The 109,719-nt window shown below is 71.5% G+C and carries 104 protein-coding genes, 2 tRNA genes, 3 rRNA genes and 1 riboswitch (1 of these 110 only partly in view); of the genes, 54 read left to right on the top strand and 55 right to left on the bottom strand.

The genetic code is table 11. From position 1 onward, the window contains the following. The 3 genes from ABZO31_RS15705 to ABZO31_RS15695 form a co-directional block, all read left to right on the top strand. Positions 1-218, top strand: the end of a protein-coding gene (locus ABZO31_RS15705) for a hypothetical protein (protein ID WP_406861846.1). The gene continues 400 nt to the left of window position 1, outside the view; only the last 218 of its 618 coding nucleotides appear in the window; the start codon falls outside the window, past its left edge; its stop codon occupies positions 216-218. Positions 219-418: 200 nt separating this feature from the next. Continuing rightward, complete coding sequence (locus tag ABZO31_RS15700) at positions 419-2,626, top strand: DEAD/DEAH box helicase (RefSeq protein WP_406861845.1); 2,208 nt, start codon at positions 419-421, stop codon at positions 2,624-2,626. Positions 2,627-2,846: 220 nt separating this feature from the next. Beyond that, positions 2,847-2,919: transfer RNA gene (locus ABZO31_RS15695), tRNA-Lys, on the top strand. A gap of 30 nt (positions 2,920-2,949) precedes the next feature. Here ABZO31_RS15695 and ABZO31_RS15690 read toward each other — a convergent pair. Next, entirely contained in the window at positions 2,950-4,500 is a 1,551-nt protein-coding gene (locus ABZO31_RS15690; protein WP_406861844.1) for an InlB B-repeat-containing protein, read from the bottom strand. Between the two features lie 312 nt (positions 4,501-4,812). On the opposite strand from ABZO31_RS15690, the gene ABZO31_RS15685 reads away from it, so the two are divergent. The 4 genes from ABZO31_RS15685 to ABZO31_RS15670 all read left to right on the top strand — a co-directional run bounded on the left by ABZO31_RS15685 (position 4,813) and on the right by ABZO31_RS15670 (position 8,265). Beyond that, positions 4,813-5,298, top strand: a complete 486-nt coding sequence (locus tag ABZO31_RS15685) for a rhodanese-like domain-containing protein (RefSeq protein ID WP_406861843.1) — start codon at positions 4,813-4,815, stop codon at positions 5,296-5,298. A 95-nt stretch (positions 5,299-5,393) separates the two neighbouring features. After that, positions 5,394-5,467: transfer RNA gene (locus ABZO31_RS15680), tRNA-Met, on the top strand. 6 nt (positions 5,468-5,473) lie between these two features. Beyond that, a complete protein-coding gene (locus ABZO31_RS15675) occupies positions 5,474-6,784 on the top strand; it encodes a PP2C family protein-serine/threonine phosphatase (RefSeq protein ID WP_406861842.1) in 1,311 nt (436 codons plus the stop codon). 289 nt (positions 6,785-7,073) lie between these two features. Then, a riboswitch (cyclic di-AMP (ydaO/yuaA leader) is annotated at positions 7,074-7,207 on the top strand. An 11-nt stretch (positions 7,208-7,218) separates the two neighbouring features. Then, entirely contained in the window at positions 7,219-8,265 is a 1,047-nt protein-coding gene (locus ABZO31_RS15670; protein ID WP_406861841.1) for a M23 family metallopeptidase, read from the top strand. Between the two features lie 31 nt (positions 8,266-8,296). On the opposite strand, the gene ABZO31_RS15665 is transcribed toward ABZO31_RS15670, so the two are convergent. The 4 genes from ABZO31_RS15665 to ABZO31_RS15650 form a co-directional block, all read right to left on the bottom strand. Further along, positions 8,297-9,610 carry a PrsW family intramembrane metalloprotease gene (locus tag ABZO31_RS15665; RefSeq protein WP_406861840.1) on the bottom strand — a complete coding sequence of 438 codons (1,314 nt, stop codon included), beginning with the start codon at positions 9,608-9,610 and terminating at the stop codon, positions 8,297-8,299. Between the two features lie 26 nt (positions 9,611-9,636). Continuing rightward, a complete protein-coding gene (gene trmB, locus ABZO31_RS15660; protein WP_406865368.1) occupies positions 9,637-10,398 on the bottom strand; it encodes a tRNA (guanosine(46)-N7)-methyltransferase TrmB in 762 nt (253 codons plus the stop codon). Positions 10,399-10,459: 61 nt separating this feature from the next. Next, complete coding sequence (lhgO, locus tag ABZO31_RS15655) at positions 10,460-11,638, bottom strand: L-2-hydroxyglutarate oxidase (protein WP_406865366.1); 1,179 nt, start codon at positions 11,636-11,638, stop codon at positions 10,460-10,462. 178 nt (positions 11,639-11,816) lie between these two features. Then, entirely contained in the window at positions 11,817-13,319 is a 1,503-nt protein-coding gene (locus tag ABZO31_RS15650; RefSeq protein ID WP_406861839.1) for an MFS transporter, read from the bottom strand. A 609-nt stretch (positions 13,320-13,928) separates the two neighbouring features. Here ABZO31_RS15650 and ABZO31_RS15645 point away from each other — a divergent pair. Further along, on the top strand, positions 13,929-16,088 hold the full coding sequence (locus ABZO31_RS15645) for an asparagine synthase-related protein (protein WP_406861838.1): 2,160 nt from the start codon (positions 13,929-13,931) through the stop codon (positions 16,086-16,088). 26 nt (positions 16,089-16,114) lie between these two features. Here the strand turns inward: ABZO31_RS15645 and ABZO31_RS15640 are convergent, their stop codons facing one another. Together ABZO31_RS15640 and ABZO31_RS15635 are read right to left on the bottom strand one after the other, a co-directional pair. Beyond that, positions 16,115-18,028, bottom strand: coding sequence for a sigma-70 family RNA polymerase sigma factor (locus tag ABZO31_RS15640; RefSeq protein WP_406861837.1), 1,914 nt, complete (start codon positions 18,026-18,028; stop codon positions 16,115-16,117). Positions 18,029-18,288: 260 nt separating this feature from the next. Next, a complete protein-coding gene (locus ABZO31_RS15635) occupies positions 18,289-19,068 on the bottom strand; it encodes a TetR/AcrR family transcriptional regulator (protein WP_406861836.1) in 780 nt (259 codons plus the stop codon). A 397-nt stretch (positions 19,069-19,465) separates the two neighbouring features. Here ABZO31_RS15635 and ABZO31_RS15630 point away from each other — a divergent pair, with 397 nt between their 5' ends. Continuing rightward, positions 19,466-20,956: an NAD(P)/FAD-dependent oxidoreductase gene (locus ABZO31_RS15630; RefSeq protein ID WP_406865365.1), complete on the top strand. Its 1,491-nt coding sequence runs from the start codon at positions 19,466-19,468 to the stop codon at positions 20,954-20,956. A 103-nt stretch (positions 20,957-21,059) separates the two neighbouring features. Further along, the gene (locus tag ABZO31_RS15625; protein WP_406861835.1) at positions 21,060-22,703 is read left to right on the top strand and encodes an ATP-binding SpoIIE family protein phosphatase; all 1,644 of its coding nucleotides are present in this window, start codon (positions 21,060-21,062) and stop codon (positions 22,701-22,703) included. Here ABZO31_RS15625 and ABZO31_RS15620 read toward each other — a convergent pair. Next, complete coding sequence (locus ABZO31_RS15620; protein WP_406861834.1) at positions 22,700-23,989, bottom strand: MFS transporter; 1,290 nt, start codon at positions 23,987-23,989, stop codon at positions 22,700-22,702. The genes ABZO31_RS15625 and ABZO31_RS15620 overlap by 4 nt on opposite strands. Positions 23,990-24,123: 134 nt before the next feature. Here ABZO31_RS15620 and ABZO31_RS15615 point away from each other — a divergent pair, with 134 nt between their 5' ends. The 5 genes from ABZO31_RS15615 (at position 24,124) to ABZO31_RS15595 (ending at position 31,481) form a co-directional block, all read left to right on the top strand. Then, complete coding sequence (locus ABZO31_RS15615) at positions 24,124-24,651, top strand: MarR family winged helix-turn-helix transcriptional regulator (protein ID WP_406861833.1); 528 nt, start codon at positions 24,124-24,126, stop codon at positions 24,649-24,651. Between the two features lie 651 nt (positions 24,652-25,302). Further along, a 16S ribosomal RNA gene (locus ABZO31_RS15610) occupies positions 25,303-26,825 on the top strand. 285 nt (positions 26,826-27,110) lie between these two features. Next, positions 27,111-30,227, top strand: a 23S ribosomal RNA gene (locus ABZO31_RS15605). Between the two features lie 82 nt (positions 30,228-30,309). Next, a 5S ribosomal RNA gene (gene rrf / locus ABZO31_RS15600) occupies positions 30,310-30,426 on the top strand. Together the 16S, 23S and 5S rRNA genes form the textbook arrangement of a ribosomal RNA operon. A gap of 221 nt (positions 30,427-30,647) precedes the next feature. Further along, a complete protein-coding gene (locus ABZO31_RS15595; protein WP_406861832.1) occupies positions 30,648-31,481 on the top strand; it encodes an isocitrate lyase/PEP mutase family protein in 834 nt (277 codons plus the stop codon). Positions 31,482-31,490: 9 nt separating this feature from the next. Here the strand turns inward: ABZO31_RS15595 and ABZO31_RS15590 are convergent, their stop codons facing one another. Genes ABZO31_RS15590 through ABZO31_RS15575 form a run of 4 tightly spaced genes read right to left on the bottom strand, consistent with a single transcriptional unit; the run spans position 31,491 to position 35,168 of the window. Next, entirely contained in the window at positions 31,491-32,153 is a 663-nt protein-coding gene (locus ABZO31_RS15590) for a response regulator (protein WP_406861831.1), read from the bottom strand. After that, complete coding sequence (locus ABZO31_RS15585; protein ID WP_406861830.1) at positions 32,150-33,421, bottom strand: sensor histidine kinase; 1,272 nt, start codon at positions 33,419-33,421, stop codon at positions 32,150-32,152. Before ABZO31_RS15585 ends, ABZO31_RS15590 begins: the two co-directional genes overlap by 4 nt. A 26-nt stretch (positions 33,422-33,447) precedes the next feature. Beyond that, complete coding sequence (locus ABZO31_RS15580) at positions 33,448-34,236, bottom strand: ABC transporter permease (protein WP_406861829.1); 789 nt, start codon at positions 34,234-34,236, stop codon at positions 33,448-33,450. Then, entirely contained in the window at positions 34,233-35,168 is a 936-nt protein-coding gene (locus ABZO31_RS15575) for an ABC transporter ATP-binding protein (RefSeq protein WP_406861828.1), read from the bottom strand. Before ABZO31_RS15575 ends, ABZO31_RS15580 begins: the two co-directional genes overlap by 4 nt. Positions 35,169-35,334: 166 nt before the next feature. On the opposite strand from ABZO31_RS15575, the gene ABZO31_RS15570 reads away from it, so the two are divergent. Further along, positions 35,335-35,910: a GNAT family N-acetyltransferase gene (locus ABZO31_RS15570; protein WP_406861827.1), complete on the top strand. Its 576-nt coding sequence runs from the start codon at positions 35,335-35,337 to the stop codon at positions 35,908-35,910. A 122-nt stretch (positions 35,911-36,032) separates the two neighbouring features. Here ABZO31_RS15570 and ABZO31_RS15565 read toward each other — a convergent pair whose 3' ends face one another. Next, the gene (locus ABZO31_RS15565) at positions 36,033-36,599 is read right to left on the bottom strand and encodes a GNAT family N-acetyltransferase (protein WP_406861826.1); all 567 of its coding nucleotides are present in this window, start codon (positions 36,597-36,599) and stop codon (positions 36,033-36,035) included. Positions 36,600-36,615: 16 nt separating this feature from the next. After that, entirely contained in the window at positions 36,616-37,305 is a 690-nt protein-coding gene (locus tag ABZO31_RS15560) for a TetR/AcrR family transcriptional regulator (protein WP_406861825.1), read from the bottom strand. Positions 37,306-37,415: 110 nt separating this feature from the next. Between ABZO31_RS15560 and ABZO31_RS15555 the strand changes: the two genes are divergently transcribed. Then, the gene (locus tag ABZO31_RS15555; RefSeq protein WP_406861824.1) at positions 37,416-37,814 is read left to right on the top strand and encodes a VOC family protein; all 399 of its coding nucleotides are present in this window, start codon (positions 37,416-37,418) and stop codon (positions 37,812-37,814) included. A gap of 8 nt (positions 37,815-37,822) precedes the next feature. Here the strand turns inward: ABZO31_RS15555 and ABZO31_RS15550 are convergent, their stop codons facing one another. From ABZO31_RS15550 to ABZO31_RS15515, 8 genes are all read right to left on the bottom strand, one after another. Continuing rightward, entirely contained in the window at positions 37,823-39,430 is a 1,608-nt protein-coding gene (locus tag ABZO31_RS15550) for a type IV secretory system conjugative DNA transfer family protein (RefSeq protein ID WP_406861823.1), read from the bottom strand. Positions 39,431-39,531: 101 nt separating this feature from the next. Next, the gene (locus tag ABZO31_RS15545; protein ID WP_406861822.1) at positions 39,532-40,953 is read right to left on the bottom strand and encodes an ATP-binding protein; all 1,422 of its coding nucleotides are present in this window, start codon (positions 40,951-40,953) and stop codon (positions 39,532-39,534) included. A gap of 90 nt (positions 40,954-41,043) precedes the next feature. Next, positions 41,044-42,597, bottom strand: coding sequence for an SCO6880 family protein (locus ABZO31_RS15540; protein ID WP_406861821.1), 1,554 nt, complete (start codon positions 42,595-42,597; stop codon positions 41,044-41,046). After that, entirely contained in the window at positions 42,594-43,955 is a 1,362-nt protein-coding gene (locus tag ABZO31_RS15535) for a hypothetical protein (protein ID WP_406861819.1), read from the bottom strand. Before ABZO31_RS15535 ends, ABZO31_RS15540 begins: the two co-directional genes overlap by 4 nt. Further along, positions 43,945-44,763, bottom strand: coding sequence for a hypothetical protein (locus ABZO31_RS15530; protein WP_406861818.1), 819 nt, complete (start codon positions 44,761-44,763; stop codon positions 43,945-43,947). The genes ABZO31_RS15535 and ABZO31_RS15530 overlap by 11 nt, the downstream gene beginning before the upstream one ends. 83 nt (positions 44,764-44,846) lie before the next feature. Further along, positions 44,847-45,155: a hypothetical protein gene (locus tag ABZO31_RS15525; RefSeq protein WP_406865364.1), complete on the bottom strand. Its 309-nt coding sequence runs from the start codon at positions 45,153-45,155 to the stop codon at positions 44,847-44,849. A gap of 1,077 nt (positions 45,156-46,232) precedes the next feature. Next, entirely contained in the window at positions 46,233-46,757 is a 525-nt protein-coding gene (locus ABZO31_RS15520) for a hypothetical protein (protein WP_406861817.1), read from the bottom strand. Positions 46,758-47,367: 610 nt separating this feature from the next. Further along, positions 47,368-47,871 (bottom strand): hypothetical protein, encoded by a 504-nt coding sequence (locus tag ABZO31_RS15515; protein WP_406861815.1) that lies wholly within the window; start codon positions 47,869-47,871, stop codon positions 47,368-47,370. Between the two features lie 414 nt (positions 47,872-48,285). Between ABZO31_RS15515 and ABZO31_RS15510 the strand changes: the two genes are divergently transcribed. Beyond that, entirely contained in the window at positions 48,286-48,585 is a 300-nt protein-coding gene (locus ABZO31_RS15510) for a hypothetical protein (RefSeq protein WP_406861814.1), read from the top strand. 48 nt (positions 48,586-48,633) lie between these two features. Here the strand turns inward: ABZO31_RS15510 and ABZO31_RS15505 are convergent, their stop codons facing one another. Next, positions 48,634-49,608, bottom strand: a complete 975-nt coding sequence (locus ABZO31_RS15505; protein WP_406861813.1) for a VOC family protein — start codon at positions 49,606-49,608, stop codon at positions 48,634-48,636. 208 nt (positions 49,609-49,816) lie between these two features. On the opposite strand from ABZO31_RS15505, the gene ABZO31_RS15500 reads away from it, so the two are divergent. From ABZO31_RS15500 to ABZO31_RS15485, 4 genes are all read left to right on the top strand, one after another. Continuing rightward, positions 49,817-50,617 carry an SAM-dependent methyltransferase gene (locus ABZO31_RS15500; protein ID WP_406861812.1) on the top strand — a complete coding sequence of 267 codons (801 nt, stop codon included), beginning with the start codon at positions 49,817-49,819 and terminating at the stop codon, positions 50,615-50,617. 81 nt (positions 50,618-50,698) lie between these two features. Beyond that, positions 50,699-51,109, top strand: a complete 411-nt coding sequence (locus ABZO31_RS15495) for a hypothetical protein (protein ID WP_406861811.1) — start codon at positions 50,699-50,701, stop codon at positions 51,107-51,109. Between the two features lie 102 nt (positions 51,110-51,211). After that, the gene (locus ABZO31_RS15490) at positions 51,212-52,231 is read left to right on the top strand and encodes an NlpC/P60 family protein (protein ID WP_406861810.1); all 1,020 of its coding nucleotides are present in this window, start codon (positions 51,212-51,214) and stop codon (positions 52,229-52,231) included. Between the two features lie 175 nt (positions 52,232-52,406). Then, the gene (locus ABZO31_RS15485; RefSeq protein ID WP_406861809.1) at positions 52,407-53,126 is read left to right on the top strand and encodes a phosphatase PAP2 family protein; all 720 of its coding nucleotides are present in this window, start codon (positions 52,407-52,409) and stop codon (positions 53,124-53,126) included. 23 nt (positions 53,127-53,149) lie between these two features. Here ABZO31_RS15485 and ABZO31_RS15480 read toward each other — a convergent pair whose 3' ends face one another. After that, positions 53,150-53,332 carry a hypothetical protein gene (locus tag ABZO31_RS15480; RefSeq protein WP_406861808.1) on the bottom strand — a complete coding sequence of 61 codons (183 nt, stop codon included), beginning with the start codon at positions 53,330-53,332 and terminating at the stop codon, positions 53,150-53,152. 98 nt (positions 53,333-53,430) lie between these two features. Between ABZO31_RS15480 and ABZO31_RS15475 the strand changes: the two genes are divergently transcribed. Further along, on the top strand, positions 53,431-54,264 hold the full coding sequence (locus tag ABZO31_RS15475; RefSeq protein WP_406861807.1) for a hypothetical protein: 834 nt from the start codon (positions 53,431-53,433) through the stop codon (positions 54,262-54,264). A 255-nt stretch (positions 54,265-54,519) separates the two neighbouring features. Beyond that, positions 54,520-54,720, top strand: coding sequence for a hypothetical protein (locus tag ABZO31_RS15470; protein WP_406861806.1), 201 nt, complete (start codon positions 54,520-54,522; stop codon positions 54,718-54,720). 13 nt (positions 54,721-54,733) lie between these two features. Here the strand turns inward: ABZO31_RS15470 and ABZO31_RS15465 are convergent, their stop codons facing one another. Beyond that, positions 54,734-55,096: a metal-sensitive transcriptional regulator gene (locus ABZO31_RS15465; RefSeq protein WP_406861805.1), complete on the bottom strand. Its 363-nt coding sequence runs from the start codon at positions 55,094-55,096 to the stop codon at positions 54,734-54,736. A gap of 194 nt (positions 55,097-55,290) precedes the next feature. On the opposite strand from ABZO31_RS15465, the gene ABZO31_RS15460 reads away from it, so the two are divergent. Together ABZO31_RS15460 and ABZO31_RS15455 are read left to right on the top strand one after the other, a co-directional pair. Continuing rightward, a complete protein-coding gene (locus ABZO31_RS15460) occupies positions 55,291-55,911 on the top strand; it encodes a DUF47 domain-containing protein (protein ID WP_406861804.1) in 621 nt (206 codons plus the stop codon). 6 nt (positions 55,912-55,917) lie between these two features. Next, entirely contained in the window at positions 55,918-56,916 is a 999-nt protein-coding gene (locus ABZO31_RS15455) for an inorganic phosphate transporter (RefSeq protein ID WP_406861803.1), read from the top strand. A 200-nt stretch (positions 56,917-57,116) separates the two neighbouring features. Here the strand turns inward: ABZO31_RS15455 and pstB are convergent, their stop codons facing one another. From pstB to pstS, 4 genes are all read right to left on the bottom strand, one after another. Continuing rightward, positions 57,117-57,893: a phosphate ABC transporter ATP-binding protein PstB gene (pstB, locus tag ABZO31_RS15450; RefSeq protein ID WP_406861802.1), complete on the bottom strand. Its 777-nt coding sequence runs from the start codon at positions 57,891-57,893 to the stop codon at positions 57,117-57,119. Between the two features lie 28 nt (positions 57,894-57,921). Beyond that, entirely contained in the window at positions 57,922-58,992 is a 1,071-nt protein-coding gene (gene pstA / locus ABZO31_RS15445) for a phosphate ABC transporter permease PstA (protein WP_406861801.1), read from the bottom strand. Next, positions 58,989-59,969, bottom strand: coding sequence for a phosphate ABC transporter permease subunit PstC (pstC, locus tag ABZO31_RS15440; protein ID WP_406861800.1), 981 nt, complete (start codon positions 59,967-59,969; stop codon positions 58,989-58,991). The genes pstA and pstC overlap by 4 nt, the downstream gene beginning before the upstream one ends. A gap of 105 nt (positions 59,970-60,074) precedes the next feature. Beyond that, positions 60,075-61,211 carry a phosphate ABC transporter substrate-binding protein PstS gene (pstS, locus tag ABZO31_RS15435; protein WP_406861799.1) on the bottom strand — a complete coding sequence of 379 codons (1,137 nt, stop codon included), beginning with the start codon at positions 61,209-61,211 and terminating at the stop codon, positions 60,075-60,077. Positions 61,212-61,499: 288 nt separating this feature from the next. Between pstS and ABZO31_RS15430 the strand changes: the two genes are divergently transcribed. Then, a complete protein-coding gene (locus tag ABZO31_RS15430; RefSeq protein WP_406861798.1) occupies positions 61,500-63,146 on the top strand; it encodes a recombinase family protein in 1,647 nt (548 codons plus the stop codon). Here ABZO31_RS15430 and ABZO31_RS15425 read toward each other — a convergent pair. The 7 genes from ABZO31_RS15425 to mshD form a co-directional block, all read right to left on the bottom strand. Beyond that, entirely contained in the window at positions 63,103-63,543 is a 441-nt protein-coding gene (locus ABZO31_RS15425) for an NUDIX hydrolase (RefSeq protein WP_406861797.1), read from the bottom strand. The genes ABZO31_RS15430 and ABZO31_RS15425 overlap by 44 nt on opposite strands. Then, positions 63,540-64,550 carry a CHAD domain-containing protein gene (locus ABZO31_RS15420; protein ID WP_406861796.1) on the bottom strand — a complete coding sequence of 337 codons (1,011 nt, stop codon included), beginning with the start codon at positions 64,548-64,550 and terminating at the stop codon, positions 63,540-63,542. The genes ABZO31_RS15425 and ABZO31_RS15420 overlap by 4 nt, the downstream gene beginning before the upstream one ends. Next, positions 64,537-66,786, bottom strand: a complete 2,250-nt coding sequence (locus tag ABZO31_RS15415) for an RNA degradosome polyphosphate kinase (RefSeq protein ID WP_406861795.1) — start codon at positions 66,784-66,786, stop codon at positions 64,537-64,539. The genes ABZO31_RS15420 and ABZO31_RS15415 overlap by 14 nt, the downstream gene beginning before the upstream one ends. A gap of 221 nt (positions 66,787-67,007) precedes the next feature. Next, complete coding sequence (locus tag ABZO31_RS15410; protein ID WP_406861794.1) at positions 67,008-67,976, bottom strand: hypothetical protein; 969 nt, start codon at positions 67,974-67,976, stop codon at positions 67,008-67,010. Then, entirely contained in the window at positions 67,973-68,809 is an 837-nt protein-coding gene (locus tag ABZO31_RS15405) for an ABC transporter ATP-binding protein (protein ID WP_406861793.1), read from the bottom strand. Before ABZO31_RS15405 ends, ABZO31_RS15410 begins: the two co-directional genes overlap by 4 nt. Continuing rightward, on the bottom strand, positions 68,806-69,198 hold the full coding sequence (locus ABZO31_RS15400; protein ID WP_406865363.1) for a GntR family transcriptional regulator: 393 nt from the start codon (positions 69,196-69,198) through the stop codon (positions 68,806-68,808). Before ABZO31_RS15400 ends, ABZO31_RS15405 begins: the two co-directional genes overlap by 4 nt. A 134-nt stretch (positions 69,199-69,332) precedes the next feature. Then, positions 69,333-70,259 (bottom strand): mycothiol synthase, encoded by a 927-nt coding sequence (mshD, locus tag ABZO31_RS15395; protein WP_406861792.1) that lies wholly within the window; start codon positions 70,257-70,259, stop codon positions 69,333-69,335. 174 nt (positions 70,260-70,433) lie between these two features. On the opposite strand from mshD, the gene ABZO31_RS15390 reads away from it, so the two are divergent. Next, entirely contained in the window at positions 70,434-72,263 is a 1,830-nt protein-coding gene (locus ABZO31_RS15390) for a bifunctional metallophosphatase/5'-nucleotidase (RefSeq protein WP_406861791.1), read from the top strand. Positions 72,264-72,373: 110 nt separating this feature from the next. After that, positions 72,374-73,228, top strand: a complete 855-nt coding sequence (locus ABZO31_RS15385) for a phosphatidylinositol-specific phospholipase C (protein ID WP_406861790.1) — start codon at positions 72,374-72,376, stop codon at positions 73,226-73,228. On the opposite strand, the gene ABZO31_RS15380 is transcribed toward ABZO31_RS15385, so the two are convergent. From ABZO31_RS15380 to ABZO31_RS15360, 5 genes are all read right to left on the bottom strand, one after another. After that, the gene (locus ABZO31_RS15380; protein ID WP_406865362.1) at positions 73,193-74,617 is read right to left on the bottom strand and encodes a sensor histidine kinase; all 1,425 of its coding nucleotides are present in this window, start codon (positions 74,615-74,617) and stop codon (positions 73,193-73,195) included. The two genes, ABZO31_RS15385 and ABZO31_RS15380, sit on opposite strands and share 36 nt — an antisense overlap. A 14-nt stretch (positions 74,618-74,631) precedes the next feature. Beyond that, the gene (locus ABZO31_RS15375; protein ID WP_406861789.1) at positions 74,632-75,357 is read right to left on the bottom strand and encodes a response regulator transcription factor; all 726 of its coding nucleotides are present in this window, start codon (positions 75,355-75,357) and stop codon (positions 74,632-74,634) included. 56 nt (positions 75,358-75,413) lie between these two features. Then, positions 75,414-76,403 (bottom strand): S1C family serine protease, encoded by a 990-nt coding sequence (locus tag ABZO31_RS15370; RefSeq protein ID WP_406861788.1) that lies wholly within the window; start codon positions 76,401-76,403, stop codon positions 75,414-75,416. A 104-nt stretch (positions 76,404-76,507) separates the two neighbouring features. Beyond that, entirely contained in the window at positions 76,508-77,530 is a 1,023-nt protein-coding gene (locus tag ABZO31_RS15365; protein ID WP_406861787.1) for a LacI family DNA-binding transcriptional regulator, read from the bottom strand. A 23-nt stretch (positions 77,531-77,553) separates the two neighbouring features. Further along, positions 77,554-78,372 (bottom strand): winged helix-turn-helix transcriptional regulator, encoded by an 819-nt coding sequence (locus tag ABZO31_RS15360; RefSeq protein ID WP_406861786.1) that lies wholly within the window; start codon positions 78,370-78,372, stop codon positions 77,554-77,556. A 256-nt stretch (positions 78,373-78,628) separates the two neighbouring features. Here ABZO31_RS15360 and ABZO31_RS15355 point away from each other — a divergent pair, with 256 nt between their 5' ends. The 8 genes from ABZO31_RS15355 to ABZO31_RS15320 all read left to right on the top strand — a co-directional run bounded on the left by ABZO31_RS15355 (position 78,629) and on the right by ABZO31_RS15320 (position 83,834). After that, entirely contained in the window at positions 78,629-79,456 is an 828-nt protein-coding gene (locus ABZO31_RS15355) for an alpha/beta hydrolase family protein (protein WP_406861785.1), read from the top strand. Positions 79,457-79,500: 44 nt separating this feature from the next. Beyond that, positions 79,501-79,755, top strand: coding sequence for a MoaD/ThiS family protein (locus tag ABZO31_RS15350; RefSeq protein ID WP_406861784.1), 255 nt, complete (start codon positions 79,501-79,503; stop codon positions 79,753-79,755). A 9-nt stretch (positions 79,756-79,764) separates the two neighbouring features. Next, entirely contained in the window at positions 79,765-80,955 is a 1,191-nt protein-coding gene (locus ABZO31_RS15345; RefSeq protein ID WP_406861783.1) for a hypothetical protein, read from the top strand. Between the two features lie 112 nt (positions 80,956-81,067). Further along, positions 81,068-81,763, top strand: coding sequence for a DUF2993 domain-containing protein (locus ABZO31_RS15340; protein WP_406861782.1), 696 nt, complete (start codon positions 81,068-81,070; stop codon positions 81,761-81,763). 186 nt (positions 81,764-81,949) lie between these two features. After that, complete coding sequence (locus tag ABZO31_RS15335; RefSeq protein WP_350497993.1) at positions 81,950-82,030, top strand: putative leader peptide; 81 nt, start codon at positions 81,950-81,952, stop codon at positions 82,028-82,030. 146 nt (positions 82,031-82,176) lie between these two features. Continuing rightward, positions 82,177-83,016, top strand: coding sequence for a sulfurtransferase (locus ABZO31_RS15330; RefSeq protein ID WP_406861781.1), 840 nt, complete (start codon positions 82,177-82,179; stop codon positions 83,014-83,016). A 30-nt stretch (positions 83,017-83,046) separates the two neighbouring features. Further along, positions 83,047-83,337, top strand: a complete 291-nt coding sequence (locus ABZO31_RS15325) for a DUF1416 domain-containing protein (protein WP_406861780.1) — start codon at positions 83,047-83,049, stop codon at positions 83,335-83,337. A 233-nt stretch (positions 83,338-83,570) separates the two neighbouring features. Then, positions 83,571-83,834, top strand: a complete 264-nt coding sequence (locus tag ABZO31_RS15320) for a DUF3099 domain-containing protein (protein WP_406861779.1) — start codon at positions 83,571-83,573, stop codon at positions 83,832-83,834. Between the two features lie 50 nt (positions 83,835-83,884). On the opposite strand, the gene ABZO31_RS15315 is transcribed toward ABZO31_RS15320, so the two are convergent. Beyond that, the gene (locus ABZO31_RS15315) at positions 83,885-84,247 is read right to left on the bottom strand and encodes a DsrE family protein (RefSeq protein ID WP_406861778.1); all 363 of its coding nucleotides are present in this window, start codon (positions 84,245-84,247) and stop codon (positions 83,885-83,887) included. A 105-nt stretch (positions 84,248-84,352) separates the two neighbouring features. On the opposite strand from ABZO31_RS15315, the gene ABZO31_RS15310 reads away from it, so the two are divergent. From ABZO31_RS15310 to ABZO31_RS15280, 7 genes are all read left to right on the top strand, one after another. Then, positions 84,353-85,084 carry a hypothetical protein gene (locus ABZO31_RS15310; RefSeq protein ID WP_406861777.1) on the top strand — a complete coding sequence of 244 codons (732 nt, stop codon included), beginning with the start codon at positions 84,353-84,355 and terminating at the stop codon, positions 85,082-85,084. Positions 85,085-85,104: 20 nt separating this feature from the next. Then, the gene (locus ABZO31_RS15305) at positions 85,105-85,938 is read left to right on the top strand and encodes a hypothetical protein (protein ID WP_406861776.1); all 834 of its coding nucleotides are present in this window, start codon (positions 85,105-85,107) and stop codon (positions 85,936-85,938) included. Next, positions 85,935-86,948 (top strand): hypothetical protein, encoded by a 1,014-nt coding sequence (locus ABZO31_RS15300; RefSeq protein ID WP_406861775.1) that lies wholly within the window; start codon positions 85,935-85,937, stop codon positions 86,946-86,948. Before ABZO31_RS15305 ends, ABZO31_RS15300 begins: the two co-directional genes overlap by 4 nt. 226 nt (positions 86,949-87,174) lie before the next feature. After that, positions 87,175-87,747: an FABP family protein gene (locus tag ABZO31_RS15295; protein ID WP_406861774.1), complete on the top strand. Its 573-nt coding sequence runs from the start codon at positions 87,175-87,177 to the stop codon at positions 87,745-87,747. A 75-nt stretch (positions 87,748-87,822) separates the two neighbouring features. After that, positions 87,823-88,425 (top strand): RNA-guided endonuclease InsQ/TnpB family protein, encoded by a 603-nt coding sequence (locus ABZO31_RS15290; RefSeq protein ID WP_406861773.1) that lies wholly within the window; start codon positions 87,823-87,825, stop codon positions 88,423-88,425. A 48-nt stretch (positions 88,426-88,473) separates the two neighbouring features. Further along, positions 88,474-88,935, top strand: coding sequence for a Fur family transcriptional regulator (locus ABZO31_RS15285; RefSeq protein ID WP_406861771.1), 462 nt, complete (start codon positions 88,474-88,476; stop codon positions 88,933-88,935). A gap of 10 nt (positions 88,936-88,945) precedes the next feature. Beyond that, a complete protein-coding gene (locus ABZO31_RS15280) occupies positions 88,946-89,929 on the top strand; it encodes a YgfZ/GcvT domain-containing protein (protein WP_406861770.1) in 984 nt (327 codons plus the stop codon). A gap of 6 nt (positions 89,930-89,935) precedes the next feature. On the opposite strand, the gene dtd is transcribed toward ABZO31_RS15280, so the two are convergent. Next, positions 89,936-90,361 (bottom strand): D-aminoacyl-tRNA deacylase, encoded by a 426-nt coding sequence (gene dtd, locus ABZO31_RS15275; protein WP_406861769.1) that lies wholly within the window; start codon positions 90,359-90,361, stop codon positions 89,936-89,938. A 118-nt stretch (positions 90,362-90,479) separates the two neighbouring features. Between dtd and ABZO31_RS15270 the strand changes: the two genes are divergently transcribed. After that, entirely contained in the window at positions 90,480-91,079 is a 600-nt protein-coding gene (locus ABZO31_RS15270) for an ABC transporter substrate-binding protein (protein ID WP_406861768.1), read from the top strand. A gap of 13 nt (positions 91,080-91,092) precedes the next feature. Here the strand turns inward: ABZO31_RS15270 and ABZO31_RS15265 are convergent, their stop codons facing one another. Together ABZO31_RS15265 and ABZO31_RS15260 are read right to left on the bottom strand one after the other, a co-directional pair. Then, the gene (locus ABZO31_RS15265; RefSeq protein ID WP_406861767.1) at positions 91,093-91,836 is read right to left on the bottom strand and encodes an ABC transporter permease; all 744 of its coding nucleotides are present in this window, start codon (positions 91,834-91,836) and stop codon (positions 91,093-91,095) included. Continuing rightward, positions 91,829-92,773: an ATP-binding cassette domain-containing protein gene (locus tag ABZO31_RS15260; RefSeq protein ID WP_406861766.1), complete on the bottom strand. Its 945-nt coding sequence runs from the start codon at positions 92,771-92,773 to the stop codon at positions 91,829-91,831. The genes ABZO31_RS15265 and ABZO31_RS15260 overlap by 8 nt, the downstream gene beginning before the upstream one ends. Before the next feature lie 125 nt (positions 92,774-92,898). Here ABZO31_RS15260 and ABZO31_RS15255 point away from each other — a divergent pair, with 125 nt between their 5' ends. Then, on the top strand, positions 92,899-93,714 hold the full coding sequence (locus ABZO31_RS15255; protein ID WP_406861765.1) for a TetR/AcrR family transcriptional regulator: 816 nt from the start codon (positions 92,899-92,901) through the stop codon (positions 93,712-93,714). An 18-nt stretch (positions 93,715-93,732) separates the two neighbouring features. Here the strand turns inward: ABZO31_RS15255 and ABZO31_RS15250 are convergent, their stop codons facing one another. Next, positions 93,733-94,617 carry a LysR family transcriptional regulator gene (locus ABZO31_RS15250; RefSeq protein ID WP_406861764.1) on the bottom strand — a complete coding sequence of 295 codons (885 nt, stop codon included), beginning with the start codon at positions 94,615-94,617 and terminating at the stop codon, positions 93,733-93,735. Positions 94,618-94,688: 71 nt separating this feature from the next. Between ABZO31_RS15250 and ABZO31_RS15245 the strand changes: the two genes are divergently transcribed. Further along, on the top strand, positions 94,689-95,582 hold the full coding sequence (locus ABZO31_RS15245; protein ID WP_406861763.1) for a DMT family transporter: 894 nt from the start codon (positions 94,689-94,691) through the stop codon (positions 95,580-95,582). A 130-nt stretch (positions 95,583-95,712) separates the two neighbouring features. On the opposite strand, the gene ABZO31_RS15240 is transcribed toward ABZO31_RS15245, so the two are convergent. Together ABZO31_RS15240 and ABZO31_RS15235 are read right to left on the bottom strand one after the other, a co-directional pair. Then, positions 95,713-97,164 (bottom strand): MFS transporter, encoded by a 1,452-nt coding sequence (locus ABZO31_RS15240; protein WP_406861762.1) that lies wholly within the window; start codon positions 97,162-97,164, stop codon positions 95,713-95,715. Positions 97,165-97,245: 81 nt separating this feature from the next. Then, positions 97,246-97,731, bottom strand: coding sequence for a MarR family winged helix-turn-helix transcriptional regulator (locus ABZO31_RS15235; protein WP_406861761.1), 486 nt, complete (start codon positions 97,729-97,731; stop codon positions 97,246-97,248). A gap of 163 nt (positions 97,732-97,894) precedes the next feature. Here ABZO31_RS15235 and ABZO31_RS15230 point away from each other — a divergent pair, with 163 nt between their 5' ends. From ABZO31_RS15230 to ABZO31_RS15220, 3 genes are all read left to right on the top strand, one after another. Then, positions 97,895-98,293 carry a helix-turn-helix domain-containing protein gene (locus tag ABZO31_RS15230; protein WP_406861760.1) on the top strand — a complete coding sequence of 133 codons (399 nt, stop codon included), beginning with the start codon at positions 97,895-97,897 and terminating at the stop codon, positions 98,291-98,293. A gap of 32 nt (positions 98,294-98,325) precedes the next feature. Continuing rightward, complete coding sequence (locus tag ABZO31_RS15225; protein WP_406861758.1) at positions 98,326-98,901, top strand: hypothetical protein; 576 nt, start codon at positions 98,326-98,328, stop codon at positions 98,899-98,901. A gap of 119 nt (positions 98,902-99,020) precedes the next feature. Next, positions 99,021-99,377 (top strand): DUF2516 family protein, encoded by a 357-nt coding sequence (locus tag ABZO31_RS15220; protein ID WP_406861757.1) that lies wholly within the window; start codon positions 99,021-99,023, stop codon positions 99,375-99,377. Positions 99,378-99,449: 72 nt separating this feature from the next. Here ABZO31_RS15220 and ABZO31_RS15215 read toward each other — a convergent pair whose 3' ends face one another. From ABZO31_RS15215 to ABZO31_RS15205, 3 genes are all read right to left on the bottom strand, one after another. Then, entirely contained in the window at positions 99,450-100,682 is a 1,233-nt protein-coding gene (locus ABZO31_RS15215) for a PP2C family protein-serine/threonine phosphatase (RefSeq protein ID WP_406861756.1), read from the bottom strand. A gap of 344 nt (positions 100,683-101,026) precedes the next feature. Beyond that, positions 101,027-102,091: a C40 family peptidase gene (locus tag ABZO31_RS15210; protein ID WP_406861755.1), complete on the bottom strand. Its 1,065-nt coding sequence runs from the start codon at positions 102,089-102,091 to the stop codon at positions 101,027-101,029. 236 nt (positions 102,092-102,327) lie between these two features. Further along, positions 102,328-103,137: a class I SAM-dependent methyltransferase gene (locus ABZO31_RS15205; protein ID WP_406861754.1), complete on the bottom strand. Its 810-nt coding sequence runs from the start codon at positions 103,135-103,137 to the stop codon at positions 102,328-102,330. A gap of 235 nt (positions 103,138-103,372) precedes the next feature. Between ABZO31_RS15205 and mshA the strand changes: the two genes are divergently transcribed. Beyond that, the gene (mshA, locus tag ABZO31_RS15200; RefSeq protein ID WP_406861753.1) at positions 103,373-104,737 is read left to right on the top strand and encodes a D-inositol-3-phosphate glycosyltransferase; all 1,365 of its coding nucleotides are present in this window, start codon (positions 103,373-103,375) and stop codon (positions 104,735-104,737) included. Further along, a complete protein-coding gene (locus ABZO31_RS15195) occupies positions 104,730-105,254 on the top strand; it encodes a YbjN domain-containing protein (protein WP_406861752.1) in 525 nt (174 codons plus the stop codon). The genes mshA and ABZO31_RS15195 overlap by 8 nt, the downstream gene beginning before the upstream one ends. A 59-nt stretch (positions 105,255-105,313) precedes the next feature. On the opposite strand, the gene ABZO31_RS15190 is transcribed toward ABZO31_RS15195, so the two are convergent. Further along, on the bottom strand, positions 105,314-106,621 hold the full coding sequence (locus ABZO31_RS15190; protein ID WP_406861751.1) for an MDR family MFS transporter: 1,308 nt from the start codon (positions 106,619-106,621) through the stop codon (positions 105,314-105,316). A gap of 154 nt (positions 106,622-106,775) precedes the next feature. Between ABZO31_RS15190 and ABZO31_RS15185 the strand changes: the two genes are divergently transcribed. Continuing rightward, entirely contained in the window at positions 106,776-107,537 is a 762-nt protein-coding gene (locus tag ABZO31_RS15185) for a phosphoglyceromutase (protein WP_406861750.1), read from the top strand. A gap of 75 nt (positions 107,538-107,612) precedes the next feature. Here the strand turns inward: ABZO31_RS15185 and ABZO31_RS15180 are convergent, their stop codons facing one another. Further along, a complete protein-coding gene (locus tag ABZO31_RS15180) occupies positions 107,613-107,855 on the bottom strand; it encodes a hypothetical protein (protein ID WP_406861749.1) in 243 nt (80 codons plus the stop codon). 230 nt (positions 107,856-108,085) lie between these two features. On the opposite strand from ABZO31_RS15180, the gene ABZO31_RS15175 reads away from it, so the two are divergent. After that, entirely contained in the window at positions 108,086-108,547 is a 462-nt protein-coding gene (locus ABZO31_RS15175) for a GNAT family N-acetyltransferase (RefSeq protein ID WP_406861748.1), read from the top strand. Between the two features lie 46 nt (positions 108,548-108,593). Here ABZO31_RS15175 and ABZO31_RS15170 read toward each other — a convergent pair whose 3' ends face one another. Both ABZO31_RS15170 and phoU read right to left on the bottom strand, forming a co-directional pair. After that, on the bottom strand, positions 108,594-108,740 hold the full coding sequence (locus tag ABZO31_RS15170; protein ID WP_406861747.1) for a hypothetical protein: 147 nt from the start codon (positions 108,738-108,740) through the stop codon (positions 108,594-108,596). A 104-nt stretch (positions 108,741-108,844) separates the two neighbouring features. Beyond that, complete coding sequence (gene phoU / locus ABZO31_RS15165; protein WP_406861746.1) at positions 108,845-109,525, bottom strand: phosphate signaling complex protein PhoU; 681 nt, start codon at positions 109,523-109,525, stop codon at positions 108,845-108,847. Positions 109,526-109,719: the final 194 nt, after the last annotated feature.

Genomic DNA, 109,719 nt, shown 5'->3' with positions numbered 1-109,719 from the left:
CGGGCGGCGGGGGCGAGGAGCCGCCGCCGGTCGACCCGACGCCGTCGCAGGAGCCGCCCGGCCCGGATCCGTCGTCGGAGCCCGGTCCGGACCCGGAGCCGTCCGAGCAGCCGTCCGCGACGCCCGGCGCGGACACCCACATGGGGGCCATGAAGGCGGCGGACGGCTCCGGCGGTCCGACGGAGCCGCAGGCGTCGCCGCAGGTCGGGCCGGTGTGACGTAGCTCGGTTTGCCTTGGGTGGGGGAGGGTGCGTATGGTGGTAGATCGTTTGATCCCATTTGCCCGGCGCCATTACCGAAGAGCGCCGTGACTGGCGCGTACTCTCCCTTGCCGTGGCTGACCGCATTGAGGCGGTCTTGTGCGAATTCACGGAGTTGACGGGCGCGTGCCGAGACTCCGGAAGGTTTCGCATTTCGCATGTCCATTTTCAGTTCTGACCACGCCGTCATGCCCGAGAACGACGAGATCACCGACGAGATCGTCGAGGCGGCGGAGGCCGTCGTCGAGGCGGCCGAGGCGGCAGAGGCGTCCGAGTCCGAGGACTCCGCCGAGCCGACCATCACCTTCGGCGACCTGGGTCTGCCCGAGGGCGTCGTGCGCAAGCTCGCGCAGAACGGCGTGACCACCCCCTTCCCGATCCAGGCCGCGACCATCCCGGACGCCCTGGCCGGCAAGGACATCCTGGGCCGCGGCCGCACCGGCTCCGGCAAGACCCTCTCCTTCGGTCTGCCGCTGCTCGCCACCCTGGCCGGCGGCCACACCGACAAGAAGAAGCCCCGCGGCGTCATCCTCACCCCGACCCGTGAGCTCGCGATGCAGGTCGCGGACGCCCTCCAGCCGTACGGTGACGTGCTCGGCCTCAAGATGAAGGTCGTCTGCGGCGGTACGTCGATGGGCAACCAGATCTACGCCCTGGAGCGCGGCGTCGACATCCTCGTCGCCACCCCGGGCCGTCTGCGCGACATCATCAACCGCGGCGCCTGCTCGCTCGAGAACGTCCAGGTCGCCGTCCTCGACGAGGCCGACCAGATGGCCGACCTGGGCTTCCTGCCCGAGGTCACCGAGCTGCTCGACCAGGTCCCCGAGGGCGGCCAGCGTCTCCTCTTCTCCGCCACGCTGGAGAACGAGATCGACTCGCTGGTGAAGCGCTACCTGGTGAACCCGGTCACCCACGAGGTCGACCCGTCGGCCGGCGCGGTCACCACCATGACCCACCACGTCCTCGTCGTGAAGCCGAAGGACAAGGCCCCGGTCACCGCCGCCATCGCCGCCCGCAAGGGCCGCACCATCATCTTTGTCCGCACCCAGCTGGGCGCCGACCGTGTCGCCGAGCAGCTGCGCGACGCCGGCGTGAAGGCGGACGCGCTGCACGGCGGCATGACGCAGGGCGCCCGTACGCGGACGCTCGCCGACTTCAAGGACGGGTACGTCAACGTCCTCGTCGCCACCGACGTCGCCGCGCGCGGCATCCACGTGGACGGCATCGACCTGGTCCTGAACGTGGACCCGGCCGGCGACCACAAGGACTACCTGCACCGCTCGGGCCGTACGGCGCGTGCCGGCCGCTCCGGTGTCGTGGTCTCCCTGGCGCTGCCGCACCAGCGCCGCCAGATCTTCCGTCTGATGGAGGACGCGGGCGTCGACGCCTCGCGTCACATCGTGGGCGGCTCGGGCACGTTCGACCCGGAGGTCGCCGAGATCACCGGTGCGCGTTCGCTGACCGAGGTCCAGGCGGACTCCGCGAACAACGCGGCCAAGCAGGCCGAGCGCGAGGTCGCCGAGCTGACCAAGCAGCTGGAGCGCCTGCAGCGCCGGGCCGTCGAGCTCCGCGAGGAGGCCGAGCGTCTGGTCGCCCGTGCCGCCCGTGAGCGCGGCGAGGACCCGGAGGCCGCGGTCGCCGAGGTGGCCGAGGCCGCCGAGGCCGAGCTGGCGCAGGCCGCGAAGGCCGCCGAGGAGGCGGCCAAGGCCGCTGCCGCGGCGCAGGAGCGCGACCGTGAGCGCGAGCGCCGCGACGAGCGGGGCAACTACGAGCGCCGCGACCGCCGGGACAACGACCGGGGTGGCGACCGTGGCGGCTTCCGCCGCGACTTCGACCGCCGGGACAACGACCGTGGCGGCGACCGCGGTGGCTTCCGCCGGGACGACCGCGGCGACCGCGGTGGCTTCGACCGTCGTGACGACCGTGGCGGCGACCGTGGCGGCTTCCGTCGCGACGACCGTCCGTCCGGTGGCTTCCGCCGGGACAACGACCGCCGTGACGACCGTGGCGGCGACCGCGGTGGCTTCCGCCGGGACGACCGCCCCTCCGGCGGCTTCCGTCGCGACGACCGTCCGTCGGGCGGCTTCCGCCGGGACAACGACCGTCGTGACAACGACCGTGGCGGCTTCCGCCGTGACGACCGTCCGTCCGGTGGCTTCCGCCGGGACAACGACCGCCGTGACGACCGTGGCGGCTTCCGTCGCGACGACCGCCCCTCCGGCGGCCACCGCGGCAGCGACCGCCCGTTCAACCGCGACCGCCGCGACGACCGTCCCTTCGGCCGTCGTGACGACCACCGCGGCGGCGGCGCCGGCTCCTCCTTCGGCCGCCGCGACGACAAGCCCCGCTGGAAGCGCAACGGCTGACGGTCGGTAAGCGCCTGAGCAAGGGCCCGTACCAGCACATCAGTGCTGGTGCGGGCCCTTTGCGTTGCAACGGCACCTTCGGCGCGCCCGTGCCGGTCGGCTCCGGCTGGGGCTCGTTCAGCTCGTTCAAGGGGCTGTACGAGGAAACGGCGCGGCCGGTGGCCCGATACCCGATCGGCTCACCGGCCGCGTCCGGCTATGCTCGGGGGTGACTCGCCGAGGGCCGTTAGCTCAATTGGCAGAGCAGCGGACTTTTAATCCGTTGGTTGTGGGTTCGAGTCCCACACGGCCTACGAGTCGTCACGCAGGCGCCTCGCCCGTTTCTACCCGACGGGCGGGGCGCTTCGTCGTTCGAAGCGGGCCTTCAGAGTGTGCGGCTCCGTCATCGGGACCGTCAGCTCCGTTCCCTTGTGGGCGAGTGCCCGGCCGTCCAGTTCCCAGCCCGCGAAGACGTGGCCCTCCGCCGGTGTCGCCGTCACCGTGATCTCCGTCGTCGGGCGGTACGGGCCCCACGTGGCCGGGTGCACCGTGCCGGCCGCGGCGGGGGCCGCGGTCAGGGTCAGGGCGTGGCGGGGCACCGGGGTGGCCGGCGTGCGGTACGCCGCCACGATCGGGGCCGTCCAGCGGGCCACGCGGGCGTTGTCGTTGTGGGCGTCGCCCAGGGGCTCGCCCTCCCAGGGACGCACGGTGTTCGCGTACCGGTTGACCGGCGCGCACGCGCCCGGGCAGGAGGAGCCGTACGCCATGACCGTGTGGAAGCGGCCGTCCGCCGTGATCCAGCCGGTGCTGTACGGGGTGGTCAGCGACCGCCGGTAGTCCACGCCGCCGGACTGGCGCTCCAGGGTCGCCCGGTCGTGCCACAGGCCCAGGTTGTGGCCCACCTCGTGGCCGAAGTTGAACCAGTCGACGACGCTGTCGACGTCCGTCACCGAGTACGCCTGGCGGTCCGTGGTCGCCGACGGCGGCTGGGGCAGGCTGCCGTGCCCGGTGCTGGTGCCGGCCGGGACGGCGACCAGCAGCGCGGCCAGGTCCGCGGCGTGACGCTCGCGCAGCTCGGCGGCGGGCGCGCCGAGTTGGCGGTCCTCGGGGTCGCTCAGCTTCCGGTACACGTCCTCCGCAACCTCGCCGCCGTCGTACGCGGCCTCGTACGACGCCACCACGTCGACGCTCGCCCGCACCCCGCTGTCCGCGAGCGCGCTGTCGAGGGCGGCGTCGGCGAGGGCGATCCGGGAGCGCATCGCCGCCTCGCCGCCGACGCGCTCGGCCGCCTTGGGGGTGTAGCCGACGGTCATGTCGATGACGACGGGGGCGGGTTCGGCGGGCTCGGCGGGTGTCGGGGGCGGTTCGCTTCCGGCCGTCGCGTGGTGCTTCACCTCGTCCGTCGGCGGCTTCGGACGCTTCGCCGGGTCCACCTCGGCGACGCGGACCCTGCCCGGTCGGCCCGGCGCGGACGAGAGCGTGTACGTACGCGGGCCCAGGGTCACCAGCGCGTCGACCGCCGTCGTCGCCGCCCCGGCGTCCGGGGCGCAGGCGCCCGCGACCGTCAGGAGGACCGTGCGTTCCGGCCGCCCGGCGACATGCCCCGCCCACGTCACCGTCCCCCGCGCGTCCCGCTCCACCCGGTCCGCGACCGCGGTCACCGACACGTCGGGGAACAGGCGCAGGGTGCGCACGCGGGGCGCGCCCGCCGCGCGGGCGGCGCACAGGGGCGCGTACGCCTTCGGGTCGAGCCGCTCCGTACGGCTGCGCAGCACCCACGCCGGCTCGTCGGCCACCGGGTCCGTGTCGGACGCCGCCGGGGGCGCGGCGAGTGCGGCGAGCGCGGCGAGGACCAGCAGGGTCGCTCCGGCGAGTGACGAGCTATGGCCGCGCATGGCTTCTCCCGAGGGTCGACCCGTGTGAGTGAGGGGGTGAGTCAGGCAGGCAGTCGGTCAGGGAGCCAGTGAAGAGGGGCAGGCCGGGGCGGGGCCACGTCCGGACGCGTGCGCAGACCCGTACGAAGGGTTCCTTCACCCGCACGGGTCACACCCGCGCGGGCGAGATGACCGCCCCGTCCTCCCGGTACCGTCCCGGCACGTGAGATCCCCGCCGTGGCGCACCCAGCGCGCGGGAATCCCCGGCCGATCGCGGCAAGTGCCGGGGATCCTCCCTTCAGCCCGATGATCTTCGCCCGTAGGTTCACAGGCATGAACACCTCACCCGCCCAGTACGCCAACCCGGTCCTCCGCGTCCCGCCCGCCTCGCCGGCCGCGGCAGCCGCCTACTTCTCCGCGAGCCTCGCCTTCCACGCCGACGTCTCCGACGTCGCCGCCGCGCTCGCGGCCGGCGGCGACCCGGGCTTCGTGCTCCTCGACTCGCGCTCCACCGCGTCCTGGGATCAGGGCCACGTCCCCGGCGCGCTCCACCTGCCGACCGCGCAGATCGCGGAGCAGGCCGGGCGGCTCCTCGACCGGTCCGTGCCGGTCGTCACGTACTGCTGGGGCCCCGGCTGCAACGGCGCGACCCGCGCCGCGCTCGCCCTCGCCGAGCTCGGCTACCAGGTGAAGGAGATGCTCGGCGGCTTCGAGTACTGGGTGCGCGAGGGCTTCGCGTACGAGACCTGGGAGGGTCCGGCGCAGCGCGCCGCCGACCCGCTGACCGCGCCGGTCGACGCCGCCGACTGCGGCTGCTGAGCCGCTGATCAGGGCCGGTGAGACCAGGGTCACGCCGCTGTGCCGAAATCCGATTTCCGATGCTGCTCCGGATGACGTACTGTTGGGTTCACCGACGCGGGGTGGAGCAGCTCGGTAGCTCGCTGGGCTCATAACCCAGAGGTCGCAGGTTCAAATCCTGTCCCCGCTACTGAAGATGAGGGCCCGGATCCATTGTGGATCCGGGCCCTCGTGCATTCCGGGGCCTGTGTCACCCGGACGGCGGACGGCGGGTCGCCGCCCGGCGCGGCTCCGGCCAGCCTGGACGGGGCGGAGTACCGTCCGCAGCTCGGGCGGACCGGCAGGGAGAGCACAGGTGGGGCGACGATCGTCGGCGGGCGGAAGCGACAGGGAGAGGCCTCCGGGCGAGCGGCGGTTCGTCCGCGCCCTGCCCGCGCTCCTGATCCTCGGCGGGTCCGTCTTCGACCTGGCCACGCCGCCGGAGTACACCGCCGCCCCGTTCTACTCCGCCGCCCCGCTGATCGCCGCGCCGTTCTACTCGTTCCGCACCACGCTGCTGACGGCCGTCGTGGCCGTCGTGTTCAGCGTGGCGCTGCACACGTACAACGACACGGCCACCGACGTGCCCGCGGTGATCGAGACCGTCACCGTCCTGACGGTCTCGATGCTCTCGCTGCTGATCAACAAGGTGGTGCGGCGAAGTGGCGAGAAGCTCGCGTCCGCGCGGGTCGTCGCCGAGGCGGCGCAGAAGGCGGTGCTGCCCACGCCCGCCCAGCGGATCGGCGGGCTGCACGTGGCGGCCCGGTACGAGGCGGCGCAGGCGGACGCGTTCATCGGCGGCGACCTGTTCGCCGTCCAGGACACCCCGCACGGGGTGCGGCTCGTCGTCGGCGACGTGCGCGGCAAGGGGCTCGACGCGGTGGAGGCGGTGGCGGTGATCATCGGCGCGTTCCGCGAGGCGGCCGAGCAGGAGGCCGCGCTGGAGGGCGTGGCAATGCGGCTGGAGCGGGCGCTGGCCCGGGAGGGCCGGCGGCGCGACAGCCTGGACGCCTTCGAGGGCTTCACCACCGCCGTGCTCGCCGAGATCCCGAGCGGCCCGGCCCGGGTGCGGATCGTGAACCGGGGCCATCCGGAGCCGCTGCTGCTGTACGCGGACGGGGGGCTGGAGCGGCTGACGCCGAGCCAGGCCGCGCTGCCGCTCGGCATGGGCGATCTGGCGGCCTGGCCGGACCGGGTCGACGAGCGGCCGTACCCGGCCGGCGCGACGCTCCTCTTCTACACGGACGGGCTGTCCGAGGCGCGTGACGGCGACGGCGTCTTCTACGCACCGGGGGAGCGGCTCGCCGGCCGGATCTTCCCGGGCCCGGACGAGCTTCTGGACGCGCTGGTCGACGACGTGCGCCGGCACACCGGAGGCGGTTCGACGGACGACATGGCGCTGCTGGCGGTGAGCCGGCCGGCGGAGGGCCAGCCGGAGCGGCGGCGGACGATGCCGGTGGTGCCGTGACGATGCCGGTGGTGCCGTGACGATGCCGGTGGTGCCGTGACGATGCCGCTGTGACGGTCCGTGAGGGAAGGATCTCGGAGAGGTAACGCTGACGTGTTGTCACTTCATGAACTCTTGGCCGAGTCTCGACATCGGGGCGGTCAACTCGCCCGTTTCCACCCTGTTCTGGCAGGTTAAGTCCAGGCCAATGCCCGGAACGATCAAGAGGAACAGCTTGGAATCGGGCCCACGTGTCTATTAACGTTCGATAACGCAGCGCGGTCGTCCCAGTCGTCGCAAGAGACGGCACCGTGCGCACGCGCCGAATCCCGCAAGGGAACCGGGGAACCACCAATTGGGGTGAATCGGGTCGAATTTGGCCCGTAGGAGACCTTCCTGCTCCGAACCCGTCAGCTAACCCGGTAGGCGAGAAGGAAGGAAAGGAGTACGCCTCCGTGGCGTCCAACCCTGCTGCTCGCGAGACCCACTTCGACGCCTACGGCGCCCCGATGGCTGGGGGAGGCGAGTACCAGGAGGAGTGGAACCCCAGCGAGGACACGCTCCGTCCGAACCGCGGCCGGCACCGCGTCGTCAAGCAGCGCAGCATCGCCCGCAGCTCCACCGTCCTCGGTGTCGGCGTCATCGCCGCGGTCGGCGCGGGTGGCCTGGCCACCGCCAAGGAGAAGCCCCCGGTCGCGATCTCGCTGCCGGACATGAACCTGCCCGCCGCCGAGGACCTGCCCGGCGTCGGCACCCTGCTCGCGGACGACGCCGAGACCGACAACAACGTCGGCCCGCTCACCCAGGCGTCCCTGAGCCTGCCCGCCGCCGACGGAGGCCAGACCGGCTCCATCGAGGCGGCCGACGCGGGCGAGGCCCTGCGCGCCCGCATCCTGGCCCAGGCCGAGCAGCAGCAGGCGACGGCCGACGCCGAGGCCAAGGCCGCCGCGGAGAAGGCGGCCGCCGAGAAGGCCGCCGCCGAGGCGAAGGCCCAGCAGACCGCGGCCGCCGCCGCGGAGAAGGCCGCCGCCGAGGCGAAGGCGAAGGCCGAGGCGGAGGCCAAGGCCAAGGAGGAGGCGGCCCGCCGGGCGGCGCTCGCCGCCAGCTACGCGCTGCCGACGTCCTCGTACACGATCACCTCCGAGTACGGCCAGGCCGGCTCGATGTGGTCCTCCGGCTACCACACCGGCCTCGACTTCGCCGCGCCCACCGGCACCCCGGTGAAGGCCGTGCACGGCGGCACCATCAAGTCGGCGGGCTGGTCCGGCTCGTACGGCTACCGGATCGTCCTCGAGCTCGAGGACGGCACCGAGGTCTGGTACGCCCACCTGTCCTCGATGACCGTGAGCGCGGGCCAGACGGTGACCACCGGCGACACCATCGGCCGCGTCGGCGCGACCGGCAACGTGACCGGCCCCCACCTCCACCTGGAGGTCCACACCGCGAGCGGCGCGGGCATCGACCCGGCGGCCTGGCTGCGGGACAAGGGCCAGAACATCTGACAGACCGTCCGACCCGCGCGCCCGTCGAACCTCAGGCGCGGTACGGGTTGGGACCCGTGTAGTCGCGGTGCGGCGGGGGCGGCGGAGCCGGACGGAACCGGCCCGTCGCCCCCGCCGCGTACGTGAGCGCCGGTGACGCGAACTCCTTGCGCTGCCACAGGTGGTGCAGCAGCTCCTGCTCCCGTGCGGTGAAGTCCGCGCCCGCCGTCCCCCGGTGGGCGCGGTCGCGCAGGAAGGCCAGGCTGGTCGCGAAGACCTCGTACTCGTGCACCGCGCGCGCCGCGGCCGGCCCGTACGCGGCGGAGGCGAAGGAGCGGGCCATCGCGCGGGCCCGCATCGAGGAGAGCGCGAGCGGTTCGGCGGGGGCCAGCCAGCCGGCCGCCGCGTACGCCGGGAGCCGCCCGGATATGGTGCGCAGCTCGCGCTGCCGGCTCCAGATCGCGAGCCAGGTCAGCAGCGCCAGGGCCGGCACCATGAACGCCCCGTACACCGCGAGGAAGCCGAGCGGGCTGCGGACGGCCGAGCCGTTCCACAGCGCGTGCACGCCCATCGCCAGGAGCAGCCCGCCGAGCGGCAGCAGGACGCGCCGGACCCGGTGCCGGCGGGCGGTGGCGGCGGCGAGGCCGAAGCCGATGCCGGTGAAGACGGTGAACAGCGGGTGTGCGAGCGGCGACAGCACGATCCGCGCGAAGAAGGTCCCGACGGTCTTGGAGCCGACGACGCCCGTGCCGGTCGCCAGGTCCTCACCGAAGGCGCTGCCCAGATAGAGGATGTTCTCGGTGAAGGCGAAGCCGGTCGCGACGAAGCCGGCGACGACCACGCCGTCGACGAGGCCGGTGAAAGTGCGGCGGCGCAGCAGGAGGAACAGGAGCAGGGCGGCGCCCTTGACGCTCTCCTCGACGACCGGGGCGACGAACGTCGCGCCCAGGCTGAGCAGGTCGTCGGGGTCGGTGGTGGCCGTGGCGGTGGCGATCCAGCGGATCGCGAAGGTGTTCGCGGTGAACGCGATGAGCGCGGCGGCGCCGGAGCCCCAGGCGAACGCGAAGATCAGGTTCTTCCAGGGGCCCGGATCGACCCGGTCGAGCCAGCGGAACGCGGCGAGCAGCAGCGGGACCGGGAGCACGGCGAGACCGAGGCCGACGAGGAAGCCCTCGGTTCCGGTCTTCTCGCGCAGCATCGCCAGGAGCACCAGGCCGCAGAGCGCGAGCACGCCGAAGACGGCGGCGGCGCGCAGGGCCCGGCGGTGCCGGAACGCCCGCCGGGGGCGGTAGCGCCACTGGGCGCGGTCGTCCGGCACGGTGGGCGGGGCGGCGGCGTCGGCCGTGGGCACGGGGTGATTCGGCACGGTCCGACGTTAACCGCGCGGCGCGGCTACTTCCTGCGAAAAAGAAGATCATGCACCCGGTGGCCCTTGTCGAGGCCCTGGCCCTCGAAGCGGGTCAGCGGGCGGAAGTCCGGGCGGGGCGCGTAGCCGCCGTCGGCGGCGGTGTTCTCGAAGCCGGGGTGCGCGGTGAGCACCTCGAGCATCTGCTCGGCGTACGGCTCCCAGTCGGTGGCGCAGTGCAGGACGGCGCCGGGCCGCATCCGGGTCGCGACGAGGGTGAGGAACTCCGGCTGGATGAGGCGGCGCTTGTGGTGCCGCTTCTTGGGCCAGGGGTCCGGGAAGTACACGCGGACGCCGTCGAGGGCGTCGGGGGCGAGCATCTCGCGGAGCAGGATGATCGCGTCGCCGTTGGCGACACGGACGTTGTCCAGGCCGCCCCGGTCGGCGAGGCCGAGGAGATTGCCCTGGCCGGGCGTGTGCACGTCGACGGCGAGGATGCCGGTGTCCGGGTCGGCGGCGGCCATCTGCGCGGTGGCCTCGCCCATGCCGAACCCGATCTCCAGGACGACGGGCCGGCCGCCGAACAGGGCGTCGAGGTCGAGGACGCTCCGCCCGTCGATGTCGAGCCCCCAGTCGGGCCAGCGCTTGAGCAGCGCCTCCTCCTGGCTCGCGGTCACCCGGCTGCGCCGCGGCTGGAAGCTCCGGATGCGCCGCTCGTGATGCGAACCGGCCGGATCGGGCGCGGGCCCTTCCCCGGGCGCGAACCTCTGGCTGCCGCGGTGGAAGGGGACGACGGGGGTTTCACGAATCTCAGACACAGTGCGTCCGATTTTACGGGGCCGCGGGTGTATCGCGGGTGTGCCGAAGGTCCTACAGCTGAGCCAGCGCGCGCGTCGCGATCTCCCGGCCGATCGGCAGGGACGCCGTCGCCGCAGGTGACGGGGCGTTCAGCACATGGACCGTCCGGGGGGACTCCTTGATCAGGAAGTCGTCCGCCAGGGTTCCGTCCCGCAGGACCGCCTGGGCGCGGACGCCCGCCGGCGCCGGCCGCAGGTCGGACTCCTCGACCGAGGGGAGCATCCGCCGCACCGCCTCCGCGAAGGCCCGCTTCGACAGGGAGCGGCGCAGCTCCCCCGCCCCGTACCGCCAGTGCTGCCGGGCGATCTGCCAGGAGCCCGGCCAGGCCAGGGTCTCGGCCAGGTCGCCGGGGCGGACCGTCGCCCAGCCGTAGCCCTCGCGCGCCAGCGCCGGCACCGCGTTCGGCCCGACGTGGACGCCGCCGTCGACGCCCCGCGTCAGGTGCACCCCGAGGAACGGGAACGCCGGGTCCGGTACCGGGTACACGAGGCCGCGGACGAGCGACGGCCGCGCCAGGTCGTAGTACTCGCCGCGGAACGGGACGATGCGCATCCCGGGGTCGTCGCCCGCGAGCCGGGCCACCCGGTCGCAGTGCAGCCCCGCGCAGTTCACCATGACCCGGCCGCGCACGATCCGCCCGTCGCCGGTCCGCACCGCCACGCCCCACGGGCGCCGGTCGACGGCGACGGCCTCCGCGCCGTACAGGACGTCCGCCCCGGCCGTCTCCGAGGCCTCCGCCAGCTGCGCGGCGACCGCCCCGTAGTCGCAGATCCCCGTCGTGCCGACGTGAATCGCCGCGATCCCGCGCACCCGCGGCTCGTACTCGCTGATCTGCGCCGGGCCCAGCTCCCGCACCGGGATCCCGTTCTCCCGGCCCCGCTGCACCAGGGCGTGCAGCCGCGGCAGCTCGTCCCGCCCGGTGGCGACGATCAGCTTGCCGGTGACCTCGTGCGGGATGCCGTACTCGGCGCAGAACTTCACCATCTCCGCCGCGCCCGTCACGGCGAACCGTGCCTTCAGGGAGCCGGGCCGGTAGTAGATCCCGCTGTGGATCACCCCGCTGTTGCGGCCCGTCTGGTGCCGCGCCGGGGCGAGCTCCTTCTCCAGGACGGCGACCTTCGTGCCCGGCCGCGCGCGCGTCAGCGCGTACGCCGTCGACAGGCCGACGATGCCGCCGCCGACGATCAGCACATCACAGTCGTACGTGTACGCAGACGCGTGCGCCGGCGCAGACGCGTACGCCGCCGCGGACCCAGACCCGGACACCAGTGCCACCTCCCACCCCGATAGTGCACTGGCCCGCTGACAATCCCGCTAAACGCCCACGACGTGGGATGCGTGTCACGCGGCCGACACGGGGCCGATTCGGCTACGCCGGCGTCGTCAGGAGCGGCCGTGCCCGCTCCCGCAGCTCCATCACCCGAGGCTCGTCGCCGTACGGCTCCAGGCGGTGCAGAAGGTCCCGCACGTACTCCGTGGTGCGGGCCGACGAGATCCGCCCCGCGACCTCCACCGCGCGCACGCCCGCCGCGCACGCCGCGTCGAGGTTCCCCGACTCCAGCTCCGCCACCGCGCTCACCACCAGGCGTAACCCGTGCGAGCGGACGAACTCCTCCGTCGGCCGCGACAGCGCCTGCTCGGTGAACCGCCGCACCTGCCGGGGCGCCTTCAGGTCCCGGTAGCACTCGGCCGCGTCCGCCGCGAACCGGTCCTCCGAGTAGAAGCCCAGCCACGACGGGTCCGCGTCGCCCTCCCGGGACCGCTCCAGCCAGCCCTCCGCGGCCTTCAGCGCCGTGCCCGCCGCGGCGGCGTCGTTCGCCTTGGCGTGGGCCCGCGCCTCGACCAGGCGGAAGAACGACATCGTGCGCGCCGTCGCCAGGCCCCGGTTGCGCTCCAGGGCGGCCTGGGCGAGGTCCACGCCCTCGTCGGCGAAGCCGCGGTACGTCGCCTGCAGCGACATAGAGGCGAGCACGTACCCGCCGAGCGGCACGTCCGCCGCCGCGCGGGCCAGCCGCAGCGCCTGGATGTAGTACCGCTGCGCCGCCTCCTGCTGCCCGGTGTCGAAAGCCATCCAGCCGGCCAGCCGGGTGAGTTCCGCCGTCGCGCCGAACAGCGCCCGGCCGACCTCGTCGGAGTAGGAGCCGAGCAGCAGCGGCGCCGCGTCGACCCGCAGGCACTCCGGCACCATCGAGGAGCGCCAGTCGCCGCCGCCGTACTTGGAGTCCCAGCGGCGGGCGTCCTCCGCGGCCTCGCGCAGCTTGGCGACGTCGCTGTGCCCGACGCGCGTCAGGCTCTCGTCGTGGGTCTCCGGGGTGTCGGAGGCGGCCGTCGGGGCGGCCTCCGCGTTCCTCGTCGCGCTCGAGCTCGCGTTCACGCTCGTGCCGCCCGCCGGTGCCTGCCGTGCCACCGACGGGTCGGCAGGGGTTATCAGCCAGCGGGAGGCGGGCGTCGCGTACGCGCTGACCGAGAAAGAGCCCGCCAAGGACTGCCAGATGCCGGCGCCGCCGCCCCGCCGACCGGCGAGATCCAGCCGGTACAGCTCCGTCGCCGAGCGGACCGCCTCGCCGACGTCGCGCGGGAAGGCGAGCCCGACCTCGGGGGCCGGGTCGGCGTCCGCGAGCCCGATCTCGTGCAGCGGGACGGGACGGCCGAGTTTCTGGCCGATCGCGGCGGCGATCAGGTGCGGGGCGGCGCCCTGCGGCACCATGCCCTTCGACACCCACCGCGCCACCGAGGTCTTGTCGTAACGAAGCGTCAGACCGCGCTGCGCACCGAGGTCGTTGACCCGCCGGGCGAGGCCGGCGTTGCTGATTCCCGCGAGGGCGAGAACCGTGCCGAGTTTGTCGTTCGGCCCGCGTTGTTCCCTGGACATGAGCCACCCCTCGACACACAGACGGCCGCCGCGGCGCCGGGCATAGGCGTGCGGCATTCGTAAACCCAGCGTAGTTCGCCGCATCCCGACCGTTAAGAGGCGGTGTTCCCTATGGCGGGATTGTGGTGTGTACGGGGGGATGGGCGGGCGGCCGGGGCGGGGAGACGTGCTCCGGGCGTGTGGCCGTGCGCCCGCCCGTGCGCTCTCGTCCGGCGTCGCGGGGAGCGCTTCCATGGGCAGTGCGTGGGTCGGCCCGCTGTGCGAAGCGGCAGTGGGCTGGGGGATGCCGCCGCCCCAATCCCCGCGGGCGGCGGAAGGGTCCGGGAGGCGAGCGGCGCCTCCCGGACTGTCACCCGGAGGCGGGGACGGCCCCCGCGGGACGCCTTTCGTGTCGCGCCACGCCCGAACCGTCCCACGCCGAGATTGGCCGAATGACGACGGCGGCCCGGGCGGCCGCGCGCCCACGCGGACCGTCGGCAACTGGCCAATGCCAGGGGCGCATTCGCGTTTTGCGTGCGCGACCCGGAGCCGCTCCCGTGCGCCCTTTGTCGTGGCAGCATGTTCTCCACTGGACGTGACGAAAGTTGTCCACAGTCTGTGGAGGCAGCGATGCGGTGGCTGGTGGGCTGGAGCAGTATCGCCGCGCGCTTCGGTACGCGCACGCGCGTCGGGCACGCCGGCGCACCGGAGTTCGGCGATGCTGTGCCCGGCTCTGCGGGGTTCGCGGACTCCGCGGGCGCGTACGGCGACGCCGCCGAGGGACTCACCCTCCACCCCGTCGGCGCCCGCCTCCTGTGGGGCGACCCCGATCCGCTGTGGGCGGTCGGCGACTGGCGGCCCGACGAGATCCGCGTCGTCTCCGCCGACGCCGACACCCGCCTTGCCGTACTGGGGTGTTGCGCGGCGAGCGACGAGCAACTCCGGGTGGCGCTGTTCGCCGCGCGCGGGGGCGCACTGCGGCACCTGACCTCCTGGGCCGGCAGCTACACCGTCGTCGTGCAGGCCGGCCGCCGCATCACCGTCACCGGCGACCTCGCCGGCGCCCGGCCGGTGTTCCACACCCCGTGGGCCGGCGGCACCGCCTACGCCACCGCCGCCCTGCCGCTCGCCGACCTCATCGAGGCGCAGCTCGACATCGGGCACCTCGCCGCGCTGCTCGCCTGCCCCGAGACCCCGGAGGCGCTGCGCGACTCCACCCCGTACGAGGGCGTCCGCCGCGTCCCGCCCGGCCACGCGCTCGTCCTGCGCGAGGGCTCCCGCGAGATCACCGGGTACGAGACGGTCGCCTCGCTCGCGGTCGCCGCGCCGGAGAAGGACCCGCGGCAGGCCGTGGACGCCGTGCGGGACGCCCTCGTCGACGCCGTACGGGCCCGGCTCACCGCCCCCCGGCACGCCCCCGACGTCCTGCCGCCGGACCCCGGCCCGGTACCCGGCATGGGACCGGCCGAACGCCGGGCCGCCCGCGGGACGGTGCCCGCGCCCGGCATCGGCGCGGACCTGTCCGGCGGCAGCGCCTCCGGCACGCTCGCCCTGCTCGCCGCGGGGCTGCCCGGAGTGCCCGGCACGATCCTCGGCCACGGCACCGGCGCGGGCGAGCGGCTGCTCGCCGTCACCTTCAACGACCTGGCGACCCGGGGCCGGGAGGACGAACTGGAGCGGGCCCGGGCGCTGGCCGCGAACCCCCGGCTGCACCACGTCGTCGTCGCCGCGCACGAGGAGGCCCTGCCGTACGCGGAGCTCGACGGGCCGCTCACCGACGAGCCCGGACCCTCGCTGGTCACCGCGGCCCGGCACCGGCGGCGGCTCGCGGCCGGCAGCGCGGACCACCTCACCGGACTCGGCGCCCGGCAGGTCCTCGACGCCCACCCGGCGCGGCTCGCGGACCTCCTGATGGACCGCCGGCGCAGATCCCTGGTGCGTCCGGTGACCGCCCTGGCCAGGGCCACCGGCCCGTCGGCGGAGGCGCTGCTCGTCCCGCTGACCGTGTACCGCGCGGCCCGGCGCCTCGCCCGTACGCCGTACCGCACCGGCCTGGAGACCGCGGCGGCCGGACTGCTGCACGCCAACCGCGCCGCGGTCGCCGCGCACGGCCCGCTGGAGGCGTCGCTGGCCGCGCTGACCTGGTCGCGGCCGGGCCCCGCGGCGCGGTGGCTGACCGGGGAGGCGCTGGCGGAGGTGTCGGCCCGGCTGAACCGGGCGGCGACGCTGCCGACGTCCGTGCAGCGGCCCGGCGAGTCCCGGGCGCGCGCGGCGCTGGCCCGGGCGGCGGCGGACCACCGCATCCTGGAGCAGGCCGCCGAGATCCGCAGCCAGCGGCTGCACACCCCGTTCCTCGACAACCAGGTCGTCCGCGCCTGCCGGGAGTTGCCCGAGTCCCTTCGCGTCCAGCCCGACGCCAGGGCGACGATCCTCCGCTCGGTCCTCTCCGGCGCCGGCATCCACGAACTGCCGCCCGGCTGGGGCGCGGCGGCCGGCGGGAGCGCGGCGGCGCGGACGGGACTGCGCGAGGCGCTCCCGGACCTCCTGGCCCTGTTCACCGCCCCGCTGCTCGCCGACGCCGGACTGATCGAGGCCCGTGTCGTCCGCCGCGCCCTGCGCGCCGCCGCCGACGGTGAACCGGTGCCGCTGGACGGCCTCGCCGACCTGGTCTCCACCGAACTCTGGCTCCACCGCCTCCTCGCCCGCCGCGGCACCTGCTGGACCGGCACCGCGGCGCCCCGGATGCGCGCGGTGGCGAGCGGGGTGCCGACGCGGGCGTCGCTGGCGTAGTCCCCGTTTCCTCGGGAGGCGGCCCGTCAGGCGCAGCTGATGCGGGAGTTCGCCCAGTCGGCGACGGCGACGCGGCCGAAGGGCGTGTGGGGTTCGACGACCAGGGTGATCGTGCGGACGCCGGTCAGCGGGACGTGCACCGGGACCGGGGGGTCGCCGGCGCGGACGACCTTGGAACGCCAGACGCGGCTGCCGTCGGCGAGGACGGAGAAGCGGACCGCGCCGATGCCGAGTTCGGCGGTCAGGTCGTCGATGCCGGCCAGCGCGTCGTAGCTGCGGCACTTCCGGTTCAGGTCGATGACCAGGGACGACGGGGCGTGGACGCTGACGCCGTGGGCGTACTGCGTGCCGCCCATGTACAGGCCCTGCCGCTGCCACATCCAGCTGCTCTCGCCGAGCCGCACCTCCGGCTTGGTGCCGTCGCCGAGCGTGCCGTACTCCAGCTCGCTGATCTGGTACGCCGCCGGGGCGGGCGGCGGCTTCGGGGCCGGCTCGGGCTTGGGCTTCGGCTTCGGGGTTGGGGTGGGGGTCGGCGCGGGCTTCGGCTTCGCCTCGGGCGACGGGGGCGTCGGCGTAGGGGTCGGGGTGGGCGTCGGCTTCGGCGCGGGGGCCTCGGGCGGCGGGGGCGGGGTCGGTGTGGGCTTCGGCGCCGGGGCGGGCGGCGGTTCGGCGGGGGCGACGGCCGGCGGGGTCGGCGCGGGCTTGGCGACGGGCTCCGCCGGGTCGCCGGAGAGCGCCCAGACCAGGCCCGCGGCGGCGGCGACCGTCGCCGCCGCGGCGATGCCGACCTTCGCGGGCGCGCCGAGACCCTCCGCCGCGGCGGCCGACGAGGCCCCCGCGGTCGACGAGCCGGACACCGCGCCGGTGGCGGCGGCCGCCGCACCCGCGCCGGTCGCGCCCACCACACCGCCGACGACCACGCCGCCGGCCTTGAACGCGTACCCGGCGGCGAACCAGCCGATGACCGCGATCGGCAGCAGCGCCGGGATCCCGGCGTTGACGTGCTGGAGCTCGCCGGCCGCCAGCCGGCACTTGGCGCACTCCTCCAGGTGCTTGCGCAGCCCCCGTTCGGCCCGCATCCGCAGCCCGCCGCGGGCGTACGCGCCGAGCCGGTCCGCGTACCGCGCGCAGTCGCCGCCCGAGGTCAGCGACTGGCTGACGTGCGCCTGCAGATACGCCTGCTTCAGGCCCTCCCGGGCCCGGCTGGCGAGCACCGCCGTGGCGTTCGGGGTCAGCCCGAACAGCGGCGCGACCTCGCTCGGCGACTCCTCCTCGACGGTGGTGTGCCACAGCACCGCCTGCCAGCGCTCCGGCAGCGACCGGAACGCCTGCATGGCCAGGGTCTGCTCGGCCTCGTGCATGGCGCGGACGTCCGCGCCCAGGTCCATCGTGTCGTCGTCGGAGACCTCGGCGGAGCGCGCGGCCTCCTGCGCGAACAGCGCGAAGTCCTCGACCAGGTGCTCCCGCTTCTGCGACTTCAGCCAGGTCGCGGCCACCCGGCGGACCGTGGTCATCAGATACGCGCGGACCGCCTGCTCGGGCCCGGCGCCGCCGCGCACCGCCTGCAGGGTGCGGGCGAACACCTCGGCGGTCAGGTCGTCGGCGGTGTGGGCGTCGCGGCAGCAGGTGCGGGCGTAGCGGCGGACGGCCTCGGAGTGGCGGCGGAACAGTTCCTCGTACGCGCTGTCGTCGCCGCCGCGCATCCGCTGGATCAGTTCGACGTCGGCGGGCGGCAGGTCCAGCGGCGGCGGCAGGACGGAACCGGTCTGCACGGCCTCGCGCTGTGCGGGCACACCGGCGACGGGCGCACCGGCGACGGGCACACCGGCGGAACCCAGCGGTCCGCCCTGGCTCGGCACCTGACCGGAAGACAGCTCTCCGGGCTCCGTCTCCGTGGCGCCGCGCTCGCCCTGTGGCTCGTCCCGACTCTCACCGCTCATCGCGGAAGCCCCCGTTTGCACGCTCAGAACCGAACACCGGCCAAGAGTGCCACAGGGCGCGCGTACGCCGAACCCCCGCGTCAGTCAACCACTCGTCCGGGCAGACTTCGCGGGTACGGGCGTAACCGCTCACTCGTTCGTGACATGCTCAACGATCCGAGTGACGCCAGAGATTGACGGGACCGGCGCCCACACGGGACGAACCGAACACCGGCCCCTTCACGCCACGTTCGACGCCACCTTCACGAACCCGGGCGGCCTCACACCGACGGGCGCGAACGCAGCCCCTCGAGCAGGATGTCGAGCAGCCGCGCCGACGCCGCCGCCTGCTGCACCGCGTCCGGGAGCGAGGGCGCCGCCGTGGCGATGACCAGCAGCACGTCCGCCACCGTCACATCGCCGCGCAGCTCGCCCGCCGCCCGCGCCCGGTCCACCAGCTGGCCGACGACCTCCAGGAGCTCCGAGGCCCCCGCGTCGTCCTGCTCCGCCGGCGGGGCAGGACGCGGCGCGACCACCCGCGGCTCCGACTGCACGGCCACCGCACCCCGCTGGGCCGGCACCCGCGCCTCGTCGTCCTCCGCGGCCGGACCGCCGAGCGGCTCGTCCCCGTCCACACCGACCCGCAGTATCTGCGGCGGCAGCAGCCGGCCCGCGCCCGACGCCACCGACGTGCGCAGGAACCGGGAGAGCGCCGACCACGGCTCCTCCTCCTGCCCCAGCGCCGCCCGCGCCTGCTCCGTCAGCCGGGAGGTCTCCTCCTCGGCTATCCGCCGGACCAGGACGTCCTTGCTCGGGAAGCGGCGGTACACCGTGCCGACGCCGACCCGCGCCCGCCGCGCCACGTCCTCCATCGGAGCGCCGTAGCCCAGCTCGCCGAACACCTCGCGCGCGGCCCGCAGCACGTGCTCCAGATTCCGCTGCGCGTCCACGCGCAGCGGAGCGGAACGGCCCACCGCCGGACCCGAGGTCCCGCGACCGTTCGTCATCCCGTCCGTCGGCGACGCGACGACGGCCTGCCAATGAGAATCCTGAATGTGCATAAGCGTTCCCCCGCTCACGATGTCTCCCCCCGGAGACTCCCCGCCCTGACTGCCGGGGACCGGTCACTTGCTCAGGTCTTCGTCCTCGACCCGACACCCCGACGAGGTACGAACATAGTTGAGTTGCGGTCAATTCAGAAGGGGCCGTTCCGTACGGTGCGCCCCCCGATCGGAGCAAGGGCCGGAACACTCCCGATTCTGACCCCTGCACGCACCCCCCACCCCTATGGTGACCTGCGTACTTCCCCCAGTACCCACCTCACGCGCCACCCCAGGCCTCCACACCACTCCGGTCACATGATTTGTCGGGCCTGTGGACAAACCCCGGACGGCGTTGCGTCATGGGACGGTGACCGAACCTGCGCGCATTCTCGTTGTCGGCGGTGGCTACGTCGGGATGTACACCGCGCTGCGTCTGCAGCGGCAGCTCAAGGCCGAGCTGAGAGACGGTGCCGTCGAGATCGTGGTGGTCACGCCCGAGCCGTACATGACGTACCAGCCCTTCCTGCCCGAGGCGGCCGCCGGCTCCATCTCGCCCCGCCACGTCGTCGTTCCGCTGCGCCGCGTCCTCGACCGATGCCGGGTGCTCATCGGCGAGGTCCACCGCATCGATCACGCCAAGAGGACCGCCACCCTCTCCACCCTCGCCACCGAGGAGGAGGGCGCCGGCAACCTGCAGATGACGTACGACGAACTGGTCATCGCGCCCGGCTCGATCTCCCGCACCCTGCCCATCCCCGGCCTCGCCGACTACGCCATCGGCTTCAAGGCCGTCGAAGAGGCCATCGGACTGCGCAACCACGTCATCGAGCAGATGGACATCGCCTCCTCCACCCGCGACCCCGCCCTGCGCGACTCCGCCCTCACCTTCGTCTTCGTCGGCGGCGGCTACGCCGGTGTCGAGGCGCTCGGCGAGCTGGAGGACATGGCCCGCTACACCGCGCGGTACTACCACAACATCAAGCCCGAGGACCTGAAGTGGGTCCTCGTCGAGGCGTCCCACCGGATCCTGCCCGAGGTCGGCGAGGAGATGGGCCGCTACGCCATCCGCGAGTTGCGCGCCCGCAACATCGACGTCCGCCTGGAGACCCGCCTGGAGTCCTGCGCGGACCGCGTCGCCGTCCTCAGCGACGGCTCCCGCCTCCCCACGCGCACCGTCGTGTGGACCGCCGGCGTCAAACCCGCCCCGCTGCTCGCCGACACCGACCTGCCCCTCGACGCCCGCGGCCGCCTCAAGTGCACCGCGGCCCTCGCCGTCGACGGCGTCGAGCACGCCTGGGCCGCCGGCGACGCCGCCGCCGTCCCCGACCTCACCTCCGGCGAGCCCGGCAAGGAATGCGCCCCCAACGCCCAGCACGCCGTCCGCCAGACCAAGGTGCTCGCCGAGAACATCGCCGCCTCCCTGCGCGGACAGCCGCTCACGGACTACGCGCACAAGTACGCCGGCTCCGTCGCCTCCCTCGGCCTGCACAAGGGCGTCGCCCACGTGTACGGGCGCAAGCTCAAGGGCTACCCCGCCTGGCTCATGCACCGCATGTACCACCTCAGCCGCATGCCCACCTTCAACCGCAAGGCGCGCATCCTCGCCGAATGGACCCTCGCCGGCCTGTTCAAGCGCGAGATCGTCTCCCTAGGCTCACTGGAGCACCCGCGCGCCGAGTTCGAGATGGCCGCCGCGCCCCCGCCGAAGAAGAACGGCCCGCCGAAGAAGAACAGCCCCGCCGAGCCCCCCGGGGACACGCAGAAGGACACACCGAAGGACGCACAGAAGGACACACCCACGGACACGCACGAAGAAGCGCAGGCCAACGCGCAGAAGGACGCGCACAAGGACGCGCCGGAGGACGGCCCCGACGAGGAGCCGCAGAAGGGCCCGACGACCGGCTGACCCCTTGTCAGTGCGCTCGGTCACACTGGACGTGTGACCATAGGTGGGCTCACACCTGCACAGAGTGACCGCACGGCAACGACACCACGAGGCTTTGAGATCCGTGAACTTCACCCGCTGGAGCGCCCGGCTCCCCGGTACGCAGCGCCGCGCCGCGGCGCGGACCGATCGCGGCTCCGTGCCCGCGGCCCGCGGTGAGTACGAGCAGCAGCTGGAGTCCCTCCCCGACGACGTGCCCGCCCTGGAGGACTTCTCCGTCCGCGAGGTCGTCGGCCGCCTCCCCGGCCTCGTCGCCCTCGTGTACGGGCCCGAGCACCGCATCGCGTACGTCAACGACGCCTACGCCGCCGCCTTCGGCCCCCGCCCCGCCGGCTCCCGCGCCGCCGACACCTGCCCCGAGGCCGACGAGCTCGGCCTGCTCCCGCTCATGGACCAGGTAATGCGCAGCGGAAAGCCCCGCACCGTCAAGTCCCGCCGCACCAGCCACGGCGGCTCGTACACGGTCACCTGCCTGCCCGTCGACACCCCGCACCACGAGGCCGGCGGCGTCCTGGTGCACGCCGCCGACGTCACCGACCACGCCGAGGCCGCCGAACGGCTCCGCGCCAGCGAACGCCGCCACCGCGAGACCGCCGTCACCCTCCAGCGCTCCCTGCTCCCGCAGGAGCTGGAACAGCCCGACGACCTGCGGATCGCCGCCACCTACCAGCCCGGCGGCACCGACGCTGCCGTCGGCGGCGACTGGTACGACGTCATCACCCTCGGCGCCGGCCGCACCGCCCTCGTCATCGGCGACGTGATGGGCCGCGGCGTGCGCGCCGCCGCCGTCATGGGCCAGCTCCGCACGGCCGTACGGGCCTACGCCCGCCTCGACCTGCCGCCGCACGAGGTCCTGCAACTCCTCGACGGCCTCGCCGCCGAGATCGACGCCAGCCAGATCGCCACCTGCGTCTACGCCGTCCACGACCCCAACGAGGGCAAGCTCGTCTACGCCTCCGCCGGCCACCTGCCGATCCTCGTCCGCGACGAGGACGGCACCGTCCGCCGTGCCGAGGACCCCACCGGACCGCCGCTCGGCACCGGCGGCTGGCTCCACACCTCCGGCTCCATCGCCCTGCCGCCCGGCTCCACCGCCGTCCTCTACACCGACGGCCTCGTCGAACGCCGCCGCGAGGACATCGACGAGGGCGTCGCCGCCCTCGAGCGCGCCCTGTCCGGCGCGACCGGCGCCCCGCAGGTCGTCTGCGACCGGCTGCTGCGCTCCCTCGGCGTCACCGCCGAACACGACGACGACGTCGCCGTCCTCGTCATGCAGCACCCGTCCCGCACCGGCCCGGACGCCGAGCTGTTCCACAACGCGGCCCTGGAGCTCCTCGGCGGCGTCGAGGCCGCCCCGCGCGCCCGCGCGTTCGCGTCGGGGGTGCTCTCCAGCTGGCGCTTCCCGGTCGAGCTGCGCGACCTCGGGGTGCTCGCCACCAGCGAACTGGTGGCGAACTCCCTCCAGCACGGCACCCCGCCGATGCGACTGCGGCTGCGCCGCACCGACCGCCGGCTGATCATCGAGGTCACCGACGGCGACGACCACCTGCCCCGGCGCCGCCGCGCCGAGTCGGAGGACGAGTCGGGCCGCGGCATCTCGATCATCGCCACCATCGCCTCGTCCTGGGGCAGCCGCCGCACTCCGGGCGGCGGCAAGGCAGTGTGGTGCGAGTTCGCCCTGCCGGACGGACCCCAGGGCCTGCCCTAGGCGGCCGCGGTCTCGCGCTGCGGCTCGTACCGGGCGACGATCTTCGACGGCTTCGCCGCGAGCGACGGCTGGTTCTGCACCGGCGTGAGCTGCCGGCCCAGCCGGACCGCCAGATAGCTGATGCCCAGCGAGAACAGCACGAACGTCACGATGTACGGCCCGTGCAGCGTGGCCCCCATGGGCCCGCCGATCGCCGGGCCGACGGCCAGCGCCAGCTGCTTCACCAGGGCGAAGGCCGAGTTGTACGTACCGACCATCGACTCCGGCGCCAGGTCGGCCACCAGCGGGGCGACCGTCGGCGCCAGCATCGCCTCGCCCAGCCCGAACAGTGCGTACGTCGAGACGAACGCGGCCGTCGCCATCGCCTGGCTGCCGTGCCCCAGACCCGCGTACCCGGCGAACAGCCACGCCACGGTCCAGATCAGACCCACGGCCGCGATGACCCGGGTGCGCTTGCGGCGCTCCACGAACTTCAGCACCACGAACTGGGCGGCCACGATGACGGCCGTGTTGGCGGCCAGGGCGATGCCCAGCGTCGACGGCTCGATGCCGGCGGCCTCGGTGCCGTACGCGGCCAGACCCGACTCGAACTGCCCGTAGCAGGCGAAGAACAGCACGAAGCCGAGGACGCACAGCTGCACCATCGCCTTGTGACCGAGCAGGGCCCGCACGCCGCCGGGCCGCGAGGAGCCCGGCCGGGTGTCCTGCAGCGCGGGGGAGCCCGGCATGCGCACGGTCAGCACGATGCCGGCGAGGACGAGGAACATCACGGCCTCGATCGAGAACAGCAGCACGAAGCTGTCCGGCCGGCTCTCGTCGACCAGCTGGCCGCCGATCAGACCGCCGACGCCCAGGCCCAGGTTCTGCAGGAAGAACTGTGTGGCGAAGGACCGGGTACGGCTCGCCGGCGACGAGCACCAGACGATCATCGTGGCGAGCGCGGGCTGCATCACGGCCGTACCGGCGCCCAGCACGGCGGCGGAGGCGACGGCGGCGGGGACGCTGGTCGCGAGACCGAGGCCCAGCGCACCGGCCGAGGCGAGGAGCGCGGCGACCAGAAGCACGGGCATCGGCCCGCGCCGGTCGATCGCGCGACCGCTGAACGGCAGCACGACCAGCGCGGCCATGGCGAGGACGGCGAGCACGGCACCGGCCGTGGTCGCCCCCAGCTCGCGCACCTGTGCCACGTACACATAGAGGTACGGCACGGTGAAGCCGAGCCCGAACGCGCTCAGCGCGCTCCCTGCCTGGATCCGGCGCATTGCTGCACCCATCGCCTTGGTCACGACCACCCACTCCGTCACGTGTGAGTTCAGACCCGTAGCCCTGAACTCTGAAGACTTAGAACCTAAAGTTAGATCCTTAACAATACACATCCAAGGACTTCGATGCCAACGAGTTGCGTGGGATACTCGGCCCCATGTCCGACACACAGGCGCAGTCGTCGCCGTCGCAGGAGCCGACGCTCGACGAGCTGATCGCCGCCTACCAGCGCGAGTACCGCGACCTCGACCCCCAGGTCGAGAAGGTCGTGTCCTCCCTCGGGCGGCTCAACCGACGGATGAACGTGGCGTACGGCCGCCAGCTCGCCGACCTCGGCATCAGCAACGCGGAGTGGGAGGTCCTCAAGCACCTCGTACTCGCCGGCGCCCCGTACCGCCTCGGCCCCGGAGAGCTGGCCAAGCGCCTCGGTCTCACCCCGGCCGCGATGACCCACCGCATCGACCGCATGGCGGGCGAGGGCCTGGTCACCCGCGACCGCGACGAGAACAACCGGGTCCGCGTGATCGTCGAGCTCACGGACGAGGGCCGTACGAAGTGGACCGAGGCCATGCGCATGGCGACGGACTTCGAGGCGGACGTCCTCCAGGACCTCACTCCCGACGAGCGCGGCGTCCTGGGCGACCTGCTCATCAAGCTCTTGGACCGGGTCGAGGGCCGGGGCTGAGCCCGGGCGGAGCCGGGGTTGACACACCCCTCCCCGATCCGTAGTGTTCTCCGAGTTGTCGCGGGGCCGTAACGGTTCTGCGACGGCCATCCCGCCGCTTGAAGCGGCAACTCAACTCGCACGAACTCCCGGATCGGGATCGATTTCGGCATGCCGAAATTCATTTCGATCGACTCGATTATGAGTCGCCGCGGAAACCCGCTAGAGTTTGAGCGTCGGAACGGCCCAACGGGTCGGAAAGACAAACCCGCTGACTGGGAATCAGACGCCGAAAGGATCTGATAGAGTCGGAACCGCCGGAAGGGCCCCAAGCGAAAGCGAAGGGACCGGAAAGCAGCCGAAAGGCACCGAGGAAATCGGATCGGAAAGATCTGATAGAGTCGGAAACGCAAGACCGAAGGGAAAAGCCCGGAGGAAAGCCCGAGAGGGTGAGTACAAAGGAAGCGTCCGTTCCTTGAGAACTCAACAGCGTGCCAAAAATCAACGCCAGATTAGTTGATACCCCGTCCATCTTCGGATGGTCGAGGTTCCTTTGAAAAGTCCATCCCGCTCGCGGGGTGGCAATACACAGCGAGGACGCTGTGAACGATCGGTCATATTCCGACCGACTCGTTCCGCTCAACGCGAGTGTCACCCGATTACGGGTAAACATTCACGGAGAGTTTGATCCTGGCTCAGGACGAACGCTGGCGGCGTGCTTAACACATGCAAGTCGAACGATGAAGCCCTTCGGGGTGGATTAGTGGCGAACGGGTGAGTAACACGTGGGCAATCTGCCCTTCACTCTGGGACAAGCCCTGGAAACGGGGTCTAATACCGGATACGACTGCGGGAGGCATCTCCTGCGGTGGAAAGCTCCGGCGGTGAAGGATGAGCCCGCGGCCTATCAGCTTGTTGGTGGGGTAATGGCCTACCAAGGCGACGACGGGTAGCCGGCCTGAGAGGGCGACCGGCCACACTGGGACTGAGACACGGCCCAGACTCCTACGGGAGGCAGCAGTGGGGAATATTGCACAATGGGCGAAAGCCTGATGCAGCGACGCCGCGTGAGGGATGACGGCCTTCGGGTTGTAAACCTCTTTCAGCAGGGAAGAAGCGAAAGTGACGGTACCTGCAGAAGAAGCGCTACTAACTACGTGCCAGCAGCCGCGGTAATACGTAGGGCGCAAGCGTTGTCCGGAATTATTGGGCGTAAAGAGCTCGTAGGCGGCTTGTCGCGTCGGATGTGAAAGCCCGGGGCTTAACCCCGGGTCTGCATTCGATACGGGCAGGCTAGAGTGTGGTAGGGGAGATCGGAATTCCTGGTGTAGCGGTGAAATGCGCAGATATCAGGAGGAACACCGGTGGCGAAGGCGGATCTCTGGGCCATTACTGACGCTGAGGAGCGAAAGCGTGGGGAGCGAACAGGATTAGATACCCTGGTAGTCCACGCCGTAAACGTTGGGAACTAGGTGTTGGCGACATTCCACGTCGTCGGTGCCGCAGCTAACGCATTAAGTTCCCCGCCTGGGGAGTACGGCCGCAAGGCTAAAACTCAAAGGAATTGACGGGGGCCCGCACAAGCAGCGGAGCATGTGGCTTAATTCGACGCAACGCGAAGAACCTTACCAAGGCTTGACATATACCGGAAAGCATTAGAGATAGTGCCCCCCTTGTGGTCGGTATACAGGTGGTGCATGGCTGTCGTCAGCTCGTGTCGTGAGATGTTGGGTTAAGTCCCGCAACGAGCGCAACCCTTGTCCTGTGTTGCCAGCATGCCCTTCGGGGTGATGGGGACTCACAGGAGACCGCCGGGGTCAACTCGGAGGAAGGTGGGGACGACGTCAAGTCATCATGCCCCTTATGTCTTGGGCTGCACACGTGCTACAATGGCAGGTACAAAGAGCTGCGATGCCGCGAGGCGGAGCGAATCTCAAAAAGCCTGTCTCAGTTCGGATTGGGGTCTGCAACTCGACCCCATGAAGTCGGAGTTGCTAGTAATCGCAGATCAGCATTGCTGCGGTGAATACGTTCCCGGGCCTTGTACACACCGCCCGTCACGTCACGAAAGTCGGTAACACCCGAAGCCGGTGGCCCAACCCTTGTGGAGGGAGCCGTCGAAGGTGGGACTGGCGATTGGGACGAAGTCGTAACAAGGTAGCCGTACCGGAAGGTGCGGCTGGATCACCTCCTTTCTAAGGAGCACAGCACCGATTGCAGGCAAACGTTCTGCACGGTCAGCTCATGGGTGGAACGTTGATTAGTTGGCACGGTTTCGAGGATGGATCACAAGTACTGCTTCGGCGTGGAACGTGGCTCGCATCCAACGGACCGTGCTTGGCACGTTGTTGGGTATCTGAGGGTACGGCCGTAAGGTTTGTATCTTCGCGATGCCGGCCCCAGTGAACTCGCCTTGTTGTGGCGGGGTGATGGGTGGCTGGTCGTTGCTTGAGAACTACACAGTGGACGCGAGCATCTGTGGCCAAGTTTTTAAGGGCGCACGGTGGATGCCTTGGCACCAGGAACCGATGAAGGACGTGGGAGGCCACGATAGTCCCCGGGGAGCCGTCAACCAGGCTTTGATCCGGGGGTTTCCGAATGGGGAAACCCGGCAGTCGTCATGGGCTGTCACCCACTGCTGAACACATAGGCAGTGTGGAGGGAACGAGGGGAAGTGAAACATCTCAGTACCCTCAGGAAGAGAAAACAACCGTGATTCCGGGAGTAGTGGCGAGCGAAACCGGATGAGGCCAAACCGTATGCGTGTGAGACCCGGCAGGGGTTGCGCATACGGGGTTGTGGGATCTCTCTTTCACAGTCTGCCGGCTGTGAGGCGAGTCAGAAACCGTTGATGTAGGCGAAGGACATGCGAAGGTCCGGCGTAGAGGGTAAGACCCCCGTAGCTGAAACGTCAGCGGCTTGCTTGAGAGACACCCAAGTAGCACGGGGCCCGAGAAATCCCGTGTGAATCTGGCGGGACCACCCGCTAAGCCTAAATATTCCCTGGTGACCGATAGCGGATAGTACCGTGAGGGAATGGTGAAAAGTACCGCGGGAGCGGAGTGAAATAGTACCTGAAACCGTGTGCCTACAAGCCGTGGGAGCGTCGGACGTGCTTGCACGTCTCGTGACTGCGTGCCTTTTGAAGAATGAGCCTGCGAGTTTGCGGTGTGTTGCGAGGTTAACCCGTGTGGGGAAGCCGTAGCGAAAGCGAGTCCGAATAGGGCGATTCAGTAGCGCGCTCAAGACCCGAAGCGGAGTGATCTAGCCATGGGCAGGTTGAAGCGGAGGTAAGACTTCGTGGAGGACCGAACCCACCAGGGTTGAAAACCTGGGGGATGACCTGTGGTTAGGGGTGAAAGGCCAATCAAACTCCGTGATAGCTGGTTCTCCCCGAAATGCATTTAGGTGCAGCGTCGTGTGTTTCTTGCCGGAGGTAGAGCACTGGATAGGCGATGGGCCCTACCGGGTTACTGACCTTAGCCAAACTCCGAATGCCGGTAAGTGAGAGCACGGCAGTGAGACTGTGGGGGATAAGCTCCATGGTCGAGAGGGAAACAGCCCAGAGCATCGACTAAGGCCCCTAAGCGTACGCTAAGTGGGAAAGGATGTGGAGTCGCAGAGACAACCAGGAGGTTGGCTTAGAAGCAGCCACCCTTGAAAGAGTGCGTAATAGCTCACTGGTCAAGTGATTCCGCGCCGACAATGTAGCGGGGCTCAAGCGTACCGCCGAAGTCGTGTCATTGCAGTACATACCCCCAACGGGGACTGTGATGGGTAGGGGAGCGTCGTGTGCCGGGTGAAGCAGCCGCGGAAGCGAGTTGTGGACGGTTCACGAGTGAGAATGCAGGCATGAGTAGCGATACACACGTGAGAAACGTGTGCGCCGATTGACTAAGGGTTCCTGGGTCAAGCTGATCTGCCCAGGGTAAGTCGGGACCTAAGGCGAGGCCGACAGGCGTAGTCGATGGACAACCGGTTGATATTCCGGTACCCGCTTTGAAACGCCCAATATCGAGCCCATTAATGCTAAGGCCGTGAAGCCGCCCCGGAGCCTTCGGGCAAAGGGGAGTGGTGGAGCCGCCGACCCAAGGTGGTAGTAGGTAAGCGATGGGGTGACGCAGGAAGGTAGTCCAGCCCGGGCGGTGGTTGTCCCGGGGTAAGGGTGTAGGGCGCTGTCTAGGCAAATCCGGACAGCACATAGCCTGAGACCTGATGCCGAGCCGATTGTGGTGAAGTGGATGATCCTATGCTGTCGAGAAAAGCCTCTAGCGAGTTTCATGGCGGCCCGTACCCTAAACCGACTCAGGTGGTCAGGTAGAGAATACCGAGGCGTTCGGGTGAACTATGGTTAAGGAACTCGGCAAAATGCCCCCGTAACTTCGGGAGAAGGGGGGCCATCACCGGTGAAGGAACTTGCTTCCTGAGCTGGGGGTGGCCGCAGAGACCAGCGAGAAGCGACTGTTTACTAAAAACACAGGTCCGTGCGAAGCCGTAAGGCGATGTATACGGACTGACGCCTGCCCGGTGCTGGAACGTTAAGGGGACCGGTTAGCTCTGTTTCGACAGGGCGAAGCTGAGAACTTAAGCGCCAGTAAACGGCGGTGGTAACTATAACCATCCTAAGGTAGCGAAATTCCTTGTCGGGTAAGTTCCGACCTGCACGAATGGCGTAACGACTTCTCGACTGTCTCAACCATAGGCCCGGTGAAATTGCACTACGAGTAAAGATGCTCGTTTCGCGCAGAAGGACGGAAAGACCCCGGGACCTTTACTACAGTTTGATATTGGTGTTCGGTTCGGCTTGTGTAGGATAGGTGGGAGACTTTGAAGCGGCCACGCCAGTGGTTGTGGAGTCGCCGTTGAAATACCACTCTGGTCGTGCTGGATGTCTAACCTCGGTCCGTGATCCGGATCAGGGACAGTGTCTGATGGGTAGTTTAACTGGGGCGGTTGCCTCCCAAAGGGTAACGGAGGCGCCCAAAGGTTCCCTCAGCCTGGTTGGCAATCAGGTGTTGAGTGTAAGTGCACAAGGGAGCTTGACTGTGAGACCGACGGGTCGAGCAGGGACGAAAGTCGGGACTAGTGATCCGGCGGTGGCTTGTGGAAGCGCCGTCGCTCAACGGATAAAAGGTACCCCGGGGATAACAGGCTGATCTTCCCCAAGAGTCCATATCGACGGGATGGTTTGGCACCTCGATGTCGGCTCGTCGCATCCTGGGGCTGGAGTCGGTCCCAAGGGTTGGGCTGTTCGCCCATTAAAGCGGTACGCGAGCTGGGTTTAGAACGTCGTGAGACAGTTCGGTCCCTATCCTCTGTGCGCGCAGGAATATTGAGAAGGGCTGTCCCTAGTACGAGAGGACCGGGACGGACGAACCTCTGGTGTGCCAGTTGTTCTGCCAAGGGCATGGCTGGTTGGCTACGTTCGGGAGGGATAACCGCTGAAAGCATCTAAGCGGGAAGCCTGCTTCGAGATGAGTATTCCCACCTCCTTGAGAGGGTAAGGCTCCCAGTAGACGACTGGGTTGATAGGCCGGATGTGGAAGCCCAGTAATGGGTGGAGCTGACCGGTACTAATAGGCCGAGGGCTTGTCCTCAGCTGCTCGCGTCCACTGTGTTAGTTCTGAAGTAACGAACACGCCCCCCTACGGGTGGTGCGGCGGTTCAACTTCATAGTGTTTCGGTGGTCATAGCGTTAGGGAAACGCCCGGTTACATTCCGAACCCGGAAGCTAAGCCTTTCAGCGCCGATGGTACTGCAGGGGGGACCCTGTGGGAGAGTAGGACGCCGCCGAACAATCATTGTGGGAAAGCCCCGCACCATCTGGTGCGGGGATTTTCTGCGTTCGGGAAGTACCACACGCGCACGGACCGGAAGTTCGGTGAGACCATCCATCTCCCCGAGCCGTTCGGTTTCGACCTCAGCCTGTCGCACCTGAACCCCTACCACTGAAGCTCACGACGTTGGTGTCGGATTCCTGCCGGACATCGGGCTCGGGGCGCTGGTTGGCTGGCTGCATGATCACTGCGCACAGGGACAAGGCCCTGCTCTTCCGCTCCCTCCACAGCTCCGCACGCCCTCTCGCGCTCGCCAATGCCTGGGACGTGGCCAGTGCCCGGGTCATCGAGGCCGCGGGGGCGCCCGCCATCGCGACCACCAGCTCCGGGTTCTCCTGGGCGCACGGCTGTCCGGACGGGGAGAACCTCGCTGTTGACCAGGTGGTGGACCTGATCGCCCGCATCGTCGCGGCCGTCGACGTACCGGTCAGCGCCGACATCGAGGGCGGGTACGGACAGGACGCGGCCGGTGTCGCCGCGACGGTCACGCGGGTGCTGGAAGCAGGTGCCGTGGGCGTCAACATCGAGGACGGGACCCGTCCGCCGGCCGAACTCCGGGCACGGCTGACCGCGGCCAGGGCCGCGGCGGACCGCGCCGGCGCGTCCCTCTTCGTCAACGCCCGTGTCGACACCTACCTGTTCGGCCTCGGCGACCCCGCCACCCGGCTGCAGGACACCCTGGAGCGGGCGCGCGGGTACGTGGACGCCGGCGCCGACGGTGTCTTCGTCCCCGGCGTCACCGACCCCGCCACCATCGCGGTACTGGCCGCGGACGTCTCCGTACCGCTGAACGTCATGGCCGGCCCGGGAGCGCCGACTGTCAGCGAGCTGGGCGCCCTGGGCGTCGCCCGCGTCAGCCTGGGGTCGGGCGTCGCCCAGGCGGCCCACGGCGTCGTCCGCCGTGTCGCACAGCAGTTGTACGGCACCGGTGACCACCACCTTCTCGCCGACGCCATCCCCTTCCCGGAGCTCAACGGCCTGTTCCCCGCCCCGCGCCGGTCCGGCGAGCAGTAGCCGGGTGCGTCAGTCCTCGCCGACGAGGTGCCATTGGTAGGCCAGGATGACGGCCTGGACGCGGTCTCTGGCGCCGGTCTTGGCGAGAACGCGGCTGATGTGGGTCTTCACCGTGGACTCCGCCAGGTGGAGGCGTGCGGCGATCTCCGTGTTCGTCCAGCCCCGGCCGATGACCGTGAGGATCTCGCGTTCGCGGTCCGTCAGGGCGGTCAGGCGGGAGTCCTGCGGCGGGGCCTCGCGGGTGGTCGGGAGGTACTGGACGTACGCGTCCAGGAGGCGGCGGGTCAGGCTGGGGGCGACGATCGCCTCGCCGCTCGCCACCGCCCTGACGGCGGCGAGGAGTTCCTCCGGCCGGGCGTCCTTCACCAGGAACCCCGACGCGCCGGCGCGCAGGCCCTCGAAGGCGTACTCGTCGAGGTCGAACGTGGTGACGATGAGGACGCGGGTGCGGTCGCCCGCCGCGGCGATGCGGCGGGTGGCCTCGATGCCGTCCAGGCCGGGCATGCGGACGTCCATGAGGACGACGTCCGGGTGGTGCTGCTCGGCCATCCGCACGGCCTCGCCGCCGTTCGCCGCCTCGCCGACGACCGTCATGTCGTCCTGGCTCTCCAACAGCATGCGGAACCCGAAGCGTTGCATCGGCTGGTCGTCCGCGATGAGCACGGTCGTCACGACGGGGAGTCCTCCAGGGCGAGAGTGAGACGGACCTGCCAGCCGCCCCCGGGCAGCGGACCTGCGTCGAGTGTGCCGTCGTAGAGCGCTGTGCGCTCGCGCATTCCGGTCAGGCCCTGGCCCCGGCCGCTGCCGGGGGCGGCGGCTGTCGTGCTGCCGGTGTCGGTGACGCGGACCTCCAGGTCGTCCTCGCCGTACAGCAGGGCCACGTGCGCGCTTCGTGCGGCGCCGCGCGCGTGCTTCAGGGTGTTCGTGAGGGCCTCCTGGACGACCCGGTAGACCGTCAACTGCCGTCCTGCGGACAGTCGTGGCGGGTCCGGGACGTCGTGGGCGTCCAGGGTGACCGGCAGGCCGGCGGCCCGTACGCGCTCCACCAGGCCGTCCAGATCGGCCAGGTTGGGCTGCGGGGCGCGCTCCGCGGTCGTCGCGTCGTCCCCGGCGGACCGCAGGACGCCGAGGACCCGGCGGAGCTCGTCGAGGGCCTGCCGGCTGGTCGTGCCGATCGCGGTGAGGGCCTGCGCGGCGCGCTCCGGATTCCTGGCGGCCGCGTACGAGCCGCCGTCGGCGAGGCCCGTGATGACGGACAGGTTGTGGCCGATGATGTCGTGCATGTCCCGGGCGATGCGGTTCCGTTCGGCCGCCGCGGCCAGCCGGGCCTGCTGGTCGCGCTCGACCTCCAGCCGACGGGCCCGCTCGACGAGCGCGGCGGTGTAGTCGCGGCGGCTGCGGACGGCGATGCCGAGCAGCGCGACCAGCGTGTACGCCCACATCGCGGGCACGATCAGCTGGTCCCAACTGCCGGTGGGGAAGCGGACCGTGCCGACCACCAACGGCGGCACGGCGAGCAACAGCGGCCAGACCAGGGCCTTCAGCGGTTTCCGGAGCGCGATGTTGTAGACGGCGATCATCTGGAGGTTCGCCGCCTGGAGGAAGGCGCCCGAGCCGTAGCCGACGAGCGCGGCCGCCGCCATCACCGCCATGACCGTCATCGGGTGCCGCCGGCGCCACAGCAGCGGCAGGGAGAGGGCCAGGCTCGTCGCCACGACCAGCCGGACCGGGACGTCGAGGTCGTGGGCGTTGTGGCGCCAGCCGCCCGCCGCGTCGATCAGTGCCGCCGCCGTCCAGAACAGCGTCACCAGCACGTCCCAGACCCAGGGGCGGCGGAGGTCGAAGCCCCGCAGCCACTGGGCCTGGCGCTGGATGAAGCGGCTGAGCGGCGGGGAGCCCGCGGACCAGTCCTGGTCCGGGGCGCCCGTCGGCGTGTCCATGTCTCCCATGATCGTGTGTCCGGCCCTCACACGTCCCGGCGTCGCAGCAGCACGGCCGGTACGGCCAGGGCCGCGGCGGCCCACAGGGCGAGGCCGAGCAGGGCCGCGCCGGGGCTCGCCGCGCCCGGGATCGGGGCGGCCGAGCCGAGGGCGCCCGCGGCCTGGGTGGGGAAGTACCGCAGGGCGGTGTCCACGGACTCGTACGGGAGCATCCCGAGGACCTCCGGCAGCACCATCACGCCGCCGATGAACGCGCCGATCCCGCCCGCCACCGAGCGCAGTGCGGCGCCGAGGCCGAGGGCGAGCACGGCGAGCAGGGTCGTGCCGGCGGCGTTGCCGACGATCGCGCGCAGCACGCCCGGGTCGGACAGGGCGGTGGCCTGGTCGGTGTCGTCGAGGAACACCTGGGCGGTGAGGAAGGTGACGAGCGCGGTGGCCAGCGAGAGCGCGAAGACCGTGGCCGTGAAGACCGCGGCCTTCGCCCACAGCACCGGGAGGCGGCGCGGTACGGCGGTGAGCGAGGCCCTGATCATGCCGGTGGTGTACTCGCCGGCGCTGACGAGGATGCCGAGGACGGCCAGGCAGACGCCGCCGAGCTGGGTGCCGTACAGGGTGAGGAGCACCGGGTCGACGTCGGAGTCGCCGCCGCCGCTCTCGTACGTGGCGCCCATGAGGATGCCGACGCCGAGGACGAGGACGACGGCGCTGAGCATGGTGATCCAGGCGGAGCGGACCGTCCACAGCTTGTGCCATTCGGAGCGCAGGACGCCGGCGGCGGTGATGCGGTACGCCGAGGGCGTCGGGGCGGTGGTCATGCGGCTGCTCCTTGGTATTCCACCGAGTCGTGGGTGAGGTCCATGAACGCCTGCTCCAGGGAGGCGGTCTGCGGGGTGAGTTCGTACAGCGGGACGCCGTGGGCGGCGGCGGTGCGGCCGATGGTGGTGGCGTCCGTGCCGCTGACCGTCAGGGAGCCCTTCTCGGAGGCTCCGTCCCCGAAGGCTCCCTCCTCGAAGGTGACCTGCGCGCCGGTGGGCAGGAGCAGGGTGCGCAGCCGGTCGGCCTCCGGGGTGACGACCTTGACGGTGTCCCCGCCGGCGGCGCGGACGAGCTCGGCGACGGTCGTGTCGGCGAGGAGCCGGCCCTTGCCGATCACGATCAGATGGTCGGCGGTCAGGGCCATCTCGCTCATCAGGTGCGAGGAGACCAGGACCGTACGGCCTTCGGCGGCCAGCGACTTGAGCAGGTTGCGGATCCAGCGGACGCCCTCGGGGTCGAGGCCGTTGACCGGTTCGTCGAGGATCACGGTCTGCGGGTCGCCGAGGAGCGCGGCGGCGATGCCGAGGCGCTGGCCCATGCCGAGGGAGAAGCCCTTGACGCGGCGGCGGGCGACGTCGGTCAGGCCGGCGAGTTCCAGGACGTGGTCGACGCGGGAGCGCGGGATGCGGTGGGTGTGGGCGAGGGCCATGAGGTGGTGGAAGGCGGACCGGCCGGGGTGGACGGAGCGGGCCTCGAGGAGCGCGCCGACCTGGGTGAGCGGTGCGGGGTGGGCGGCGTACGCGCGGCCGCCGACGGTGGCGCGGCCGCGGGTGGGCGCGTCCAGGCCGAGCAGCATGCGCAGGGTGGTGGACTTGCCCGCGCCGTTGGGGCCGAGGAAGCCGGTGACGGAGCCGGGCCGGACGGTGAAGCTCAGGTCGTGGACGACGGTCTTGTCCCCGTACCGCTTGGTGAGTTCGTCTGCGCGGATCATGTCTTCGACGGTAGGGAGCGGGCGGCCGCGGGGCGTCCGGCCGTGGTCGGGGAACAGGGGGTGGGGCGTAGTACCGGGGTACGACGGGGGCGGAGCGTGGTGCCGCGGGGCGGGGCGGCCGGTTATGAGGTTGGCGCTGTCCTCGCCGCCCGGCGAAGATCGGGAGATGACCGACTATGTGATCCGTCCCGTCCGTACCGAAGAGTGGCAGCAGGTCCGTGCGATACGGCTCGACGCGCTGCGGGATCCGGCCGCGCCCATCGCCTTCCTCGACACGTACGAAGCGGCTGCCGCCCGGCCCGACGGGGGCTGGCAGGAGTGGGCGGAGCGGGTGGGCGAGGGGCGTACGGCCCGCCAGTTCGTCGCGGAGGCGCCGGACGGGAGGTGGGCGGGCTCGATCGTCGTGCTCGTCGAGCGGCCCACCGACGAGGTGCGGTTCGGTGAGCCGGCGAAGGCCGACCAGACGCACATCGTGGGCGTGTACGTCCGTCCGGAGGCGCGCGGTACGGGTGTGACGGAGGAGTTGTTCCGGGCCGGTGTGGAGTGGTCGTGGACGGTGCCGGGGCCGGAGGTGCGGCGGGTCCGTCTGTACGTCCACGAGGACAACGGCCGCGCGGCGGCCTTCTACCGCCGCTTCGGCTTCGTGGCGACGGGCGAGCGGGTGCCCGTCCCGGGGACGGACGGGGCGTGGGAGCTCGAGTACGAGATCCCGCGCGAGACGCCGGTGCCGGGCGCTTCTTGACGTCCTGAGCCGTTGGAGGGCGGTCCTCGGTCCCGTACCCGTGGGAGCTCGCCGTGACCGAGAGTGTCACCGTCCGGGCGGGCGTGGTCGTCGGGCATGTCCGTGAGGCGTGCTGCTGCGGCTCAGCGCAGGTCGAGCAGCATCACGTCGTGGAGGTCCGCGGCCGGGCCCAAGGGGTGGGCCTCGCCGATCTTGCGGTAGCCCCATGAGCGGTAGGCGGCCGATGCCGCCGTGCTGTCCGGGTGGACGTTCAGCAGGACGCGGTCGGTCTCGATGCCGTCGAGCAGGGTCTCGTGCAGGCGCCGGGCGAGGCCCTGTCCGCGCCAGGGTGCGTGCACGGCGAGTTCCATCAGGCCGAAGGTGCGGAGTCCGTCCTGGCGGCGCAGTTCCGCGGCGACCGGCTCGGGCAGTTCGTCCCACCAGGCGGTGTCGGGGGACTGCGGGCGGCCGTACGCCATGCCGACCGGTTCGCCGTCCTCGGTACGGGCGAGGGCGGCGCGGAAGGCGGGCTCGGCGGCCACCGCGGGGAAGCGGCGGAAGGCGGCGGTGACGTCGTCCTCGGTCTCGTAGTAGGGCGGACCGGCGAACGCGTCGGCGTAGATCAGGCGGAACGCGTCCGTCGCCTGCGCCGCGACCGGTCCCGCCACGCGCTCGATCGCGACGGTCGCGACGTTCCTCTGCTGCGTCATGTGCGGGGTCCGCCTCTCAGGCGACGGCGTAGTCGGCGAGGGCCGCTTCGAGCAGGCCGAAGGCGGCGGCGGCCTCCGCGGTGACGGTCTCGGTGATCTCGTCGTCGGGGCGGCCGGCCAGGGTGAGGTCCTGGATGCGCTGGAACAGGATGCGGTGGACGGTGCCGAGCAGCCCGGCGGCGGTCCGGACGGTGATGTCGTCCGACGGCGCGCCGGTGGCCCCGGCGAGAGCCACGGCCAGGGCGCTCTCGCGCTGGTCGTGCAGGCCGCGCAGGCAGGCCGTGAGGGTGGGGCTGTCGGCGATCATGCGGGCGAACGCGGGGCCGGCGAACCCGGAGACCGGATCCGCGGCCGCGGCGGCGTCCAGGAAGGAGTGGCGCAGTGCCGCGAGGGCGGATTCGCCGGGCTGCCGTGCGGCCACCGTGTCCGCCAGGGAGGCGATGAACGCGTCCTGGTGGTCCAGGGCCAGGTCCTCCTTGCGCGCGAAGTAGTTGGTCACCGTCTTCTTGGCGACCCGCGCGGCGGCGGCGATCTCGGCGATGGTGGTCTGCTCGAAGCCCTGGGCGATGAACAGGCGGGTGGCGTGGTCGGAGATGAGCTGCCGGGTCTCCTGCTTCTTGGATTCGCGCAGGCCGGTGGGGGGTGCGGGGTGCGACGAGTGCGCGGGGTCCGCCGGGTGCGCGGGCGGGGTGGTGTCGGTAGCCATGAGGAAATCTTACCCTCGTAGCATTTTTATGTTGACACCCCTGAGGGTGGCGGGCTAATTTTACCTCTGTCGTAAGTTTGCGCTCGACAGAAACCACGAGGAGAACCGTCTTGCAGATCACCGCGTCCACCGTCTCGCTCACCGTCGCCGATGTCGCCGCGTCCCAGCGGTTCTTCACCACCCACCTCGGATACGTCGAGCAGGCCGCCGCCGAGGGCTTCGCCTCCCTGACGCGCGACGACGCCGCGGTGGACCTCGTCCTGCTCGCCCGCGGCAACGAGGTGCTGCCGGCCGATCAGCGCGACCAGCACGCCTCCGGCCTGATCCTCGCCTTCACCGGCACCGGCATCGACAAGGAGGAGCAGCGGCTGCGCGCCGAGGGCGTCGAGATCACCATGCCGCTGCGCGAGGAGCCATGGGGCGAGCGCCTCTTCCAGATCACCGACCCCAACGGCGTGATCGTCCAGTTCGTCGAGTGGGTCACCCCGACCGCACCCGAGTACGCCTGACCGCCCGCCTACTGCGGGAGGGCCCGGGCCCAGCGGGCGCGGGCCTGCTCCTGGGAGCGGAGCAGCACCAGGGTGGGCAGGCCCTGGGCCTCGCCGGAGGCCAGGAGGTCCGGGAGCTGCGGCAGCGGCGCCACCGCGGCGACGTCGTCGAGGACCAGGGTGAGTGGTGGGTCGAGCCGACCGTCGGATGACCGTGCGGCCATGCGGCGGCCGTGCTCGACCACGCTTGCGGCGAGGGCGGTGAGCAGCGGCATCGCGCCGGGGCGGGTCCGCGGGTCCTCGATCGGTTCACCCACCACGTACAGGGTGCCCCCTTCGCGGACGAAAGATTCCAGGACCAGCGCATCGGACCGGTTCGGCGTGCACGCGTCCCGGATGTGCACCGACGACAGCGCCGCCAGCGCCCGCGCCGTCAGTTCCTGTGCCATGTCCCGGCGTTCGGCGTGCGCGGTCAGCTGGGCCTCGAGCAGACCCGCGTACCCGCCCGCCGCCTTCGGGTGCGTGCGCAGGATCCGTACCGGCTCGTGCGCGCCCGTGCCCTGCGCCCAGCGGTGCAGCTGCTTGAACGGCCGGCCGTCCACGGCGGCCGCGTGCAGCCAGCAGCGCAGGAGCGTTTCCGCCGTCTCCGCCACCGCCGCGTCGAGCCGCGACGGAGGCCGTACGGGGGCGAGCAGCGCGGCCGCCCGCTCCTGCGCCGTGGCCGGGTCCTCGCAGCCGGTGGTGGGCGCCCAGTGGAGCCGGGCGGGGGTGTCGCAGAGGTGGCCGGGGTCGTAGAGGAGGACCGGGCCGAGCTTGGCCCGGGCGTCCTTCGTCTCCTCCCAGAGGGACGGGTCGGACGTGACGACCAGGGCGGCCCCGTTCGCCTCCTGCACCGCCTGCAGCGCGGACGGCCGGCGGGCGGCCGCGGCGCCGTAGACGAGGCGGGGGGTCCGGGGGGCGGGGACGGTGGGCGCTTCGGGGACGGGAGCGGGGGCCGGTCCCGGGGCTGCGGGCGCCACGGCGGCGGGCGCGGGCGGGACTTCGGCCTCCGGGGCCGGAGGGGCAGGCGCGGCGACGACCCCGGGCGCCTGTGGTGCGGGCGTCGCGGCAGCCTGCGGTGCCGCAGTCGCCGCGGCCCGCGCCCGCTCGGTCTCGTCCGTGGATGCCGTGGCTTCGTACGCGGCCTCCTTCGCCGCCCCGGACTTCGCCGCGCGCCGCGCGTCCGCCGCCCGTACCGACTCCTCCCGCCCCCTCGCCCGTACCGCCCTCCACCGCGCCAGCGTCCCCAGCACGAAGACCGCGAGCACCGCGGCGACCATCAGCTCGCCGATCAGCAGGCCCCAGAACAGCCCGTACCCCGACAGCTGCCCCGGTGGCGTCGCCGGCCAGGCCGCAGCCAGGTTCTGCGGGTCCGTCAGGAGGGCGCGGGCGGCCAGCGGCGTACGGGGGAAGGTGACCTCGTCCGGCCAGGCCCCGTGCGCGAACAGGCCCGCCAGGCCCGTCGCCGTCCAGATCAGGACCGTGAGGCCCACCAGGAGGCCGAGCAGTGCCACCAGCAGGCCGTCGGGGATGCCGCCGCCCTCGCGCCGCTCCCCGCGCCCGTCACCGTGCCGTTCCCCGCGCCGTTCCACCGCCACCGCCGTACCGTCCCGTAATGTCCGCAGACCCGCCCACGCCACCGTCGACCCGGACGGGTCGCCTCGCCTACGCCACCGTCGACTCGGACGGGTCGCCTCGCCTACGCCACCGTCGACTCGGACGACTCGCCGAGTTCCGCGCGCTGCTGCTGCTCGATCAGCGCGGCCCGGCGTTCCGCCTCCCACTCCGCCGCCCGGACGTCCTCGGGAAGTTCGTGCGGCGAGGACTCCGTCATGGCCCGGTCCGTGTAGACCAGCGGCCGTTCGGCCTCGGTGATCAGGTGCTTGACCACCTGCACGTTTCCGTTGACGTCCCAGACGGCGATGCCCGGCGTGAGCGACGGGATGATCTCGACCGCCCACCGTGGCAGACCGAGGACCTGGCCGGTCGCCCGCGCCTCGTCAGCCTTCTGGGCGTAGACGGTCCGCGTCGACGCCATCTTCAGGATCGCCGCGGCCTCCTTCGCCGCCGCGCCGTCCACCACGTCGGACAGGTGGTGGACGACCGCCACGAAGGACAGGCCGAGCCGCCGCCCGAACTTCAGCAGCCGCTGGAACAGCTGCGCCACGAACGGGCTGTTGATGATGTGCCAGGCCTCCTCGACCAGGAAGATGCGCTTCTTCCGGTCGGGGCGGATCCAGGTGTGCTCCAGCCACACGCCGACGATCGCCATCAGGATCGGCATCGCGATCGAGTTGCGGTCGATGTGCGAGAGGTCGAAGACGATCAGCGGCGCGTCGAGGTCGATGCCGACGGTCGTCGGGCCGTCGAACATGCCGCGCAGGTCGCCGTCGACCAGTCGGTCCAGGACGAGGGCGACGTCCAGGCCCCAGGCCCGTACATCGTCTATGTCCACGTTCATCGCCTCCGCCGACTCCGCCTCCGGGTGGCGCAGTTGCTCGACGATGTCGGTGAGGATCGGCTGCCGGTCGGTGATGTGCTCGTTGACGTACGCGTGCGCCACCTTCAGCGCGAAGCCGGAGCGCTCGTCGAGGCCGTGGCCCATCGCCACCTCGATGATCGTCCGGAGCAGCGCGAGCTGGCCGGTGGTGGTGATCGACGGGTCGAGCGGGTTGAGCCGGATGCCGTCGTCGACGGCGACCAGCGGGTCGAGCCGGATCGGCGTTATCCCCAGCTCCTGGGCGATCAGGTTCCACTCGCCGACACCGTCCTCGCCCTGGGCGTCGAGGACGACGACCTGCCGGTCGCGGAAGCGGAGTTGCCGGAGCACGTACGTCTTCTCCAGCGCCGACTTGCCGTTGCCGGACTCGCCGAGGACGAGCCAGTGCGGGGCGGGGAGCTGCTGGCCGTACAGCTGGAAGGGGTCGTAGATGTAGCCCTTGCCGCTGTACACCTCGCGGCCGATGATCACGCCCGAGTCGCCGAGCCCGGGCGCGGCCGTCGGCAGGTAGACGGCCTGGGCCTGTCCGGTGGACGTCCGTACCGGCAGCCGGGTCGTCTCGACCTTGCCGAAGAGGAAGGAGGTGAAGGCTTCGGTGAGGGCGGACAGCGGGTCTCGCATCAGGATCAGGGCCCCTAACGGCTCTTCTCGGCTATCGGCTACCGGTACCGGCGTCGGCGCCGGGCCCGCGCTCGGCGGCGGGCCCCGCGCTCAGCGGCGGATGCCGGTCGCGAACGGCAGGGTGTTCACAAAGGCCCGGTGGTGCTCGCGGTCGCACCACTCCAGCTTCAGGTACGACTTGCCGGCGGAGGCCCTGATCGTGCGCTTGTCCCTGGCCAGGGCTTCGGGGGAACGCGACGACACAGTGATGTACCCGACGAGGTTGACTCCTGCCGCGCCGCTGGCGAGATCTTCACCCCGCTGGTCGAGCCGGCCGTGCGCGGCGATGTCGCGCGGGTCGACGGTGCGGTTCATCTTGGCGGCGCGGTTGGCCTCCGCCTCGTCGTTGGTCTTCTCGGTGAGCATCCGCTCGATGGCGACCTCGGTCGGCTCCAGGTCCATGGTGACGGCGACCGTGCGGATCACGTCCGGGGTGTGGACGAGCAGCGGGGCGAGGAAGTTGACGCCGACCGGGGTCATCGGCCACTCCTTCACCCAGGCCGTGGAGTGGCACCAGGGGGCGCGGGTGGACGACTCGCGGGTCTTGGCCTGGAGGTACGTCGGCTCGACGGCGTCGAGTTCGGCGGGCCAAGCGTTTCGTTTCGTCATCGCCTGGATGTGGTCGATCGGGTGGTCCGGGTCGTACATGGAGTGCACGAGGGACGCGAGCCGGGACTGGCCGAGGGGCTGGCGGACCCGGATGTCGGCCTCGGCGAGCCGGGCGCAGATGTCGGTGAGCTCGCGGGCCATGACGACGGCGAGGCCGGCGTCCTTGTCGAGCTTCTTCGCGCCGGTGGCCTGGCGGGCGGCGCGGGCCATGGCGTCGGCCTCGGCGGCGAGTTCGCGGGTGTAGTGCATGCACGCGACGAGGTAGGCGCGGTGCTGCTCGCTGGAGGTGGACACCATGGACTGCAGCTGGTCGTACGACTGCTGGAGCCAGGCGGGCGCGTTCGTGTCGCCGCGCTGGGCGACGTCCTTGGCGTGCGCGTCGGGGTCGGCCGGCAGGGTGCGGGCCAGCATCTGCAGGCGGGTGACGAACCCGTCCCCGTTGGCGACGTGCTTGAGCAGCGTGCCGAACCGGTCGACCAGGGCCTCCTGGTCCTCGCTGTCGCGCAGGCCGACGCCAGGGCCCTCGATCTCGATGGCGGCGGTGACGGTGCGGCGGTCGGCGTGGAGGAGTACGGCGATCTCGTCGGGTCCGAACGGCGCGGAGAGCCAGTTGATGCGGCCGATACCGGGCGGCGGGCCGATCTCGACCTCGCGCCCGTCGAGACGGGTACCGGCCTCGACCGCGCCTGAGCGGTAGGCGGTGCCCTGCTTGAGGATCCGCTTGTAGCTGCGGTTGATCTCGAACCACTTGTAGAAGGTGCGGCGCTTGTACGGGACGTACACGGCGGCCAGCGCCAGCATCGGGAAGCCGGTGAGGAGCGCGATCCGCAGGGACAGGACGGGGACCAGCAGTCCGCTCATCATGCCGAGGAACGCACCCGCGATGATCAGCGCGATCTCGCCGGTCTCGCGGTTCTTGCCGACGATCGCGTTCGGCCGGGCGCGGCCGATGAGATACGTGCGGCGGGGCGCGACCGCATGGGACTGGGTCGTCAACGCCCTCCACCTCCTGTGCTTCCTGTGTTTCCGCTGCTGTTGCGGCTGCTGTGCGGGGTGCCCGCGGTCGGGGCGGCGTTGCCGCCGCTACGGCGGGGCGGGGGCGGGGGTGCGGCGGAGGGGACAGATCCGCCGCCGCCCCCGCGGGCGCTGTGGGCGGCTACGCCGCCGGAGACGGGGTTGGCGGGGCGGGCGCCGGCGGAGTTGTTGCCGCCGGTGTTCGCGTTGTCGCGGGTGCTGTGGGTCTTGATGCCCTGGGAGACCAGGGAGGCGGGGGAGGAGATGACCGCGGCGGCGGCGTTCTCGCCGGCGCGGTGGAGGCGGTTGTTGCGGGAGGCGACGATCTCGTCGCCGAAGCCCGGGACGAACCGGTAGATCATCGCCGAGGCGAAGATCGCCAGCAGGATGATCGCGAGGCCGGAGACCACGGCGGAGAACGAGTCGGGCCCGGTACCGGACGACAGCGCGCCGGCCAGTCCGAGCACGATGACGATGACCGGCTTGACCAGGATCACCGCGATCATGATGCCCGCCCAGCGGCGGACATGGCCCCACATGTTCTTGTCGACGAGCCCCGAGTACACGACGACGCCGAGGAGCGCGCCGACGTAGAGCAGCACCGCGCGCAGGAACAGTTCGAGGAACAGCACGCCCGCGGCGAGGACGGTCACCAGCGACACGATGATCAGCATGATCGGCCCGCCGCCGATGCTGTCCCCCTTCTGCAGCGCCTGCTTGAAGCTGCCGAAGAAGACGTCGGTCTGCTGGTTCGTGCCGGACGCGATGACCTCGGTGACGGCGTCGGTGGCGGAGACGACCGTGTAGAGGATCAGCGGCGTGAAGGCGGAAGCGAGGACGGTCAGCCAGAGGAACCCGACGGCCTCGGAGATGGCGGTGGTGAGGGGGACGCCGCGGATCGCTCGCTTGGCGACGGCGAGGAGCCAGAGGAGGAGCGTCAGGAAGGTGGCGGCGGCGAAGACGACGGCGTAGCGGGCCAGGAAGGCGGAGTTCGTGAAGTCGACGTCGGCAGTCTCTTTGACGGCCTTCGACAGCGCGTCCACGATCGCGACGGCGGCGTCGGCACAGCCACGGGCGAGGGAGGTGAGGGGGTCCAGGGCGGAGGTGGGGTCGGGGGTTGTGGTGGCGCCGCGGCCGGGTTGGCCGTTTTCGCAGTACTCCTTCGCAGGGCCGGCGATGAGCGCGCACGGATCGTTGCTCGCACCAGGCGACGGGGTAGGCGACGGCGTGGGCGTCGGGCTGGGTGCCGCAGCGGCACTCGACGCGAGGGACAGCACCGCCACCTGGGCGGTCACCAGGACGGTGAGGACGGAGCGGGTACGCCGCGGGCTAGCGGGCATACGTGAACCCTCCGTACTCCTTGACCGCGTCGGCGATCTCCTCGGACCCAGATACCGGGTTGTCCCCGGTCACGGGCGTCGGGCCCGTCTTCTGGGTGGTGGACACGACCTTCCAGTCGGAGTCGGCCCACTGGAGCTTGAAGCTCACGGTGAACCAACTGCTCGTCACGGGCTTCGTGGACGACTCGCCCGTAAGGCCGAACAGGCCGACGCACCACACGTCGACGTCCGCAGTGTCGCCGCCGAAGCTCTTCACCTTGGCTCCGGCAGGGGCCGTGCGGTTGACGAATGTCGAGTCGACAGGGGCACTACCGTCGGCGTTGAGGCCGATCTGGGCCAGGAACCCCTCTGAGTAGTCGGCGTCGAAGCCGGACTGCAGCGTCTCCATCGAGCTCGGATGCGCGAGCGAGCGCACGATCTCGTGGCGGCGGCCCTTGTTGAACATGCCGTCCGAGCCCAGCGCCACCGCATAGTTCGCCGCTGCGCTCTGCGCCCCCTGCTCGTCCTTCGCCCAGCCCTTGCCCACCGGCCCCACCCCCGTCGCCGACGTCGGCGCGGCCGCGCCCGGGTTCTTGCCGTTGTTGGGGGTTGCCGAGTCCCCGTCGTCGCCGCCGCGGTTGGCGAAGGCGATGGCGGCGATCAGGAGGACCACCACGCCCACCACCGTGATCAGCGAGCGCGAGCCGCGCGCGGCGGGGCGGCGGCCGCCGTACGGGTCGCCGGTGACGCCCTCCGGGAGGCGGGTACGCGTCTGGCCCGCGCCGCCCACACCGCCCTCGTAGCCGTCGTTCTGGTCGCCGAGGCTCATGCCGGGTACGCCCCCTCAACCCTTCGCGGGTTAGACAGTGGTCGTGCTGCTCTCACGGTGTGGTGACTGGACATCAGGGGCGGTCAGACAGCCATTCCGTACACGATGGTGAACAGCGTCCCCAGCGATCCGATGATGAACACGCCGGTGAGGCCGGCGACGATCAGGCCCTTGCCCTGTTCGGCGCTGAACGTGTCGCGGAGGGCGGTCGCGCCGATGCGCTGTTTGGCCGCGCCCCAGATCGCGATGCCGAGGCAGATCAGGATGGCCACCGCCATCACGACCTCGATCATCACGCGGGCCTCGTTGCCCAGGCTCCCGAATGGCCCCCAGTTGGGAGCGATTCCGCCGATGATGGTGGTGATGTCGCCCTTCTCGGCCGCCAGGTACATGTAACTCACCGCCCCTATTGGGTAGTTCGTCGCCCCTGCCTGATGGCATGGGTCATCGCCCTATCTTCGCTGATGAAACCGCCCGCGTGTGACGGCTTGGCGGCTCTCTTTACCCGATCCCCGCACATTTGACCGAGCGCGCCGCGCTGACCTGCGGCGGCGCGGGCTGGTTGTATGCGAGGACACGTATCGTCACTCTGTGTATCACGCAGGGTGACTCCGGGCAATTACTGTCGTTGTTACACCTCAGGGCGCGTACAGGGCGGACCTGGGCGTTTCCGGCGGGGGAGCCCGTAGGGAGGGGTGCTCGGGGTGGGGGCTTGCGGTGGGCTTCTGGTGCGGCCGCCCTCTTTCCGAGTGTGGCCCCTGGAGGCACCGCGTCAAGGGCGCTCCTCCGTCGCGTCGCTTCGCGATTCCGCTTGCGCTCCACCCTTGACCCGGCACCTCCAGGGGCCTTTTCACACTCGGAGGGCGGCCGGGGGTGAGGGTCCGCGCGTAACCCTGCGGTGGTGCCTGGCCGCCGTGGGCGGCCGGCGGGTCGGCACGCACCAGTTGAGTGGGGTGCCCATTGCCGTCTCGGCGCCATGACCGCCGTCCCGAGGCGCGGTACATGCCCGGCTGGTCGTTGTCCGTGGGGAGCGAAGACAGACGGGCCGGGGCTGGGGGGAATATGACGTTTCGGTGCTGTGGAGCGAGGCGCGAAGCCTCATGAGTCACACGGGGCTCGTCCGGTCACCCTCGTACCGTCCTGGAACGTTCCGAGCACGGAAACGTCGGTCGGGCGTGGCAAGTGGCAGGGCGGGTTGCCACGTCTGCCGCGCGAGGTCGGGGTGCGTCCAGGTGATGGCGTACTTCCGCAGAATGCCATCCGCAATCGCGGCGAGTGTGATGGGAGCGGGGTCCAACGGACCTCCGTCGGCTGCGCGGGAGTCGCCGCAGCGTTGAGGGACAACGGGGTTTCGGGTGCACAGCCTGTGCGGGAGCAGCCAGGAACAGGGGTATGGCCGGCCCGGCGGATCACGAGGCACTCATTCCGCTATCGAGGCGCCGGCCGGGAACGCCGGCCCTGCCCTGCTCTCAGCCGAAGACATCCAGGAGGTCGGACCAGGAGCCGTCGTCGGCGGGGCGGGGCCGCATCGGGCGCGGCTCCGGGTAGGTTGCCGCCGCAGTCCTCGCGCGGACGATGTCCGGTCCGCCGCATGCCGCGACCGCGAAGGCGCCGAAGACCTTGGCGAACGCGGCCGGGTCGTGGAACTCCACGCCGAACGCCCGGCCGTCCTGCAGCGGCACCCACACCACCCGGTCGACCCGGTGCCAGTCCAGCACTGGCTGGTCGTCCGCGGTCGACCTGCCCTCCAGCCACAGCCGCGCCACGTGCAGCAGGTTCACCCTCTCCATCGGCAGCCGCTTGCGCCGGACACGCAGTTCCCTCGTCGTCAGCGTGACCTTTTGGTCCTTCTTCGGATACCAGACGACACCGACCCCGAACGGCGCCCACAGCAGGATCCCGATCACTGGCCAGACCAGAGCGTCACCCCAGGACCGGAGCAGCCCGTCCAACAGAGACAGGACCCCGAAGACCAGAATCCACTTGGCCGTCATCCGCCAGAACCCAGTGCCCTGACGGTAGAGAACTCGCCGCTTCCCGCCATCGCCATGCCCGCACGCTACCCCCGCCCGCGCAACTCCCCGAAGTTCAGGCGTTTCGCTGCTTCCCGCAGATCGGAGAAGTACGGGTGTGGCCTCATGAGACCCATGTGACTTGTGAGGCGTCACCCCTCGCTTCACGGCACCGAAACATCCCATTCCCCTTGCCCCCGGCCCGGGCCCGTCTGTCTTCGCTCCCCACGACAATGACCAGCCGGGCATGGACGGCACCTGACGACCGCCGCATGGCGCCGAGACAGGATTGGGCGCCCCACTCAACGACCGCGTGCCCACCCGCCGGCCGCCCACGGTGGCCGGGCACCACCGCAGGGTTACGCGCGGACCCTGCCCCCCGGCCGCCCTCCGAGTGTGAAGAGGCCCCTGGAGGTGCCGGGTCAAGGGTGGAGCGCAAGCGGAATCGCGAAGCGACGCGACGATAGGAGCGCCCTTGACGCGGTGCCTCCAGGGGCCACACTCGGAAAGAGGGCGGCCGCACCAGAAGCCCACCAGAACCCCCACCCCCAGTACCTCAGCAGGCTGAGCACCGAAGTCCTGCTGAGGTCTGTCAGCTGAAGCCGAGTTCGGTGAAGGCGCAACCTCCGCGTTCCGCATAGGGCAGTGCCTGCCGGGTCACGAGCCTCGGAGGCTGCCGGAGGTACTGGCGGAAGCCCGAGGCCCGGAACTTCAAGTCGAACAGGTGGCCTTCGATGTGCCAGAGCGGCCAGTGGGCGAAGTTCGGGCGGTCGTCATCCGGGTCCAACCGGTGCACCCGCTCGACCTCCAAGTCCACGTCTACGCCCGTGAAGCCGAGGTCGCCCTCAAGGTCGAAGACATCGTCGAAGGCGAGCGTCGCCGGAGAGACCCAGAACGAGAAGTGCGTCGCGGGCGCGACCGGGTGGACCCAGCGGACGATGTAGTCGAGGTCGAAGAGAAGACGCGGCAGGACGTCGTTCGGCGGCTGGACGGACAGGCCGTGGATGGTGACGTCATGCCACCCCATGTCCTCGAAATCTGCGTCGCTCCAGGTGCTCTTGGAGAGACCTGAAGCCTCGTGGCTGCCGTTGCCCATGTCCGGGATCCAAGCAGACAGCTCAAAGCAAGCCGTCACGGGCCAGGGTTGGACGAGAGGGGATGGAGTCCTGGTCGTGAGGCGGGCGGGCCCCGATCCGCAACGACGGCGCGCCAGCCGGCGCCCCGCAGGCATTTCCCCCAGCCGAGGAAGGCTCCCGACAAAGACAGGGACCGCATCCAGAAGGCCGTCGCCGCGCCCTGAGCCCTGAGGGGGGCGGAGGGGGGACGGACCCGGCCGCTCCGCGGCCGGATCGCGCCATGCATCGGCTCAGTGCTTCCGCCCTGCCGCTGCGGGGTGGTCTTCTTGCGCCTGGCCGGCCGTCGCCCCAGGGGCAACACCAGTCACACACGCAACACCTGTCACGCCCGCAACACCCGTCACACGCGCACCATCCACAGGGGAGGAAAGCCCATGTTCACGCACAAGCTCACCGCTGTCTCCGCCGCCGCAGTGGCACTCGGTTCCACCCTGCTCCTCGCCCCCGCGGCCTCCGCCGCGCCCGCCGCCGAGCAGGCCGCCGCCTGCCGGACGGTCAAGGACAGCAGCCGCTTCGGCGCGTCCTGCCTCGACAGCGGCCTCTACCGGGCCGTCGCCCGCTGCGCCAACGGGCGCACCGTGCCCGGTCCCTGGGTCCGCGACCAGTCCTGGTCGTACGCCTCCTGCACGAGCGTCGGCTCCACCGTCACCGGCGGGTACGTGCAGTTCGCCTGACCGGCACCGGCACACCGGCACCGGCACACCAGCACCGGCGCCCGCATCTCAGCCGCCCGTCGTGCCCACGCACGCCTCGTTGCCCTCCGGGTCCGCCAGGACCCAGTGGCCCGGGGCGTGCTCCGCCGTCACCAGCGTGCCGCCGGCCGCGAGCGCCGCGGCGATGCGGGACTCCGCCCGGTCGTGCGGGACCCAGACGTCCACGTGGACCCGGTTGCGCTGCGGGCGCGGGGTGTCCATCTGCTGGAAGTAGAACGGCGCGCCCCGGCCCTGCGGGTCGACCAGGTCCTCCGGGCTGCCGGCGCGGTCCTCGTACCCGAGCAGCGCCCGCCAGAACGGCGTCACCTTCCCGGCGTCGAGCGCGTCCACCGTCACCTGCACGGTCTGCACGGCGGACGGGTCCGCCGCAAGGCCCAGTTCCCGCGCCACGGTGGAGATCCGGCGGGCCAGTTCGACGTGCTGCAGGGTGAGGCCGTAGTAGTCCTCCGTCAGCGCGATCAGGCGGACCGTCACGCCTGCCCCCCGGATGTCCACGTCCGGCGCCTCGCCGGCAATCGCGGCCACCTCCGCCACGAACCGCGCGCCCGCCGCGAACGAGCCGGTACGGAAGTACGCGCACGCGCCCTCGCCCAGGACCCGCCAGTCCTCCGTCCCCTCCGCCTCGTGGAACTGCCGCGGCCGGATCCGTACGAGGTGGTCGAACTCCCCGTTCCGTACCCCGCGTGCGAAGGCGTCCCAGGTCGCCCGGGACGTCGTCACGACGGGCCCGCCGTCCGCCTCCCGCAGCCGGACGGCGCCGTCGTCCGGAGCGTGCGACACCTCGATCTCGTCGCAGGTGAAGGGTCCGCCCGCCCGGACGGAGTCCAGGAGCGCGCGGAAGCGGGCGGGGGTGGTGGTGAGCACGGAGCCGGTGGGGTCGTCGGAGCCGGTGAGGGCGATGGCGCCGTCGGCGGTGGCGGTGACGCGTATGCAGGAGTCGCCTTGGGCGCAGTGCGACGACTTCTGCCACTCGGTGGCGGGCATGGACGGTCCTTTCACATGTACGACAGGCGCGAGCGGCGGCGGATGCGGATGGTGTGGTGGACGGGGACCCGGCTCTCCACCGTAGCCCCGATCCGCCCGATCCTCCCGCCGCCGATACGCGTTGCCTCTCCATGGCGGCTCGGTGAACAGCGCGGACAACAGGCCATCTGTTCAAGGCAGTTGATGATCACCGCGTTACGTTGGACCCGTGACCGACATCGAATCCCGCATCGACACCACCCGGCCCCACACCGCCCGGATCTGGAACTACTGGACCGGCGGCAAGGACAACTACCCCGTCGACCGTGAGGCCGGCGACCGGATCCGGGAACTGCATCCCGGGATCGGGGAGTACGCCAAGGCGGACCGGCTGTTTCTCGGGCGAGCCGTGCGGCATCTCGCCGCCGAGGAGGGGATCCGGCAGTTCCTGGACATCGGGACGGGGCTGCCGAGTGCCGACAACATCCACGAGGTCGCCCAGCGCGTCGCCCCCGAGGCGCGGGTCGTGTACGTGGACAACGACCCGCTCGTCCTCGCCCACGCCCGCGCGCTGCTCGTCGGGTCGCCCGAGGGGCGTACGGACTACCTGGACGCCGACCTCCGGGACGTCGACGCCGTTCTCGCCGCGGCCTCCAGGACGCTCGACCTCTCGCAGCCCGTCGCGCTGATGCTGCTCGGTGTCGTCATCTTCGTCGAGGACGACGAGGAGTCGTACGCGGTCGTCCGCCGCCTCATGGACGCTCTCGCGCCCGGCAGCCACCTCGTCCTGTCGCACACGGTCACCCACCCCGACATGCCGGACGTCGACGCTGCGGTGGCCTTCTGGAACGAGCACGGGACCCCGAAGCTCACCCAGCGCACCCCCGACGCGATCGCGCGGTACTTCGACGGGCTGGAGCTGCTGGAGCCGGGGGTCGTGTCGTGCTCGGCGTGGCGGCCCGCGGAACCGGCGGCCGACGTCGCCATGTACGCGGGCGTCGGACGGAAGCCCGGCTCCGGCTCCGTCTGAGTACGGCCGTCGGTACGGATGAGTCACGGATGAGTAGCCGTACCGACGCGCCCCGTCCACCCGCCGCGGTGTCATGGGCGTATGACGACGAAGCAGTGGGACGCCGTGTACGCCCGGGCGCACTGGGCGGCGCAGCACAGGGCGCCGCGGCAGCCGGAGGAGCGGGACCGGCAGGCGTGGACGCCGTCCGTGGCGGTGGGGCTGGTGGCGCTCGCCCTGCATGTCCTCGTGCAGCTGGTGTACGGCTTCTCCGTGATGGCCACGGACGGCTGCGGGTCCGACCACTGCCCGCCGGGCGTCACCGGGCCGCTGACGGCGATGTCGCTGGGGTACTACGGGATCCTCACGCTGACCCCGCTCGCGCTGATCGTCGCGCTCGCGCTGCCGTGGCGGTACCGGTGGCGGCGGGTCCGGATCCTTGTGGCGTGCGCGGGGCTGCTGCCGCACCTGACGGTGTTTCTGAGCCTCGTCGCGCTGGTGGCCTTCGGCTGACGGTCCGGCCCGCCTATTCTGGGCGGGTTGGCCTGGTCTGCGCGGTGACCCGGTCGGCTGGTCGGCCGGGTTGGACTGCCAAGACCCTAGGGGTGGTTGACGGTGCGTAAGGCGTGGGTGGTCACCGGTGTGTCGATCGGGGCCTGCCTGAGCTTCGTCGTGCTCCTCGTCGTCGGGACGTACTCGGCCTCCGCCGGGCTCATCGGGGGCGCCGGCAACGGCAAGAACGGGACCGTGGCGCTCGCGAAGGGCGCGGTGCCGGCCGCGTACCAGGGGCTGGTGCAGAAGTGGGGCAACCTCTGCCCGGCCATCAACCCGGCGCTGCTCGCCGCGCAGCTGTACCAGGAGAGCGGCTGGAATCCGCGGATCGTCAGCCCGGCCAACGCGCAGGGCATCGCGCAGTTCATCCCCGGCACCTGGGCCGGGCACGGCATCGACGGGGACAAGGACGGGGACCGGGACGTCTGGGACCCGAACGACGCGATCCCGAGCGCGGCCTCGTACGACTGCGAGCTCGCCGGCTATGTAAAGGACGTACCCGGCGATCCGACGAACAACATGCTGGCCGCGTACAACGCCGGCGCCTACCGGGTCATCAAGTCCGGCGGTGTGCCGCGGATCAGCGAGACGCAGAACTACGTGCGCATCATCCGCGAGCTGGAGAAGAGCTTCGCGCGGCCGGTCGGCCGGATCGAGCCGTCCCGGCAGGCGGCCGGGGCGATCTACTTCGCGCAGAAGAAGCTGGGCACGCCGTATCTGTGGGGTGGCAACGGGACGCCGGAGCACGGTGGCCGGTTCGACTGCTCAGGTCTGACGCAGGCCGCGTACCGGACCGTGGACATCGAGCTGCCGCGCGTGGCCAACGACCAGTACAACGCCGGTCCGCACCCGTCGCGGGACCAACTTCTGCCGGGGGACCTGGTGTTCTTCTCCGACGATCTCAACAATTCGCGGGCCATCCGGCATGTGGGGCTGTATGTGGGCGGCGGGTACATGATCAATGCGCCGTACACTGGGTCCGTCATCCGGTTCGACAAGATCGACACGCCGGACTACTTCGGTGCGACCCGGGTCACGAAGGACGGGGCCGCGGCGCTGCCGACGGGCCTGCCCCGTGCGTGACGCCGCGCGTGACACCGTGTGAGGTGCGGCCCTGAGCCGGGGTGACGCGTCACTCTTCGATAACGTCATGGTGATCTTTAGGGGAACCCTGGAACGTATGCGCGGAGCGCCTCGTTCCTTGTTCTGACCGCATCCGACCACGGGGGCCGGAATACAAGGCAAGGGGCCGCAGCACATGGCTGGACTCGCGTCGGACGGTTCGAACCCCGATGTCAGCCTGCTCTTCGACATCAACGGACTGGCGAGGTCCGCACCCCCGTGGTTCGACCGCGTCATGGAGTTCACCGGCGAGTGGGGCATCATGCTCGCCATGGTCCTGGTCGGGCTGGGCTGCTGGTGGAGCGTGCGTCGCCGGGGCTCGCTCACGGACTCGGTCTCCGGCGTCGCCGGGCTGATCTGGGCCCCGCTCGCGGCCGGCGTCGCGCTGCTGGTCAACATCCCCATCCGCGGCTTCGTCGAACGGCCCCGGCCGTTCCGGGACCACGAGGGGCTCGAGGTCCTGATCGGCGGCAAGACGGACTACTCGTTCGTCAGCGACCACGCCACCCTGGCGATGGCGCTGGGCGTCGGACTCTTCGTCGCGCACCGCACGTTCGGCATCGCCGGGATCGCCCTGGCGCTCGCCGAGGGCTTCTGCCGTGTCTACATGGGTGTGCACTACCCCAGCGACGTCATCGGCGGCTTCGCGCTCGGCACGGCGGTGGCGTTGCTCCTGGCCCCGCTGGCGCTCGCGCTGCTGACCCCGCTGGTCTCCGCGATCGCCCGTTCACGGACGGCCGGTCGGCTCGTCCGCTCCCGGGCGGCGGACCGGCGGGCGGTCTCCGGGACGGTCGGCATCCCGGAGCCCCGGACCGGTACGGCCTCGGGCCCGGGGGAGAACGATCTGGCGGCCTGACCCCGCCCCGCCCCGGCGGTCCCTCAGAACCGGCCCGGGCTCATCACCGAATCGCTCTCCCGCGGCGGCGCCATGTGCGCCGCCGCGTCCGTTCGCGCCCGGTCCCGCGAGCGGCGGGCCGGCCCCGTCCAGCCGCAGCTGCAGCGGGCGAGCGCGAAGGAGCCGCGTTCCGTGGTGGTGGTCTCGTGGCGGGGCTGGTCCTGCACCCCTCCACCGTACTGCGCGTGACGAGGTCCCCCGACCGTCGTTAGGAGGCTGGGTGGGTTCGGGCAAACCGCTGGACCGCGTTGGGGGTTGGCAGGCGATGGCAGAGCAGCAGCACAGGCTCAGGGGCGCGGCGCTGGCCGTCGCCGCGGTGGTCGGGGCGACGGCACTCGGCGGCTCGCTCAGCGGCTGTTCCGACGGCCCGGCGGACGCCCGTACCGGGGACGTGGACCCCGTCCGCGCGGTCCGGGACGCGTCGGCGGTGCTGTCCCGGGCCGGTACGTCGAAGGCGAGCACGTCGATGGAGATGGCGGCGGGCGGCACCCGCGTCACCATCCGCGGCGAGGGGACGTACGACTTCCGGCAGCGGGTCGGCCGGCTGAAGGTCGTCCTGCCCCGGGACGCCTCCGGGGCCGAGGAGCACCGGCCGATCACCGAGCTGCTCGCGCCCGGCGCGCTGTACATGAAGAACCGCGGCGCGGGCGTGCCCGCCGACAAGTGGGTGCGGATCGACACCCACACGCTCGTCGACGGCAACCTCGTCACCGGCGGGGCGACCGACCCGGCCGCCGCGGTGGAGCTGCTGCGCGGGGCGAGCGAGGTGCGGTACGTGGGGGAGGCGGAGCTGGCGGGGGTGAAGGTGCGCCACTACCGGGGCGTCACCGACATCGCGCGGGCGGCGGAGCTGGCCTCGCCGCAGGTGCGGGGTGCGCTCGCGGCGGCGGCGAAAGGGTTCGCCACGGACGCGGTGCCGTTCGACGCGTACCTGGACGAGGCGGGGCGGCTGCGGAAGGTGCGGCACCGGTTCAGCTACCCGAGCCGGGGGCGTACGGTCGCGGTCGCGTCGACGACGCTGCTGTACGGCTTCGGCTCCCCGGTCGAGGTGCGGCTGCCGGATCCGCGGGACATCTACGCCGGCCGGATCGAGGCCTGAGGCGGGGCGTGCGAGCCGGGGTCCGAGGCGGGGGCGCGCCGCGGGACCTGAGGCGCGGGGCTGATCGAGGCCCGGCGTCCGGGTGCGGGGCGTGGCCTGAAAACGCGGTACGGATCGGGGGCGAGGGCCGCCGAGGGCTGCTGGGTGCCGCCCGGGCCAGGGCGCAAATGGTCCGGACGTGCCATGCGCGGTGCGTGTCGCGCTCCCTACGCTAGGAGACCGCACCGGCAGGCCGGCAGGAAGAGGTGAAAGCGCGTGGCTCCGCCCCCTTCGACCATAGTCCTGGACCACGATCACATCGCCCTCGCCGAGATCGAGCTGTGCGGCGAGCTGATGATCGCGGCCTCCGCCGCGGACGGGGAGCGGCTCAGCGCGGACCGTATCGACGAGGTCCTCCGGGTGACCCAGGGCCCCGTCCTGCCGTACCGCGCCGCTCCCGGGCTTGGCCGGAACTAGAGAGCTGTCCCGGTCAGGTGCGCATCATGCGGGCGATGGCCTTCGTGGCCTCCTCGACCTTCGCCTCGATCTCGTCGCCGCCGGTGCGGGCCGCGTCGGCCACGCAGTGCCGCAGGTGCTCCTCGAGCAGCTGCAGCGCGAAGGACTGCAGGGCCTTGGTGGAGGCGGAGACCTGAGTGAGTATGTCGATGCAGTAGACGTCCTCGTCGACCATCCGCTGGAGGCCGCGGATCTGGCCCTCGATCCGGCGAAGCCGCTTGAGGTGCTCGTCCTTCTGCTTGTGGTAGCCGTGCACTCCGTGGGCGTGGTCGGCAGTCTCGACGGCCTCGGGGGTGACCTGGCCCGTGGCGGAGGTCGTTGCCTCGGTGGTCGTCATCGCGTCCTCCCGCTGTCCAGAAGGGGTGGGTATACCCCTCGTGGGTATATGGTACCGGGTCTGGCCGAAAGTGGCCGGGGGCCCGTGCAGATCACTGTGCCTGATGGGCGACACTGAAAGACGCCGGTTAGCCGTGGCCGGATGATGCGCCTAGCATCAGCCTGACCGAAACCCATGCACCCCGAGGACCCCTTGTGCGCTTTCGTCTGACCCCCAGGGAGACGAGCTTCTACGACATGTTCTCCGCATCCGCGGACAACATCGTCACGGGCTCCAAGCTCCTGATGGAACTGCTCGGCGCGGAGCCCTCCGCCCGGGCCGAGATCGCGGAGCGCATGCGGGCAGCGGAGCACGCGGGCGACGATGCCACCCACGCGATCTTCCACCAGCTGAACTCCTCGTTCATCACGCCGTTCGACCGTGAGGACATCTACTCCCTCGCGTCGTCCCTCGACGACATCATGGACTTCATGGAGGAGGCCGTCGACCTGGTCGTCCTCTACAACATCGAGGAACTGCCCAAGGGCGTCGAGCAGCAGATCGAGGTGCTGGCGCGCGCGGCGGTGCTGACCGCCGAGGCGATGCCGCACCTGCGGACGATGACCAAGCTCACCGAGTACTGGATCGAGGTCAACCGGCTCGAGAACCAGGCCGACCAGATCCACCGCAAGCTGCTCGCCCACCTCTTCAACGGCAAGTACGACGCCATCGAGGTGCTGAAGCTGAAGCAGATCGTGGATGTGCTGGAGGAGGCGGCCGACGCCTTCGAGCACGTGGCGAACACGGTGGAGACCATCGCGGTCAAGGAGTCCTGAGGCGTCGTGGACACCTTTGCTCTGGTCGTGACCATCGGTGTCGCGCTCGGATTCACGTATACGAACGGCTTCCACGACTCGGCGAACGCGATCGCCACGTCGGTCTCGACGCGGGCGCTGACGCCGCGCGCGGCGCTGGCGATGGCGGCGGTCATGAACCTCGCCGGTGCCTTCCTCGGCAGCGGCGTCGCCAAGACCGTCAGCGAGGGCCTGATCGAGACGCCGCACGGCGACAAGGGGATGGGCATCCTCTTCGCGGCGCTGGTCGGCGCGATCGTGTGGAACCTGATCACCTGGTACTTCGGTCTGCCCTCGTCGTCCTCGCACGCGCTGTTCGGCGGCATGGTGGGCGCGGCGCTGGCCGGCGGGACCGAGGTGATCTGGTCCGGGGTGCTCGACAAGGTCGTCATCCCGATGTTCATCTCGCCGGTCGTCGGCCTGCTCCTCGGCTACCTGGTCATGTGCGTGATCCTGTGGCTGTTCCGCAGGGCCAACCCGCACAAGGCCAAGCGGGGCTTCCGCATCGCGCAGACGGTGTCCGCGGCGGGCATGGCGCTCGGTCACGGTCTGCAGGACGCGCAGAAGACGATGGGCATCGTGGTGATGGCGCTGGTCATCGCCGATGTCGAGCAGGCCGGCGACGAGATCCCGGTGTGGGTCAAGATCGCCTGCGCGGTGATGCTGTCGCTCGGTACCTACGCGGGCGGCTGGCGGATCATGCGGACGCTGGGCCGGCGGATCATCGAGCTGGACCCGCCGCAGGGGTTCGCGGCGGAGACGACGGCGGCCTCGGTGATGTACACGGCCTCGTTCATGTTCCACGCGCCGATCTCGACGACGCACGTGATCACCTCGGCGATCATGGGCGTGGGCGCGACGAAGCGGGTCAACGCGGTGCGGTGGGGGGTCGCGAAGAACATCATCCTCGGGTGGTTCATCACGATGCCGGCGGCGGCGTTGGTCGCGGCGGCGAGTTACTACGTGGTGCGGCTGTTCTTCGGCTGACGGGCCGCACCCCGGTTCTGCCGGGGGTCCGGGGGTGGCCCCCCCGGGGTGGCCGGCGGTGACGCGGTTCGGCTGACGCGCGGTACCGGTACGAAGTAGGGCCCGGCTCCCCTGTGGGGGAGCCGGGCCCTTCGCCTTGCGGTGGCACCGCCATGCAGCACCGCAGGACGTCCACGCGGCGGAGCCGCATGATCCATGGGTTACCCGAAGCGGCCGGAGATGTAGTCCTCGGTCGCCTGGACGGACGGGTTGGAGAAGATCCGCTCGGTGTCGTCCAGCTCGATCAGCTTGCCGGGCTGGCCGACCGCCGCCAGGTTGAAGAAGGCGGTGCGGTCGGAGACGCGGGCGGCCTGCTGCATGTTGTGCGTCACGATGACGATCGTGAAGCGCTCCTTCAGCTCGCCGATCAGGTCCTCGATCGCGAGGGTGGAGATCGGGTCGAGGGCCGAGCAGGGCTCGTCCATGAGCAGGACGTCGGGCTCGACCGCGATCGCGCGGGCGATGCACAGACGCTGCTGCTGACCGCCGGAGAGGCCGGAGCCCGGCTTGTTCAGGCGGTCCTTGACCTCGTTCCAGAGGTTCGCGCCCTTGAGGGAACGCTCGACGATGTCGTTGAGCTCGGCCTTCTTGTACTTGCCGTTGAGCCGCAGGCCCGCCGCCACGTTGTCGAAGATCGACATCGTCGGGAACGGGTTGGGGCGCTGGAACACCATGCCGACCGTGCGGCGCACCGCGACCGGGTCGACACCCGCGCCGTACAGGTTCTCGTCGTCCAGCATCACCTTGCCCTCGACCCGGCCGCCGGGGATGACCTCGTGCATGCGGTTGAGGGTGCGCAGGAAGGTGGACTTGCCGCAGCCGGAGGGGCCGATGAAGGCCGTCACGGAGCGGGGCTCGACGGTCATGGAGATGTCGTCGATCGCCTTGTGGGCGCCGTAGTAGGCGGAGAGGCCGCTGACGTCGATTCGCTTGGCCATATCAATTCACTTCCAGAGTTGGCGCGCGTCAGCGGCCGGTCTTCGGGGCCTTCCAGCGGGCGATGCCGCGGGCCACCAGGTTGAGGATCATGACGAAGGCGATGAGGACCAGCGCGGCGGCCCAGGCGCGGGCCACGGCGGCGTCGGTGCCGACCGCGTACTGCTCGTACACGTAGAGCGGCAGGGAGGACTGCGCGCCTTCGAAGGGGTTCGGGTTGATGAGCTTCGTACCGAACACGAGGAGGAGGACGGGGGCCGTCTCACCGGTGATGCGGGCGACCGCGAGCATGACGCCCGTGGTGATGCCGCCGATCGCGGTGGGCAGGACCACCTTCAGGATCGTCCGCCACTTCGGGACGCCGAGGGCGAGGGAGGCCTCGCGCAGCTCGTTGGGGACGAGCTTCAGCATCTCCTCGGTGGAGCGCACCACGACCGGCATCATCAGGATGGCCAGGGCCATCGCGCCGGCGAACCCGGAGGGGCCGAAGCCCAGGATCAGGTTCCAGGTGGCGAGGATGAACAGACCCGCGACGATCGACGGGACGCCCGTCATGACGTCGACGAAGAAGGTGACGGCCTTCGCGAGCCGTCCCTTGCCGTACTCGACCAGGTAGACCGCGGTCAGCAGACCGATCGGCGCGGCGATCGCGGTGGCGATGAGGACCTGCTCGATGGTGCCGAGCAGCGCGTGGTAGATGCCGCCGCCGGCGTCGGCGTCGAGGACGCCGTTCATCGAGTGGCTCAGGAAGTACGGGTCGAGGACTTCCAGGCCCTTGCTGATCGTCGTCCAGGCCAGCGAGAGCAGCGGGACGACGGCGAGGACGAAGCAGACCCAGACGATGCTGGTGGCGACGCGGTCCTTGGCCTGGCGCCGGCCCTCCACCTTGGCGGTGACGGCGTACGTGCCGAGGACGAAGAGCAGCGCGGCGATCAGGCCCCACTGGATGCGGCTGTGCCAGCCGGCGCCGAGTCCGATGCCGACCGCGGCGGCGATCGAGCCGGCGGCGACGGCGAACGGCGTCCAGCGCGGGAGGCGCGCGTGGCTCAGCGGGTCGTGGACGACGGAGGTCACGGGGCGGTCCTGTATGGCGGTCATCATGCGTTGGCCCCCGAGTACTCCTTGCGGCGGGCGATGATCCAACGCGCGGCGCCGTTGACCAGCAGGGTGATGACGAAGAGGACGAGACCGGAGGCGATCAGCGCGTCACGGCCGAACTCGTTCGCCTCGTTGAACTTGGAGGCGATGTTCTGGGCGAAGGTCCCGCCGCCCGGGTCGAGCAGGTGGCCCGAGATGAGGAAGCTGGGGGAGAGGACGACGGCGACGGCCATCGTCTCGCCGAGCGCGCGGCCGAGGCCCAGCATGGAGGCGGAGATGATGCCGGAGCGGCCGAAGGGCAGCACCGACATGCGGATGACCTCCCAGCGCGTGGCGCCGAGGGCGAGGGCGGCCTCTTCGTGCATCCGGGGGACCTGGAGGAAGACCTCGCGGGTCACGTTGGTGATGATCGGCAGGATCATGATCGCCAGCAGGATGCCCACGGTGAACAGGGAGCGGGCGGGGCCGTCGCTGGACTTGTCGAAGATGTACGTCCAGCCCATGTACTCGTTCAGCCACTGGTTCAGGCCGTCCAGGTACGGGACCACGAAGATCGCGCCCCAGAGGCCGTAGATGATGCTGGGCACGGCGGCGAGCAGGTCGACGATGTACGCGAGCGGCGCGGCGAGCTTGCGCGGCGCGTAGTGCGAGATGAACAGCGCGATGCCGATGGCGACGGGCACGGCGATGGCCATGGCGATGATCGAGGAGACGATCGTGCCGAAGGCGAGGACGGCGATGCCGAAGACCGGCGGGGTACCGGCCGGGTTCCACTCGGAGGTGGTGAGGAAGTTCGCGCTGTCCTGCGAGATGGCGAGCACGGCGCGGTAGGTCAGGAAGACCGCGATCGCGGCCATGATGACCAGCAGGGTGATGCCGGAGCCGCGGGAGAGGCCGAGGAAGATCCGGTCTCCGGCGCGGCCGGTGCTCTTGGAGCTCCGGCTTTCTATGGGTGGTGGTGTCGTGGTGGTGGTAGCCATGGGTCTCTCCGGTCTGCGGAACCCCGGGGGGGTTCCTGGCGGCGATGCACCGGATACCGGGGCCGGCCCGTCAGGGGTGCTGGACGGGCCGGTCCCGGTCGGGGGTCAGGACAGGGTCGGGACGATCGCGCGGACCTTGGCCGCGATCTCGGCCGGGAGCGGGGCGTAGCCGGCCTCGGCGAGGACCTTCTGGCCCTCGTCGCTGACGGTGTAGTTGAGGAAGGCCTTCAGGGTCGGCAGGGTCTCCGCCTTGTTGCCCTTGTCGCAGGCGATCTCGTAGGTGACGAGCATCAGCGGGTAGGCGCCCTCGGCCTTGGTGGCGTAGTCGAGGGACAGGGCCATGTCGGAGCCGGTGCCCTTGACCTTGGCGGCGGCGATGGCCTTGGAGGCGTTCTCCGGGGTGGCCTCGACCGGGGCGGCCGCACCGGTGTTCAGCTTGACCGTGGAGATGCTGCTGGCGGTCGCGTAGGAGAGCTCGAAGTAGCCGATGGAGCCCTCGGTGCCCTTGACGCCGGTGGCGACGCCGGAGGAGCCGTTGGCGGCCTGGCCGCCCTGGGCGGGCCACGACTTCGACTTCGGGTCGTGCTTCCAGTCGGCCGCGGCGGCGGTCGAGAGGTACTTGCCCAGGTTCTGGGTGGTGCCCGACTCGTCGGAGCGGTGGAAGGCCTGGATGGTGGAGGCCGGCAGCTTGGCGCCCGGGTTCAGCTTGGCGATCGCCGGGTCGTTCCACTTGGTGATCTTGTTGTCGAAGATCTTGGCGAGGGTGGAGGCGTCCAGGACGAGGTTGTCCACGCCGTCCAGCTTGTAGCCGACGGCGATCGGGCCGCCGACCATCGGCAGGTTGACGCCCTTGCCGCCCTTGCAGATCTTCTGGGACTCGGCGACCTCTTCGTCCTTCAGGGCGGAGTCGGAGCCCGCGAAGGCGACCTGGCCCTGGTTGAACTTGGTGATGCCACCGCCGGAGCCGATGGGCTGGTAGTTGACCTCGACGCCCTCACAGGCCGCCTGGAAGTTCTTGACCCACAGGTCCATGGCGTTCTTCTGGGCGGAGGAGCCGGCGGCCAGCAGCTGGCCCTTGGCGCCGTCGCACTTGATGTTCGACGCAGCGGTCGTCTTCTTGTCGCCGCCGTTGGCGCCGCCGGTGTTGTCGTCCGAACCACACGCCGACAGGACCAGGGCGCCGGAGACGACGAGGGCACCGATCGCGGAGGCGCGAAGCCCGTTCTTGCGCGAAAGCTTCACTTTTCGGGTGTTCCTTCCAGAAGCCCGCCCGCCTTGACCTTGCTGTCCAGGCTGTTCTACGGCGGCGTGTGTCGGGGTCGGTGTCACGTCGCAGTGCCGTGCACCTTGTACGGCCGAAATTAGGCAGAACAGGTGAAGCCGTCGACGGAGGAGAGTGAACGACAGGTGAACCGTGCCGAAAGGCCGGGTGCGGGAAACCTGGCCCCCCTTGGCTCAGGAGTGTGGCGTGCCCTTCCGGTGGTACCGCTCGTTATTCGGTCACCCCGACGGTGCACGAGGAGTGAGGGCGTGATCGACACACGCGATGTGCAACGACCGTCGAGGACATTCTCGCGCTGCTATGTCGCCCCAGAGCTGAGGACATGGCTCGACGGGGGTGGCGCGCTGGAGGGCTGGCTGGGGGGCCGGACGCCGTTGATCTCCTACGCCCGGGTTTCCGCCGACCGGCTGAACGGTGACTCGATAGGCATCGCGCGCCAGCACAGGAACAACGCCAGAAGCGCGGAACGGCATGGCTGTGCCGTGGTGCTCCACTACGAGGACAACAATCTGAGTGCCGCGAAGCCCGAGGTCGCGCGCCCGGCTTTCCGTCGGATGTGCCAGGACATCGTCCACGGTCACGAGCGGGAGTCGGGGATTCCCGTGCGCGGGTGCGTCAGCGTCGAGCGTGAACGGGTCTACCGCCTTCCCCGCGACTTCGTCGCTTTTCAGGACGCTCTGATCGGGGCCGGTGACGGATTCTTCATCGAGGGCGAAACCGTCCTGGACATCGCGCGTGACGACGGCCTGACGCTGGGGATGGAGGAGGTGGACCGTGTGCGCACGCGTACGGCGAGGAGCCGCGCCGATCGGGCGGAGGAAGGCCGGGTCTTCGCGGGGCCGCGCAGATTCGGCTGGCTGGGCGCCTCTCACGACCCCTACCGGCTCGGCAACCAGCACAGGAACGACAAGGAATGGCCGCACCTGGTCGCCATGGTCAACGCGCGCAGCGCGGGAACGTCATGGCGCGCGATCGCGGGCGATCTGAACCGGCGAGGCGTGGAGACGGCGCGTGGAGGGCGCTGGTCGGAGCAGGGAGTGAAAGGGCTTGTCACCAATCCGGCCTGGTGGGGTGGTCGCGTTCTCGACGGCGTACTGGTGTCGGACCCCGAGAGCGGTGAACCCGTGATCGGGGAATGGGACCATGCCGACGAAGCGCTCGACGGAATCGGGTTTCAGACCTGGAAGAACATCATGACGGGTGTGAGCGCGGCCCGCCTGCACCGAGGCATGCGACGAGACGGGCATCAGAGTCGGCCCGCGCGGGCCGGACAGCGACGGACGTATCTCTTCGCCGGCGTTCTGCGATGCGGGCGGCTCAACGACTTCGGTGAGATCTGCCGGGCGAAGCTCAGCGGTAACAAGGCGACCGGCAGGAACGCCAAATACGGCGACTACTACAGGTGCGGAGACGCCAACTGCAAGGGCATCGGTCGGCGAGTGGAGCCAGTGGACCGATACCTGGAGAGTCTGATCCTCGCCCGTCTCGACGAGTATTTCGCCGATGCCGCGACATCGGCGGTCGCGTGGCGGGGCGAGAAGAAGCTCACGGCGCTGCGTGCGCAGCGACGAGCGATCGAGCTGTCGGTCGTCGAAGGGGAGACGGCCTGGGGCGACGTCCGTGAGCTCCTCGCGCGCGTGAACCGGAACGTCGAGAGTCTCGAGACGGAGAGACGGGATCACCTTGAGGCAGAGGCGCGTCGCAATCTGCTGAGCGGGTGGAGCCGTGAGAAGTGGGACGGGATGGGGCTGAGCGAGAGGCGTGAGGTGATTGCCCGGGTCCTGGGATCGGTGCTCGTTCTGCCCGTGCCCAAGGGGGTCAGTGACAAAGCTCCGTTCGATCCGACTCTGCTCAGACCTGTCTGGCGTCGGGAGCCCGATTCCCCCAGGCGGTGAGCAGAGCGTCGACGAGTTCCTTGTCCCTTTCCCGGGTCAGGCGGGACCGTGCGGCGTCCGGGGGCAGCCAGAGCATCCGGCTCACCTCCCGGCTCGGCTCGAACGAGCCGTCGATGGCCTCGGCCGCCCAGTAGCGGACCTGCTTCGGGTGACCCGCCACCTCGTAGTGCACGGTGGGCAGCTCCATGCCCAGCGTGCACGTCATACCGGTCTCCTCACGCACCTCCCGGCGGGCGCAGTCGCGCATGCTCTCCCCCCGCTTCAGCTTGCCCTTCGGGTGGGACCAGTCGCCCCACTTCGGGCGGAAGACCAGGGCGAGCTGGATGCCATCACCCGCCGGCGAGCGCCGCCACAGCACGCAGCCGGCGGCCAGGATCGGGGTGGGGGTGGTGGTCATGAGACGGGGGTCGCCGTTCGCTGCCAGGTCTGCTGGAAGGCGAAGCGGGCCGCTTCCACCTCGTGCCGCTGGTCGGCGTGGAGGACGCCGAGGGCGTACGCGGTGGCCGGGGCGATGCGCGGGGTGCGGGCCGCCGTGGCGGCCGCGGCGGCGGCCTCGGCGGCGTCCCGGTGCCGGTCCAGGGCGCGGCCCGCGTCGAACAGGACCGGGTCGGGGCGGCCGTGGTCCCCGCGCAGCGCCTCCTGCGCGTACCGGTGCAGCCGCAGCAGCTGGCGGGCCCGGTGCCAGGGCGCGTCCTGCGTCTCGCCGGCGGTGAGCTCCAGGGCCTCCGCGTTGTACGGGTGCGCCGCGCGGGCCAGCGGCAGGGCGGCGACCGCGTCGAGCAGCCGGCGCTCGACGACCTCGGCGGGGGCCTCCAGGACCTCGGCGGCGGGGGCCGCGCCGGCCGGTCCCAGCGGCACCTCGGAGGCCAGCAGCGCCACGGCGTCGGCGACCGCGTGGAACCGGGACGAGCCCAGCGCCTGCAGCGCCGCCGAGTGCGCCCGGGTCCGGGCCAGGGTGAGCTGCCGCTCCAGGAGCGCCCCGGCACGGGCCGCGCCGACGGTCAGGCCGTGCGCGCCGCCCTCCGCGGCGCGCGCGACCGGCACGACGGTCCCGGTGCCGTGGCCGGCGCCCGACAGGCGGGACAGCGCGTCCACCAGCCGGACGAGCCGGGAGGTGCAGGCGTGCTCCAGGGCCAGCGTTCCGGACAGCCAGGCCAGCTCGGTGCGCAGCTCGTCGGCCCAGCCGGGTTCGAGCAGCACCCGGAAGGTGTGCAGGGTGCCGCTGATCCGGCGGGCCGCGCCGCGCAGCGCGCGGGCGGCCTCCTCGGCGCCGGCCGTGTCGGCGCCGCTCTCCGCGTGCAGCCGCAGGCTGCGCAGGAAGTCACCGGCCCGGGCGTGCAGGTAGGGCGCCAGGACGTCTCCGGCCGTGGGCTCCCCGGCCGTCGGCTGTTCAGGGTTGTGCACGCCGGCGCCTCCGCGCGTCGATGAGCATCTCCTGGACGTGCCTGAGCGGCTGGCCGTCGGGGTCGGTCGCGTGCCGCGTCCAGTTCCCGTCCGGACCGAGGTGCCAGGAGGAGGTGGTGTCGGACATCCCGGTCTCGAGGAGCCGGGAGAGCGCGGCCCGGTGGGCCGGGTCGGAGACCCGGACCAGGGCCTCGATGCGGCGGTCCAGGTTGCGGTGCATCATGTCGGCGCTGCCGATCCACACCTCGGGCTCGCCGCCGTTGCCGAAGGCGAAGATCCGGGAGTGCTCCAGGAAGCGGCCGAGGATCGAGCGGACCCGGATGTTCTCCGAGAGGCCGGTGACGCCGGGGCGCACCGCGCAGATGCCGCGGACCCAGACGTCGACGGGGACGCCGGCCTGCGAGGCCCGGTAGCAGGCGTCGATGATCGCCTCGTCGACCATCGAGTTGACCTTGATCCGGACGTAGGCGGGGCGCCCGGCGCGGTGGTGGGCGACCTCCTTGTTGATCCGCTGGATCAGGCCGTCCCGCAGGGACTTGGGGGCGGTGAGCAGCCGGCGGTAGGTCTCCCGGCGGGAGTAGCCGGAGAGCCGGTTGAACAGGTCGGACAGGTCCGCGCCGACCTGCGGGTCGGCGGTGAGCACGCCGAGGTCCTCGTACAGCCGGGCGGTCTTCGGGTGGTAGTTGCCGGTGCCGACGTGCGAGTAGCGGCGCAGCGTCTCGCCCTCCTGGCGGACGACGAGCGACAGCTTGCAGTGGGTCTTCAGGCCGACCAGGCCGTACACGACGTGGCAGCCGGCCTCCTCCAGCTTGCGGGCCCACTTGATGTTGGCCTGCTCGTCGAAGCGCGCCTTGATCTCGACGAGGACCAGCACCTGCTTGCCGGACTCGGCGGCGTCGATGAGCGCGTCGACTATGGGGGACTTGCCGGAGGTCCGGTACAGCGTCTGCTTGATCGCGAGCACGTCCGGGTCGGCCGCCGCCTGCTCCAGGAACGCCTGGACGGAGGTGGAGAAGCTGTCGTACGGGTGGTGGAGCAGCACGTCCCGCTCGCGCAGCGCGGCGAAGATGTCCGGCGCGGACGCGGACTCGACCTCGGCGAGGTCGCGGTGGGTGCCGGCGACGAACTTCGGGTACTTCAGCTCCGGCCGGTCCTGCGAGGCGATGCCGAACAGGCCGGTGAGGTCCAGCGGGCCGGGCAGCGGGTAGACCTCGGACTCGGAGATCTTCAGCTCGCGGACCAGCAGGTCGAGCACGTACGGGTCGATGGACTCCTCGACCTCGAGGCGGACCGGCGGGCCGAAGCGGCGGCGCAGCAGCTCCTTCTCCAGGGCCTGGAGCAGGTTCTCGGCGTCGTCCTCCTCGACCTCGAGGTCCTCGTTGCGGGTCACCCGGAACATGTGGTGCGCCAGCACCTCCATGCCGGGGAACAGCTCCTCCAGGTGCGCGGCGATGACGTCCTCGAGGGGGACGTAGCGCTGCGGGCTGGCCTCCAGGAAGCGGGTCAGCAGCGGCGGGACCTTGACGCGGGCGAAGTGGCGGTGGCCGCTGACCGGGTTGCGCACGACGACGGCCAGGTTGAGGGAGAGGCCGGAGATGTACGGGAAGGGGTGCGCGGGGTCGACGGCGAGGGGGGTGAGGACCGGGAAGATCTGCTGCCGGAACAGGGTGAACAGCCGGGCCTGCTCCTTCTCGGTGAGCTCGGGCCAGCGGATCAGGTGGATGCCCTCGTCGGCGAGCGCCGGGGCGACGTCCTGCTGGTAGCAGGCGGCGTGCCGGGCCATGAGCTCGCGGGACCGGGTCCAGATCAGGTCGAGGACCTCGCGGGGCTGCAGGCCGGAGGCGGAGCGGGTGGCGACGCCGGTGGCGATGCGGCGCTTGAGCCCGGCGACGCGGACCATGAAGAACTCGTCCAGGTTGGACGCGAAGATGGCGAGGAAGTTCGCCCGTTCGAGGAGGGGCGTGTTCGGGTCCTCGGCGAGTTCGAGCACGCGCTCGTTGAACGCGAGCCAGCTGCGTTCGCGGTCGAGGAAGCGGCCCTGGGGCAGTTCCGCGCCGTCGGTGTCGCCGTTCTCCTCGTACACGTCGAGGTCGGCGTCCAGATCGGGCTCCAGGTCGGACACCGGGCCGTTGTGATTCACGGCGTGCGGGCGGTGTGCGGCTATGGAACCGATCGACGGCTGGGCGGTCGGCTGGGCGGAGGACTGGACCGGGACCTCGGCGGGCTGCTGGCTCATGGCCCCATTCTTCCGCGCGAAGGGGTGAACGGGCGCGTCGGAGCGGGCCGTGATGGGAGGGAGTCTCCCCGGGGGGAGGGCGGGCACGGCGGGCTTCATTGAGTGAGCGTCGCAAGCGCGTCTGAATGGGGGGTGACGCGGGGATGTCGTGCGGGCGACCGGGTGCGGGGCCGTAGGGGGCCGCGGGGCCCCCTGCGACCCCGCTGCGGGGGGTGCGGCCGTCAGGCGTGCCGGCGGCGGAGGAGCCGGAAGGCGGCGTAGGTCGCGAGCCCGGCGACGACGATACAGATGCCGGATTCGACGAGCTGGAGGGGCCAGAAGTGGGAGGCGGGGTGGATGTCGATGTAGTCGCTGACGCCGCCGCGGGCCGTCATGCACCCGCGCGGGTTCCCAGGGGTGGCGAAGCAGTCGCCGGAGCGGATGCGGTCGCCGGCGGCGGTGACCATGCCGCTGTCCACCAGCCAGGAGCTGGAGACCCCCTCCGGCAGCTCGTTCCCGGTGAGCGTCCTGACCGGCCACAGGCCGGGGCGTACCCAGGCCAGCACCGCCAGCGCGGTGCCTGTGATCAGCACCGTGACGCTCATCGTCACGACCGTGCGCCGTACGAGGAGCCCGACGACCGCGCCGACGGCGAGGCCGAGCAAGGTGTGTGCCAGCGGTACGACGCCGTGCGAGACGTACATGGTCGGCTCGTACCAGTACGTGGGGTAGTCGTGCGCGGGGCCGGTCGTCCAGGCCCAGTAGAAGGCCAGGCTGAGCAGCGGCACACCCACGACGACGAACGCGGCCGGCACGGCCAGCTTGGCCGCGAGCCAGCGCGCCGGGTGCACGCCCTGGGTCCATGCCAGTTTGTACGTCCCGGACTCCATCTCCCGTGCCAGCATCGGGCCGGCGACGAACGCGCCGAACAGGGCGGGCAGGACGAGCATGCCGAGGGCGGCGTACTCGACGAGGTGCCGGGCGGCCCACTGGTCGTCGGAGTACTCGCGGGCCGGCTGAAAGCAGTTCGGATCCAGGCTGCCGACGGTGCAGCCGGTCGCGCGCAGGACATCGGCCGTGTGGCCCGACCAGAGCCACGAGCCGACCAGTGCCGTCACCGCCACCACGCCCAGCGCCAGCGCCACCCACAGCGCCTTGCGGTGCTGCCGCACCGTCACCCAGTACGGGCCCTTCAGCGTCATGAGGCTCATGCGGGGGCTCCTTCGGGGGTGCGGAGGTGGGCTAGGAGAAGGTCTTCCAGGGTGGGTTCCGTGGCCTCCCAGGGGCCCTCGACCGGGCCCTCGTGGCGTATCAGGGCGGTGAGCTGACGGCCTGTCGTGCTCGACGAGACCACCGTGTGCGGGGACAGGTCCGCCACCGGGCCCGTCAGCAGCGTGTGCGCGGCGAGCAGCTCGTCGATCGGGCCCTCCAGGCGGACCCGGCCCCCGTGGACGAGGAGGAGGTGGTCGCAGGCGCCCTCCAGCTCGGTGAGGATGTGCGAGGACATCACCACGCTCGTGCCGTGCTCCGCCGCGTCCGCCATCAGCGCGCCCATCAGCTCGCGCCGCGCCAGGGGGTCCAGGTCGGCCATCGGCTCGTCGAGGAGCAGGAGTTCGGGCCGCTTGCCGAGTGCGAGGGCCAGGGCGAGGCGGGTGCGCTGGCCGCCGGAGAGCGAGCGGACCTTCGCGTCGCCGGGGAGCGGGCCGCTCGCCACGAGGCGCGCGGCGAGCGCGGCGTCCCAGCGGCCCGGGTTCAGCTCCGCGCCCATGCGCAGCGTCTCGTCCACCGTGAGCTGCCCGTACAGCGGCTTGTCCTGGGCGACGTACGCGAGCCGTTCCCGCGCGGGTGCGGTGATCCGGCCCTCGGTGGGCCGCAGCAGTCCCGCCGCGAGGGCGAGCAGTGTCGACTTGCCGGCCCCGTTGTGCCCGACGAGGGCGCAGATCCGCCCGGCCGGCAGCGCGAAGCCGCAGTCCTGCAGCGCCCACCCCCGGCGCCGGTTGTAGCGCAGTCCGAGGCCCTCGGCCTCGATGACCGGTGCGGTCATGACTGGTCGTCCCCCTTGAAGTGCTGGTCCAGTACGGAAGTGAAGAGCGCGGCCACGTCCTCCCGCTCCAGTCCGGCCGCCCCGGCCCGGCGCGCCCACTCCTCCAGCTCGGCCCGTAGGGGCGAGTCGGCGGGGGTGGTGGTGCCGAGCGTGGCGCGCACGAAGGTGCCGAGGCCGCGGCGGGCCTCGACCAGGCCCTCGCGTTCGAGCTCGCGGTACGCCTTGAGCACCGTGTTCGGGTTGATGGCCGTCGCCTCGACGACCTCGCGCGCGGTGGGCAGCCGGTCGCCCGGCTCCAACAGGCCCATGCGGAGGGCCTGTTTGGTCTGCTGGACGATCTGGAGGTAGGTGGCGACGCCGCTGCGCCGGTCGATGCGGTACTCGACCATGCCCTCTTCCACCACCCTTTCACTATTCGAATAGTGAAAGGGTGGTGGAAAGAAGGGGGCGGTGTCAACCGCCCCCTTCGCGGCCGCGGTTCGTCACGGCTCCGTCCGGCGCCTCACGACCCGTGCGGTGCGCCTCACGACTCCGTGCGGTACATCAGGTCCACCTCGTGCGTCGCGAAGCCCAGCCCCTCGTACACCCGCACCGCCGCCGTGTTGTCCCCGTCCACGTACAGCATCGCCGTCGGCAGCTGCTGCGCCGCCAGGTGACGCAGCCCGATCGCGGTGAGCGCCTTGCCGAGCCCGCCACCCTGCGCGTCCGGCAGGATGCCGACCACGTACACCTCGCCGAGCTGCTCCTCCGCGTGCACCTTCGTCCAGTGGAAGCCGACGAGCCGGCCGTCCTTCTCCGCGAGGAAGAAGCCCTTCGGGTCGAACCACGGCTCGGCCGTCCGGTCGTCCAGGTCCCGCTGGGTGAGCGAGCCCTGCTCGGGGTGGTGGGAGAAGGCCGCCGCGTTGACCGCGAGCCAGGCCGCGTCGTCCTGGCCGGGGACGAAGGTGCGGACCGTGACGCCCGGGGGCAGCGTCGGCTCGGGGATGGCGAGCGGGGTCAACGGGCGCCGCATCTGCCGCAGTTCGCGGAACAGCGTCAGCCCCAGCACCTGCGCGAGATGGCGGGCGGCCGCCTTTCCGCCGTGCGCCCAGACCCGCAGCCGCTTGCCGGAGGCGCCGAGTAGCGCGCTGCCGAGCGCCCGGCCGTGCCCGCGCCCGCGGTGGGCGGGGTGCACGACGAGCTCGGCGGCCGGGGCCTCGATCGGGTCGGTGTCCTCCAGCTGGGCGTAGCCGCGCAGTTCGGTGCCGACGGTGAGCAGCAGGTGGCTGATGCCCTCGCGGCTGCCGTGCCGTAGATACAGCCGGCCCTGCTCGGAGATGGCGTGGACCCCGTCGACGCGGTCGGCCTCCGCGAGCAGTTCGAGGACCTGGTCGATCTGCTCGGGGGAGAGCTCGTCGTAGGTGCGGATCTGCCGTCCGGGCTCCAGGGCCGGCGTCGAATCAATCGTCATGAGTACGAGCCTACGGCGGCGGGCTCGGCAAGTCGGCGAAGTCGGTGTGGCAAGAGTCAACCCGCTTGTAACCCGCCGACCCCTGTTGCGCTACGCGCGTTGACTCTAGGCTGCATCGCTGGGCCGAGAGTCAAGCGACGCCGCACAAGGGGCGCGGGGGCCTAAAGGGGAGACATGTCTACGACACGGAAGAAGAACAGAGCCGTACGGCGGATACTCGCCGCCGGCGCGGGGATCGCCACGGTCGGCGCCCTGGTGGCGGCGCTGCCCGCCGGGGCCTCCGACAGCAAGGGCGGGGGCGGCTACGGCCAGGGGCGGTACGTCGACGTCCAGCTGCTGTCCTTCAACGACCTGCACGGCAACCTGGAGCCGCCGACCGGCTCGTCGGGCCGCCTCACGCGGCTGAAGCCGGACGGCGGCACCGAGACCGTCGAGGGCGTCGGCGGCGTCGAGTACCTCGCCACGCATCTGCGGAACGCCCGCAAGGGCAACCCGTACTCCGTCACCGCCGCCGCGGGCGACATGATCGGCGCCTCGCCGATGGTCTCCGGGCTCTTCCACGACGAGCCGACCATCGAGGCGCTGAACAAGCTGAAGCTCGACGTCAGCTCCGTCGGCAACCACGAGTTCGACGAGGGCGCGCGTGAGCTCGCCCGGATGCAGAACGGCGGCTGTCACCCGGTCGAGGGCTGCTTCGAGGAGGGCACGACCTTCCGGGGTGCGAAGTTCCCGTACCTCGCGGCCAACGTGACGGACGAGAAGACCGGCCGGCCGATGCTCGACCCGTACTTCGTGTGGGAGCGCGACGGCGTCAAGGTCGGTTTCATCGGCGTCACCCTGGAGGGCACGGCCGACATCGTGTCGGCCGAGGGCATCAAGGGCCTGAAGTTCGGCGACGAGGTCGAGACGATCAACAAGTACGCCAAGGTGCTGGAGCGCAAGGGCGTGAAGTCGATCGTCGCGCTGCTCCACGAGGGCGGCATGCCCGCCTCGGGCGCGTACAACTACGACTGCGACACCCCGGGCGCGGGCGCCGGTATCTCCGGCCCGATCGTCGACATCGCCAAGAACGTCACCCCGCAGGTCGACGCCCTGGTCACCGGTCACACCCACCAGGCGTACGCGTGCACCATCCCGGACCCGTCCGGCAAGCCGCGCACGGTCACCTCGGCGGCCTCGTTCGGCCGGCTGTACACCGACACGACGCTGACCTACGACCGTCGTTCGAAGGACATCGTCCGCACCGCCGTCGCCTCCGCGAACCACGTCGTCACCCGTGACGTGAAGCCGGCGAAGGACATGACCGACCTGATCGGCCGCTTCAAGACGCTGGCCGCGCCGATCGCGAACCGCCCGGTGGGTCACATCTCGGCGAGCATCGAGAACCCGCTCACCGATCCCAAGGACCCGTTCGCCACCAGCGAGAAGCCGCTCGGCAACCTGATCGCCGACGCGCAGCTGGAGGGCATGGCCCCGGCCGACAAGGGCGGCGCGCAGCTCGCGCTGATGAACCCGGGCGGCATCCGCGCGCCCCTGACCCACGCGCAGTCCGGCGGCGAGGGCGACGGCGTGGTGACCTACGGCGAGGCGTACACCGTCCAGCCGTTCACCAACATGATGACGGCGGTCGACCTGACCGGCGCCCAGCTGATCACCACGCTGCAGCAGCAGGTCAGCGGCCCGAACCTGGCCTCCCCGAAGATCCTTCAGGTCTCGAAGGGCTTCACGTACACCCTGGACACGACCAAGACCGGCGCGGACCGGATCGTGGTCGACTCGGTGCGGCTGAACGGCGAGGCGATCGACCCCGCCAAGACCTACCGGGTCGCCATGAACGAGTTCCTGGCCGGTGGCGGCGACGGCTTCGCCGTCCTGAAGGAGCACAAGAACAAGCTGGTCGGCGCGTCCGACCTGGACATGTTCACCGCCTACCTGGGCGCCCACTCCTCGGCGAGCGCCCCGCTGGCGCCGCCGGCGCTGGGCCGGATCACGCTCGTCAAGTGACCCTGAGGTAGCGCCTCGTACGAAGGGGGCGGCGGCCGGTGCGACCGGTCCGCCGCCCTTTCGCGTGCACGGCCCTGTTGTGGTTGTCGCGTACGCGTCATACTCCGCGCATGGACCGACGACGCTTCCTCGCGGGAGCCGTGGCAGCATCCACCGCCGTCCTCGTCGGGGCCCCGTCCGCACGGGCGGCCGCCTCGACCCAGGACTGGATGGCCGGCCACGGCGACCCCACCCCGCTCCAGCGGCTCACGATCCCCGGCACCCACGACTCCGGCGCCCGCTTCGGCGGCCCGTGGAGCGCGTGCCAGAACACCACCATCGCCCAGCAGCTCGACTCCGGAATCCGGTTCCTCGACATCCGCTGCCGGGTCACCGGGGGCTCCTTCGCCATCCACCACGGCTCCTCGTACCAGAACATGATGTTCGGCGACGTGCTGGTGGCCTGCGCGAACTTCCTCGCCGCGCACCCTTCCGAGACCGTGCTCATGCGGGTCAAGCAGGAGTACTCCTCCGACTCCGACGCCACCTTCCGCGCGATCTTCGACGACTACCTCGACAACCGCGGCTGGCGCCCGCTGTTCCGCATCGGCGACCGGCTGCCCACCCTCGGCGAGGCCCGCGGCAAGGTCGTCCTCATCGCCGACAACGGCGGGCTGCCCGGCCTCAAATGGTGGGACGGCGGGGCGATCGCGATCCAGGACGACTGGAACGCCGTACCCGACGCCAAGTACCCGAAGATCGAGGCGCACTTCCGCGCCGCCGTCGAGCAGCCCGGCAAGCTGTACATCAACTTCGTCAGCACGTCCGCCTACCTGCCGCCGCGCTGGAACTCCGACAACCTCAACCCGCGCGTCCACCGCTTCCTGGACGGCACCGCGAGCGGCTGGAAGGGCCTCGGGATCGTCCCCATGGACTTCCCGAACACCCGCTCAGGACTGGTCGAGTCCCTCATCCGCCACAACTGACGGCGGGGGCGTCGGCGCCCCCGGCAGCCGGATCACGGCCGCCGTGCCGCCGCCCTCCGCCGGGACCAGCGCCACCGTGCCGCCCGACTGCCGCACCGTCCGCGCCACGATCGACAGACCCAGGCCCGAACCCGGCAGACTGCGCGCCGACGGCGACCGCCAGAACCGGTCGAAGACATGCGGCAACTCGTCCGCCGGGATACCCGGACCGTGGTCCCGCACCGTCAGCGTGCCGTCCGGCGCCAGGGTCACCTCGACCGTGGAGCCGGGCGGCGAGAACTTCACCGCGTTGTCCAGCACGTTCACCAGCGCCCGCTCCAGGCCGGCCGGCTCCGCCCGTACGTACCAGGGGGCCAGCTCCGTCGCGAAGGTCAGCTCCGGCCCGCGCAGCCGCGCCCGGCCGAGCGCCGAACGCAGGATCTCGTGCAGCCCCACCACCTCCAGCGGCCCCGGCGCCACCGCGTCCGGCCGGGCCAGCTCCTGCAGGTCGCCGATCAGCGCCGCCAGCTCCGTCATCTGCGCCTTCACCGAGGCCATCAGGGCACGGCGGTCGTCCGGCGGCAGCGCGCGGCCGGTCTCCTCGCTGCGCGCGAGGAGTTCGACATTGGTCCGCAGCGAGGTCAGCGGGGTCCGCAGCTCGTGCCCCGCGTCCGCGATCAGCTGCGCCTGCCGGTCCCGGGAGGACGCGAGCGCCGCGGTCATCGCGTTGAACGAGCGCGACAGCCGGGCCACCTCGTCCTCGCCCTCGACCGGGATCCGTACCGTCAGGTCCTCCGTCGCGGCGACGTGCTCGACCGCGTCGGTCAGCCGGTCCACCGGCTTCAGCCCGGCCCGCGCCACCCACAGCCCGACCGCCCCGGCCCCGATCACGCCGATGCCGGAGACCAGGAGCAGCACCCAGGCGAGCGTGGCCATCGAGTTGTCGATCTCGGACGTCGGACGGGCGATCGACACGCCCACGAAGCCCTGCCCGACCCGGGCCGGGTACGTGAAGACCCGCATCTCCCGGCCGTCCTCGGCCCGTTCCGTGTGCAGCGTGTCCGCCAGCGCGCCGCGCGCCACCGCCAGGTCCGACGGCCGCACCGGGATCGGCGAGGGCCCGTACGTGCACGCCCTGCCGGAGGGCAGCACGATCTGCACGGTGGCCGTGGCCGCCGGCAGCGGCATCTCACCGGTGCCGTTCACGCAGGTCAGCGCGAACGGGCCGACCTGGCTGCTGTCCAGGCCCGAGTTCCGCAGCGACGCGTCCCGCTCCTCCTCCAGCTGCGCCCGCGTCACGAACCAGCACGCCGCCGACACCACCGCCACCGCCAGAGCCACCGCCGTCGCCGTCAGCATCGCCAGGCGGGAGCGCAGCGGCAGCGCCCGGAACCGGCCGGCCAGTCGCATGCTCACGCCTCTGCTCACGCCTCGCCGCCGGACCGCAGCGCGTACCCGACGCCGCGCACCGTGTGCACCAGGCGCGGCTCCCCGCCGGCCTCCGTCTTGCGCCGCAGGTACATCACGTACACGTCCAGGGAGTTCGAGCTGGGCTCGAAGTCGAAGCCCCAGACGGCCTTCAGGATCTGCTCCCGGGTCAACACCTGCCGCGGATGCGCCAGGAACATCTCCAGGAGCGTGAACTCGGTCCGGGTCAGCTCGACCGGCCGCTCGCCGCGTGTCACCTCGCGGGTGGCCAGGTTCATCCGCAGATCGGCGAACGCGAGCACCTCGCCCTCCGGCTGCGGCTCCGCCGGGCGGACGTACGAGCTGCGCCGCAGCAGCGCCCGGATCCGGGCGAACAGCTCGTCCAGCTCGAACGGCTTGACCAGGTAGTCGTCGGCGCCCGCGTCGAGGCCGGTGACCCGGTCGCCGACGGTGTCCCGGGCGGTCAGCATCAGGATCGGCAGCGTCGCGCCCGAGGCCCGGATGCGCCGGGCCGCCGTCAGCCCGTCCATGCGGGGCATCTGCACGTCGAGGACGACGAGCTCGGGGTGGTACGACTCCAGCTTCGCGAGCGCGTCGAGGCCGTCGACGGCCTCCTCCGTGGCGTAGCCCTCGAAGGCGAGCGAGCGGCGCAGTGCCTCGCGGACCGCGGGCTCGTCGTCGACGATCAGGATGCGTTCGCCTTCCGGCGCCGGACCAGTCATGGGCCCAGACTCGCACGCCGGGGCGTCGGCCGGGCCGGGCTCCGGTCCGTGCGCGCTCAGTTGTCGCCGCCGGAGCGCAGGGCGTCCAGATCGGCCTTCACGGTGTCGATCGGGATCGCGAAGCCGAGGCCGACGCTGCCGGCCGTCGAGCCGCTCGCGGAACTCGGCGAATACATCGCGGAATTGATGCCGATGATCTCGCCGTTCATATTGATCAGCGCGCCGCCGGAATTCCCCGGATTCAGCGAGGCGTCGGTCTGGATCGCCTTGTACGTGGTCTTGGAATCGCCGGTGTCGCCGTTGAACTCCTGGCCGCCGAACTCGAAGGGCCAGCCCTCCCGCGGAGCGCTCTGCTGCTGCTCGTCCTGCTCCTTCGCCACGGTCACGTCTCGGTCCAGGGCGGAGACGATGCCGGAGGTGACGGTGCCGGTCAGGCCCTCGGGGGAGCCGATCGCGACGACCTCCTCGCCGACCTTCACCTTCGACGAGTCGCCGAGCGCCGCGGCCTTGAGGCCGGAGGCGCCGCGGAGCTTGATCAGCGCCAGGTCCTTGCCGGGGTCGGTGCCGACGACCTCGGCGGAGTACCGCTTGCCGTCGCCGGTCCGCACGGTCAGCTCCGAGGCCCCGGAGATCACGTGGTTGTTGGTGACGATCTCGCCGTCGGAGGTGATGATCACGCCCGAGCCGGTGGCCCGCCCGGAGGTCCCGCTCGCGGAGATCTCCACGATGGACGGGGAGACCGCCTCGGCCACGCCCGCGACGGTGCCCTTGCTGCCCGCCGCGACGTTGGTGCCGGCCACGGTGCCGGAGCCGGCCGCGACCGGGTCGGCGGTGTACTGCTGCACGAGGGTGGCCGTGCCGCCGCCGACGGCCGCCGCGGCGAGCGCCACGGCGACGAGCAGACCGACGCCGCGCCTGGCCCTCCCCCTAGGGCTTCGCTCCGGGGGGACCCCCAGCGGAGCGGGGGAGGCGTGCGCCGGACCGGGCTCGTACGGGGGCTGCGGCGGGTAGTACGGCTGCTGGGGCTGCTGGTAGTAGTCCGTCATGGCCACGACTCTCGGAGCCGTTCATGAGAAACGTCTGAGGACGGACTGAGAAGCCCGGCAGAAGCCTGTATGCCCGATATAAGGACGGGGCGGACGCCGCGTCGTCAGTGGCAGCCGCAGGAGCGGCGGACCACCAGCGCGGACGGGAACTGCCGCACCCGCTCGCGCCGCGAGCCCGCGACCCGCAGCGAGTCGTCCAGGACCAGGTCCACCGCGGCCCGGGCCATCGCCGGCCGGTCCGAGGAGATCGTGGTCAGCGGCGGATCGGTGAGCCCGGCTTCCTTGACGTCGTCGAAGCCCGCGACCGCAAGCTCGCCCGGCACGTCGATGCGCAGCTCGCGGGCCGCGCGCAGCACGCCGATCGCCTGGTCGTCGGTGGAGCAGAAGATGGCCGAGGGCCTGTCCGGGCCGGAGAGGATCTTCAGACCCACCTGGTACGCGTCGTAGCGGTTGTACGGGGCCTCGAAGAGCAGGCCGTCGGTGGGCCGGCCGGCCTCCTGCATCGCGCGCCGCCAGCCCTCGACGTGGTCGGCGACCGGGTCGCCGACCGACGGGGTGTCGGGTACGCCGCCGAGACAGGCCACATCCCTGTGTCCGTGCTCCAGGAGGTGGCGGGTGGCCATCTGCGCGCCGCCGATGTCGTCGGTCACCACGGCCACGTCGTCGATCGCCTCGGGCCGCTCGTGCAGCAGCACCACCCGCGCGTCCCAGGCCTCGATCTCCTGCGCGGCGCGCTCGCTGGGGCCCTGGCTGACCAGGATCAGCCCGGCGACCCGCATGCCGAGGAAGGCCCGCAGGTAGTGCACCTCGCGGTCGTCGCGGTAGTCGGAGTTGCCGACCAGCACCATCTTGCCGCGGTCGGCGGCGGCCCGTTCGACCGCGTGCGCCATCTCGGCGAAGAAGGGCTGCCGGGCGTCCGGCACGATCATGCCTATGAGGTCGGTCCGCCGCGACGCCATCGCCTGGGCCACCCGGTCGGGCCGGTAGCCCAGCTCCTTGATGGCGGCGAGGACACGCTCGCGCGTGGCCGGGGCGACCGGCCGGGGTCCGTTGTTGATGACATAGCTCACGACCGCGGTCGAAGTACCCGCCAGTCGCGCCACGTCGTCCCGCGTCACCTTGGCCACGCGCGAAGTCTACGCGGGGGGACTCACCTCTTGGCAGGTCGGGCTGTGGCATCCACCACGTCCCTGTCCCCCGCGGGGGTGGCGTCCAGGGTGTCGTCCTTGACGCCGGCGTCACGATCGGCCCGGTTGCCGTCCTTCTTCGCCCGGGCCTCCTCGGCCGCGCGCTCCACCTTCTCGGGCGTGACGAAGCGGTAGCCGACGTTGCGCACGGTGCCGATCAGCGACTCGTGCTCGGGGCCCAGCTTGGCCCGCAGGCGCCGTACGTGGACGTCGACCGTCCGGGTGCCGCCGAAGTAGTCGTAGCCCCAGACCTCCTGCAGCAGCTGCGCCCGGGTGAAGACCCGGCCGGGGTGCTGCGCGAGGTACTTGAGCAGCTCGAACTCCTTGAAGGTCAGGTCCAGGACCCGGCCCTTCAGCTTGGCGCTGTACGTGGCCTCGTCGACCGACAGGTCGCCGTTGCGGATCTCCATGGGGGAGTCGTCGGCCACGATCTGCTGGCGGCCCATGGCCAGCCGCAGCCGCGCCTCGACCTCCGCGGGGCCGGCCGTGTCGAGCAGGACGTCGTCGATGCCCCAGTCGGCGGTGACGGCCGCCAGGCCGCCCTCGGTGACCACGAGGATCAGCGGACAGCCGGGGCCGGTGGAGCGCAGCAGCTGGCAGAGCGACCGGACCTGCGGCAGGTCGCGGCGGCCGTCGACGAGGATCACGTCCGCGCCGGGGGTGTCCACGAGGGCCGGGCCCTCCGCGGGGGCCACCCGTACGTTGTGCAGCAGCAGGCCGAGGGCCGGCAGCACCTCGGTGGACGGCTGGAGTGCGTTGGTGAGAAGCAGCAGCGAACTCATCGCACGCCCCCTGTCCGGGTCGTCGTCCGGTTTCTCTTCGGTCGGTCGTGCTCGGTTCGCTCGCCCATCACGTCGGTTCCTCCTCGGTCCCTGCGAGGCGTTTGCGCTCACTTGCAGCTCTCGCGCCCTGAGAGCTTTCGTTCACCTGCTCGTAACAACGGCGGCAAAACACAAAAGGACCCGGTGGCTGCGTCGCCCGGATCCTCTGCCCAGCAGAATAGCCCAGAGGAGTTCCGAGCAAGAGGGTCGATTTCACATGGTGGATGTTTCCTCGATCACGTACGGCCCTCGTCGCGCAACCTTGACGACGGACGACGGTGTCCGTATCGAGGCGGTCTACGAACCGTGCGCGGCGGGTCCCGTCCGGACTGCCGGTACGGAAAGTGTGACCGATTCCGCGCGGACCGCCATCGTGGTGGCACACGGCTTCACCGGCTCGGCCCAGCGGCCCGCGGTGCGCCGCGTCGCCGGCGCGTTCGCGCAGCGTGCGGCCGTGGTCACCTTCTCCTTCCGCGGTCACGGCGGCTCCGGCGGGCGTTCCACGGTCGGCGACCGGGAGGTGCTCGACCTCTCCGCGGCCGTCCGCTGGGCGCGTGAGCTCGGCCACGAACGGGTGGTCACGGTGGGCTTCTCCATGGGCGGCTCCGTGGTGCTCCGGCACGCCGCACTGGAGAGGGGGCGTACGGAAGCGCACACCGATGCGGTGTGCGCCGTGAGCGCCCCCGCCCGCTGGTACTACCGGGGGACGCCGTCGATGCGCCGCGTCCACTGGGTGATCACCCGCCCGGTCGGCCGGCTCGTCGGCCGGTACGGCCTGCGGACCCGCATCCACCACCAGGACTGGGACCCGGTCCCGCTCTCGCCGGTCGAGGCGGTCCCGCTGATCGCGCCGACCCCGCTGCTGATCGTGCACGGCGACCGCGACCCGTACTTCCCCGTCGACCACCCCCGGATGCTGGCCGCCGCGGCCGCTTCGGCGGGCGGCCCGGCCGAGCTGTGGCTGGAGCGCGGCATGGGTCACGCGGAGAACGCGGCCGGCGGGGAGCTCCTCGACCGGCTCGGCGGCTGGCTCGTGCGCGGATAGACGATGATGGGGGCGGCGCGCACACGATCGAAGGGAGCGCCGCTATGGCAGCGGGAACCATCCGCTACTGGGCCGCGGCCAAGGCCGCCGCGGGCGTCGCCGAGGAGCCGTACGCCGCGGAGACCCTGGCCGAGGCGCTGGACGCGGCCCGCGCGCGGCACCCGGGCGAACTGGTCCGCGTCCTGCAGCGCTGCTCGTTCCTCGTCGACGGCGATCCCGTCGGGACCCGCGCGCATGAGACCGTACGGCTGGCCGAGGGCGGCACGGTCGAGGTGCTCCCGCCGTTCGCAGGAGGGTGAACACCGGTAATGAGCAGTGACCAGCAGTACGGGTACGGCGAGCAGCCGCAGCCGTACGACCCGTACGCGCAGCAGGCGCAGCAGCAGGGGTACGCGGCGCAGCCGCCGTACGGCGAGCAGCAGTACCCCGGGGAGCAGCCGTACCCGCAGCAGCAGCCGTACGGGCAGCAGCCCTACGGCGGCGGTCACCAGGACACGGGCGCGACCCAGACCTGGGAGGGCCAGACCTGGGACACCCAGTACCAGCCCACCGTCGCCCCGGGCGGCCCCGCGGCCCACGCCGCCGCCGAGACCGCGTACCTCCCGCCGCAGCACGCCGCGGCGCTGCCGCCGGAGGCCCCGACGGCGTACCAGGAGCCGGTCGCCGCCGCCCCGGTCGCGCCCGCCGCGCCCGAGGCCGGGCCCGCGTACTCCACGCCCACCACCGCCGGCAACACCCGCATCACCGACGCCCAGCGCGCCCGCGCCGAGGGCCGCTCGCCGATCATCGCCCCCGGCATCCAGCCCGCCGCGCTGACCGCCGTCCTGGGCGTCCTGCTCGCCGCCGGCGCGGCCGTCGGCGAGTACGCGCTGCTCGTCCCCCTGGTCCTGCTGCAGGCCGTCACCGCCGCCGGCTGGTTCCGGCTCAACGGCATGTGGCCGGCCCGGCAGGGCATCGCGCTCGGCTTCGTCGGCGGCGTCGCCGCCGACCTCGCGCTGCTCGCGGCCGGCCGGGACAACGCGCCCGCCGCGATCCTCGGCACGCTCGGCGTCTGGGTGCTGCTCTCCCTCGTCCTGCAGCTGCGCAGCCACGCGGACCCGGACGAGCGGATGTACGGCCTGACGGCCACCGTCGCCTCGGCCGCCCTCGCGATCCTGGCCGCCGGCCACCTGGGCGCCGACCCGGACGCGGTCGTCGTCGGCGGGCTCGCCGTGGCCGCCGCGACCCTGGCGCGGGCGCTGCCGCTGCCCGAGGCGGCCTCTGTGGCCGTCGCGCTGCTCGCCGCCGCGGGCGCGGGCATCGCGGCGGGCGGGTTCACCGGCTTCGGTGCGGCCGGCGCGGCGGGGCTGGGCCTGGGCGCGGGCGTGTGCGCGCTGGTCGGCCTGCGGGTCGCCAGCTACGACTACCCGTCCCGCTTCGTGCACATGACCGCCGGTGTCGCGCTGCCCCTGACGCTGGCCGCGCCCGCCGTCTACCTGCTGGGACGGGCTCTGGTCTGAGCCCCGCGGAACCATCCGGCCCCCTGACTCGTCGATGGACATGTCAGGGGGCCGGATCTTTTCCGGGGCTTACGTCGGGGCTTTTCGGATGGGAAGCGAGGGACTGCGGGGCATGCGGGCACTGCGTGTGGTGTTGATCGTCGCCGTACTGCTGGGCGGGGTGCTGGTCGGCATCGACCGGCTCGCGGTCGGGTACGCGGAGTCCGAGGCGGCCGACCGGATCATGCTCGGCGAGGCCCGCGTGGGCTCGACCGAGGTGGACATCAAGGGCTTCCCCTTCCTCACCCAGGTCGCCGACCGGAGCTTCGACGAGGTCGACGTCACCGTCGGCGGGGCGGAGACGCAGGCCGGGAAGAAGCGGGTCCGGCTGACCGAGCTGTCCGTGTCCCTGAAGGACGTCACCGTGGACGACGACTGGCGGGGCGCGCGGGCCGGCAGCGTGAGCGGCACCGCCCTGGTCTCGTACGAGGACCTCACCGCGGCGGCGGCCAGCAACGTCTCGGTGGCGTACGGCGGCAACGGCAAGGTGAAGGTCACCGGCACGTTCCGGTTGCCGCTGATCGGGCGGACGATGACGCGGAGCGTCGTGTCCACCGTGACCCTGGTGGACGGCAAGACGGTCCGGGTGCGGGCCGACGAGGTGCCCGGCGAGGGCATCCCCGGCCTGGAGGAGCTGGTCCGCTCGCGAACCGACTTCGAGCGGAGTGTGGGCGCGCTGCCGCCGGGCATGAAGCTGGCGGGGATCGAGGCGCGCGAGGACGGCGTGGCGATCGCGGTGACGGGGACGAATGTGGTCCTGACGGGGTGAAACGACCGTCCTGGCCGCATGCTGAGACGTCCCTGTCCGACCTGTAGAAACAGCAGCGGGGCAGTGGTGCGGAACCCGCCCCGAATCGGACCTGCCGGGTGATCGTGTCTCGCATCCTGGACGATCGTGTCTCAAAATACGACACACCGGTGACATGGCCGCCTGTCCGTCCCTACGATCGGACCCATGAAGCGACAGGCGGATCTCACGAAGCGGCGGGCAGTAGACCTGTGCCGCGTCGCCGCCATGCTCTGTCGCTCCGTCTAGCGGGACGCCCGTCTCCCGTATTCCCCCAGGCCCCACGACCGACCGTCGGGGCCGCCCCGTGTAGCCGTACGCCGTACGCACGCGACGACGCGTACCCGCACCACCCCTGCACGCCACCCGCCGCACACTGCCCCGGAGGAATCATCATGGCTCGCACCGACGTCCTGGTCGACGCGGACTGGGTCGAGGCCAACCTCGACAATCCGCAGGTCGCCGTCGTCGAGGTCGACGAGGACACCTCGGCCTACGACAAGAACCACATCCGCAACGCGATCCGGATCGACTGGACCAAGGACCTTCAGGACCCGGTCCGCCGTGACTTCGTCGACCAGGAGGGCTTCGAGAAGCTCCTGTCGGCCAAGGGCATCGCGAACGACACCACGGTCGTCCTCTACGGCGGCAACAACAACTGGTTCGCCTCCTACGCGTACTGGTACTTCAAGCTCTACGGCCACCAGGACGTGAAGCTCCTCGACGGCGGCCGCAAGAAGTGGGAGCTCGACTCCCGCGACCTGGTCTCCGAGGTCCCGGCCCGCCCGGCCACCGAGTACAAGGCCAAGGCCCAGGACGCCTCGATCCGCGCGTTCCGCGACGACGTCGTGTCCGCGATCGGCGCCCAGAACCTCGTCGACGTGCGTTCGCCTGACGAGTTCTCCGGCAAGCTCCTCGCCCCGGCCCACCTGCCGCAGGAGCAGTCGCAGCGCCCCGGCCACGTGCCGAGCGCCCGCAACATCCCGTGGTCCAAGAACGCCAACGACGACGGCACCTTCAAGTCGGACGACGAGCTCAAGGCCCTCTACGAGGCCGAGCAGGTCGACCTGGCGAAGGACACCATCGCCTACTGCCGCATCGGTGAGCGCTCCGCGCTGACCTGGTTCGTGCTGCACGAGCTGCTCGAGGTCCCCAACGTCAAGAACTACGACGGCTCGTGGACCGAGTACGGCTCCCTCGTCGGTGTGCCGATCGAGCTCGGCGCGAACAAGTAAGCCCCTCTCACCAGGACAGGACTGAAGACCATGTGTGGAGCACCCATCGGCGGCCCCGACGTCAGCACGCTGAAGCCCGGTGAGACGGCCATCCAGGGCCAGATCACCAAGGACGGCGAGCCCGTCGCCGGCTACGTCCGCCTTCTCGACAGCACCGGCGAGTTCACCGCCGAGGTCCCGACCTCGGCCACCGGCCAGTTCCGCTTCTACGCGGCCACCGGCGAGTGGACCCTCCGCGCCCTGATCCCCGGCGCCCAGGCCGACCGCAAGGTCGTCGTCGCGGAGACCGGCAGCCTGACGGACGTCGCGATCGCGGTCTGAGTTTCGACGCGCCCCTCGCACCGCTCGGCGTCAGGGCGCCCTACGGGCTTCGAGCCGCTGCGCCGCCGTGACGTCAGCCGCTCCGCGGCGGGCGTCCGTCGGAGTCCGGCGCAGCGCGAAGTCTCATCTACCGGCCGGAGGGCCGTGCCTCCTGGGGGGTTGGACGCCACCAGGGTTCGAGGCACGGCCCTCCGGTCTGTCCGGACACGGTGGACCGGGCCTACGCTGGGGGTATGTATGCGCGGCGGCGGCGTGTCTACTTCTGGATGATGGGCGTCTGCCTGGCCCTCTTCGTGGGCGCCTGGGCCGTCGTGCGCCTGTGGTCGATGCCAGCCGCCATCGCGATGTGCGTCGTGGCCATGGTCATCCCGCCCGTCGCGGCCATGATGGCGAACCGGCGGGGACCCGAGGACCGCTGGTGGGACGATCCCTCGGGCGACCCGCAGTCGGACGAGTGGTGGGACGAGCTCGACGGCAGGAAACGCCGGGACTCGTAGCGGTTCGGCCGGGCAGATCCGGCGATGTCCCCGTGGACCCGGTGGTTCTCCTAATAGACGAGCGCCTGCGTCCCGTCCGCCATCGCCTCCTGGACGAAGACCTGCGCGCCGGCGATGCGGACGCCGTTCAGGACGTCCTGCTCGGTGATCTCGCGGCGGGCCGCGCACTGCGTGCACAGGGTGATCCGGCCGCCCGCGAGGATCGACTCGATCAGGTCCGGAAGCGGTGCGGCGTGCGGGAGTTCGAACTCGGCCGCCTTGTCCGGCAGCGCGAACCACGACGACTCGCCGGTCAGCCAGAGCGAGACCTCCACCCCGCTCGCCACCGCCACGGCGGCCACCGTGAAGGCCTGGGAGCAGCGTTCGGGGGCGTCGGCCCCCGCGGTCACCTTGATCACGAGCTTCTTCGCCATATGCCGAACTGTAATACTCGGCAGGGCAACCCCCCACGCCCCTAGGGTGTCGGACTTGTGCGCGGGTTACGGAACCTGCGCTTCAGGTCCTGTGGGGGGACTCTTTTGGACACCACCGGAAGAAGGCGCGGGAGAACCGCGCTGATCGTCGCCGTCGCCGCCGTCCTCGGCGTCGTCGGCGGCACGGCCGTCGGATACGGCATCCAGGCGCAGCGCGAGCCGACACCGCTGCCCGCGCTCAACCAGGCGGACCTGCGCTATCCCGCGCCGCTCCCGAAGGGGCACAAGGCCAAGCCCCTGAGCGCCGCCGAGGACCGCCGGGTCCGCACCGAGGGCGACCTGCGCAAGCTGCTGCTGCCGCGGCCGGCCGGCACGAAGAGCGCGGGGTCCGAGTTCGGGGACGGGTGGATGTCGGCCCCCGGGTACGCCTCCTACTTCGAGGAGCCGGGTGGGGCGCTCGCGTACCAGCTGGAGAACGGCATCCGGCGCATCGCCGCCGTCTCGTGGCGCACGGGCAAGTACCGGACCACCGAGATCCGCCTCGTGCAGTTCCGGTCCACCACCGTCCACGGCGCCCGTGAGCACGCGGCGGACCAGCAGGGCTACATGCCCGGCGACGAGTACGCCCGCAGCGAGGGCGAACCGCTCGCCGGCTCGGGCAACGGACGCTTCTACGTCTTCCCGGTCGAGAAGAAGGCGGGCTACCTGGACCTGTACGAGGCCCGCGCCTACGCCCACCGCGGCGACATCATGCTCGAGATCTTCATGTACGACACGAAGAAGATCTCCCCGAAGGACATCAAGTCCGTGGCCGAGCGGCAGTTGAGGCGGCTGTGAACGAGGACCGGAACACCGACATGACCGACAACCCCTGGGCGCCGCCGGAGACTTCGGCCGCCGAGCCTGCCATGCCCGCGCCCGCCACGCCCACCAGGCGCCGGCTGCTGACCGTCGTCCTGCCCGCCGCCCTCGTCGTCCTCGCCATCGGCGGCGCCGCCGCGTTCACCGGCCTCACCGTCTCGCGCGCCGACCGCTCCGCGCCCACCGAGGTCTGGGCGGACACCGAGACGGACGGTACCGACAAGGACCCGGCCGCCGACCGGGCGAGCCGGGGCCGGGCGGACACCCCGCTCAGCAAGCTGCTGCTGCCGGTCCCGGACGGCTATGTCCTGGGCCCGGACGAGGAGTTGTACGGCAACGACGGCGAGGTCGGCCAGAAGGAGGCCCTCGCGCTGCTCAAGCGGGAGGGGAAGGGCCTGGCCGGCAAGAAGCGCCGGGACTTCGAGAAGCGGGTCGAGCGGCTCGGCGTCCAGGGCTTCGCCGTCCGCACGTTCTACCGTGCGCCCGCGGGCGACCTGTTGGTGAACGTGCAGGTCGTCCGTATGAAGGACAAGCGCCAGATCCGGGAGATGCACGCGATCAGGAGCGAGCTGGCGGAACTCCTGGAGTTCCCGAAGGGCCCGAAGATCAGCGGCCACAAGAACTCCGCCTGCTTCCTGATGCCCGAGCCCAAGGGCCTCGACAAGAAGGAGAAGGAGGAGGCCCTCGGCGGCATGATCTGCTCCGCCTACGACTCCGACGTCCAGGTCTCGGTCATCGCCACGGGCTCGCGTCCGCTCGACAAGAGCGAGGTGGCGGAGCTGGTGAAGAAGCAGCTCGACCACATCAAGTCCCCGGGGGAGTACATATGAGCGAGCAGCAGACGGAGACGGTGAAGCCGGAGACGGTGAAGACGGAGGACACCGCGCCGGAGACGCCGGAGACGCAGGAGGCACCGGCCGCCGCCGAGGCGAGCGAGGCGCCCGCGCCCGTGGCCGCGGCGCCGGCCGGGACCGTGGTCGCCGAGCCGGAGCCGGCCGCGCCGGTCACGGCCCTCGCCGAGCCGCCCGCCCCGCCCGCCCCTCCCGCCCCGGACGTGGCCACCGCCCCCGCTCCCCTCCCCACCCCGCCCCGTCGCGCCCTCCGGGCCGCGCTCCGGTGGACCGCCGCGGTGCTCGTCTGCGCCGGGCTCGGTACGGGCACGGCCATGGGCATCACCGCCATGGAGCGCACCGACGTCCCCGGACTCGCCACCGAGAGCGACGGGCGCTGGGCGTACCCGAAGCTCAGCCTGCCCGCGCTGCCGGCCGGCGCGCCCCGGCCGTACACCGAGGGCAACGAAGGCGAGATCCACCATGCCGACCTGCGCAAGCTGCTGCTCCCCGCGCCCGCGGGCGCGAAGCCGGACCCGAAGCTGAGCGGCGGCTGGGTCGCCACGGACACGTACCTGGCGGAGTACCCGAAGGAGTCCGCGGCGAAGCTGAAGCAGGCGATCGCCGACTCCGCCCTGCGGCACGTCGCGTCCCGCGGCTGGACCGCGCCGGACGGCACCGTCGCCCGCGTCCACCTGCTGCGGTTCAACTCGGTGGCGTTCGCGGAGGAGTTCAAGGACGACGCCCTCCGGGTCGGCGCGACCGACGAGATCGTGCCCGCGGGGGTCGAGACATGGGAGATCTCGGACGGTCTGGCGAGCACCGTCCGCGTCCCGTTCACCTCGGAGTACGCGTACGACGAGACCGAGCCGTACGGCGCCACGCAGACCCGTTGGGCGTACGTCCAGGCGGGCGACACGCTCGGGGTGATCGTGCTGTCCCGCAAGGGAGGGGTGCCGCTGGTGCCGTTCCAGCAGACGGTGGCGCTGCAGACGCAGCTGCTGGGGTGAACCACTAGACCCACCTCACAGAGTGGGCCGGAGCCCAGGCCACTAAGCTGGGGTCCGGCCCGTTCTGCCTTCACCGCTCACAAGGAGCACTCAGTGATCATCTTCTTCGAGACCCTGCTCGTGGTGGTCTGCGTCGCCACGCTCGCGTTCGCCGGCCTCGCCGTGAAGAAGCTGTACCAGGGTCAGCGCTGAGACCGCACCACCACCGAACCGCGAGAGCAGCCTCATGATCGAGATCCCGTCCGACCTGAACCCGGAACTCGTCCCGCTCGCGTTCCTCCTCGGCACGTGGGAGGGGGCCGGCGTGTCCGACTTCCCGGGTGCGGAGAAGTGCAACTTCGGCCAGTCGGTGAGCTTCAGCCACGACGGCCGGGACTTCATCGAGTACCACTCGCACTCCTGGGTCCTCGACGGCGACGGCAACAAGGTCCGCCCGCTGGAGAGCGAGAGCGGCTACTGGCGCGTCGACAAGGACCGCAAGATCGAGGTCGTGATGGTCCGCGACCAGGGCGTCGTGGAGATCTGGTACGGCGAGCTCGCCGACAAGAAGCCGCAGATCGACCTGGCCACGGACGCGGTCGCGCGGATCCAGGGCTCGGCCCCGTACAGCGGCGGCAAGCGCCTCTACGGCTACGTCAAGGGCGACCTGATGTGGGTCGGCGAGAAGGCCACCCCCGAGGTGGAGCTCCGCCCCTACATGTCGGCGCACCTGAAGAAGGTCGTCACCCCGGAGGAGGTCGCCGACATGGCGCGCAACCTCCCGGACATGCCGGACGACGGCATCGCCTTCTTCCGCTAGAACCCGGGCGACCGCACTCCCGAGGGCCCGCCGGCATCGTCGGCGGGCCCTCGTGCGTGACAGAAAGTCGTATGAATGTACGAATTGCGGCCAGTTCGGCGAAGGGTGCGCCGGGCCCGCAAGTCCGGCGAGAGGAACTCGCGTCGCCTGACGCGCACGTACGAGCAGATCGCCCAGCTCCGCGCGACAGCCAAGCGCCGAGCGAACGACTGGCAGCACAAGACCACCACCGACATCGCCGAGACGTTTTCGCGCATCGGGGTCGAGGACCTGGCCATCGTCCACATGGTCAAGTCCGCCCAGGGGACCGTGGAAGCCCCCGGCAGACATGTCCGTCAGAAGGCTGGGCTCAATCGGGCGATCGCCGGGGAGGCGTGGGGTCGGACCGTGACCATGCTGGAGTACAAGGCCACGGAGCGCGGTGGCATCGTGGTCAAGGTCCCCGCTCCGAACACCTCCCGCCGCTGCTCTGCCTGCGGCTGCATCACCCCTGGGAGCCGGGAGACCCAGGCCCGCTTCGTGTGCAAGAACCGCGAGTGTGGGTTCGAGGCCAACGCGGACACCAACGCGGGACTGAACATCGATCACGCCGCCGGGCAGGCGGTGTCAGGACGTGGAGACCTCGGGGTTGCCCGGTCCGCGAAGCGTCAACCATCCACCAGGCCGCACGCGGCCTGAGTAAGGAGCCCTCCCCGTTCACGGGGCGGAGGATGTCAAACTGGGGGCGTGGTGAGCACCGACTGGAAGAGCGATCTGCGGCAGCGCGGCTACCGGCTCACGCCCCAGCGTCAGCTGGTGCTGGAGGCCGTGGACGCTCTGGAGCACGCGACGCCCGACGACATTCTCGTGGAGGTCCGCAGGACGGCCTCGGGCGTGAACATCTCCACCGTGTACCGGACCCTGGAGCTCCTGGAGGAGCTCGGGCTGGTCAGCCATGCGCATCTCGGGCACGGGGCGCCGACGTATCACCTCGCCGACCGGCACCATCATCTGCATCTGGTCTGCCGGGACTGTTCGGGTGTCATCGAGGCGGACGTCTCGGTGGCCGCCGAGTTCACCGGGAAGCTCCGCGAGACGTTCGGTTTCGAGACGGACATGAAGCATTTCGCGATCTTCGGGCGCTGCAAGGACTGCGCGGCGAAGGCCGCGGCGGGGGACACCGGAGAGGACGCCTCCGCCGAGTCGTAGGCTTTTCTTCATGCAGCGACATTCAAAGCACAGCCCCCTGCTGTCCCTGCCCGGCGCCGTCCCCGCCGAAGGCCGCGACGAAGGCGTTGCCGCGCACTACGGCGAGCTTTACCGCGAGCAGCGCGCCCTCGCCGACGGCACCGGTTTCGTCGACCTGTCGCACCGCGGCGTGATCACGGTCACCGGCGACGACCGGCTGAGCTGGCTGCATCTCCTGCTCACCCAGCACGTCAGCGACCTTCCCGCCGGACAGGCCACCGAGGCGCTGATCCTCTCCGCGAACGGGCACATCGAGCACGCGCTCTCCCTCGTCGACGACGGCGAGACGGTGTGGGCGCACGTCGAGCCGGGCACGCAGGAGGAGCTTCTGGCGTACCTGGAGTCGATGAAGTTCTTCTACCGGGTCGAGGTCGCCGACCGCACCGACGACTTCGGCGTGGTCCATCTGCCGGCCGGTTCCATCGCCCCGGTGCCCGAGGGCGTGGTCGTCCGGGAGACGCCGTACGGGCGTGACCTGTTCCTGCCCCGCGCGGACCTGGAGTCCTTCGCGGCCTCGCACGGCCCGGCCGCCGGCATCCTCGCGTACGAGGCGCTGCGCATCGAGGCGCACCGGCCGCGGCTCGGTGCGGAGACCGATCACCGGACGATCCCGCACGAGCTCGGCCTGATCGGCACCGCCGTCCATCTGCAGAAGGGCTGCTACCGGGGCCAGGAGACGGTCGCCCGGGTGCAGAACCTGGGCAAGCCGCCGCGCCGCCTGGTCTTCCTGCACCTGGACGGCAGCGAGGTCTCGCTGCCCGGCCACGGCGAGCCGGTGCGGCTGGCCGCGGACGGGGCGGAGGGCCGTCAGCTCGGCTTCGTCACCAGCTCGGGCCGGCACCACGAGCTCGGGCCGATCGCCCTCGCGCTGGTGAAGCGGAACGTCCCGGTGGACGTGCCGCTCCTGGTGGGCGAGAAGACGGCCGCCACCCAGGAGGTCGTGGTCGAGCCGTAGTACGGGTCAGACCTCGATCAGGACCGTGAACGGGCCCTGGTTCGTGAGCGAGACCCGCATGCTCGCCCCGAACCGGCCCGTCTCCACCCGTGCGCCCAGCGCCCGCAGCTGGGCGACCACCTCGTCGACCAGCGGCTCGGCGACGGGGCCGGGCGCCGCGGCGTTCCAGGTGGGGCGGCGGCCCTTGCGGGCGTCCCCGTAGAGGGTGAACTGCGAAATCACCAGCAAGGGCGCATTCACGTCCGAGCAGGACTTCTCGCCCTCCAGGATCCGTACGCTCCACAGTTTCCTGGCCAGCTGCGCGGCTTTCTCCGGCGTGTCGTCGTGGGTCACTCCCACCAGGACACACAGCCCCTCGCCGACGATCTCTCCGACGGTCTCTCCTGCGACGACGACGCTCGCGCCGTCGACCCTCTGCACCACTGCACGCATACAGACCAACCTATCTGGGGCCGAACGGGTGCAGAGCGCCTGCACGTGCACATGCAGGAGTGGCACCATGCCTCTCAGGCGGTGTGCCGACGCACCGGACGAGGGATGGGGTCTTGACATGAGTGCACCTGGCGCCGGGCAGACGCCGGCCGGCATCCGTCTGGCCGGTGGCGGCACGGCGGTACGGCCGCCGATGCAGCGGTCCGGTGAGGCGGACGGCCCGGGGTTCGCCGGGCCCGATCTGGCGGAGCTGCGGCTGCCGGAGCTGCGCGCGCTGCGCCGCGACGCGCAGGGCGACGAGGCGGACCTGAGCTACGTACGGCGCATGCTGCAGGGCCGGATCGACATCCTGCGGGCCGAGCTGGCGCGCCGGGCCGACCCGGAGGCGCCGGTGGTGGACCGGCTGTCCGAGCTGTCGGAGATCCTGGCGGACGCCCCCTCGCAGCTGCGCACCTCGGCGCGGCACGTCACGCTGTCGACGCCGCGGGGCGAGGAGTACCGGCTGCTCGCGGCCGAGATGCTGTCCGAGGTGGAGCTGTCGGACCTGGGCGCGCGGACGGACGACGAGCTGCACACCGCGATGGGCCGGCTCGCCGGGTACGAGCAGCAGGTGTCGCGGCGGCGGCAGCAGCTGCAGCGGACGGCGGACGACTGCAGTGCGGAGATCGCCCGCCGGTACCGCGAGGGCGAGGCCCAGGTCGACGACCTGCTGACGTGACGTCGACGGTGGCTCAGCGCGTCCGGCGGGCGAACAGCGTGCCGGACGCGGCGACGGCCGCCGCGAGGATTCCCGCCGACCAGGCGAGCGCGATCCAGGGCGTGGCTCCGACGGGCTGGCCGAGCAGCAGTCCGCGCAGGGCCTCGATCAGCTTGGTGACCGGCTGGTGCTCGGCGAAGCCGTGCAGCCAGGTCGGCATGGTCTCGATGGGGACGAACGCGCTGCTCGGGTAGGGCAGGAACATCATGAAGAAGGTGAAGCCGCCGGCCGCCTCGGGCGTGCGGGCGAGCAGTCCGGCCGCGGCGGAGAGCCACGAGATCGCGGCGATGTAGGTGAGGAGCAGGCCGAGCGCGGCGAGCCAGCCGAGCAGGCCGGCCTGCGGCCGGAAGCCGATGACGAAGGCGACGCCGAGGACGAGCGTCGTGGCGACGAGGTTGCGGATCAGGCTCGCGCCGACGTGGCCGCCGAGGATCGCGGTGCCGCCGATGTCGAGGGAGCGGAACCGGTCGACGATGCCGCCCTTCATGTCCTCGCTGACGGTCACGGCGGTGCCGGCCGCGCCGAAGCCGGCGCACAGGACGAGGACTCCGGGGACGACGTAGGTCACGTACTGCGTCCCGGTCTCGATGGCCCCGCCGAAGAAGTAGACGAAGATCAGCATCAGCATGACCGGGAGCATCAGCGACGTGATGACCGCGTCGATGTTGCGGCGGCTGATGCGCAGGCTGCGGCCGGTCAGGACGAGCGTGTCAGACATGGGTCTTCTCCTTCTGGGTGGTGAGGGCCAGGAAGACGTCGTCGAGGGTCGCGGTATGCAGGGAGAAGCGGGCGACGTCGGTGCGGTCCGGGTCGAGGGCGTCGAGCCGGGTGCGGACGTGGGCGGCGGTGCCGTCGGTCGGTACGCCGAGGGTGAGGGTCCCGGGGGAGCGGTGGACGGCGGGCTCGCCGGCGAGGCGGAGGGTGGCGCGTTCGTAGGCGCCGGTGTCGGCGAGGACGAGGTCGAGGCGGTGGCCGGCGACGCGGGCCTTGAGTTCGGCGGCGGTGCCCTCGGCGACGAGCCGGCCGGCGTCCATGACGGCGATCCGGTCGGCGAGCTGGTCGGCCTCCTCGAGGTACTGGGTGGTGAGGAAGACGGTGGTGCCGTCGTCGGCGAGGCCGCGGACGACCTGCCAGAGCTCCTGGCGGCTGCGCGGGTCGAGGCCGGTGGTGGGCTCGTCGAGGAAGACGACCTCGGCGTCGCGGACGAGTCCGGCGGCGAGGTCGAGGCGGCGGCGCATGCCGCCGGAGTAGCCGCGGGCGGGGCGGCGGGCGGCGGCGGTGAGGCCGAAGCGTTCCAGGAGTTCGGCGGCGCGGCGGTGGGCGGCGGCGCGCGGGAGGCCGGAGAGCCGGGCCATCATGCGCAGGTTCTCCTCGCCGGTCTGGAGTTCGTCGACGGCGGCGAACTGGCCGGTGAGGCTGATGGCGCGGCGTACGGCGGGCCGCTCGGCTCGCACGTCGTGGCCGGCGACGCGTGCGTGGCCGGCGTCGGCGTCGGTGAGGGTGGCGAGGATCCGGACGGTCGTGGTCTTGCCGGCGCCGTTGGGGCCGAGCAGGGAGAAGACGGTGCCGCGTTCGATGTCGAGGTCGAGCGATTCGAGGACGCGGACGTCGCGGTAGGCCTTGCGCAGGCCGGTGGCGTGGACGGCGGGTGGCATGGGAGTACCTCCAGGGCGGCAGCACAGGGTACTGCGTATGGCATACGCGCTACTGTGTAAGGGTTACGCATTACTAGGATGGCCGTCAAGGAGTCGGGCGCGGAGGGCGAGGAGGCGGGCGCGCAATGGCGGACGGCGGTACGGGCGCGGAGGGCGGCGTCAAGGGCGGTACGGGCGCGACGGACGGCGGTACGGGCGCGGACGGCGGAAGCTTTCTGCCGCCGAGCATCGAGGCGGCGTGGGGCCTGCGGGAGCGCCCGTCGAAGGGCCCGAAGCCCGGACTGTCCCTCGACCGGATCGTGGACGCGGCCCTGGCGGTCGCCGCGGCGGAGGGCCTGGACGCGGTCTCCATGGGCCGGGTCGCCAAGCAGCTCGGCGTCTCGACGATGTCCCTGTACCGCTACGTCGCGGCCAAGAGCGAGCTGTACGTCCTGATGCAGGACGCGGCGACGGGCGAACCGCCCGAGGTGTTCCCGCCCGGAACCGGCTGGCGCGAGGCGCTGGAGCGCTGGTCCTGGGCGATGCGCGAGGTCTACCACCGCCACCTGTGGCTGCTGCGCATGCCGGTCTCCGGCCCGCCCGCGACCCCGCACATGGTGGCCTGGTGGGAGTGGGGCATGCGGGCGCTCGCGGACACCGGGCTCGACGAGGGCGCGAAGGTCTCCGTGATCCTCCTGGTCAGCGGCTTCGTCCGGAACGAGGCCCTGCTGATGGCCGACCTCGCCGCCGTCATCGCCGCCAGCGGCGAGCCCCCGGAGCGCGTCCTCGCCCGCTACGGCGCCACCCTGCGCCGCCTCGCAGACCCGGAGCGCTACCCGGCGGTGACCCGGATGCTGGACTCGGGCGTGCTGGACGGCCCCGACGAGCCGGACTACGACTTCCGCTTCGGCCTGGAGCGGGTGCTCGACGGCATCGCGGTGCTGGTGGAGAGGAAGAAGTAGCCCCGGGCGAGGGGCGGTTCAGACCTCCTGAAGGGCGGTCAGGAGGGCGCGTACGGCGGGCAGGGCGTACGAGGACTCCCGTACCACCGCCTGGATGGTGCGGACCGGCTCGGGGCCGCGGGTCCTCCGGACGACCACGTCCGGGTGGCGGCTGCCCAGGCCCATCAGGGGGATCAGGCTGATGCCGAGGCCCGCCGCCACGAACCCCTGCGCGGTGGCGTACTCCTCGCACTCCACCGCGAAGCCGGGCGTGAAGCCCGCCGCCGCGCACGCCCCCAGGACCGCGTCCAGGCACGGCCCGGGGCGCTCGCTGCCGACCCACGGCTCGGCGGCGAGATCGGCGAGGTCGACCGTGCGGCGGGCGGCGAGCGGGTGCCCCTTGGGGAGGACGGCGCGGTACGGGTCGTCCCGGAGGTGGACCAGGCGGCTGCCCGGGGCCGGGGCGGGGGCGTCGCGGGGGAGGACGGCCAGCGTCACGTCCGGCTCCTCGCCGTCCGGGGAGGCCGCGTCCGCCTGGTCGACGAGCCGCAGCTCGACCCGTACGTCCGGGTGTCCGGCGCGGAACCGGGCGAGGGTGGGCGCGACCAGGTCCGCGCCGGCGGTGGCGAAGTAGCGCAGGACGATCCGGCCGGTGCGGCCCGCCCGCAGGTCGGCCAGCGCGGCCTCTGCCTCGGCGACCTGACGGCCGATCAGTGCGGCGTGCTCGGTGAGCAGCCGGCCGGCGGCGGTCGGGCGGACCCCGCGGCCGAACCGTTCGAGCAGCTCGACGCCCGCCTCCTTCTCCAGGGCGGCGACCTGCTGGCTCACCGCGGAGGGGGTGTAGCCGAGGTGGGCGGCGGCGGCCGTGACGGAGCCGCTGGTGACGACGGCCCGGAGCACCTGCATGCGTCTCACGTCGAGCATGTAGCAGAGCTTAACGCTGGATGCGTGATCCTTTGCTTGTCCTGTCGAGTCGGGGCGGGGACCGTGGGGGCATGGCGTCGTGGATACGGATGGGCGTCCTCGCCCTGCTCTGGGGCTCGGGCTTCCTGTGGATCAAGATCTCCCTGGACCAGGGCCTCGGCCCGGTGTGGATCACCTTCGTGCGCTGTCTGCTGGGGGCGGGGGTGCTGGTGGCGCTCGCCGTCGCCGCGGGGCAGTCGCTGCCGCGGGACCGGGGCACGTGGGGGCGGCTGGTGGTGGCCGCGTTCCTCTGCAACGCGCTGCCGTTCCTGCTGTTCTCGATCGGCGAGCAGACCGTGGACAGCGGGGTCGCGGGCGTCCTGAACGCCACCACGCCGCTGTGGTCGCTGCTCATCGGCCGGGGCCTCGGGACGGAGCGGGACCTCGGACCGGCCAGGACCGGCGGCCTGCTGCTCGGCTTCGCCGGCGTCCTGCTGATCTTCGCGCCGTGGAGCGCGGGCGCGGGGCTGCTCACCGGCGGCGCGTTCGCCCTGCTGGCCGCGGCGGCGAGCTACGCGGTGGCGTTCGCGTACATGGCCCGGCGGCTCACGGGCGGGGGGACCGGCCCGCTCGCGCTCTCCGCGGCGCAGCTGCTGGCGGCGACGGCCTGGTCGGCGCCGGGGCTGGCGGCGGGCGGCGGGGAGGTACGGGTGACGTGGGCGGGGGTCGCGGCGGTCGTGGTCCTCGGGGTGTTCGCGACCGGGCTGACGTTCCACCTCAACTACCGGATGATCGCCGAGGAGGGCCCGACGGCCGCGGCGACGGTGGGCTACCTGCTGCCGGTGGTGTCGGTGGTGCTGGGCGCGCTGGTGCTGGACGAGCCGCTGTCGGCCCGGGTGGTGGCGGGGACGGCGGTGGTGCTGTCGGGGGTGGCGCTGACGCGCGTGCGCAGGGTCCGGGAGCGGGCCGTGGAACCGGCGGCGTAACGGGCCGCGTCGCGCCGGCTGGAAGAAGTTCGTACCCGCCTGGGACGCGCTGATCCGTTCCCGAAGGGTCGTCCGCGCGAACCCCCTTCCGGAACGGACCTCGTCGGCCTTCGGCGGCCGGGCGCACCGGCTACCGGGCGGGGGCCTTCGGGGTCCTCAGGACGGTGAGGGCGACGGCGAAGGCGGCGATCAGCAGGCCCGTGCCGGTGACGAAGGCGAGGTGGTAGCCGCCGGTGAGGGCTTCGGCGGCGGGCCGGCCGGCCTCGGTGAGGGCCGAGGTGCGTGCGGCGGCGAGCGTGGAGAGGACGGCGACGCCGAGGGCCATGCCGATCTGCTGGGTGGTGTTGAACAGGCCCGAGGCGAGGCCCGCGTCCGCCTCGCGGGCGCCGGACATGCCCAGCGACGTCACGGCCGGCAGGGCGAGGCCGCCGCCCGCGACGAGCAGCATGACGGGGAGGAGGTCGGTGGCGTACGAGGCGTGGACGGGGACCCGGGTCAGCAGCGCGAGGGCGCCGATCAGCAGGGCGAGGCCGGTGAGCAGGACGGTGCGTTCGCCGAAGCGGGCGATCAGGCGGGCCGAGACGCCCAGGGACACCGCGCCGATCATCACGGCGGCCGGCAGCATCGCGAGGCCGGTCTCCGCGGCGCCGTAGCCGAGGACCTTCTGCAGGTAGAGCGCGACGAGGATCTGGAAGGCGAACATCGCGGCGATCATCAGCACCTGGACCAGGTTGGCGCCGACGACACTGCGCGAGCGCAGGATCCGCAGTGGCATCAGCGGGTTCGCGGCCTTCGCCTGGCGGAGCACGAAGCCGGCGAGCAGGGCGAGTGCGAGGGCGCCGAGGCCGAGGGTGCGGACCGAGGTCGCCCCGTACTCCTCGATCGTGACGACCGCGTAGATCCCCGCCATCAGGCCGGACGTGGCCAGCAGCGCGCCGACGACGTCCGCGCCGGCCTTCAGGCCGAGGCCGCGGTCGGCGGGCAGAGCCGGGAGCGCGACCAGCACGGTGGCGATGCCGATGGGGAGGTTGATGAAGAAGATCCAGTTCCAGGTGAGCGCGTCGGTCAGGACGCCGCCGAGCACCTGGCCGATCGACGCGCCCGCGGCCCCGGTGAAGCTGAACACCGCGATGGCGCGGGCCCGTTCACGGGGTGCGGTGAAGAGCGTGACCAGGATGCCGAGGCTGACGGCGGCGGCCATCGCGCTGCCGACGCCCTGCAGGAAGCGGGCCGCGATCAGCAGGCCGGGGGAGCCGGCGAACCCCGCGAGCAGCGAGGCGGCCGTGAACACCGCCGTACCGGCGAGGAACATCCGCTTCCGGCCGATCAGGTCGCCCAGTCGGCCGGACAGCAGGAGCAGCGAGCCGAAGGCGATCAGGTAGGCGTTGACCACCCAGCTGAGTCCGACCGGGGTGAAGCCCAGTTCGCTCTGGATGGCCGGCATCGCGACGGTGACGATGCTGCCGTCGAGGATCGTCATCAGCATGCCGGTGGCCAGGACGCCGAGGGCGACCCAGCGCGACCTCGCGGTCGTGGCGGGGGCGACGGGCGGGGAAGTGGCAGGGGTGACGGACGTGGTCATGGCGGTCTGCTCCTGTCGTCGGGAGGCAACAGGAGTGACCGTAGCAGATGGTTTTGTTGCAGACTATCTTTTACGGATCGGCTAGCCCTTCTGGCGTGCCCGCCGCGCCGGGCGGGCGCTCTCGACCGGGGTCTCCAGATGTCCGGTGGCCAGCAGCTTCAGGGCGCGTACGAGCGCGGAGCGCTCCTCCTCGGGCAGCGAGCCGAGGGCGTCCTGGTGCACCGCGTCGACGATCTTCTGGCTCTGCGCGGCGGCCTTCGCCCCCGCCTCGGTCACCGCGATGATCCGTGCCCGCCGGTCCGTGCTCGACGGCCGCCGCTCGGCCAGGCCGGCCTTCTCCAGGGCGTCGACGGTGACCACCATCGTCGTCTTGTCCATGTCCCCGAGCTCGGCGAGCTGTGCCTGCGTGCGCTCCTCCTCCAGGGCGTGGACGAGGACGCAGTGCATCCGGGCCGTCAGCCCGATCTCCTCGAGCCGCGCCGCCATCCGTGTGCGCAGCACGTGACTGGTGTGGTCGAGCAGGAACGACAGGTCGGGTTCGGTGCGGGTGGGCGCCATGGCTGTCATGCCTGCCAGCGTAACCAGCGATCGATCCGTCGCGGATTATCGACGAAGGGACGGAATGAGGTCCGTGGCTGCGGGTAGGGGATGCCGGCGGTGCGTGAGGGCTCCGGCAACTATTGCAAGCAGGTGCTTGCAATAGTTAGCGCGAGGCTGCATCATCGTGAGCATGGCATCGCTCAACGTCGGCAATCTCGGTGAGTACCTGCGCGAGCAGCGGCGCAACGCGCAGCTGTCGTTGCGGCAGCTCGCCGATGCCGCCGGGGTGTCGAACCCGTACCTGAGCCAGATCGAGCGCGGGCTGCGCAAGCCCAGTGCCGAGGTGCTGCAGCAGGTCGCGAAGGCGCTGCGGATCTCCGCCGAGACGCTGTACGTCCGGGCGGGGATCCTCGACGAGACGGAGCGGGAGGAGCTGGAGACGCGCGCGGCGATCCTGGCCGATCCCTCGATCAACGAGCGGCAGAAGCAGGTGCTGCTCCAGATCTACGACTCCTTCCGCAAGGAGAACGCCGCCGAGGCCGCAGCCGCCGACGCCGGGACCGATGCCGTCGAGCGACCCACGACGTGAGCACGTAGACCACATCCGGGAGGACCACCGTCATGGCCATCATCGAAGAGCTGCGTACCCCCCTCTACTTCGCCGCCGGCACCGCCGACCTCGCCGTCCAGCAGGCCCGCAAGGTGCCCGGCCTGATCGAGCAGCTCGCCGCCGAGGCGCCCGCGCGGATCGAGGCCGTGCGCCGGACGGACCCGAAGGCCGTGCAGGAGAAGGTCACCGCGCAGGCCAAGGAGGCCCAGGCGGTCGTCCAGGCCAAGGTCGCCGAGGTGGTCGGCGGGCTCGACACCGACCTCAAGAAGCTCGGTGAGACCGCCCAGGACCTCGCCCTGCGCGGCGTCGGCGTGGCCGCCGAGTACGCGGTCAAGGCGCGGGAGAAGTACGAGGAGGTCGCCGCCCACGGCGAGGAGGCCGTCAAGGCGTGGCGGGGCGAGGCCGCCGAGGAGATCACCGAGATCGCCGTCGTCGTCGAGCCCGAGGCCCCGAAGGCCGAGGAGAAGAAGGCCGAGGAGACCAAGGCCGCCGAGGTCGGCGAGGCTCCCAAGGCCAAGGCCCCCGCCCGCAAGGCCGCCGCCCGCAAGGCCCCGGCCAAGAAGACGGTCTCCGTCACCGAGAAGTAGGCGGAGGAAGAGGTACGGCTTCAGCGTGCCGGGCACCATCAGGGTGGCCCGCGCGTTGAAGCGGGTACCTTGACGGCGAGAGCCGCGAGGCGCATTCCCACTCACGAGGCGGTACGCAGATGTTCGGCACGAGCTTCGGTTCCTTCTTCTGGAACTTCGATTCGATCCTCTGGCTGGTCATCGGTCTGGTCATGCTCGGCTTCGCCGTGGCCGCCTTCCTCTTCGCGGCCACGGCGCGCGAGGACGCCTACCGCGCGGCCGACAAGCAGACCAAGAAGTTCTGGCTGATCCTGCTGGGCGTCAACCTGGTGCTGAACCTGGTGCTGCCGATGCTCTTCCTGCAGATCGCCGGCCTCATCGCGGCCATCGTCTTCATGGTCGACGTCCGGCCCGCCCTCCGGCAGGTCTCGGGCGGCGGCCGCCGCGGCGGCTCCAGCAGCGACGGCCCCTACGGTCCGTACAACGGCGGCCGCTGACCAGCGCGGCGCACGCATCAGCGAAGGGCCCGGACGGCATGGCTGCCGTCCGGGCCCTTCCGCTGAGGCTCCCTACCGCCGCCGGTCCAGCAGCAGCACCGCCACGTCGTCCGTCAGCTCGCCGCCGTTCAGCGCGCGGACCTCCGTCACCGCCGCCTCCAGGAGCTCCTCGCCCCGCAGGCCCTCCGTCAGCTGACGGTTGACCATGTCGACCATCCCGTCCTGGCCGAGGCGCGGCGACTCCGGCCCCGCCGAGCGGCCCTCGATCAGACCGTCGGTGTACATCATCAGGCTCCACGACGCGCCCAGCTCCACCTGCCGGCGCGGCCAGCGCGCCCGCGGCAGCAGCCCGAGCGCCGGGCCGCTGTCCTCGTACGGCAGCAGCTGCGCGGCCCGCCCGTGCCGGGCGATCAGCGGCGAGGGGTGGCCGGCCAGGCACAGGCCCGCCCGCCGTCCGTCCGGGGCGATGTCCACCGTGCAGAGCGTCGCGAAGATCTCCTCGCTCTCCCGCTCGTGCTCCAGGACCTGCTGCAGCGTCGAGAGCAGTTCGTCCCCGCACAGCCCGGCGAAGGTCAGCGCCCGCCAGGCGATGCGCAGCTCCACGCCGAGCGCCGCCTCGTCCGGGCCGTGCCCGCAGACGTCGCCGATCATCGCGTGGACCGTGCCGTCGGGCGTGCGGACCGTGTCGTAGAAGTCGCCGCCGAGCAGCGCCCGGGAGCGGCCCGGCCGGTACCGGGCGGCGAACCGCAGGTCCGAGCCCTCGAGCAGCGGCGTGGGCAGCAGCCCGCGCTCCAGGCGGGCGTTCTCCTGGGCGCGCAGCTTGGACTCGGCCAGCTTCACCTGGGTCGAGTCGGCGCGCTTGCGCTCCACGGCGTAGCGGATCGCCCGGCTCAGCAGCCGGCCGTCGAGCTCCTCACGGAACAGGTGGTCCTGCGCCCCGACCCGTACCGCCTCGGCGGCCAGCTCGGCGTCCGAGGAGGCCGCGAGGGCCAGCACGGCGTGCCGCGGCGCGAGGCGCAGTACGTGGTGCAGCAGGGCGAGCGGGTCGTCGCCCGCGCCGGGCAGGGCGAGGTCGACCAGGACGCAGTGCACGTCGTCGGTGAGCAGCCGCTCCGCCTCGGTGAGGTTGCGGGCGGTACGGATGCGCAGCCGGGTCCCGGCGCCGTCGAGCAGCTCCGGTACCGCGAACGCGCCTGCCGGGTCGTCCTCGATCACCAGCAGCGTCAGATCGGCGCCAGTGGCTGTGCCGGCCTCCACGACGGGGGCCGCCGAAGTGGTCCTCTGTCGCGGTACGGGTACGGGCATGGTCCTGGTTTCCTTCCCTCCCCCCGAGGGCACGGCGGGACGCGAACCGCGCCCTACCGACGGGGACCATAGCGGTATCGCACGGTGCAGCGGAATGGCGATCACGCCGTGAACATCCAAGAGCCTTGGCATATGCCGCGCATGGGGAGGATGTCGCCCGGGGGGCCATGACGAACATCACGCGGCCTTCACGCGGTCTTCACGTCGATTGTGGCTTCGCTCACCGTGGTGGCGGGCGCTCACAGCCGGCGCACCGGTCGCACACGGCTCGCTCATCACTCGCCCACCGCGGCCTGTTACGCGCTCACCGTCGCCCGCCACGCTCACGGTCGCCCGTCACGTGCTCACCGCTCCGGGCGGACGACCCCGAGGATCTCCATGGAGCCCGCGCCGGCCAGGGTGACGTTTCGTCCCGGCCGCGGGGCGTGGACCATCGCGCCGTTCCCCACGTACATGCCGATGTGGCTGGCGTCCTTGTAGTAGACGATCAGGTCGCCGGGCCGCATGTCCTTGATCTCCACCCGGGGCAGCAGCCGCCACTGCTCCTGCGAGGTGCGCGGGATGTTCTGCCCGGCGACGCCCCAGGCCCGCTGGGTCAGCCCGGAGCAGTCGTACGACCCGGGCCCCTCGGCGCCCCACACGTACGGCTTGCCGATCTGGGCGGTGGCGAACTGGACGGCCTTCCTGCCCTGCTCCGTCGCCTTGCCGTTCAGCTCCTTGAGGATGCCGGAGCTCAGCCAGGTCGTCTGCATGCGGTACTGGGCGTCCTCCTCCAGCTGCAGCAGCCGGGCCCGCTCCTCGGCGGCCAGTTCGGACTCCAGCTTCTTCGCTGCGGCGATCTTGTCGTTGATCTCCTTCTTCGCCCTGGCCTGCTTGACGCGGTTGGCCTCCAGCTTGGTCCAGTTCTCGCCGGCCTCCTCGGTGTAGGCCGTCAGTTCCCCCTGGGCGCGGTTCAGTTCGCCGAGGAGGTCCTTGGTCGCCTTCTGGCCCTGCTTGAGGCGGCCGGCGTTGTCGAGGAAGAGCTGCGGGTCGTCGGTGAGGACGAGCTGGGCGCCGTCGGGCAGTCCGCCGTTGCGGTACTGCGCGCGGGCCGCGGCGCCGGCGTGGGTCTTGAGCTCCTCGATCTTCGCCTGGCCGGCCACGATCATCCGGGCCAGCTGCACGATCTCGGCGGACTGCTGCTTGGTCTGCTCCTCGGCGAGGTTGTACGCGTCGGTGGCCGCGGCCGCCTTGCGGTACAGCGCGTCGATCTCCTTGCGGACCTCTTCGAGGGTCTTCTTCGGTGCGCCGGCGGGCGGCGCGGCCGGGGGCGGCTCAGGAGCGGCGTAGGCGGGCGAGGACAGAGGGGACAGCAACGTCACAGCGCTGACCACGGTGATCGCGGCGATGGCGCAACGGCGTCGGTTCACTGGCTCCCCCTGCTGGTTCCTGTCGGATCGTCATTGCCTGATTTACCGTCAGTAACTTCTCTGTGACCTTGGTGATAGTGCCATGCGACGGCGCAAAACGACAGAGGAAACCCGGGCCCGTCGGGTCGCTTCCCCCGAGAGGGGACGAAGGAGCGCGGTGATCCGTTCCCTGTTCGACTCCCGCCGCCCGGACCGCGGCTGAGGGACGCTCAGCGCTCCCCGCCCGGTGCTCCCGCTCAGTACTCCTGCTCGGCCCCGCCCGGCGCCAGCGCCGCCCAGTCGACCGTCACCTCGCCCTGCCGCCACCGCCGCGGCCCGTCCCGCAGCGGCCAGTCCGCCGCCAGGTCCCGCACCGACCGGATCCAGCGCTGCCGCGCACCGAGCGAGGCGTACGGGGCGGCCGCCGCCCACGCCCGGTCGAAGTCCCGCAGGAAGGCGTGCACCGGCTCGCCCGGCACGTTGCGGTGGATCAGCGCCTTCGGCAGCCGCTCCGCCAGGTCCGACGGCCGTTCCAGCGAGCCGAGCCGGGTGGCGAAGGTCACCGTGCGCGGCCCCTCCGGCCCCAGCGCCACCCACACGTGCCGCCGCCCGATCTCGTCGCAGGTCCCCTCGACCAGCAGCCCCTCCGGCGCCAGCCGCGCACACAGCCGCCGCCACACCGCGGCGACCTCCTCCTCGTCGTACTGGCGCAGCACGTTCGCCGCCCGGATCAACGCCACGTCGCCCGGCACCGGCACCTCGAAGCCGCCGTGCACGAAGGACAGCCCCTCGCACGCGTACGGCCGCGCCGCCTCGACCCGGGCCGGCTCGATCTCGATGCCGACGACCCGGGCGCGCGGATCGGCGGTGCGCAGCCGCCCGAGCAGCTCGACCGCGGTCCACGGCGCGGCCCCGTACCCGAGGTCCACCGCCACCGGCGGTCCGTCGGCGCGGCGCAGCGCGGGGCCGTGGACGGCGGCGATCCAGCGGTCCATGCGGCGCAGGCGATTGGGGTTGGTGGTCCCGCGGGTCGGGGTGCCGACGGGGCGGGTGGTGCGCGGGGCCATGGGACGAGCGTACGGGCCGGAACGGGGGCCGCGGACGGGGCCCGGCGGCGGGCCCGGAGCGCCGGTGTACCGGGCAATGAATTGGCAAAGCGCGGGGCCGGAGGAAATGAAGGGAGTCGTTCCGGTGTTGTGCGCGGTGGAGGACGGCCCCACGCCCTCCGGTCGTCATGCCCGAAGGGCGCAGGCGACCGCCGTACGCACCGCCCCTCAGCGCCCCGAGCGGAAGGACGCCGACGTGAGCCAGTACGTGTCCCGGTTCGCCGGCACCCTGGCGGCGCCGCCCAGGCTCCGTTTCCCCGGCCGGCACCGCACCCCGCGCCGGGTCGCCATGCTCAGCGTGCACACCTCCCCGCTGCACCAGCCGGGCACCGGCGACGCCGGCGGCATGAACGTGTACATCGTGGAGCTGGCCAAGCGGCTGGCCGCGATCGACATCGAGGTGGAGATCTTCACCCGGGCCACCGCCGGTGGCCTCGCGCCCGTCGTCGAGCTCGCCCCCGGCGTCCTGGTCCGGCACGTCGACGCCGGTCCGTACGAGGGCCTGGCCAAGGAGGAGCTGCCGGCCCAGCTGTGCGCCTTCACGCACGGCGTGATGCAGGCATGGGCGGGGCAGCGCCCCGGGTACTACGACCTCGTCCACTCGCACTACTGGCTCTCCGGCCACGTCGGCTGGCTGGCCGCCGAGCGCTGGGGCGTTCCGCTGGTCCACGCCATGCACACCATGGCCAAGGTCAAGAACGCGGCGCTGGCCTCGGGCGACACCCCCGAACCCACGGCGCGGGTCATCGGCGAGACCCAGATCGTCGCCGCGGCGGACCGGCTGATCGCCAACACCGCCGAGGAGGCCGACGAGCTCGTCCGCTTCTACGAGGCCGATCCCGGCAAGGTCGCCGTCGTCCACCCCGGTGTGAACCTGGACCACTTCCGTCCCGCGGACGGCCGGGCCGCCGCCCGCGCCCGCCTCGGGCTGCCGGCGGACGCCTTCATTCCCGTCTTCGCCGGCCGCATCCAGCCGCTGAAGGCCCCCGACATCCTGCTGCGCGCGGCCGCCCTCATGCTCGACCACGACCCGTCGCTGCGCTCGCGCATGGTCGTCCCGGTCGTCGGCGGCCCCAGCGGCAGCGGACTGGCCAGGCCGGAGGGGCTGCAGAAGCTCGCCGCGCGGCTCGGCATCGCGGACGTCGTCCGCTTCCACCCGCCGGTCGGGCAGGACCGGCTCGCGGACTGGTTCCGGGCGGCCTCGGTGCTCGTCATGCCCTCGTACAGCGAGTCCTTCGGGCTCGTCGCCATCGAGGCCCAGGCCGCCGGCACGCCGGTCGTCGCGGCCGCGGTCGGCGGACTGCCGGTGGCGGTGCGCGACGAGGTGACCGGCTTCCTGGTGCCGGGCCACGATCCGGCGGACTACGCGCGGGTGCTGGGCCGGTTCGCCGAGTCCCCGGAACTCGCGGCCCGCATGGGCGAGGCCGCCGCCCGGCACGCCGAGTCCTTCGGCTGGGACACGGCCGCGTCCGGTACGGCGGACGTGTACACGGCGGCGATGCACGACCGGCGGCTGCGCGAGCACGAGCACAGGCGTCGCGTACGCTCGCACCATGGCTGACGTCGCACGTGCCCGACAGGTCGTCGAGGAGACCCTCAAGGCCGCATCCACCGGCGAAGAGGGCTCACTCGAGTGGGAGTCCCCCGAGCCGGGTTCGTACGTGGTCAAACTCCCCGGCACCCGCAAGCTGTTCACGACCCTGTCGCTGCGGGTCGGCCGGCACTCGCTCTCGCTGAACGCCTTCGTCATCCGCCACCCGGACGAGAACGAGGCCGGCGTCCACCGCTGGCTCCTTGAGCGCAACCTCAAGTTGTACGGCGTGAGTTACGCGGTCGACCCGCTCGGCGACGTGTACCTGGCCGGCCGGCTGCCGCTGTCCGCGGTCGCCCCGGAGGAGCTGGACCGCCTCCTGGGCCAGGTCCTGGAGGCGGCGGACGGCGACTTCAACACCCTCCTGGAGCTCGGCTTCGCGTCGGCGATCCGGCGCGAGTACGAGTGGCGGGTGGCGCGCGGCGAGTCGACGCGGAACCTGGACGCGTTCGCGCACCTGACGCGCAAGAAGGCCGCGCGGGACTGACAGCGAGGGCCTGTCCGGCGGATCATGGCCGGGTCCGCGCCCGATCCGCCGGACCGTTCCTACGCCGCGGTGGGGTCCTTGACCGCGGTCGGCTGCTCGGGGGAGCCGCCCACCACCTCGTCCTCGCCCCTGCTCTCGTCCTTGCCCTCGTCCTCGTCCGACAGTGCCTTGCGCAGCCGGGTCGCGTACCCGACGGCCGCGGCGCAGCCGATGACGCCGCAGGCGATCCACAGCACCCCGGAACCGGGCCCCTCGACGATCCAGCCGGCCCCGATCGGGGCGACGAAGCCCGCGACGGACCAGGACATGCCCATGACGCCCTGGTAGCGCCCGCGGGCGTGCTCGGGGGCGAGCTTGGCGGTGGCGGCGGCGTTGGTGGGGACGTGCACCATTTCGCCGATCGTCCACACGACGACGGTCGCGGCGAAGAGCACGGGCGTGCCGGCGAGCGCGGTGGCGCCGGTGCCGACGGCGAAGAGCACCGAGGAGAGGGTCAGCAGCAGGACCGGGGAGCGCTTGTCGGTCAGCTTGTTGACCAGCAGCTGGAAGCCGACGATCACGACGCCGTTGACGGCGATGACCATGCCGTACGAGGACGGCGACAGGCCCTGCTCGGCCATGGTGAGCGGCAGGCCGACCCAGGGGGCGGTGAAGACCAGACAGACGAGCAGGTTGAGCAGGACGAGCGTGCGGAACGGGGCGTCCCTGAGCACGTCGAGCAGGCTCAGCTTCTCCTCGGCGACGGCGTTGCCGGCCTTGTCGACGGCGGTCTCGGGCCGGGTCTCGGGCAGCCGCAGGAAGACGATCAGGGCGCACAGGACGGTGGCGACGGCGTCGGCGATGAACAGGGTGCGGTAGCCGAGGACGATCGCGGCGCCGCCGCCGATGGCGGCGATGGCGAAGCCGAGGTTGAGGGCCCAGTAGTTGAGCGCGTAGGCGCGGCGCACGTCGTGCTCGGGGACCATGTCGGCGATGGTCGCGTTGATCGACGGCCGGACGGCCTGCATGGCGACGCCCATGAGCAGGACGACGACGGCGACGGCCCAGGCGCTGCGGACGAAGGCGAGCGAGCTGGTGCAGGCGGCGGCCGCGAGGTGCATCGTGACCATGGTGGGGCGGCGGCCCCAGCGGTCGGTGAGCAGTCCGCCGAGGGGCGAGCCGGCGATGCCGCCGAGGCCGTGCAGGGCCACGACCAGGCCGGCGAACCAGGCGGAGTGGCCGAGTTCCTGGGTGAGGAAGAGGGACAGGAAAGTCAGGACGAAGGCGCCGGTGCGGTTGACGAGGGTGGAGAGCCAGAGCCACCAGAAGCCACCGGGCAGTCCGGAGACGGTGGCGACGGCGGAGCGTCGTAGAGCGGCTATGGCCATGTGTGGGGGTCCCCCTGCGCGTAAGTGTCCCTGACGGTACGCGTAACTTACGGGCGGAGGAGGGGAGGCCGCCACCGAATTGACGGCCGCCGGGGGTGTCCGCCCCTCGGGCGCACCGCGCGGGCGCCGAACGGCGTCGATTAACCTCATACGCATGGCCGACGCACCGTACAAGCTGATCCTCCTCCGCCACGGCGAGAGCGAGTGGAACGCGAAGAACCTGTTCACCGGCTGGGTGGACGTCAATCTGACCGAGAAGGGCGAGAAGGAGGCAGTCCGCGGTGGCGAGCTCCTGAAGGACGCCGACCTGCTGCCCGACGTGCTCCACACGTCCCTCCAGAAGCGCGCCATCCGCACGGCGCAGCTGGCCCTGGAGGCCGCCGACCGCCACTGGATCCCGGTCCACCGCTCCTGGCGCCTGAACGAGCGCCACTACGGCGCGCTCCAGGGCAAGGACAAGGCGCAGACGCTCGCCGAGTTCGGCGAGGAGCAGTTCATGCTGTGGCGCCGCTCGTACGACACCCCGCCGCCGCCGCTCGCCGACGACAACGAGTACTCCCAGGCGAACGACGCCCGCTACGCGTCGATCCCGCCGGAGCTGCGCCCGCGGACGGAGTGCCTGAAGGACGTCGTCGAGCGCATGCTGCCGTACTGGTACGACGGCATCGTCCCGGACCTCCTGGCCGGCCGCACGGTCCTGGTCGCCGCCCACGGCAACAGCCTGCGCGCCCTGGTCAAGCACCTGGACGGCATCTCGGACGCGGACATCGCGGGCCTGAACATCCCCACGGGCATCCCGCTCGCCTACGAGCTCGACGAGAACTTCAAGCCCCTCAACCCCGGCGGCACCTACCTCGACCCGGAGGCCGCCGCGGCCGCCATCGAGGCCGTCAAGAACCAGGGCAAGAAGAAGTAACCTCTCGCGGGTCCCAGGTACGGGAGAGCCCCCTGCTCGCCGGTTCGGCGGGTGGGGGGCTTTCGCGTGGGTCCGCTACTTGTTGTGGCCGCCAGGTGCGTGGCCGGCCGGGTTCTGGTTCTCGCTCTCCTGCGTGAGGGTGTCGTTCTGGCAGCTGGGCTGCTGGCCGCCGGGCAGGTTGCCGGCGGGGTTGGTACAGGAGATGGGCTCTTCGTGGATCTTCGCGTCGGCGACTCCCGCGGTGCCGAGACCCAGCGCGAAGGACGCGGCGACCGCCGCGACCGCGGCTCCGACCCGCTTCATCATGGTTCCGGTCATGATGCCACCTCGCAAACCGGACGTATGTCCTTCCGCCCACGCTTGTCCTGTGCATCGCGGTTTGTCAAGGAAATGGGCCCAAAAGCGGAGGAGTTGACGAACTCGCGCGTAGGGTGACGTGACCGTTCGGTACGGTGCGTGCCACCGCCGGGAGGGCGGCTGTGCACCCGCCCCGCCGCGGCGCCGATATTCGGCGGCGGGGGCTCTGCGCGATCGTTTAGCGTGCGGGCATGAGTGGTGTCAGTGGGTTGCGCCTTGAGGTCGTCACGGCCGGGAACGTGGATGCCGTGCTCGCGTTGCGGGTGCATCCCGAGCAGGAGGACAACGTCGCGCCCGTCGCGACGTCGCTCGCCGAGGCGTACGCGTACGGGGAGAACGCCTGGCCGCGGGCGATCTACGACGGGGAGGAACTCGTCGGGTTCCTGATGGCGTTCCTCGACATCGAGTGGTCGGACGGCGGGCGGCGCAGCGGGCTGTGGCGGCTCAACATCGCCGCCGCGCACCAGGGCATGGGGTACGGGCGGTTCGCCGTCGAGGCCGTCGGGGACGAGCTGCGGCGGCGGGGCGTCTCGCAGCTTTACGTGAGCTGGCACCAGGGCGAGCACGGGCCCGGCGACTTCTACCGGCAGCTCGGCTTCCGGGAGACCGGCGAGCTCTCCGGGGACCAGGCCGTCGGGGTCCTCGCGATCTGACGCGGGCCCCGCCCCCGAGGGGCAGGGCCCGCGTACCCGACCGCGCCTAGCAGGCGCCACCGCACTGGCACGGGGCGCCCGACTGGCAGCCGCACCCGCAGCCCGAGCCGCAGCCGCAGGCGCCCAGCAGAGGCAGGAGCCGTTTCGGCTCCTCCGGCGCGGAGTCCGTCGTCGTGATGGGGGAATCGGCCATGGTGGTCCCTCCTCCAAGGCGGGGATCGCCTTCCTCCCCATGACATGCCCATCCGACACGGCGCATCAACGGCGCACGGAGGCGCTGCGGCGCCCAGGCGCTCGTTACGCGCCCTCGACCGGCGACTCCGCCGGCTGCAGCTCGTCCGCGTGCTCCCCCGTCACCAGGTACACCACACGCTTCGCCACGGACACCGCGTGGTCCGCGAACCGCTCGTAGTACCGGCCCAGCAGCGTCACGTCGACCGCCGTCTCGATGCCGTGCTTCCAGCGGTCGTCCATCAGGTGCTGGAACAGCGTCCGGTGCAGCAGGTCCATCTCGTCGTCGTCCTGCTCCAGCTGCAGCGCCAGATCGACGTCCTTCGTGATGATGACCTCCGCCGCCTTCGCCATCAGGCGCTGGGCCAGCTGTCCCATCTCCAGGATCGTCGCGTGCAGGTCCCGCGGCACCGCGGTGTCCGGGAACCGCAGCCGCGCCAGCTTCGCGACGTGCTGCGCCAGGTCGCCCGAGCGCTCCAGGTCCGCGCTCATCCGCAGCGAGGTCACCACGATCCGCAGGTCCGTCGCCACCGGCTGCTGCCGCGCGAGGAGCGCTATGGCCCGCGCCTCCAGGTCGTGCTGCAGGTCGTCGACCTTCTGGTCCGCGGCGATCACGCTCTCCGCGAGCTTCAGGTCCGCGTCGAGCATCGCCGTCGTGGCGCGCCCGATCGCCGACCCGACCAGGCGGGCCATCTCGACCAGGCTCTCGCCGATCGAGTCCAGTTCCTCGTGGTACGCGTCGCGCATCGTGGTCCTCTCTTCACGACAGTCCGGGGTCAGTCAGGAATGACCAGGCATGAACGGGTGAAGCCTCGGACCCCTACGTTGCCACGGTCTGCCCCGTACAAGTCGGGCGCTGCCACCGCAAGTGAACCAGCCCTTTCCCCCCGGTGAACTCTGGGCGACCCCGGCCGCCGAGCGGTTCGCACCAAATGAACCCG

Source organism: Streptomyces solicamelliae (assembly GCF_045348655.1).
Lineage (GTDB): Bacteria > Actinomycetota > Actinomycetes > Streptomycetales > Streptomycetaceae > Streptomyces > Streptomyces solicamelliae.
The sequence above is the reverse complement of the archived record's forward strand: the minus strand, read 5'-3'. Positions and strand labels throughout refer to the sequence as shown.

Excerpts from the sequence above, each read along its gene's own strand:
- ABZO31_RS15515 (WP_406861815.1), bottom strand. The coding sequence starts at position 47,871 with ATGGGCAACGGCAGCCACGAGGCTTCAGGTCTCTCCAAGAGCACCTGG.
- pstC (WP_406861800.1), bottom strand. The coding sequence starts at position 59,969 with ATGGCTACCACCACCACGACACCACCACCCATAGAAAGCCGGAGCTCC.
- ABZO31_RS15180 (WP_406861749.1), bottom strand. The coding sequence starts at position 107,855 with ATGACCGGAACCATGATGAAGCGGGTCGGAGCCGCGGTCGCGGCGGTC.
- ABZO31_RS15585 (WP_406861830.1), bottom strand. The coding sequence starts at position 33,421 with ATGGACACGCCGACGGGCGCCCCGGACCAGGACTGGTCCGCGGGCTCC.
- phoU (WP_406861746.1), bottom strand. The coding sequence starts at position 109,525 with ATGCGCGACGCGTACCACGAGGAACTGGACTCGATCGGCGAGAGCCTG.
- ABZO31_RS15630 (WP_406865365.1), top strand. The coding sequence starts at position 19,466 with ATGTACACCGCGCTGCGTCTGCAGCGGCAGCTCAAGGCCGAGCTGAGA.
- ABZO31_RS15235 (WP_406861761.1), bottom strand. The coding sequence starts at position 97,731 with ATGACAGCCATGGCGCCCACCCGCACCGAACCCGACCTGTCGTTCCTG.
- ABZO31_RS15280 (WP_406861770.1), top strand. The coding sequence starts at position 88,946 with ATGCAGCGACATTCAAAGCACAGCCCCCTGCTGTCCCTGCCCGGCGCC.
- ABZO31_RS15375 (WP_406861789.1), bottom strand. The coding sequence starts at position 75,357 with ATGACTGGTCCGGCGCCGGAAGGCGAACGCATCCTGATCGTCGACGAC.
- ABZO31_RS15475 (WP_406861807.1), top strand. The coding sequence starts at position 53,431 with ATGGCAGAGCAGCAGCACAGGCTCAGGGGCGCGGCGCTGGCCGTCGCC.
- ABZO31_RS15615 (WP_406861833.1), top strand. The coding sequence starts at position 24,124 with ATGTCCGACACACAGGCGCAGTCGTCGCCGTCGCAGGAGCCGACGCTC.
- ABZO31_RS15250 (WP_406861764.1), bottom strand. The coding sequence starts at position 94,617 with ATGCTCGACGTGAGACGCATGCAGGTGCTCCGGGCCGTCGTCACCAGC.
- ABZO31_RS15525 (WP_406865364.1), bottom strand. The coding sequence starts at position 45,155 with ATGTACCTGGCGGCCGAGAAGGGCGACATCACCACCATCATCGGCGGA.
- ABZO31_RS15305 (WP_406861776.1), top strand. The coding sequence starts at position 85,105 with ATGACCGACAACCCCTGGGCGCCGCCGGAGACTTCGGCCGCCGAGCCT.
- ABZO31_RS15355 (WP_406861785.1), top strand. The coding sequence starts at position 78,629 with ATGGTGGATGTTTCCTCGATCACGTACGGCCCTCGTCGCGCAACCTTG.
- ABZO31_RS15205 (WP_406861754.1), bottom strand. The coding sequence starts at position 103,137 with ATGGCCCCGCGCACCACCCGCCCCGTCGGCACCCCGACCCGCGGGACC.
- ABZO31_RS15345 (WP_406861783.1), top strand. The coding sequence starts at position 79,765 with ATGAGCAGTGACCAGCAGTACGGGTACGGCGAGCAGCCGCAGCCGTAC.
- ABZO31_RS15320 (WP_406861779.1), top strand. The coding sequence starts at position 83,571 with ATGTATGCGCGGCGGCGGCGTGTCTACTTCTGGATGATGGGCGTCTGC.
- pstA (WP_406861801.1), bottom strand. The coding sequence starts at position 58,992 with ATGATGACCGCCATACAGGACCGCCCCGTGACCTCCGTCGTCCACGAC.
- ABZO31_RS15400 (WP_406865363.1), bottom strand. The coding sequence starts at position 69,198 with ATGGTCGAGTACCGCATCGACCGGCGCAGCGGCGTCGCCACCTACCTC.
- ABZO31_RS15510 (WP_406861814.1), top strand. The coding sequence starts at position 48,286 with ATGTTCACGCACAAGCTCACCGCTGTCTCCGCCGCCGCAGTGGCACTC.
- ABZO31_RS15645 (WP_406861838.1), top strand. The coding sequence starts at position 13,929 with ATGCGGTGGCTGGTGGGCTGGAGCAGTATCGCCGCGCGCTTCGGTACG.
- ABZO31_RS15360 (WP_406861786.1), bottom strand. The coding sequence starts at position 78,372 with ATGAGTTCGCTGCTGCTTCTCACCAACGCACTCCAGCCGTCCACCGAG.
- ABZO31_RS15425 (WP_406861797.1), bottom strand. The coding sequence starts at position 63,543 with ATGACCACCACCCCCACCCCGATCCTGGCCGCCGGCTGCGTGCTGTGG.
- ABZO31_RS15690 (WP_406861844.1), bottom strand. The coding sequence starts at position 4,500 with ATGCGCGGCCATAGCTCGTCACTCGCCGGAGCGACCCTGCTGGTCCTC.
- ABZO31_RS15575 (WP_406861828.1), bottom strand. The coding sequence starts at position 35,168 with ATGATCCGCGCAGACGAACTCACCAAGCGGTACGGGGACAAGACCGTC.
- ABZO31_RS15485 (WP_406861809.1), top strand. The coding sequence starts at position 52,407 with ATGGCTGGACTCGCGTCGGACGGTTCGAACCCCGATGTCAGCCTGCTC.
- ABZO31_RS15245 (WP_406861763.1), top strand. The coding sequence starts at position 94,689 with ATGGCGTCGTGGATACGGATGGGCGTCCTCGCCCTGCTCTGGGGCTCG.
- ABZO31_RS15675 (WP_406861842.1), top strand. The coding sequence starts at position 5,474 with ATGAGGGCCCGGATCCATTGTGGATCCGGGCCCTCGTGCATTCCGGGG.
- dtd (WP_406861769.1), bottom strand. The coding sequence starts at position 90,361 with ATGCGTGCAGTGGTGCAGAGGGTCGACGGCGCGAGCGTCGTCGTCGCA.
- ABZO31_RS15335 (WP_350497993.1), top strand. The coding sequence starts at position 81,950 with ATGAAGCGACAGGCGGATCTCACGAAGCGGCGGGCAGTAGACCTGTGC.
- ABZO31_RS15185 (WP_406861750.1), top strand. The coding sequence starts at position 106,776 with ATGGCCGACGCACCGTACAAGCTGATCCTCCTCCGCCACGGCGAGAGC.
- ABZO31_RS15230 (WP_406861760.1), top strand. The coding sequence starts at position 97,895 with ATGGCATCGCTCAACGTCGGCAATCTCGGTGAGTACCTGCGCGAGCAG.
- ABZO31_RS15520 (WP_406861817.1), bottom strand. The coding sequence starts at position 46,757 with ATGACGGCCAAGTGGATTCTGGTCTTCGGGGTCCTGTCTCTGTTGGAC.
- ABZO31_RS15565 (WP_406861826.1), bottom strand. The coding sequence starts at position 36,599 with ATGACGCAGCAGAGGAACGTCGCGACCGTCGCGATCGAGCGCGTGGCG.
- ABZO31_RS15240 (WP_406861762.1), bottom strand. The coding sequence starts at position 97,164 with ATGACCACGTCCGTCACCCCTGCCACTTCCCCGCCCGTCGCCCCCGCC.
- ABZO31_RS15190 (WP_406861751.1), bottom strand. The coding sequence starts at position 106,621 with ATGGCCATAGCCGCTCTACGACGCTCCGCCGTCGCCACCGTCTCCGGA.
- ABZO31_RS15330 (WP_406861781.1), top strand. The coding sequence starts at position 82,177 with ATGGCTCGCACCGACGTCCTGGTCGACGCGGACTGGGTCGAGGCCAAC.
- ABZO31_RS15685 (WP_406861843.1), top strand. The coding sequence starts at position 4,813 with ATGAACACCTCACCCGCCCAGTACGCCAACCCGGTCCTCCGCGTCCCG.
- ABZO31_RS15175 (WP_406861748.1), top strand. The coding sequence starts at position 108,086 with ATGAGTGGTGTCAGTGGGTTGCGCCTTGAGGTCGTCACGGCCGGGAAC.
- ABZO31_RS15385 (WP_406861790.1), top strand. The coding sequence starts at position 72,374 with ATGGACCGACGACGCTTCCTCGCGGGAGCCGTGGCAGCATCCACCGCC.
- ABZO31_RS15170 (WP_406861747.1), bottom strand. The coding sequence starts at position 108,740 with ATGGCCGATTCCCCCATCACGACGACGGACTCCGCGCCGGAGGAGCCG.
- pstB (WP_406861802.1), bottom strand. The coding sequence starts at position 57,893 with ATGGCCAAGCGAATCGACGTCAGCGGCCTCTCCGCCTACTACGGCGCC.
- ABZO31_RS15315 (WP_406861778.1), bottom strand. The coding sequence starts at position 84,247 with ATGGCGAAGAAGCTCGTGATCAAGGTGACCGCGGGGGCCGACGCCCCC.
- ABZO31_RS15225 (WP_406861758.1), top strand. The coding sequence starts at position 98,326 with ATGGCCATCATCGAAGAGCTGCGTACCCCCCTCTACTTCGCCGCCGGC.
- ABZO31_RS15270 (WP_406861768.1), top strand. The coding sequence starts at position 90,480 with ATGAGTGCACCTGGCGCCGGGCAGACGCCGGCCGGCATCCGTCTGGCC.
- ABZO31_RS15300 (WP_406861775.1), top strand. The coding sequence starts at position 85,935 with ATGAGCGAGCAGCAGACGGAGACGGTGAAGCCGGAGACGGTGAAGACG.
- ABZO31_RS15650 (WP_406861839.1), bottom strand. The coding sequence starts at position 13,319 with ATGTCCAGGGAACAACGCGGGCCGAACGACAAACTCGGCACGGTTCTC.
- ABZO31_RS15390 (WP_406861791.1), top strand. The coding sequence starts at position 70,434 with ATGTCTACGACACGGAAGAAGAACAGAGCCGTACGGCGGATACTCGCC.
- ABZO31_RS15535 (WP_406861819.1), bottom strand. The coding sequence starts at position 43,955 with ATGCCCGCTAGCCCGCGGCGTACCCGCTCCGTCCTCACCGTCCTGGTG.
- ABZO31_RS15700 (WP_406861845.1), top strand. The coding sequence starts at position 419 with ATGTCCATTTTCAGTTCTGACCACGCCGTCATGCCCGAGAACGACGAG.
- ABZO31_RS15415 (WP_406861795.1), bottom strand. The coding sequence starts at position 66,786 with ATGAGCCAGCAGCCCGCCGAGGTCCCGGTCCAGTCCTCCGCCCAGCCG.
- ABZO31_RS15195 (WP_406861752.1), top strand. The coding sequence starts at position 104,730 with ATGGCTGACGTCGCACGTGCCCGACAGGTCGTCGAGGAGACCCTCAAG.
- ABZO31_RS15595 (WP_406861832.1), top strand. The coding sequence starts at position 30,648 with ATGATCACTGCGCACAGGGACAAGGCCCTGCTCTTCCGCTCCCTCCAC.
- ABZO31_RS15260 (WP_406861766.1), bottom strand. The coding sequence starts at position 92,773 with ATGCCACCCGCCGTCCACGCCACCGGCCTGCGCAAGGCCTACCGCGAC.
- ABZO31_RS15370 (WP_406861788.1), bottom strand. The coding sequence starts at position 76,403 with ATGACGGACTACTACCAGCAGCCCCAGCAGCCGTACTACCCGCCGCAG.
- ABZO31_RS15640 (WP_406861837.1), bottom strand. The coding sequence starts at position 18,028 with ATGAGCGGTGAGAGTCGGGACGAGCCACAGGGCGAGCGCGGCGCCACG.
- ABZO31_RS15560 (WP_406861825.1), bottom strand. The coding sequence starts at position 37,305 with ATGGCTACCGACACCACCCCGCCCGCGCACCCGGCGGACCCCGCGCAC.
- ABZO31_RS15495 (WP_406861811.1), top strand. The coding sequence starts at position 50,699 with ATGACGACGAAGCAGTGGGACGCCGTGTACGCCCGGGCGCACTGGGCG.
- mshD (WP_406861792.1), bottom strand. The coding sequence starts at position 70,259 with ATGACGATTGATTCGACGCCGGCCCTGGAGCCCGGACGGCAGATCCGC.
- ABZO31_RS15220 (WP_406861757.1), top strand. The coding sequence starts at position 99,021 with ATGTTCGGCACGAGCTTCGGTTCCTTCTTCTGGAACTTCGATTCGATC.
- ABZO31_RS15570 (WP_406861827.1), top strand. The coding sequence starts at position 35,335 with ATGACCGACTATGTGATCCGTCCCGTCCGTACCGAAGAGTGGCAGCAG.
- ABZO31_RS15215 (WP_406861756.1), bottom strand. The coding sequence starts at position 100,682 with ATGCCCGTACCCGTACCGCGACAGAGGACCACTTCGGCGGCCCCCGTC.
- ABZO31_RS15255 (WP_406861765.1), top strand. The coding sequence starts at position 92,899 with ATGGCGGACGGCGGTACGGGCGCGGAGGGCGGCGTCAAGGGCGGTACG.
- ABZO31_RS15405 (WP_406861793.1), bottom strand. The coding sequence starts at position 68,809 with ATGACCGCACCGGTCATCGAGGCCGAGGGCCTCGGACTGCGCTACAAC.
- ABZO31_RS15340 (WP_406861782.1), top strand. The coding sequence starts at position 81,068 with ATGCGGGCACTGCGTGTGGTGTTGATCGTCGCCGTACTGCTGGGCGGG.
- ABZO31_RS15635 (WP_406861836.1), bottom strand. The coding sequence starts at position 19,068 with ATGCACATTCAGGATTCTCATTGGCAGGCCGTCGTCGCGTCGCCGACG.
- ABZO31_RS15465 (WP_406861805.1), bottom strand. The coding sequence starts at position 55,096 with ATGACGACCACCGAGGCAACGACCTCCGCCACGGGCCAGGTCACCCCC.
- ABZO31_RS15350 (WP_406861784.1), top strand. The coding sequence starts at position 79,501 with ATGGCAGCGGGAACCATCCGCTACTGGGCCGCGGCCAAGGCCGCCGCG.
- ABZO31_RS15325 (WP_406861780.1), top strand. The coding sequence starts at position 83,047 with ATGTGTGGAGCACCCATCGGCGGCCCCGACGTCAGCACGCTGAAGCCC.
- ABZO31_RS15580 (WP_406861829.1), bottom strand. The coding sequence starts at position 34,236 with ATGACCACCGCCCCGACGCCCTCGGCGTACCGCATCACCGCCGCCGGC.
- ABZO31_RS15295 (WP_406861774.1), top strand. The coding sequence starts at position 87,175 with ATGATCGAGATCCCGTCCGACCTGAACCCGGAACTCGTCCCGCTCGCG.
- ABZO31_RS15545 (WP_406861822.1), bottom strand. The coding sequence starts at position 40,953 with ATGCGAGACCCGCTGTCCGCCCTCACCGAAGCCTTCACCTCCTTCCTC.
- ABZO31_RS15290 (WP_406861773.1), top strand. The coding sequence starts at position 87,823 with ATGTACGAATTGCGGCCAGTTCGGCGAAGGGTGCGCCGGGCCCGCAAG.
- ABZO31_RS15410 (WP_406861794.1), bottom strand. The coding sequence starts at position 67,976 with ATGAGCCTCATGACGCTGAAGGGCCCGTACTGGGTGACGGTGCGGCAG.
- ABZO31_RS15265 (WP_406861767.1), bottom strand. The coding sequence starts at position 91,836 with ATGTCTGACACGCTCGTCCTGACCGGCCGCAGCCTGCGCATCAGCCGC.
- ABZO31_RS15380 (WP_406865362.1), bottom strand. The coding sequence starts at position 74,617 with ATGCGACTGGCCGGCCGGTTCCGGGCGCTGCCGCTGCGCTCCCGCCTG.
- ABZO31_RS15505 (WP_406861813.1), bottom strand. The coding sequence starts at position 49,608 with ATGCCCGCCACCGAGTGGCAGAAGTCGTCGCACTGCGCCCAAGGCGAC.
- ABZO31_RS15530 (WP_406861818.1), bottom strand. The coding sequence starts at position 44,763 with ATGAGCCTCGGCGACCAGAACGACGGCTACGAGGGCGGTGTGGGCGGC.